The following is a 111,422-nucleotide window of genomic DNA, read 5'->3' as shown; positions in this document are numbered from 1 at the left end:
GAGCTCGGCGTCGGATTCCAACACCGTCTCCACCATGCGCACTGCTCGCTGCCGGAACTCCGGCGGGTACTGACGTGGCATAGCTCCATCCTCCTACAAAGAACGGAACAAAACCTGGGGTACTTCAAGGGTGATCGACGTCAACGGCACCCGCCGGTCGGGCAGCACACGGTTGGCGGTGCAGGGGTGGTCTTCGTCGACTTCGCAGGTGCAGGCGAGATGGGTTTCGCGCCGCATGCACGCGGTGTAGGCGGCGGCGAGGCGCTGGCTGCGAGTACGAGGGTCGCGCGGGCATACGGTGGCGGCCATTTCGGTGATCGCTTGCCAGCAGGCGGCAGCGTCGGCGGCGTCGAGGGTCGCTTCGATGGTGGCGATCAGGTCTTTGTCGCGGTAGCGCACTCCGGTGAGTTTTTTCAGGTCTTCTCGTGTTTCGGCGACTTCGTCGGGTGCGGTGCGCTGGATGATGGCGGCGATTTCGGTGGCCAATGGTCCGGGCGAGAGCCTTCTGGCGGCGTGTAGTACTTCGGCTTCGATCCGGGTGGCAGCATCCAAAGACAGCGGGGAGGTGACGCGGTAGATCGCGCGGACGCGGGCGAGGTCGAGTTCGCCTAATTCGAATGCTGTTTTGATCGCGGGCAGGCGTAGGCGTAGGTCCATACCGATTTCGGCGAAGGTGTCTGCGACGGTTTTCGAGCAGCCCAAAATTTTCGCGGTTTCGGAGGCGGCGTAGTTGCCGGCGTCGGTGATCAGGTCCCCGACTTGGATGGTTTGATGGATGCACGAATCCCACACCTGCGCCGCCAGAGCGACTTTCCGTGCGCAGGCCTGGTTTTCCAGGACCGCGACCTGCGACAGTTCACCCAACAGGTCGGTGTCGATGACCGGTTTCTTCTGTGGTCCGACGTATTTCGCGAACGCGCTGCGCTCCGTGAACGGCATGGATTCAAGCCCCCCGACTCGATTCGAACTTGTGTTCGACTATACCACCGGAGATCGCGATGTCAAGGAAAAGTACTGCGTCACAGCGGATTTCGATGATGCGGGCGCTACCACATGCCACCGACAAGAACGCGCCGCGCCCATCGCGACAGGCATCGACCAGCGTCACGCATCAATGGGACTGGGCCCGGGCACCCGAACGCCTCTACGTCACATCCCGGATATCCGTGACCCTGTGGTCGAATTCGCTGTCCACGTCGTCGACAGCATCCTCGACGCGACAGCATCCTCGACGCGACAGCATCCTCGACGCGCCCGAACTCGAGAGGCCGGTATACGAACACAGCTGACATTCCCAGATCTCGAGCCGCCCGCAGATCGTACGGGTGCGACGCCACCATCGCTGCACGCTCAGGGCGCACACCCAAGTATCGGCACGTTTGTTCGTGCAACACGCATCTGGCTCGAATCCGTCGAACATCTCGGCGGTCAGCGATGCGCCTCAATCGCTTTCGTGCTTTTCGGCCGATTCACCATCGACGACACTCGTCCACCACAGCCGATCCCCGCAACTCGCGAACCCCGTCGACGACGTCCGGCCACAGCGTCAACCGGCGCCGCGCCTGAAGACGCCGTCCGAGAGACGGAGACGACGAATATACACGCGCCCTACGCCGTCGCGCGAGGGCCCTAAATCTGCACGTCCACCCACACCAACCTGTGGTCCGACGGGTGTTCCACCCCGGCCGGCCAATGAACACCCGAGCCCGCGACTGTCAGGTCGTCCGATGGCAAGGCGTAGTCGACCCGCAGATCGCCGGGCACGGGATCGGCGAAATCCGCTGTGTCCGTTCCACTACCGGCTTCCGACGTCGGCGCAGGATCCTGAACTCGAGGGTGATCCAACAGTTGCTGAATCGACCCAGCCACCGAATCGCCGTCGACCGGATCGCTGTTCTGATCACCCACCACGACGAACGATGCACCGGAGTCCAATCCGCCACGAACTCCGTTGTCGTCGTACAGATACTCCGCACCGGAGATGTAGTCGGCCGTCAGTCGGATCTCGTCGTGATTGCGCTTGCCGTTGCGATCCTCCGGGCCGTCGAACGACGGGGGAGTCGGATGCGACGCCAGCACATGCAGCGTCCGGCCGTCGACATCCACCGGTACATCCCAGTGCGACTTGCTGGACAGGCGCAACGCGTCCGACGCCTCCCCGTAGTAGTCGCGTGGCAACAGCGAATTCGGCATGTCCTTCCACAGGAAGTTCTGGAACGTACGCACGCCCGAGGTGTCGATCGGATACTTCGACAACACCACCATTCCGTACTGGCCAGGGAATTGACCGAACCCGTAGGCATCTCCCGGGCCACCCGTGGCGCCGTCGACATCCAGATCCAGCCCCGAGTCGACGCCCGTGTTCACGGGCGCCGTGTACGAGAATTCGTACTTGCCGTCGAGGTACCGATCACGAAACAGGTTCACCGCATCGGGACCCGAATAGTCGAACTCGTTGATCAGCAGCACATCCGGATCGTTCTGCCCGACGATGTCCGCAACCGCACGTATCTGCGCATCGTCGCCCTGCAGGTCGGCGACCAACTCGCCCGCGGCGCTTCGATTCATGCTCGCGTTGAACGTCGCAACCCTGATGGTCGACGTCTCGTTCTCGGCGGGCGACGCGCACCCGGCCAACACGGCAACAGCACAAACACCGGCGAAAATCCTCATGCCCGGCACCGTAAAGACTGCATCTGAACAGCACGTGAATTAACAAGCAGGCGCGCTTGCTTTTTTACGAACCCGCTGGAATGCTGTCCACATGGCCGACCTCGACTCGATCGTCGATGACCTCCGCGCGGAAGGCGATGCGCTGGACGCGCTCGTCGCCGACCTCGACCAAGAACAATGGTCGACGCCTACTCCCGCCGCCGGATGGACCATCGCTCACCAGATCGGACACCTGTCCTGGACAGACAACGTCGCCGAGCGGACGACGTCGGGTGCAGCAGGCGACGCCGACGCGGCGGCCGAGTTCGACGTAGCACTGAAGCAAGCGTGGGCCGACCCCACCGGATTCGTCGACGCCGCCGCCGACGAGGAGGCTGCCAAGCCGGACCTGCTGACCACCTGGCGCACCCGCAGGCACGCCATGACCGACGCGCTCGCGAAAGTGCCTGCGCGAGTGAAGATCCCATGGTTCGGCCCGCCCATGAGCGCGGCGTCCATGGCGACAGCCCGATTGATGGAAACGTGGGCACACGGCCAGGACGTCGCCGACGCACTCGGCATCGTCAGGGAGCCGACCGACCGCATCAAGGGCGTGGCACACATCGGGGTGCGCACACGCGACTTCGCCTACGCCGTCAACCAGCAGACTCCGCCGGCCGAGCCGTTCCGGGTCGAGCTCACTTCCCCCTTGGGCGAGCTCTGGACCTGGGGACCGGAGGATGCGTCGCAGCGCGTCACCGGCTCGGCGGCGGACTTCTGCCTCTTGGTGACCCAGCGCGCTCACCGCGACGACCTCGATCTCACGGCCGTCGGTGACGACGCACAGCACTGGCTCACCATCGCTCAGGCCTTCGCGGGCCCACCTGGATCGGGACGTGACAAACGATGACCGTGCGGATCGGTAACTGCTCCGGCTTCTACGGCGATCGTCTCTCGGCGATGCGCGAGATGCTCGAAGGCGGCGAACTCGACTATCTGACAGGCGATTACCTCGCCGAACTGACGATGCTGATTCTCGGCCGCGACCGGATGAAGGACGCCACCCGCGGCTACGCGAAAACCTTCCTGCGCCAGGCCGAGGACTGCCTCGGGCTCGCTCTGGACAAGGGTGTCAAGATCGTCGCCAACGCGGGCGGACTCAATCCCGAAGGGCTCGTCGACGCGCTCGACAAGCTCGGTTTCGGCGCCGAAATCGCCTATGTCGAGGGCGACGACCTGTTGCCGCGCGCACAGGAACTCGGCCTCGGCTCGCCACTGACCGCCAATGCCTATCTCGGCGCGTGGGGCATCGTCGAATGCCTGAAATCGGGCGCCGACGTCGTCGTCACCGGGCGCGTCACCGACGCGTCCGTCATCGTCGGGCCAGCCGCACATCACTTCGGTTGGACACCAACCGATTACGACGCCTTGGCCGGGGCTGTCGTCGCCGGCCACGTCATCGAATGCGGCACCCAGGCGACGGGCGGTAACTACTCCTTCTTCACCGAGATCGCCGACATGTCCCGTCCCGGCTTCCCGATCGCCGAGATCGAGGCCGACGGTTCCTCGGTCATCACCAAGCACGAGAAGACCGGCGGCGCAGTGAGCGTCGGTACCGTCACCGCCCAGTTGCTGTACGAGATCACCGGTGGGCGCTACGCGAACCCCGACGTCACCGCGCGGATCGACACGGCCCGACTGACACAGGAATCGAGCAATCGCGTCCGCATCAGCGGCGTCACCGGCGAAGCACCGCCCCCGACGCTGAAGGTCTCGCTCAACTCGCTCGGCGGTTTCCGCAACGAATTCACGTTCGTGCTGACAGGACTCGACATCGACGCGAAAGCCGAACTCGCCCGTCGACAATTCGAAGCCTGGTTGCCGACGAGGCCGAAAGAGCTCGACTGGACCCTCGTTCGCAGCGACAAGCCCGACGCCGACACCGAGGAAACTGCGAGCGCCGTGCTTCGGTGCGTCGCGCGCGACAGCGACCCCAACATCGTCGGCCGCCAATTCTCCGCAGTGGCAGTAGAACTCGCACTCGCGAGCTACCCCGGCTTCTCGCTGACGGCCCCGCCGTCGAACGGCGGTCCGTACGGTGTGTTCACGGCCGGCTTCGTACCGATCGCCGCCGTGCCGCATACGGCGGTACTCCCGGACGGTACGCGGCGCGACATCCGCCCTGCCGAAGAGACCCGTGAGCTTGCACCTCTGGATCCTCCCGAGCTTCCAGGCACGCGTCCGGCGGAGCCCACCGTCCGCCTCCCGCTCGGCACCATCGCGGCCGCCCGTAGCGGCGACAAGGGCGGCAATGCCAACGTCGGCGTCTGGGTGCGCACCGACGACGAATTCGCTTGGCTCGCACATGCACTGACGGAGTCGAAGCTGAAAGAGATGCTGCCGGAGACGCGCGAGCTCACCGTCACCCGACACGTACTGCCGAACCTCAGAGCCGTCAATTTCGTCATCGACGGGATTTTGGGCGAAGGCGTTGCGTCACAAGCACGTTTCGATCCTCAGGCCAAAGGCCTCGGCGAGTGGCTTCGGTCTCGCCACATCGACATTCCCGAAACGCTCGCATTCCAAGGAGACATATGACGATCTGGACGACGCCGGAGCGGCAGCAGCTCCGGAAGACCGTTCGCGGCTTCGTCGAACAGGACATTCAGCCGCACCTGAAGCAGTGGGAATCCGACGGTGAACTACCGCGCGAACTGCACAAGAAGGCCGCAGCACTGGGCCTGATCGGCGCGGGCTTCCCAGAGGACGTGGGCGGTGACGGTGGCGACCTCGCCGACGCCGTCGTCATCTGCGAGGAAATGCACCAGGCCGGTGCGTCGGGAGGTTTGTTCGCGTCGCTGTTCACCAGCGGAATCGCGTTGCCGCACTTGGTCGCAGCACGGAACGACGAGCAGATCGACAAGTGGGTCCGCCCGACCCTCGCGGGCGAGAAGATCGGCTCGCTTGCCATCACCGAACCCGGCGGTGGATCCGACGTCGGACATCTGCGAACCAAGGCGGTGCGCGACGGCGACCACTACGTCGTCAACGGTGCGAAGACCTACATCACGTCGGGCTGCCGTGCGGACTTCGTCGTCACTGCCGTCAGGACGGGCGGCGACGGTGCCGCCGGGGTATCGCTACTCGTCGTCGAGAAGGGCACCCCCGGTTTCGAGGTCGCGAACAAGCTCGACAAGATGGGATGGCGCGCATCGGACACCGCGGAACTGTCGTTCACCGACGCCCGAGTGCCCGTGGAGAACCTCGTCGGCGCAGAGAATTCCGGGTTCGCGCAGATCGCGCAGGCCTTTCTGACCGAACGTATCGCCCTCGCCGCCCAGGCCTACGCCAGTGCGCAGCGGTGCCTCGACCTGACGCTGCAGTGGGTGCGCGACCGTGAGACGTTCGGAAAGCCGCTCATCGCACGACAATCCGTGCAGAACACCGTCACCGAGATGGCGCGCAAGATCGACATCGCACGCGTCTACACCCGCAACGTCGTCGAGCGATCGCTCGACAGCAACGACGACCTGATCGCCGAAGTCTGCTTCGCGAAGAACACCGCCGTCGAAACCGGGGAGTGGGTGGCCGACAAAGCCGTGCAACTCTTCGGTGGCCTCGGCTACATGCGGGAAAGCGAAGTCGAACGCCAGTATCGCGACATGCGCATCCTCGGTATCGGCGGCGGAACCACCGAGATCCTGACCGGACTGGCAGCGAAACGATTGGGGTACCAGGCATGAGCGTGCTGAAGTCCACTCTCGACACCGCATCGGAGCAGTTCACCGATGCGACGGGGGCGATGAACACCAAACTCGCCGAGATCGACGCCGAGCACTCGAAGGCGCTCCTCGGCGGGGGCGAGAAATACGTCGAGCGACACAAGAAGCGCGGAAAGTTGCTGGCTCGCGAGCGTATCGAACTCCTCATCGACGAGGATTCCGCATTCCTCGAACTGTGCCCGCTGGCGGCCTGGGGGAGTGAATTCCCCGTCGGCGCAAGCACGGTCATGGGGATCGGCGTCGTCAGTGGAGTCGAATGCCTGATCGTGGCCAACGATCCCACCGTGCGCGGCGGTGCCAGCAACCCGTGGACGCTGAAGAAAGGGTTCCGCGCCAACGACATCGCGACCCAGAACCGTCTCCCGGTGATTTCGCTCGTCGAATCCGGCGGAGCGGACCTGCCCACCCAGAAGGAAGTCTTCATCCCGGGCGGCCGGATGTTCCGCGATCTGACGCAGCTGTCCGCGAAAGGGATTCCGACGATCGCACTGGTCTTCGGCAACTCGACCGCGGGCGGCGCGTACATCCCCGGAATGTCCGATCACGTCGTCATGGTGAAGGAACGCTCCAAGGTGTTCCTCGCCGGGCCTCCGCTCGTGAAGATGGCCACCGGCGAGGACTCCGACGACGAATCCCTCGGCGGTGCCGAGATGCACGCCCGAAAGTCCGGTCTCGCAGACTACTTCGCCGTCGACGAGCAGGACGCCATCCGTATCGGCCGCAGCATCGTGAAGCGGCTGAACTGGAAGAAGAAGGGACCCGAGCCGCGCGCCGACGTCATCGAGCCGCTCGCGGATCCCGAGGATCTGCTGGGCATCGTCCCCACCGACCTCAAGATTCCGTTCGACCCGCGCGAGGTCATCGCCCGCATCGTCGACGGCTCCGACTTCGACGAGTTCAAGCCCATGTACGGCTCCTCGCTCGTCACCGGATGGGCTGAGCTGCACGGCTACCCGATCGGTATTCTCGCCAACGCCCGCGGCGTCCTGTTCAGCGAGGAATCGCAGAAGGCGACGCAGTTCATCCAGCTCGCCAACCGGTCGAACACGCCACTGTTGTTCCTGCACAACACAACCGGATACATGGTGGGCAAGGAATACGAGGAAGGGGGCATGATCAAGCACGGTTCGATGATGATCAACGCCGTATCCAACTCGACGGTTCCGCACATCTCGATCCTGCTCGGCGCGTCGTACGGTGCAGGGCATTACGGCATGTGCGGCCGCGCATTCGATCCACGCTTCCTGTTCGCCTGGCCGTCGAGCAAGTCTGCCGTCATGGGCGGCGCGCAACTGGCAGGCGTCATCTCCATCGTCGGACGCGCGGCAGCAGAAGCCCGCGGTCAGGCATTCGACGAAGAGGCCGACGCCGGATTGCGCGCGATGATCGAGAACCAGATCGAAGCCGAATCGCTCCCGATGTTTCTGTCCGGACGCCTCTACGACGACGGCGTCATCGACCCCCGTGACACCCGTACGGTAGTGGGAATGTGCTTGTCGGCCATCGCCTCTGCCCCGATCGAAGGCACCGATACCTTCGGTGTCTTCCGGATGTGAGCGACATGACCATCACGAGCGTCCTCGTAGCCAACCGCGGCGAAATCGCCCGACGCGTCTTCACGACCTGCTGTCAGGAAGGCATCGACACGGTCGCCGTCTTCTCCGACGCCGACGCGGATGCCCCGCACGTCCGCGATGCCGACGTTGCGGTCCATCTGCCCGGCACCGCGTCGGCGGACACCTATCTGCGCGGTGAGCTCGTGATCGCGGCCGCCGTCCAGACCGGCGCCGACGCCATCCACCCCGGTTACGGATTCCTCTCCGAGAACGCCGATTTCGCACAGCAGGTGCAGAACGCCGGACTGACGTGGATCGGACCGCCCGTCAAGGCGATCGAACTCATGGGCTCGAAGGTCGAGTCGAAGAAGATCATGTCCGACGCCGGCGTGCCGGTTCTCGACCGTCTGACTCCGGCGGACGTCACCGACGCCGACCTCCCGGTGCTCATCAAGGCCTCGGCGGGCGGTGGTGGTCGCGGCATGCGCGTCGTCCGCGAACTCGCGAAGCTCGACGAGGAGATCGAAGCCGCTGGGCGCGAGTCGCTGTCTGCATTCGGTGATGCGACGGTGTTCGTCGAACGCTACATCGAGACCGGGCGGCACATCGAAGTGCAGGTCATGGCCGACCGCCACGGGACCGTCTGGACCGTGGGCGAACGCGAATGCTCGATCCAGCGCAGGCACCAGAAGGTCGTCGAGGAGGCGCCGTCGCCACTCGTCGAACGCATCGACGGCATGCGGGACCGGTTGTTCGACGCCGCGCGAAAAGCAGCCGAGGCCATCGGCTACGAGGGTGCAGGCACCGTCGAGTTTCTCGCCGACGAGAAGGGCAACTTCTTCTTCCTGGAGATGAACACCCGCCTCCAGGTCGAGCATCCCGTCACCGAATGTACGACGGGACTCGACCTCGTCGCGCTGCAGATCAGCGTCGCGGCAGGGGATCCGTTGCCCACGGAACAGCCGTCGGCGCAGGGGCATTCGATCGAGGTCAGGCTCTACGCCGAGGACCCGGCCCAGGAGTGGCAGCCGCAGAGCGGACCGGTCCATCGGTTCGACATCCCCGGCAGGCACTTCGAAGTCCTGACCGCGTCGGGCATCCGCGTCGATTCGGGCGTCGAGAGTGGCAGCACGATCAGCACCCACTACGACCCCATGCTCGCCAAGGTCATCTCGTACGCACCCACGCGCGGTCAGGCCGCGAACCTTCTCGCGAAGTCCCTGTCTCGCGCCGTCATTCACGGGCCGACGACCAACCGCGACCTCCTCGTCGCGATCCTGCAGCACCCTGCGTTCCTGGCTGGCGACACCGACACGGCCTTCTTCGACACGCACGGCCTCGACATTCTGTCCCAGCCGATCGCGCAGGGGCGGGCAGTCCGGATGTCGGCACTCGCGGCGGCGTTGGCCGATGCGGCATCGAACCGCGACAGGGCGACGGTCAACAAGGGTCTGCCGAGCGGCTGGCGCAACCTCCCGTCGCAACCGCAGCGAAAACTGTACGGCGACATCACCGTCGAATACACCCTCGGCCGCTACGGGCTGAAGACGGACCAACTCGACGGCGTCACCCTCGTCGACTACACGCCGAACCGAGTCGTGCTCGACGACAACAAGATCCGTCGTACATTCCAGGTGAGCACGTACGGCTCGCACGTCTTCGTGGATTCACCGCTCGGCCCGGTGCGTCTCGAACGCACACCGCGCTTCGTCGACCCCACCGACGAAGTCGCGGCAGGTTCGTTGCTCGCGCCGATGCCGGGCAGCGTCGTCAGAGTTGCTGCAGCACAGGGTGACACCGTGACCGCAGGCCAGCCGATCCTCTGGCTCGAGGCCATGAAGATGGAACACACCGTGACTGCACCCGCGGACGGTGTGCTCACCGAACTGAACGTCAGTGCAGGTCAGCAAGTGGAAGTCGGGACGGTCTTGGCCGTTGTCAGTGAGGGAGAAGAATGAGCTTCATCGAAACCGACGAGCAGAAGGGCCTGCGCGCCGCGGTCTCGTCGCTGGGCAAGCGCTACAACTACGTCGACTACGTCCTACCGAAGGCTCGCAAGGGCGAACCACTGACCGAACTGTGGGGTGAGGCAAGCAAACTCGGCTTCCTCGGCGTCAACCTGCCGGAGGAGTACGGCGGCGGGGGTGCGGGCATCTACGAGCTCGCGCTCGTCCAGGAAGAACTCGCGGCACACGGTGCAGGTCTGCTGCTGGTCGTCGTCAGCCCTGCCATCTGCGGAACCATCATCGGCAAGTACGGCACCGACGAGCAGAAGCAGGCGTGGCTGCCTGCGCTGTCCGACGGGTCGAAGATCATGGCGTTCGGCATCACCGAGCCCGACGCCGGATCGAACTCGCACCAGATCACGACGACGGCTCGTCGAGATGGAAGCGACTGGATCCTTCGCGGCAGCAAGATCTACATCTCCGGCGTCGACCAGGCCGATGCGGTGCTGATCGTCGCCAGGACCGAGGACAGCAAGACAGGGAAGCTGAAGCCGGCGCTGTTCATCGTCCCGACCGATTCCGAGGGCTTCCAGAAGACCCGGATGGAGATGGACATCATCGAACCGGATCACCAGTTCACGCTGTTCCTCGACGACGTTCGACTGCCCGCGGACGCTCTCGTCGGTGAGGCCGACGCGGCCCTGATGCAGCTGTTCGCGGGACTGAACCCGGAGCGGATTCTCGGTGCGGCGATGGCCGTCGGGATGGGGCGTTACGCGCTCGATGCGGCCGTGAAGTACGCGAACGAGCGGACCGTCTGGAAGTCGCCCATCGGTGCGCATCAGGGCATCGCGCATCCACTCGCGCAGGTGAAGATCGAACTGGAACTGGCCAAGCTGATGATGCAGAAGGCCGCGGTCCTGTACGACAGTGGCGACGACTTCGGTGCAGCCGAGGCCGCCAACATGGCGAAATATGCTGCGGCAGAAGCAAGTATCAAGGCGCTCGATCAGGCCATCCAGACGCACGGCGGTGCAGGCCTCACCGAGGAGTACGGCCTGGCCGCGATGCTCGGTGCGGCTCGTATCGCCCGCGTCGCACCGGTGAGTCGCGAGATGATCCTGAACTTCGTGTCGCAGCACTCGCTCGGTCTGCCGAAGAGTTACTGATGGCAGTCACCAGTTCGACGGACAACTCCGTCACCACGCTGACACTCGATTCCCCGCACAACCGCAACGCCCTGTCGACGATCCTCGTCGACGAGCTCGAAGCCGGTCTGAAGGCCGCAGCCGACGACCCCGACGTGCGCGCGATCGTGCTCACCCATACGGGCGGCACGTTCTGTGCGGGGGCCGACCTGTCCGAGGCCGGGTCGTCGGTCGAGAGCAGGACGTCGCAGATGCTCGGCCTGTTGCGGCTGATCGTCGAGACCCCGAAACCGGTCGTCGGACAGATCGACGGACACGTGCGTGCCGGAGGTATGGGGCTCGTCGCCGCGTGTGACATCGCCGTCGCAGGCACTGCCGCCACCTTCGCGCTGACCGAGGCTCGGCTGGGACTGGCCGCGTCGATCGTGTCCCTGACGGTGTTGCCGCGACTGGACTCGCGCGCAGCCAGCCGGTACTTCCTGACCGGCGAGAAGTTCGGGGCACACGAGGCGGAAGCGATCGGGTTGATCAGCGAGGCCAGCTCGGATCCGGCGTCGACCGTCGTCGACATCCTGGGTTCGCTGAGACAGGCGTCGCCGCAGGGGCTGGCCGAGTCGAAATGGCTGACCACGCGGGCTGTTCTCGCCGGCTTCGACGCCCGCGGCGAGGAGCTCTCGGCCCATTCGGCGAGGCTGTTTGCATCGGACGAAGCGCGGGAGGGGATGATGTCCTTTCTGCAGAAGCGTCCGCCATCGTGGGCGGGAGTGAAGCCTACGGAATGACCGGATGGTCAGCCGCTAGACCGGGAGAGAAGTAGTACGAGATGGTGACGGCGCGTGAACCGAAGCAGGACCGCAGTAGAGCCACGCGCCAGCGGCTTCTCGAGGCGACGATCGATTCGCTGTCGGAACACGGCTGGGCCGCGACGACGGTAGGCGTCGTCGCCGAACGCGCGGGAGTCTCCCGCGGCGCGACGCAACACCACTTTCCGACGCGCGAGGACCTGATCACCGCGGCGCTGGACTCGATGTTCGACACGCGGATGGAAAACGCCCAGGCGGAAACGACTCCGGTGCCGCCGGGCCCGGAGCGGACGCAGGCCGTGGTCGAGCGGCTCGTCGAGTACTACACCGGACCGCAGTTCAAGGCCGCCCTGCAGGTGTGGACGGCCGCGGCCGCCGACCCCGAGATGCGCGCCCGGGTTCTACCTCTGGAGGAGAAGTTCGGCCGCGTCGCGCATCGAATGGCCGTCGCACACCTCGGTGCCGACGACTCCGATCCGCAGACGCACCGCCTCGTTCAAGCCACGCTGGATCTCGCGCGCGGCCTCGGACTTGCCGACGTGCTGAGCGACGACTCGCGTCGTCGCGCGGAGATCGTGCGGGCCTGGGCAGGCGTCCTCGACAGCTCGTTGAAGATTCGACAGGGTGAAATCGCTGTTCTGAACGGATGATTTCGACCGTTCGGCAAGCGGTGCGCATCTCGGCGTGATTCGCTTCGCTGGTGAACCAGGTACACAGAGGCCACATCTTCCACGTCGCCGGATCGCCCACGGTGCACGGCGCGACCGACGCGCTCGAGTACCTGGAGGACGGAGCGCTCGTCGTCGGCGGTGACGGACGCATCGTCTACTGCGGCGCGTTCGACGGATTGCCCGAGGACCACGAGAGCTGGAACGTCGTCGACCACCGCCCGGGCTTCCTCTTCCCCGGGTTCGTCGACACGCACGTCCACTTCCCGCAGACCTTCGCCGGCGACGCCTACGGCGGTGGCCAACTGCTCGAGTGGCTGAACGCGTGCATCTTCCCGTCGGAAAGCCTGTTCGCCGATCCGGACTTCGCGCGGGAAGCCGCCGTGAAGTTCTGCGATCGACGCATCGCGGCCGGTACGACGCAGGCGATGGTGTTCGGCTCGGCCTTCCCGCACGCGCAGGACGCACTGTTCGAGGAGACCAGGCGTCGAGGCCTGCGCGTCGTCAGCGGACGGGGAGTGCAGACCACCGGACCCGACTCGGCCGCAGCCCTGATCACCAGCGAAGACGATGCCGTACGACTCGTCACCGAGGAGATCGAGAAATGGCACGCCGCCGACACCGGGGACGTCCGCACGGCGACGTTGCATGTGGCCGTCGTGCCGAGGTTCTCGCTCGCGGTCACCACCGAGACGTTGAAGAACCTCGGTGAACTCTACGATTCCGTCCGCGACCGCGGCGTCTACTTCCACAGTCACCTCAACGAGAACGATCGGCCCGGCACCGGCGAAGTGGCGACGACGAAGGAGATGTACCAGGTCGACTCCTACCTCGACACGTACGACGGTAAGTTCCTTCCCGGATCCGCCGTCGGCGGCAAGAGCTTCCTCGGCCGGCGCAGCATCCTCGCGCACGCGGTCCACTGCCAGGACGTCGAGCTCGCTCGCATGGCCGAGACGGGCACCTCGATCTCGCACTGTCCGACGTCGCAGCAGTTCCTCGGTTCCGGAACGATGCCGTGGAAGCGAACCATCGCGTCCGGGGTCAACGTCGCCATCGGTTCCGACTTCGGCGGCGGTGACGAATTCCTGCTGGCCCGGGTTCTCGGCGACGCATTCAAGGTCCATATTTCCGAGGCGGGCGACGACGGCATCTCGATGCACCCGGCCGAGATGCTGTTCACCGGAACCCTGGCCGGCGCGCGGGCGCTCGACATGGAAGATCGCATCGGCAACTTCGACGACGGCAAGGAAGCGGACTTCGTCGTCGTCGACCCGCGGGCGTGGCCCCCGCTGCAGGGCGTGATCGACAACGGCGTGCGGTCCGACGACCCGACCATGGCTCGTGACCAGACGCTCTTCGCAGTGCTGATGGCCATGCGCGAACCTGCGATCACCGAGGTCTACGTGCAGGGTCGTCGGATCGACGTGACCTAGATGGCCGAGTCCGCGGCGACTGCCGTCAGTGTGTTCCGATCGAAAGGCGAGCACGACGGCTTCACTGCCTGGACTCGCACGATGCACGAGGCTGCAGCCACGAGCCCTGGGTTCCTGACTGCCACGGTGTCCACCCCGGTCGGAAGCGGATTCGACTGGGCTTCGTCGGTGTCGTTCGATTCCGAGAAGCATCTGCACGCCTGGCTCGACAGCGACGACCGCGCCGCGCTGCTGCACGCGGGGGAGAAGGATGGTCACACCCGCGTCAGCACGGACCTGCTGATCGTCGACGGGCACGCGCCGTCGACGGGAGTGGGCATCATCGCGCACGACGTCGTCGACGGTCGTCTGACGGACTTCCGCCGGTCGCAGGAGGAGCTGGTCGCGCTGAGTTCCGGCTTCTCCGGATTCGAGGGTGCGGTTCTGCTCGGGCCCGCGGACCCGAGCGACACCGAATGGATCTCGATACTGCGGTTCAGGACCGACCGTCAACTGTCCGAGTGGATGCAGTCCGACACCCGGTCCAAGGCCCTTCCCGAACTGCGTAGACACCTCGCGGGCGAGTTCTCGGTGATCACCCACAGCACGCCGTTCGGCTCGATCGTCCGAGTCGAGGACGGTCAGGCCAAGGTGACGCCGGACTGGAAGACGGCGATGCTCGTCCTGCTCGTGCTGTATCCGACGGTGATGACGCTGTCGCGGTTCGTCGGACCTCTGCTCGACGACGTCGGCGCACCCCCGTGGCTGTCGATGTGGCTGAGCCAGATCTGCAGCGTCGGGTTGATGACGTACTTCTTCATGCCTGCGGTCACCGGTTGGTTCCGTCGATGGCTCGACCCGATCGACGGGGCGTCGCGCAAGGTTTCGGTCGTCGGCGCGCTGGTGGTGATGGCCGTGTACGCGGCGACGCTGTCGCTGTTCGCGTCGGTGAAGTGGCTGCAGTTCTGGGACTACTTCGACTAGCACCCCTCGACTAAGGTGCCTGAACATGCGAGCGATCGTGGTTCTCGGCGTGGTACTCCTCGCGCTGTCGGCGGGATGCAGCAGAGGTGACGACGCGGCGGCTCCGTCCGCGACGACGGCGAGCGAGGACCCGGGCGCGGCAGGACCGTTCTTCGGTGCGTGCGGTTCGGTCACCGACGAGGAGGTTCGCAGCGCGTTCGCCGTTCCCGCGTTCACCGCCATCACCCGCAATTCCCTCGGGTGCGAGTGGGAGGTCGGTGGCTTCACCGGCCCGTCGATCAGTTTCTCGTGGTACCGCGGCAGCCCCATCGAGCGGGAGCGCGCAGGCTCGGAGCTGATCGGCCGCCCCGCCGAGAACATCGAGATCGACGGACACGACGGTTTCGCCGCGGCAACCGACAACTATCTGTGCGAGGTCGGCGTGCAGTACGGCAAGGACTTCATGCACTGGTCCGTCACGTACGGCGATCAACCGCCGACGGCCAGTCCGTGCGACGTCGCCGAACAGTTGGCGACGCTCGCCGCGGAGCGCGCGCAATGAGGCGCGCTCTGGCCGCCGCGAGCCTGCTGCTCCTCGCCGGATGCAGCACGACCGTGCAGGGCACCCCGACCGCGGCGACGTTCGACGGGTCGGGCAACCCGGATCTACGCAAACTGCTCACCGAATGCGACGCCGTCTCCGACGACCAGATCGCGAAGACCGTGGGTGGCGACGCCATCGCCCGCGCCTTCTTCGGAGCGATCTGTCGTTGGGACGTCGCGGGTCCGGCAGGCACGGTCAAGGTGTCGTTCAACTGGTTCGAGAACGGCTCGCTCGACGTCGAGCGACAGACGAACGAGCAGCTCGAGTACACCGTCGACGACATAACCGTGCAGGGCCGCAAGGCAATTCGGGTGCAGCCGCCAGGTGACCCCGCGTCGTGCGGCGTCAGTGCAGGGTCGCCGGACTCGGGCGTCGTCGGATGGTGGGTGCAGTATCAGCCGGGTTCGGCACACCCCGACCCGTGCGAGGCCGCGACGGCGTTGATGGACCTGACGATCAATCTGGCCCGGTAGCACAACCTGGGTCGTTTTGACCCGAGGCCGCGCCGCCGGGTATCGTTATGGGTCGTGTCCGGCCTGGCCGGTCCGTTTGTGTGCCTATGCGAGGTACAGCCGTGCGCCCGCTGATACGACAGCGAGCTCGGGCTGCACGTGTGGGGGTATGCGACACACCCGACCGCGGGGTGCAAGAGACCCGCGGTGGTTCCACTGGGTGAGGAGCAGTGTTCTCTTGCTCCAACTGCTAGATCCCTGAGTCTCGATCAAGTACGAGACTCGCGACACGAAGAAAGCCGGTTCATGCCAACTATCAACCAGCTGGTCCGTAAGGGTCGCACCGACAAGGTTGCGAAACTGAAGACCGCTGCCCTCAAGGGCAGTCCCCAGCGTCGTGGAGTGTGCACTCGCGTGTACACCACCACTCCGAAGAAGCCGAACTCCGCTCTGCGTAAGGTCGCGCGTGTGCGCTTGACCAGCTCGGTGGAGGTCACCGCCTACATCCCCGGTGAAGGCCACAACCTGCAGGAGCACTCGATGGTGCTCGTTCGCGGTGGTCGTGTGAAGGACCTCCCGGGTGTGCGCTACAAGATCATCCGCGGCTCGCTCGACACCCAGGGTGTCAAGAACCGCAAGCAGGCACGCAGCCGTTACGGCGCCAAGAAGGAGAAGAGCTAAATGCCACGCAAGGGCCCAGCACCCAAGCGGCCGCTGATCAACGACCCGGTCTACGGATCGCCGCTGGTCACGCAGCTCGTCAACAAGATCCTTCTCGACGGCAAGAAGTCCACCGCCGAGCGCATCGTCTACCAGGCGCTCGAGCAGGCTCGTGAGAAGACCGGCACCGACCCCGTCGTCACGCTCAAGCGTGCACTCGACAACGTCAAGCCGGCCCTCGAGGTCCGCAGCCGTCGCGTCGGTGGCGCCACCTACCAGGTGCCCGTCGAGGTTCGCCCCGGCCGCTCCACCACGCTGGCTCTGCGCTGGCTGGTCACCTTCTCGCGCGCTCGTCGTGAGAAGACCATGGTCGAGCGTCTGGCCAACGAGCTTCTCGACGCCAGCAACGGCCTCGGCGCCGCTGTGAAGCGTCGCGAGGACACCCACAAGATGGCTGAAGCCAACAAGGCGTTCGCGCACTACCGCTGGTGACTTCCGGCCGGAAGGACGTAGTGAAACTTTCTACGTCCTTCCGGCGTTAGACCTAGTACCTGGTCGGCATCATCACCTCCGAGCTCGACCAGCCCCACTTCTTCGACTTACAAGGCGGGATGAATTCCGTGGCACAGGACGTGCTGACCGACCTCAACAAGGTCCGCAACATCGGCATCATGGCCCACATCGATGCTGGTAAAACCACCACTACCGAACGCATCCTGTTCTACACCGGGGTGAACTACAAGATCGGTGAGACGCACGACGGCGCGTCGACCACCGACTGGATGGAGCAGGAGCAGGAGCGTGGCATCACGATCACGTCTGCTGCTGTGACCTGCTTCTGGAACCAGAACCAGATCAACATCATCGACACCCCCGGCCACGTCGACTTCACCGTCGAGGTCGAGCGTTCGCTGCGCGTCCTCGACGGCGCCGTTGCCGTGTTCGACGGCAAGGAAGGCGTCGAGCCGCAGTCGGAGCAGGTGTGGCGTCAGGCCGACAAGTACGACGTTCCGCGTATCTGCTTCGTCAACAAGATGGACAAGCTGGGCGCTGACTTCTACTTCACCGTCCAGACCATCAAGGATCGCCTCGGCGCGAAGCCGCTGGTCATCCAGCTCCCCATCGGTGCCGAGAACGACTTCGAAGGCATCGTCGACCTCGTCGAGATGAAGGCGAAGGTCTGGAGCGGCGAGACCAAGCTCGGTGAGAAGTACGAGGTTCAGGACATTCCTGCCGACCTTCAGGAGAAGGCCGAGCAGTACCGTCAGGAACTCCTCGAGACCGTCGCCGAGTCCGACGAAGCTCTGCTCGAGAAGTTCTTCGGTGGCGAAGACCTCTCCATCGAGGAGATCAAGGGCGCCATCCGCAAGATGACCGTCAACAGCGAGCTGTACCCGGTTCTCTGTGGCTCCGCGTTCAAGAACAAGGGCGTTCAGCCCATGCTCGACGCCGTCATCGACTACCTGCCGTCCCCCCTCGACGTCGAGTCGGTTCAGGGCCACGCAGTCGGCGACGAAGAGCAGGTCATCACGCGCAAGCCGTCCGCCGACGAGCCGTTCTCGGCTCTCGCGTTCAAGATCGCTGCGCACCCCTTCTTCGGCAAGCTGACCTACGTCCGCGTCTACTCGGGCAAGGTCGAATCCGGCGCTCAGGTCATCAACTCGACCAAGGGCAAGAAGGAGCGTCTGGGCAAGATCTTCCAGATGCACTCCAACAAGGAGAACGCAGTTCCGTCTGCTTCTTCCGGACACATCTACGCCGTGATCGGTCTGAAGGACACGACGACGGGTGACACCCTCTGCGATCCGCAGAACCAGGTGATCCTCGAGTCGATGACCTTCCCGGACCCGGTCATCGAGGTGTCGATCGAGCCGAAGACGAAGAGCGACCAGGAAAAGCTGGGAACGGCTATCCAGAAGCTCGCCGAAGAGGATCCGACCTTCTCGGTGAAGCTGGACGAGGACACCGGCCAGACCGTCATCGGCGGCATGGGCGAGCTCCACCTCGACATCCTGGTCGACCGCATGAAGCGTGAGTTCAAGGTCGAGGCCAACGTCGGTAAGCCGCAGGTCGCGTACCGCGAGACCATTCGCAAGAAGGTCGAGAAGCTCGACTACACGCACAAGAAGCAGACCGGTGGCTCGGGTCAGTTCGCGAAGGTCATCATCAGCCTCGAGCCTTTCGAGGGCGAAGACGGCGCGACCTACGAGTTCGAGAACAAGGTCACCGGTGGTCGTGTGCCGAGGGAGTACATTCCTTCGGTCGACGCCGGAGCTCAGGACGCCATGCAGTACGGCGTCCTCGCCGGATACCCGCTCGTCAACGTCAAGGTCACGCTGCTCGACGGCGCGTACCACGACGTCGACTCGTCGGAAATGGCCTTCAAGGTCGCCGGCTCACAAGCGTTCAAGGAAGCTGCAAAGAAGGCCGGCCCGGTCATTCTCGAGCCCGTCATGGCCGTCGAGGTCACGACACCCGAGGATTACATGGGTGAGGTCATCGGCGACCTGAACTCCCGCCGTGGTCAGATTCAGGCCATGGAGGAACGTAGCGGCGCACGTGTCGTCAAGGCACAGGTTCCGCTGTCGGAGATGTTCGGCTACATCGGAGACCTTCGGTCGAAGACTCAGGGCCGCGCTAACTACTCCATGGTGTTCGACTCCTACGCCGAGGTTCCCGCGAACGTCGCCAAGGAGATCATCGCGAAGGCGACCGGAGAATAATTCTCCGCGAGCTGGACACGCTGAATCAGTAACACCGCACGACCGAGCAGTTCAAAAGAACTGCGAAGACAACCGCACTGCTGCATAAGAAGCAAGCACCAACAGTCCAGGAGGACACACAGTGGCGAAGGCGAAGTTCGAGCGGACGAAGCCGCACGTCAACATCGGGACCATCGGTCACGTTGACCACGGCAAGACGACGCTGACTGCAGCAATCACCAAGGTTCTGCACGACAAGTTCCCGGACCTCAACGAGGCCTCGGCCTTCGACGAGATCGACAAGGCGCCTGAGGAGAAGGCTCGTGGTATCACGATCAACATCTCCCACGTCGAGTACCAGACCGACAAGCGCCACTACGCGCACGTCGACGCTCCGGGCCACGCCGACTACATCAAGAACATGATCACCGGTGCTGCCCAGATGGACGGCGCGATCCTGGTCGTGGCAGCAACCGACGGCCCGATGCCGCAGACGCGTGAGCACGTGCTCCTCGCCAAGCAGGTCGGCGTTCCGTACATCCTCGTCGCCCTGAACAAGGCCGACATGGTCGACGACGACGAGATCATCGAGCTCGTCGAGATGGAGGTCCGCGAGCTTCTCGCTGCGCAGGACTTCGACGAGGACGCACCGGTTGTCAAGGTCTCCGCACTGAAGGCACTCGAGGGTGACCCGAAGTGGGCCGAGAGCGTTGCAGAGCTCATGCAGGCTGTCGACGACTCCATCCCGGACCCGGTTCGTGAGACCGACAAGGCATTCCTCATGCCCGTCGAGGACGTCTTCACCATCACCGGTCGTGGAACCGTTGTCACCGGCCGTATCGAGCGTGGCGTGATCAACGTCAACGAAGAGGTCGAGATCGTCGGCATCCGCCCCGGATCGACCAAGACCACGGTCACCGGTATCGAGATGTTCCGCAAGCTGCTCGACTCGGGCCAGGCAGGCGACAACGTCGGTCTGCTCGTTCGTGGCATCAAGCGCGAAGACGTCGAGCGTGGCCAGGTCATCATCAAGCCCGGCACCACGACTCCCCACACGGAGTTCGAGGGCAACGCCTACATCCTGTCCAAGGATGAGGGTGGCCGCCACACGCCGTTCTTCAACAACTACCGCCCGCAGTTCTACTTCCGTACCACGGACGTTACGGGCGTCGTTACCCTCCCCGAGGGCACCGAGATGGTCATGCCCGGTGACAACACCGAGATGTCCGTCCAGCTGATCCAGCCGGTCGCCATGGACGAGGGCCTGCGTTTCGCTATCCGCGAGGGCGGTCGTACCGTCGGCGCCGGTCGCGTCACCAAGATCATCAAGTGATCTAGCTCCACCTGAGAAGCGCCCATCCCCTTCGGGGGGTGGGCGCTTTTTGTTGCGCTCGCTTTCGTGCGCTCGTTTCGGCATCGATGGCCCGCAGCATCCGATAGACGGTTGTCGTGGTCCATTCATGCGGCGGCGGGGGCGGATTCTGCGGCGCGGACCCCCTTACCGCGCACCTTTCAGTAGCTGCGCAGGTTGCAACCTGCGCGGTGGCTGGAACCTGCGCGGGTGGTGGTCAGAAGCCCTACGTCGGCATGCCCGAGCGATAGCGCGCACCTTTCAGCAGCTGCGCACGTTGCAACCTGCGCGTTCGCTGCAACCTGCGCGGGTGGCCGTGATTGCGCCCCGGACCCCCTTCCCGCGCACCTTTGAGCAGCTGCGCACGTTGCAACCTGCGCGGTGGCTGCAACCTGCGCGGGCGACGGTCGGACGCCCCACGTCGGCCTGTCCGAGGACTAGCGCGCCCCGGCATCCACGTGCACCTGCACGCGCAGGGCGACGGGGGCGTTCTCCAACGTGTCGGCGACGAACTCGGCCCGCGACTCGGCGACCCGGGTGAAGGCGTCGATGTCGACGTCGGGTGAGGTGTGGACCGTGACGGCGAGGGTCGGGACACCACGATCGTCGATGGCCCGACCCTCAGCGCTCACGACGCCCGGGAACGTCGCGAGGTCGGCTGCGACGCCCCGCGCCAGCGCGGCGAGGTCGACCCGCACCGCGAGGGAGTCGTCCGACGCGATTTGCACCGTCCCGGTTCGGCGCGGAGACAGGTTGCCGATCGATAGCACGAGCGCGACGACGGCCGTGATCACAGCAGTGGCAGCGAGCGCCACCTCCCACCAGTTCCGATTCGGGATGGACACGAAGATGTCTCGGTCGAATGTGGCGAACCTCTGCACCGCCCACGGAACATCGAAGTACCAGGCGAGCGCGAACGCTCCCGCGCACATCAGCGCCACTCCCAGCACTACGGCGAGAATGCGGTCGACTGCCGCCATCACACGCTTCACGAGCGCACGTCTTTCACCCGAACCTGAATCTTCCGCGGTTCGGCGAGCACCGCGACTGTCGGGGCCACGGCCTCACGCACCGAATTGCTGAGGGCGTCGTTGCCGTCACCGGCACGATGCACGTCGACGATGACCTTCTTGCGCGTGACGGTCGTGCGCGCGGAGTCCACTTCGGGCACCGAGCTGGCACGATCGCTGCACATGCGGGCGACATCGGTGGGACGCAGCCACACCATCGGTGACGACGACGTCGGAGATACCGCGCCCGCATGGGTTTTCGTGCGTGGCTTAAGTCCCAGCACGACGAGTACGACGCCGACGACAATCGATGCAACCGACGCCGCGACCATCCATGGCGCCCAACGTAATTGGGCAATCCAATCGATGCTGTTGTGAATCCACGGCGCTCCGCCGAGAGTGTCGTGCACGATCAAGAATTCACGGCCCGCGACGAACGCGACGCCGAGCAACGCGAACGCGATCACGACAGCGACGGGAAGCGCCGCGGGACTGGCCGTCGGCGGGCGCGGCCTCGGTACGACGACGTCACGCTCGGTCGCGCCGACGTGGTCACCGTCGTCACCGACCGTCGTTGCCGCGACCATCACGTTCAGCCGATGCAAGGGGAGCCCGACGATGCTGTCCAGAGTGCGGCTGACCTCGTCGTGAACCGACGCGGCCACCTCCGAGATGCGGCACGGCCACGCGAGCGCGACGTACAGATTCACCGACACCGATTCCTCGCCGACGGACACGTCGGCGCGGGGAAGATCGCGGCCGGTGAGCCGGGACATGCCTCCGACCTGCCGAACCACCGACGGAACCGTCAGCGCGGCGGCGACGGCGACACGCGCTACGGCTCGATCCTTGATGACGAGACTGCCGGGACCTCCGTTCGAGATCGCGCCGTCCGTGTCAACCACGGCCACGGCTGCGCAGCAACGACGTCAGGTCGAGCCGCCCGTCGAAGTGTGCCCCGACGGCGACACCGACAGCACCGAGGAACAGGGCGAGTACGAAACCACTGAACCCGCCGACGATGCCGGCGAGCGCGAGCAGCAGACCGGTCAGCAGTCCGACGATCGTGTAGTTCATGACTTGTCTCCAGGGAAGCGAACATCTTCGACGGTCACCGACACCGGCACCGTGATCAGAGGCTGCACGGCCGCTACTACACCGCGTGCCACCGCATGCACGTCGCTGGGATACTCGGCGGTGATGTGGACGTCGCATCCGTCCGCATGGATCCGAACGCCGACGACTTTGCGTCCGGGCAGATACGTCGCGATCTCACCGAACTCACCGCCGTTCAGCGCGACGACGCCTGCCACCGACAACGCGGCCGCAGCAACCGAGTCGGCGAGCTCGTGTTCCTGGACGACGCTCACTGGACGCGACGGACGTCAGGTTCGAGCGCCGCGTCGGCCTCGTCGAACAGCATGACGTCGTAGACGGTGATGTTGACTTCGGTGACCTCGAGGCCGGTCATCCGTTCGACGGCCGTGATGACGTTCCTACGGATGCCTGCTGCCAGCTCGTGCAGCGCGACGCCATACTCGGCGACGATGCCGATGTCGATGGCCGCCTGTTTCTCACCGACCTCGACCGCGACACCCTGGCTGTGGTTGACCCGAGCACCGGGGATGCGGTCACGCAGCGCGCCGACGACGCGCGCGGTGCCGCCACCGACGTCGTAGACGCCGTTGATCTCGCGCGTGGCGATGCCAGCGATCTTCGCGACGACGGCGTCGGCGATGATCGTTCGACCCTGCGTGGTGGTGAGCGCAGCGGAACTCGCGGAGGCGAAGCTGGGGTCAGTACTCATACGTTCGATCGTAGTGACTTCGGGCCCGACGCGGCGACGTAAACGCTGTCGGGACGTCCTGGCATACTGCGGCAGTGGTGAGTTTCTGCGTGTCGTCGTCGGTGGGTCCCGCATGACCGGGTCGCTGCTCACGGCCGCGGACATCTCCGACGCCGAGGCACTCCTCGGCCCGGTGATGCGGCGAACGCCGGTCGTCGCGTCACGGATTCTGTCCGATCTGACCGGACACGACGTGCGTCTCAAGTGCGAAAATCTGCAACGCACAGGGTCGTTCAAGCCCCGCGGTGCGTACAACCGCATCGCACGTCTCGACGCGTCGGAACGCCGCAACGGGGTCGTTGCGGCGAGCGCAGGCAATCACGCGCAAGGAGTAGCCTGGGCGGCAACGGAATTGGGCATTCCGTCGACGGTGTTCATGCCGACCGGGGTGTCGCTGCCGAAACTCGTCGCCACGAAGGCGTACGGGGCCGACGTGCAACTCGTCGGCCATACCGTCGACGAGGCGCTCGTCCACGCGCACGAATTCGCCGAGCGAACCGGCGCGGTGTTGATCCATCCGTTCGATCACGCGGATATCGTTGCGGGACAAGCAACGTTGGGTACCGAGCTACTCGCGCAGATGCCGGACGTCGGCACCGTCGTCGTACCGACGGGAGGCGGGGGACTGCTCGCGGGTGTCACCGCGGCGATGCGCCTGCACAAGCCGTCGGTGCGGATCATCGGGGTCCAGGCCGAGGGTGCCGCGGCATGGCCGGCCTCGCTCGACGCAGGACACCCGGTCGCGGCGGGGTCGATGTCGACGATGGCCGACGGCATCGCTGTCGGACTGCCGGGCAGTGTGCCCTTCGAGCATGTGGTGAACCAGGTCGACGACATCGTGACCGTCTCCGAGGACGCGCTGTCGAGAGCGTTGCTGATGTGTATCGAACGCGCCAAGCTCATCGTCGAGCCTGCCGGTGCCGCTGCCGTCGCCGCTCTGATGACACGCGACGACCTCGCGCTGGACGGGCCGGTCTGCGCAGTGCTGTCCGGCGGCAACATCGACCCACTGCTGCTGACGCACGTCATCACGCACGGTTTGCGCGCCGCGGGTCGGTATCTTGCTGTGCGCGTGACCATCTCGGACCGGCCCGGTGGTCTGCTCGATTTGCTCGGCGTCGTCAAGGATCTCGGCGCGAGCGTCGTCGACGTCGTGCATTCACGCACCGGCGGGCAACTCGGACTCGACGAGGTCGAGGTCATGCTGACCGTCGAGACCCGCGGACCCGAACACCGGCAGGAGATGCTCGACGCGTTCGAGTCGGCGGGATACACGGTTCGCGCTTAGCCCGCGCGTGTCGGTCCGAGACCGTAAGGTGACCGCGGTGCGAGCGACGTGGGGGCCGTTCACGAGGAAACTTCTTCAGGACAGCAGGTGTCCGCGGCACCGATTAATGTTCGACGCGTTCCGAGTCTGCAGTACGGATGCATCACAGGAATGGGGTTACACACCATGGCACATGCCATCGAAGTCGAAGATCTAGTACTGGAGTACGGGAAGAACACCGCGCTCGCCGGGATCAGCTTCACCGTCCCCGAGGGCACCGTCCTCGGCGTTCTCGGTCCCAACGGGGCCGGAAAGACGACGGCCGTTCGTATTCTCGCGACCTTGTTGAAGGCGACGTCGGGCACCGCCCGCGTCCACGGCGTCGACGTGGGGGAGCACCCGAACGAGGTCCGCAAGACCATCGGACTCACGGGCCAGTTCGCTGCCGTCGACGAATACCTGACGGGCTACGAGAATCTCGAGATGGTCGGGCGGCTGTTCGGTCTGAAGAAGGCCGAGGCACGTCGCCGCGCCGACGAGCTACTCGAACGATTCGATCTCGAATACGCACGCGACCGGACTGCGAAGCAGTATTCGGGCGGTATGCGTCGTCGACTCGACATCGCGGCCAGTCTCATCGGGCGGCCGAAGGTCGTGTTTCTCGACGAGCCCACCACGGGCCTCGACCCGCGCAGCCGAATTGCCATGTGGGAGTTCATCGCCGACCTCGTGAAGGACGGCACCACCATTCTGCTGACCACGCAGTACCTCGAAGAAGCGGACCGGCTGGCCGACTCGATCATCGTGCTCGACAAAGGATCGATCATCGCCAGGGGCACGGCCGACCAGCTCAAGGAACAGGTCGGCGGCGAGCGACTCGAATTCGTGCTCATCGACCCGGCCGACCGCGAGCGCGCCGAGCAGATCCTGACGCCGATCGGCGTCGACACCCCGGTGTACGACGAGCAGGCGCGTCGCCTCGCCGTGTCCGTGGGCGACGGCGCCGACGACCTGACCACCGCTCTCGTTCAGCTGAAGGACGCCGGAGTCAAGGTGGTGGACGTCGGATTGCGACGGCCCAATCTCGACGACGTGTTTCTCACGCTCACCGGCCATGTCACCGAGGCCGACGCACCCGTGGAGGAAGCGAAATGACCGTCGCACACGATTCGCTGATCGTCACCAAACGAAATTTGATCAAGCTCAAGCGGGTTCCCGACCTGCTGTTCTTCGCGACGCTGTCGCCCATCATGTTCGTGCTGCTGTTCGCGTACGTCTTCGGCAGTGCCATCGACGTTCCCGGGGTCGACTACAAGAGCTTCCTCATGGGCGGCATCTTCGTACAGACCATGATCTTCGGGGCATCGATCACCGGATCGTCGCTCGCGGAGGATCTGCAGAAGGGCGTCATGGACCGGTTCCGATCGCTCCCGATGGCCAGGTCGGCCGTCGTGATCGGTCGGACGGCAGCCGACGTCGGCAACAACATCGTGACCATCACGATCATGTCGATCACCGGACTCATCGTCGGGTGGCGCATCACGTCGTCGTTCTTCGAAGCAGTCGCCGGGTACGTTCTGCTGCTGCTGTTCGCGTACTCGATCTCGTGGGTCATGGCCTTCGTCGGATTGACGGTGCGGTCGCCGGAGATCTTCAACAACGCGTCGTTCATCGTGATCTTCCCGCTGACGTTCATCGCCAACACGTTCGTGCCGATCGACGGTTTCCCGACGGTCCTGAAGACGATCGCGGAGTGGAATCCGATCTCGGCCGTCACCCAGGCGGTGCGTGAACTGTTCGGGAACACCAACCCGATGGTTCCGCCGCCGGATGTCTGGCCGCTCCAGAACCCGGTGCTCTACACGTTGATCTGGGTCGTGCTGTTCCTGGTGATCTTCGTGCCGTTGTCGGTGCGCAAGTACGAGCGGACCCTGACCGCCTGATCTCGTACCTCATTGGGTGGCAAGGGTTTCCGACAGGAAGTCGAGCGTCTCCGTCCACGCCCGTCGCTGGCCTTTGGCCGTGCCGGCGGGCGTGCCTCCGGACACGATGAAGTTGTTGCGGTCCACGGTCGTCGGCGTTGCCGGCGGCCGGAGGAAATGGCCCGCGTTCGGCAACACGAGAAGTCGGTCGGTGTCACGATGGCGTCGCGCGATCAGCGCTCGCGCCATCCGATCCGCCGGGTACGACGCGTCCGCGACGCCCGCGATCGCGAGCATCGGCGCATCGATCTTCTCCACCGGAATGACGGCCCGAGCGACGGCCTCGTCGTCGCGCAGGCCTGCGGAGTAGGCGGGTCGCAGTGACAGAGCGCGCGACGTCGGCGACGGCGAGAACAGCCGTCCGACGGTTCTCTTCACGATCTGCCCGACGAGTCTCTCGGCGCGAATCGGCATGTACGGCAACGGTTCACCCGCCTCGGTCAGCGACGACGCCCGCGGCGGCGGCCCGGTGTCGGACAGCGCCTGAAGAACGACGTGTGTCGGCGCGAGCGCGACGACCGAGCGCACGGTCAGCTCGGGTGTGCGGGCAAGGGTGGACAAGGCAACGGAGGCGCCCACCGACGCGGCGTGCAGCGCGATGCGGTCGGCGTCGACGCGTTCGTGCGACGCGAAGGCCGCGATCCCGGCAGCCACTGCTTCGATCGGAATGGACTCGAAGGCGTCGGGCAGCCCGGGTTCTCCCATGTAGGACAGGACGGCGCTGACGTAACCGTGCGACGCGAGCAATGCCGCGGTCGGCGTCGAGGGTCGGGCGCCCATCGTGCCGGGCAGCAGCAGAACTCCCGCGGTGACGTCCTCGCTCGTGTCCGGCAGGTAGACACGCAGACGCCACCCCTTTCCGGCGTGGTCCTCGCGCACGACGTCGTCGCCCCAGCTGCGACGGATCGTCGTGCTCGACGAACCCTCGTGAGCGTGTACGGAGACGCGGTAGTCGAGGCCTGCTTCGGAGCCGACGAACGTCACCGGTGCGACGCCCTCGTCGACGAACTGCATGTTCCACCACGGGCGATCCGGGTCGGCCATCTTCAGCCGCCCGTCGGCGTCGATGTCGTAGTCCTGATGGGACACCCAGTGGTGACCGTCGTCGTCGACGGTGGCGACGTCGAGATGGACCGGCAGACCCGGTCGGACGCCGTGAACGCGAAAGACCGTGGGGCTGTCGATGGGCCCGGAAACCGGGTCCACCTGCAGTGATACGGGCTCCATCGGTCAAGTGTGCGCCGCGTCTCGCGCCGGTGTCGGCCGTATAACGCAAAAAGCCCCACCCTGGCGGGTGGGGCTTTCGGCTGGAGCGGGCTTACTCGTGGTACGGCTCCGCGCTGAGCAGCGTGACCTTCATGGTCTTGCCGTTGGGCAGCGTGTACTCACGGGTGTCACCGACCTTCGCGTCGATGAGGGCACCGCCGAGGGGCGAGCTGGGGGAGTAGACCTCCAGCTTGCCGTTGCGTGCACCTTCTTCGCGCGTGGCGATGAGGAACGTTTCGGTATCGGACTCGTCGCCGTCGTAGTAGACCTTCACGACGGATCCGGGCAGCGCGACGCCGGACTGGGTAGGTGCTTCACCGACCTTGGCGGAGTTCAACAGCTCCTGCAGCTGGCGAATGCGAGCTTCCTGCTGGCCCTGCTCCTCGCGCGCAGCGTGGTATCCGCCGTTCTCTTTCAGATCGCCCTCTTCGCGTCGCTCGTTGATCTCGGCGGCGATGACCGGACGATTGGAAATGAGTTGGTCGAGTTCGCTCTTGAGCCTGTCATGTGACTCCTGGGTGAGCCAGGTCACCTGCGTCTCGGTCATCTCGATCACTCCCTTGTAAGTCGAAGCCGCAGCGGGCTTCTGGTGTGCCTGCGGACGGACGCGCGAGCGCTGACGAACGCATCGATCCACGAGGCTCTTGTCTGTCGGAGTCCCCCCGGATCGGTCCGCTCAATCGACCGTCAATGCAGCAATACACGGCCCCAGTGCGGAACCGTGTACGGGTAGATGTTACCACGAGCAGGCGTTCGGTCAGCTTCCACGTAAATATTGCGGAACATTCAGACTGCACCCGTAGACATCGCCGACGGCCGGTGGTTGCGACGTCTTGACCTCGGAGACCACCTCGACCTCGCGGTCCGCCGATCCCGGAACGAGTACCTCGCGTCGGCCCGTCTCGGATCCGTCACGAGACCTGGCGCGGACGATACAGACGGCTTCCTGATCGGGGTGGGCACGCGTGACGCTGAAGCGAATCGACACCGTTTCGTCGTCGAGCAGATCGAATGCCAGCGCGGTTCCTTCGACGTCCTTGACGGAGAAACGCTGGTAGGCGACGAACGCAACCCCGAGTCCGATCACAACCGCGAGCGCGATCACGGCCAGCTTGACGCCTCGGCCGATACTGCGATGCGTCGACCTCGGATACCGGCCTTCGGGGAGCGTGGCAGTCATTCGAGCGTCTCTCGGTGGATCGGATTGTTTCTTCGGCAGCCGGTGCAAGTGTTGTCGGCGTCAGGTGGAACTATAGGGGCAGGTTCCAAGCAGGCGACGCTGAGGTGAGGAAAGAACGTGTCCGGACTACGGCTCATGGCTGTGCACGCCCATCCCGACGACGAGTCGAGCAAGGGCGCGGCGACGATGGCTCGGTACGCGGCCGAGGGAAACGACGTTCTCGTCGTCACGCTGACCGGAGGCGAGCGAGGAGACATCCTCAATCCGGCGATGGACATTCCCGGAATCCACGAGCGCATCCAAGAGGTGCGACGCGAGGAGATGGCCGAGGCGGCACGGATCCTCGGCGTGCAGCAGACCTGGCTCGGATTCGTCGACTCGGGACTTCCCGAGGGCGACCCGCTGCCGCCGCTGCCCGAGGGGTGTTTCGCTCTCGTCCCGCTCGAGGAATCCACCGAAGCGCTGGTCAAGGTCGTCCGCGAGTTCAAGCCGCACGTGATGACCACGTACGACGAGAAGGGCGGATACCCGCACCCCGACCACATCCGGTGCCACGAAGTGTCCGTCGCCGCATTCGAGGCAGCGGGTGACCCGGAGAAGTTCCCGGACGCGGGCGAGCCGTGGACGCCGCTCAAGCTCTACTACTCGCACGGCTTCCTGCGTAAGCGGATGCAGCTGTTCCACGACTGGTTCATCGACCGCGGCGAGGAAAGCCCCTTCGTCGATTGGCTGAAGCGGTGGACCACCGATCGCGACGAGATCATGGAACGCATCACCACGCAGGTGACCGTCGGCGACTACTTCGAACAGCGCGACGACGCCCTGCGCGCCCATGCCACGCAGATCGATCCGAACGGTTCGTTCTTCGCCGTGCCGGTCGACGTGCAACGTAAACTGTGGCCTACCGAGGAATACGAACTCGCACGCACCCGCGTGAAGACGTCGATCCCCGAAACCGATTTGTTCGCCGGTATCGATCCCGAGGACGCCTGAGTGATCATCTCCATCTTGGCGCAGCAGCCGACCGGGCCGGAGTTCGGTAAGTCGTCTCCGGTCGGTCTGGTGATCATCGTCGCGCTTCTCGTCGGCACCGCGTTCCTCATCTGGTCGATGAACAAACAGATCAAGAAGCTTCCGGAATCCTTCGAGAAGGACGATCCGGGTGCCGACCGGGAATTCGACGAGGGCACCGACCGCGGTGCCGTTCGAGACACCGACCGGACCGAGACCGAACCTCGCGACAGCTGACGATGCTCGGCGCCAACGCACTCGGGGACTCGACCAGTCCGTACCTGCGGCAGCACGCCGACAACCCGGTGCACTGGCAGCAGTGGTCCGAAGAAGCACTGGAGTCCGCCCGCGAGCGCGACGTGCCGATCCTGCTGTCCATCGGGTACTCCGCATGCCATTGGTGCCACGTCATGGCACACGAGTCGTTCGAGGACGAGGCCACCGCGGCCGTCATGAACGAGCATTTCGTCTGCATCAAGGTCGATCGCGAGGAACGCCCCGACCTCGACGCGGTCTACATGAACGCGACGGTCGCGATGACGGGCCAGGGCGGCTGGCCGATGACCTGCTTCCTGACCCCGGACACCGAGCCGTTCTACTGCGGCACCTACTACCCACCGAAACCACGCGCGGGTAGTCCGTCGTTCACCCAGTTGCTCGAGGCCATCGCCGACACGTGGAGGACGCGTCGCACCGAGGTGTTCGACGCGTCGGCTGCCGTCGTCACGGCCTTGAAGCAGAACTCGGGCGGGCTACCGGCGTCGGATCGACCCGTCGACGCCGACCTGCTCGCCGACGCCGTCGCCGCCGTGCTGCGGGACGAGGACGTCGACCGGGGTGGCTTCGGAGGTGCACCCAAGTTTCCACCGGGACCGTTGCTCGAAGGGCTGCTGCGTCATCACGAACGCACCGGGTCCGAAGAAGCTCTGGCGACGGTGATGCGTACGGCGTCGGCGATGGCTCGTGGCGGGATGTACGACCAGATCGGCGGCGGATTCGCGCGCTACTCGGTCGACGCGGAATGGGTCGTCCCGCACTTCGAGAAGATGCTGTACGACAACGCCTTGCTGCTTCGCTTCTACGGTCATCTCGCCCGCGTCACGGGCGATTCGACGGCCCTGCGCGTCGCCACCGCGACAGCAGGATTCATGCTGCACGAACTACGCACCGACAGTGGTTGTTTCGCATCCGCCCTCGATGCCGACACCGAAGGCGTCGAAGGTCTGACGTACGCGTGGACACCCGAACAGTTCGTCGAGGTCCTCGGGTTCGAGGACGGTGTGTGGGCTGCAGGCCTGTTCGTCGTGGACACCACGGGCACGTTCGAAGCCGGCATGTCGGTGCTGCAGTTGCCGGAGGATCCGGACGACATCGAACGTTTCGACCGTGTCTGCACAGCACTGCAAGACGCACGCGACCGTCGTCCTCAGCCGGGACGCGACGACAAGGTCGTCACCGCGTGGAACGGGCTCGCGATCACCGCCCTCGCCGAAGTCGGATCCGGCCTCGGACGCAGCGACTGGGTCGATGCTGCCGTCGAATGCGCCGAACAGATCTTCGCGACGCACGACGAGAACGGCCGGCTGCGTCGGGCGTCGCTCGGATCCCACGTCGGTGAGGCACCGGGGGTGCTCGAGGACTACGCGAGTCTCGCGGTCGCGTCGCAGACGCTGTTCCAGGCCACCGGGGATCCGGTCTGGTCCGACCGCGCGCGCACCGTGCTCGATGCGGCAATCGCTCACTTCGCCGACGCGGACAACCCCGGCAGCTGGTTCGACACCGCCGACGACGCCGAAACTCTCGTCACCCGTCCGCGTGATCCCCTCGACAACGCGACCCCGTCGGGGGCGTCGACGATCACCGGGGCTCTGCTGACGGCCGAGGCGCTGGTACCGCCGTCGGAGTCGGCGCGGTACGGGGAGCTGGCGGCAGCCGGTCTGGCGCGCGCAGCCGTCGTGCTGGGGCGTGCACCGCGATCGGGCGGCCACTGGCTCGCGGTGGCGGAAGCGTCGGTGCGAGGCCCGTTGCAGGTGGCCATCTCTGCCAGCGAGTCCGGCCGTCTGCTCGAGGTGGCGCGCCGGTACGCACCCGGCGGTACGACGATCGTCTCGGGCGTCGTCGATTCGTCGCCTCTGCTCGCCGATCGACCGACCGTCGACGGTCGGGAGGCGGCGTACGTGTGCCGCGGATTCGTGTGCGATCGGCCCGTCACCACCGAAGACCACCTGATCGCCGCCTTGCGGCGCTAGAAGACCACGAGCCACACCGCGACGAGGTGGCAGATCGCCGCGAGCACGGTCGCCGCGTGGAAGAACTCGTGGTGCCCGAACGTCGTCGGCCATGGGTTGGGCCATTTGGTGGCGTACAGAACGGCGCCGACGCTGTACAGGACGCCGCCGACGAGAAGCAGTACGAACGGTGCGTAGCCGACGTGCTCGATGAGCGTCGGAGCGACCGGAACGATCGCCCATCCCAGGAGCAGGTAGAGCGGGACGCCGACCCACCGCGGCGCATGCGGCCACAGCATCTTGAGTGCGACGCCTCCCAGCGCGCCTGCCCAGACGACGATCAGCAGCGTGCGGCCCGTCGCGGTCGGCAGGCCGAGCACCGCGAACGGGGTGTAACTGCCGGCGATGAACAGAAAGATCATCGAATGGTCGGCCCGCTTCATCCATATGCGATGCGTCGGGTTGTCCCAGTGCACGCGGTGGTACGTGGCGCTCACACCGAACACACCGCAGACCGTCGTCGCGTAGACCGCGGTTGCGATACCGGCGCTCACCGAGACGAGCGTGAACGCGAGGGTGACCAGCACGATTCCGGATACGACCGCGAATCCGAACGCATACAGGTGAATCCAGCCCCGCATACGCGGCTTGACCGGCAGTTCGTCGATTCCGAACATCGTCATCGGCGTGACCTCCTCACGTGCCCGAACCTACGCAACCGTAGGTTCGCTGCTCACTGTACCGGCGAGTAGTTCGACAGTGTCGGCGTAAGGTTGTCCCCCGTGGTGATGTGGCAGTGGTGATGTCTCGGTGAAGATTCTCCCGACCAAGGTGCGCAGCGTCCTCTACAACGTGTACGAGCGACGTCTGCTGACTCAGCTCGACGGTGTGGCGCATCCGCGTCACGTCGCTGTGATGTGCGACGGCAACCGCCGCTGGGCACGTGAGAACGGCTTCACCGACGTCGCACACGGACACCGGATGGGCGCGCTGAAGATCGCCGAGATGCTCGGTTGGTGCGACGCGGCAGGTATCGAGATGGCCACCATCTATCTGCTCTCCACCGAAAATCTGCGACGCGATCCCGACGAGCTCGATTCGCTGCTCGAGATCATCACCGACGTCGTCGAGGAGATCTGTGGTCCGGAACAGAACTGGGGCGTGAAGATCGTCGGCACGCTCGACCTGTTGCCGGCAGCAACGGCACGCCGTCTCAAGGAAGCCGCCGACCTCACCGCAGGTCGGTCCGGAACCCACGTCAACGTCGCCGTCGGCTACGGCGGACGACAGGAGATCGCCGACGCCGTGCAGTCGCTGATCGGCGAGCAGATCTCGGAGGGGGTGTCCGGGGAGGATCTGGTCCAGTCGATCACCGTCGACGCCATCGATTCACACCTGTACACGTCCGGGCAGCCCGATCCGGACCTCGTGATCCGCACGTCGGGGGAGCAGAGGCTGTCGGGTTTCCTGCTCTGGCAGAGCGCGTACTCGGAGATCTGGTTCACCGAGGCCTACTGGCCGGAATTCCGACGCGTCGACTTCCTGCGCGCTCTGCGTGACTACGCCGCGCGGCATCGACGGTTCGGGGTGTAGTCGTGCGCGCGAATGTACAGCCCGCTGTACATTCGCGCGCACGACTACAGCTTGCGAAGCCGCAACCGGTTGATCGTGTGATCGGCGTCCTTACGTAACACCATCGTCGCCCGCGGCCGCGTCGGCAGGATGTTGTCGACGAGGTTCGGCAGGTTGATCGAGTGCCACAGATCCTCGGCGGCGATCCGCGCATGCTCGTCGGACAGATTCGCGTAGTGGTGGAAGTGCGCATCCGGATCCGCGAACGACGTCTCACGCAGTGCGAGGAACCGCTTGACGTACCAGGACTCGATGTCCTCGATGCGCGCGTCGACGTAGATGGAGAAGTCGAACAGATCCGACACCATCAGGCGCGGTCCGGTCTGAAGCACGTTCAGCCCCTCGACGATGAGGATGTCGGGCTGCCGAACCATGTGGAGCTGACCCTTGACGATGTCGTACGACACGTGCGAATACACGGGCGCCGCAACCTCTTCCGCACCCGATTTGACCTCCGTGACGAAGCGCAGCAACTTGCGGCGATCGTAGCTCTCCGGAAAACCCTTGCGGTGCAGGATGCCTCGACGCATGAGTTCGGCCGTCGAATAGAGGAATCCGTCGGTCGTGACGAGGTCGACGCGTGGGTGGTGGTCCCAGCGGGCGAGCAGCGCCTGCAGAACACGAGCCGTCGTCGATTTCCCGACGGCGACGCTTCCGGCGACGCCGATGACGAACGGCACCTGCCGATCCGGGTGCTTCTCGCCGAGGAACGTGGCCGTCGCGGCGAACAGTCGCTGACGCGCAGCGACCTGGAGATGAATGAGCCTGGCAAGCGGCAGATAGACCTCGGCCACTTCCTCCAGGTCGATCTGCTCACCGAGACCACGCAGGCCGACGAGTTCTTCCTCGGTGAGCACCAACGGCGTCGACTGGCGGAGCGTGCGCCACTGCTTGCGGTCGAACTCGACGTACGGGCTGGATTCGCTCACTGCTCGTGAGCCTTTCGAGTACCGGAAAGTACGCAAAAGGCGCACGAGGGTCTTCCCATGTTCTCAGATTGTGCTCGGTGCCACGGCGGCTCGCACGGCCGGGGTGGCTCACCTATCGTCGGATCTCATGAACACCGATAGTTTTGTTCGTGAATATCTCGTCCTCGGTCTCGGCTTCGATCGACTGGAGGAAGGCTTCGTCGACGCCTACACCGGCGATCCCGAGCTGCGTCGACAGGTCGAGAACGCCCCCGCTCCCGAGCCGCGCGCGCTGGCGCGTCGGGCCGCGGAACTGCGAGGGGAAATGCGCAACACCGAGTTGCCGACGCAGCGGGCCGAATTCATCGACGTGCACCTGCGTGCGCTCGAATGCTCGGGGCGGAAGTTCGCCGGCGACGACATCGGATTCGTCGACGAGGTGTTCGCCTACTTCGACGTCCGCATCGAGGCGGGCGATCAGGACGAGTACCGCGAGGCGCACCGCCGCATGGACGAGGTCCTGGCCGGTCCGGGCTCGCTCGCCGAGCGTCTGGCCGCGCATCGGGCGAGTGACGTCGTTCCCGCCGACCGCCTCCAGGAGTGTGTCGACGCGTTCTCCAGCGCGTTGCGTGACAAGGTCCGCGCCGAGTACACGCTGCCCGAGACCGAGCAGGTGACGTACGAGGTCGTCGGCGACAAGCCCTGGTCGGGCTTCAACTACTACCTCGGCGACTACAAGTCGACCGTCGCGATCAACTCCGACCTCGAGCAACAGATGGCGAACCTGCCGCACCTCATCGCGCACGAGGCGTACCCGGGCCACCACACCGAGCACTGCCGCAAGGAAGCCGGTCTCGTCTCGTCGGGCCAGCTCGAGCAGACGCTGTTCCTCGTCAACACCCCGCAGTGTCTGATGGCCGAAGGCCTTGCCGACCTCGCGCTGAAGTCCATCGTCGGACCGGGATGGGGTCTGTGGGCGCAGGAGATCTACGCCGACCTCGGTCTGCGTTTCGACGGCGAGAAAGCCGAGCGACTGGCGAATGCGTCGGGCCAGCTGCTCGGGGTTCGTCAGGACGCTGCCCTGTTGCTGCACGATCAGCACCGAAGCCAGGACGACGTCGCCGCTTACTTGGAGAAATGGTCGCTGGCGTCGCCGAAGCGGGCGCGTCAGAGCCTGAAGTTCCTGTCGTCGCCGCTGTGGAGGGCCTACATCAGCACCTACGTCGAGGGATACAAGCTCCTGGGAAGCTGGCTCGATCAGGGCAAAACGGTCACCGAACGATCCGCCCTGTTCGGACGGCTTCTCGACGAGCCCCTGATTCCGAGCGCGCTGCGAGAGGCGTGAGCCGCATCTTCTAAACTGGGTACGCCAATCCCACTGCGTTCCCCTTGGAGATTCTTGAAATGACCGACGTCAACAACCTGTCGCTGGCCGAACTCGACCCCGAGGTCGCCGAGGCGATGGCGGGCGAACTCGGTCGTCAGCGCGACACCCTGGAGATGATCGCGTCGGAGAACTTCGTTCCCCGCGCAGTTCTGCAGGCCCAGGGCAGCGTTCTGACCAACAAGTACGCCGAGGGCTACCCGGGACGCCGCTACTACGGCGGCTGCGAGCACGTCGACGTCGTCGAGGATCTCGCCCGCAACCGTGCGAAGGAACTGTTCGGCGCCGAGTTCGCCAACGTTCAGCCGCACGCGGGTGCGCAGGCCAACGCCGCCGTCCTGATGGCGCTGATCAACCCGGGCGACAAGATCCTCGGTCTCGATCTCGCCCACGGCGGCCACCTCACGCACGGCATGAAGCTCAACTTCTCCGGCAAGCTGTACGAGGTCGAGTCCTACGGCGTCAGCAAGGAAGACCACCGCATCGACATGGACGAGCTGCGTAAGCAGGCCGTCCAGTCGAAGCCGCAGGTCATCATCGCAGGCTGGTCGGCCTACCCGCGTCACCAGGACTTCGAGGCGTTCCGTTCGATCGCCGACGAGGTCGGAGCACTGCTGTGGGTCGACATGGCCCACTTCGCCGGCCTGGTTGCCGCCGGACTCCACCCGTCGCCCGTGCCCTACGCCGACGTCGTGTCCTCGACCGTTCACAAGACCCTCGGCGGACCTCGTTCCGGCCTGATCCTCGCCAAGAAGGAATGGGCCAAGAAGATCAACTCGGCCGTGTTCCCGGGCCAGCAGGGCGGCCCGCTCATGCACGCCGTCGCAGCGAAGGCCGTGGCCTTCAAGATCGCGTCGACGCCCGAGTTCAAGGAACGTCAGGAGCGCACGCTGCTGGGCGCTTCGCTGGTGGCCGAGCGTCTGCTCGCCAAGGACGTCGCCGACAAGGGTGTCTCGGTCCTGACCGGTGGCACCGACGTTCACCTGGCGTTGGTGGACCTGCGTAACAGCGAGCTCGACGGCCAGCAGGCCGAGGATCTGCTGCACGAGGTCGGCATCACCGTCAACCGCAACGCCGTGCCGTTCGACCCGCGCCCGCCGATGGTCACCTCCGGTCTGCGTATCGGAACCGCAGCCCTCGCAACGCGTGGTTTCGGTGAAGCCGAGTTCACCGAGGTCGCCGACATCATCGGCACCGCCCTCGCAACCGGTGAGGCCAGCGATTCCCTGAAGGACCGCGTCGTGAAGCTGGCGCAGAGCAAGCCGCTGTACGACGGCCTCGAGGACTGGGGCCTGCTGGGCTAGACGCCTCTCGTTCCGGCATCGATGGGCCGTGGCATCCGATAGACGGTTGCCACGGCCCTTCGATGTTTTACGGAAGCGGATGTTGTCGGGGAGGGTCAGATCACGCCCGTCGCGATCATGGCGTCGGCAACCTTGGTGAAGCCGGCGATGTTCGCGCCGAGCGCATAGTCGTAGGGCCGGCCGTACTCGTCGGCGGAGTCGCGGCACCGGTCGAAGATGTCGGACATGATCGACGCCAATCGCTGGTCTGTGTAGTCGAAATGCCACGAGTCGCGCGACGCGTTCTGCTGCATCTCCAGCGCCGACGTCGCCACACCGCCCGCATTCGCTGCTTTGCCGGGCGCGAAACGTACCGAGGCCTTCTCGAAGACCGCGGTTGCGCGAGGCGTCACCGGCATGTTGGCGCCCTCGGCGACGATCGTCGTCCCGCCTCGCACCAGGGTCTCGGCGGCTTTGTCGTCGAGCTCGTTCTGCGTTGCACACGGCAATGCGACGTCGCAGGCCACGTCCCACACGGAACCTCCCTCGACCACGTGAGCGTTCGGGCGCTGTTCGGTGTATTCGGAAAGTCGCCCGCGCCGAACCTCTTTGATGTCCTTCAGTACGTCGAGGTCGATGCCGTCCTCGTCGACGACGTAGCTGTTCGAGTCGGAACAGGCGACGACGAGGCCGCCGAGTTGCTGGACCTTCTCGATCGCGTAGATCGCGACGTTGCCCGAGCCCGACACCGTGACGCGTTTGCCGTCGAACGAGTCGTTCTCGGCGGCGAGCATGTTCGACACGAAGTAGGCGAGGCCGTATCCCGTTGCCTCCTTGCGGACTTGGGATCCACCCCAGCTCAAGCCCTTGCCCGTCAGCACACCCGATTCGTGCGTGTTGGTGAGTCTCTTGTACTGGCCGAAGAGGTATCCGATCTCGCGTCCTCCGACGCCGATGTCACCGGCAGGCACGTCGGTGTACTCGCCGATGTGACGGTACAGCTCGGTCATGAAGGACTGGCAGAACCGCAGCACTTCGAAGTCGCTACGCCCCTTCGGATCGAAGTCGGCACCACCCTTGCCTCCGCCGATCGGAAGCCCGGTCAGCGAGTTCTTGAAGATCTGCTCGAAGCCGAGGAACTTCACGATCGACAGATTGACGCTCGGGTGGAAGCGCAGTCCGCCCTTGTAGGGTCCGAGGACGCTGCTGTACTGCACCCGAAAGCCCCGGTTGACGTGGACCTGGCCTGCGTCGTCGATCCACGGAACACGGAAGATGATCTGTCGCTCCGGTTCGCACAGCCGCTCGATGAGCGCCGCGTCGGCGTAATCGGGATAGCGCTCCACGATGACGGCGAGCGACTCGAACACCTCGGTGACGGCTTGGTGGAATTCGGGCTCACCTGCGTTGCGGCGGACTACTTCGGCGAGTGCTTTCTCCAGCTTGGCGTTCACGATCGTCTTCCTTTCGTATGTTAGGTAATCCTTTCAAATCAATTGACAGGTATCGAAGTGGGTTAGCTCGGGGCCGACGAAATGGTATGAATGCAGACAGCCGCATTCGCACGCCGAATGTGCCCACCGGGCGCCGCGACACCGTCGCGGACTCGCCTGGATTCCGTGCGTTTCGCGCCGTCGCAGCAGCTGAAATCGGTTTACGCGTTGTTCATCGACACGCCCTTCGCTCGCCGAGCCAATCGCCGGAATCGCCTGTACCGTCGGCAGTAACAGGCAGCGGGGAAGTTGTCTGTGCGGGAGGTTCTGATACGTGACTGAGCTAGTGAGCGCGAGAGGGCCGGCACCCGGTCCTCGTGTCATCTGACACGCCAGACCGACCGGCCGAGCGACACAGTCCGCGCGGTGCCGCGCGAGACATAGGAGCCCCACGTGACCACTTCACGCTCCGTTTCCGCCCCTCTTCGGACCTTCGTCCTGGATACCTCGGTTCTGTTGTCGGACCCGTGGGCAGTCATCCGGTTCGCCGAGCACAACGTGGTCCTGCCGCTGGTGGTCATCAGCGAGTTGGAGGGAAAGCGCCATCACCACGAACTGGGATGGTTCGCGCGGGAATCCCTACGTATGCTCGACGATCTCCGTGTCGAGCACGGCCGTCTCGATCAGCCGGTTCCGATCGGAAACGACGGCGGCACACTGCAAGTCGAGCTCAATCACACCGATCCGTCGGTGCTTCCCGTGGGATTCCGAACCGATTCCAACGACTCTCGAATCCTCGCCTGCGCACTCAATCTCGCAGCCGAGGGCAAAGACGTCGTGCTGGTCAGCAAGGACATCCCGCTCCGCGTCAAAGCCGGCGCCGTCGGACTTCGCGCCGACGAGTACCACGCGCACGACGTCGTGCCGTCGGGATGGACCGGTATGGCCGAACTCGAGGTGCAGCCCGGCGACATCGATCAGCTGTTCGCCGAGGGCGTCATCGATCTCGACGGTGCGCGAGAGATGCCGTGTCACACCGGAGTTCGTCTGCTCGGTGGTCGTTCGAGCGCGTTGGGGCGCGTCACACCCGACAAGCAGGTTCAGCTGGTCCGCGGTGAGCGCGAGGCGTTCGGCCTGCACGGTCGGTCCGCGGAACAGCGTGTGGCGCTCGATCTTCTGCTCGACGAGAGCGTCGGTATCGTCTCGCTCGGCGGCAAGGCCGGTACCGGAAAGTCGGCGCTGGCGCTGACGGCCGGACTCGAAGCGGTCCTGGAGCGTCGCACACATCGGAAAGTCGTTGTGTTCCGGCCTCTCTACGCCGTGGGCGGTCAGGAGTTGGGGTACCTCCCCGGTAGCGAGAGCGAGAAGATGGGTCCGTGGGCCCAGGCGGTCTTCGACACCCTCGACGGGCTCGCGAGCCCCGAGGTGATGGAAGAAGTCATCGCCCGCGGAATGCTGGAAGTGTTGCCGCTGACCCACATTCGAGGACGGTCGCTGCACGATTCGTTCGTGATCGTCGACGAAGCGCAGTCACTCGAACGCAACGTCCTGTTGACGGTGCTGTCGCGACTGGGCAGCGGCTCACGCGTCGTCCTCACGCACGACGTCGCGCAGCGCGACAACCTGCGCGTCGGGCGTCACGACGGCGTCGCCGCGGTCATCGAAAAGCTCAAGGGACACCCGCTTTTCGCGCACATCACCCTCACGCGCAGTGAGCGTTCGCCGATCGCCGCGCTGGTGACGGAGATGCTGGAAGAGTTCGGTCCCGCAGGCGCCTAGCGGCGCCCGTGAGTGGGAATGTATAGCGGGGCAGGAGTGGAGCCTGCGGAACGACCGGAGGACGCTATGCATTCCCACTCACGAGGGCACGGAAAGCGCCCTTCGCGAATCCTTTCGAGATGTCGGCGACGTCGCCGTAATCGCGCCACACGGCGATCTTGCCGTCGCGCAGTTCGAACGTGCCACACACCCAGAAATCGACGCGCAGGCGCCGGTAGACGATCGCGTCGGTACGTTCGGTCAACACGATGTTCCCGTTCGCGGCGATGTTGTGGATCGTGACGTCGAAACCCCATTCTGGTTTCGCGAGCGCCGTCATGTACTTGCCGACGCGGTCGCGTCCCCGCACCTTGGGAAGCCCGACGTTGTGCCAGACGATCCCGTCGTCGAACAGATCGACGGCCGTGTCGACCTTCCGGTCCCGCAGCGCGTGCAGCATGGTCTCGACCACTTCGGTGGCCTGCGTCGTCTCGGTCATGGCGAATCCCTCCCCCTCGTTTCACGGACGAATCGAGCGTAGACCTGCGCTATCAGCGACGTTGGGACAATTCACAGACGTCCAGGGCACGACATCTGTCGTCCACCACGAGGCGCTACGGTTGTCGGATGCCTACGAACATGACGGACGGCGACCTGTTGCTCCGGTTGGAGCCCGCCGTGGAAGAGAACCTGCGTCGCCACCTCGACGAAGCCGAGGACTGGCACCCCCACGATTTCGCGCCGTGGGACGAGGGCAAGAACTTCGCGTTCCTCGGTGGTGAGGACTGGTCGCCCGAGCAGTCCCACCTGAGCGACGTCGAGATCCTCTCGGCCACCGTCGGGGTGCTCGTGGCCGACAACCTGCCCGCCTACCACCGCGAGCTGGCTCGGGCACTCACCGGGCTCGGTGCCTGGTGGAAGTGGACGGGTCGCTGGACGTCGGAGGAGAACCGTCAGGCGATCGTGCTTCGCGACTACCTGGTTCTGACGCGTGCGGTCGATCCCGTCGCGCTCGAGCGCGTGCGTATGGAGGAGATGACGCGGGGTTACTCCGCGCCGAGCCTGCACGTGCTCGACATCGTCGCGCACTTCGCGATCGACGAGTCCGCCGCGGCACTGCGCAACACCAACACCGTCGCACTGGGCGGCGACAAGGTGCTCGCGACGATCCTGACGAAGATCGCAGCCGACGACGTCCTGCAGTCGCGCTTCTACGCGAACATCGTCACCGAAGGATTCGGCGTCGTACCGGACCAGACGATGCGCGCCGTCGCGGACCGCATCAACGGCTACGCCATTCCGGTCGTCGACCTGCCGAGCAAGGCGAACAGCACCGAAGCGCTGAAAGAAGCGGGAATCTACGACGACGACCAACAGCGCGAGAAGGTGTTCAAGCCACTGCTCGCGACCTGGAACGTCTTCGGCCGCGACGACCTCGGCGACGAGGGCAAGAAGGCGCGCGACGAGTTGGCGCATCTGGCCTGACGCCGGCCCTGTTACGCATCGATGGCCCGTGGCAACCTGTAGACGGTTGCCACGGGCCATCGATGTTGTCGGGCCGACAGTCCCCGAAAACATCGATGGACCACCGCATCCGTCTAGCGGATGCCGCGGTCCATCGATGCGGAAAGGGGGCGGGTGACTACTGGTCCTTGACCTTCGCCATGGCCAGGACGTCGAGACGCTTGTCGAGCTCTTCCTCGCTCAGCTTGTCGCCGATGAGTCCGCGATCGATGACGGTCTGACGGATCGTCTTCTTCTCCTTCAGAGCCTGCTTCGCGACGGCGGCAGCTTCCTCGTAGCCGATCGCGGAGTTCAGCGGCGTCACGATGGACGGCGACGACTCGGCGAGCGTCTTGAGGTGCTCGGTGTTGGCCTGCAGGCCGACGATGCACTTGTCGGCGAACAGAACCGACACGTTCGCGAGCAGCTTGAGCGACTCGAGGACGTTGCGCGCCATCATCGGGATGTAGACGTTGAGCTCGAACGCACCCGATGCACCACCGAACGCGGTGGCGGCATCGTTGCCGACGACCTGAGCCGCGACCTGCGTAACAGCCTCGGGCAGAACAGGATTGACCTTGCCGGGCATGATCGAGCTACCGGGCTGCAGGTCGGGGAGCTGGATCTCGCCGAGGCCGGTGAGCGGTCCCGATCCCATCCAGCGAATGTCGTTGGCGATCTTGGTGAGCGACACGGCGATGGTGCGCAGTGCGCCGGAGATCTCGACGAGTCCGTCACGAGCAGCCTGTGCTTCGAAGGAGTCCTTTGCTGCGGTCAGTGCGTCGATACCGGTCGACTTGACCAGTTCCGCAACGACTTTGGCGCCGAATCCGTCGGGTGCGTTGAGGCCGGTGCCGACGGCGGTGCCACCGATGGGCAGTTCGCCCAGACGCGGGAGGGTGGCTTCGACGCGCTCGATGCCGGCTTCGATCTGACGGGCGTAGCCGCCGAACTCCTGGCCGAGCGTGACGGGCACGGCATCCATGAGGTGGGTGCGACCGGACTTCACGACGGTCTTCCACTCCGTGGCCTTCGCGGCCAGAGCTTCGTGCAGGTGCTTCAGCGCCGGAACCAGAGACGTGACGGCAGCTTCCGTGGCGGCGACGTGAGTAGCCGTCGGGAAGGTGTCGTTGGAGCTCTGCGACATGTTGACGTGGTCGTTCGGGTGAACGTCGACGCCGTTCGCCTTGGCGATCGACGCGATCACCTCGTTGGCGTTCATGTTGGAGCTGGTGCCCGAGCCGGTCTGGAAGACGTCGATCGGGAACTGGTCGTCGTGCTTGCCGTCGGCGATCTCGGTGGCAGCGGCGACGATGGCGTCGGCCTTGTCGGCGTCGAGCAATCCGAGGTCCTTGTTGACCTGAGCGCAGGCTGCCTTCAGCAGGCCCATCGCACGGATCTGGGTGCGCTCGAGCGGACGGCCGGAGATCGGGAAGTTCTCCACCGCACGCTGCGTCTGAGCACGCCACAGCGCGTCGATCGGGACGCGTACCTCTCCCATGGTGTCGTGCTCGATGCGGTACTGCGAATCGTCTGTCTGCGTCATGAGCCTTACTTTGCCAGTCGGGTTACACGGATTGGGATGCAGCCTAGAACGACGGTGCGTGCGCGTTCTCGTCGCCGTCGAAGTCGACCGAGCTGTAGCCGCGGAGCTTCTCGAGACGGTGGTAGGCGTCGATCATGCGCACGGTGCCGGACTTGGATCGCATGACGATGGACTGCGTGTGCGCGCCGCCGCCCGCGTATCGGACGCCGCGGAGCAGGTCGCCGTCGGTGACGCCGGTGGCGGTGAAGAAGACGTTCTCGCCGGAGACGAGGTCGCGCGTCGTCAGGACACGGTCGAGGTCGTGACCTGCGTCGATGGCCTTCTGGCGCTCGGCGTCGTCGGTCGGGGCGAGGCGGCCCTGCAACACACCGTCCATGCAGCGCATCGCGGCGGCGGCGATGATTCCCTCGGGGGTACCACCGATGCCGATGAGCATGTCGGTGCCCGAATCGGGACGTGCTGCGGCGATCGCGCCCGCGACGTCACCGTCGGAGATGAGGCGGATGCGGGATCCGGCGTCGCGCACCTGCTGGATGAGATCCGCGTGGCGGGGGCGATCCAGGATGCACACCGTGACGTCGGAAGCGGAGCCCTTCTTGATCTTCGCGATCCGGGCGATGTTCTCCTTGACCGGTGCAGTGATATCGATGACATCGGCGTAGTCGGGGCCGACGGCGATCTTCTCCATGTAGAACACGGCCGACGGGTCGAACATCGCACCGCGCTCGGCGACGGCGAGGACCGAGATGGCGTTGGGCATGCCCTTGGCCATCAGCGTGGTTCCGTCGACGGGGTCGACCGCGAAGTCGACCTCGGGGCCGTTACCGTTGCCGACCTGCTCGCCGTTGTAGAGCATCGGGGCTTCGTCCTTCTCGCCCTCACCGATGACGACGACGCCGCGCATCGAGACCGAGCTGACCAGCTGGCGCATGGCGTCGACGGCTGCTCCGTCTCCGCCCTCCTTGTCGCCACGACCGACCCACCGGCCCGACGCGAGCGCACCGGCCTCGGTCACACGTACGAGTTCGAGGGCGAGGTTGCGGTCTGGCGCCATGGCGCGAGTGGACTCGGTGCTGGCCGTCATCGGTTTGTAGCCTCCTGGTAGATGGGGGTCGTACCCAGGCGCGATTATCTCATTCGTGAGCCGCGTCATGCGACGTAGGGCATGCGCCGACCGAGCACTGACAAGCAGCGGGGATACTGGACTGCGTGGCGAACAGCAAACCCCGGATTCTGAACAACAACCGCGACATGGTGTGGTCTCTCATCCCGCTCGTGATCGCGTGTCTGTTGATCGCCGGTATCGCCAGCCAATGCACGCTCAGCCCGGGCGGTCCCAAGCAGGGGCCGATCCCGAACTTCGACGTCGACGCCGCCTTGCAGTACGACGCCTCCGAGCTTTCGTTCCCGATCCGCAACCCGAAGGTTCCCGAGGACTGGACGCCCAACTCGGGCAGCCGACAGTCGATCTCCGGCGACCAGGGCGGCGACGTGAGCAACGTCGGCTTCATCTCCGGCGCCGGACGCTACATCAGGCTCACCCAATCCAACGCGACCGAGGACGTGCTGGTGCCGTTCGCCGTGGGCGAGCCGCGCTATGCGTCGGGCACGCAATCGATCGACGGCAAGGAATGGATCGTCTACGAGCAGAGCGACAAGGAGCCCGTCTGGGTCACCGACCTCGGTGACGTGCGCCTGCTCGTGACCGGCAGCGGGTCGAACGAGGAGTTCACCGAGCTCGCGACCGCGACGACGAGCGCCACGCCGCTGACACCCTAGCTGTCGGCGTCGTTCTCCTCGATGTGGGCCAGCGCGTTCTCGACGCGGGTGCGCGCCCCGGCCAGGTGCTCCTCGCAGCGCGTCGCGAGCTGCTCGCCGCGTTCCCACAGAGCCAGCGACGCGTCCAGGTCGAGACCGCCCTGCTCGAGCACCTTGACCACATCGACCAGTTCGTCGCGCGCAGCCTCGTAGCCCATCTCCGCGACGGGTGTTTCGCTCATGATCTCTCCTATCGAACTTTGCCCATGACCGCGGCGGTGACAGCACCGTCGGCCACACGTACACGAATCTGTGTTCCGGGTGGGGCGTCGTCCACCGAACGCAGCACCTCGGGATCCTCGCCGGCGACCATACGCTGCACGACGGCATAGCCACGAGCGAGCGTGGCTGCCGGCCCCAGCGTCTGCAGACGAGCACGCAGATGTTCGACGAGGGTGTCCTGCTTCGCCAGTTCGCGCAGCACGTCTCGTCGGGCCGCGTCGACGAGTCGCTGAATTTCCTCGCCGCGTCGATCGATGCCGGCGATGGGGTCCGCGAGCGCAGGCCGGTGCCGGATCATCTCGATGCCGCGCGCTTCGCGGGCGACCCAGTTGCGCAGTGCTGCCGCGGTTCTCGCGCGCAGTTCGGCGACGAGATTCTGCTCGGCGACGGCGTCGGGCACGACGAGTTTGGCCGCATCCGTCGGCGTCGCAGCACGCAGATCGGCGACGTGATCCGACAGCGGGCTGTCGGGTTCGTGCCCGATCGCGGAGACGATGGGCGTCGTCGCCCGTGAGATCGCGCGACACAGAGCCTCGTCGGAGAACGGCAGCAGATCTTCGACGCTTCCGCCGCCGCGCGCCATGATGATGACGTCGACGCTGCCCTCGAGGTCTTTCAATGCGTCGAGAATCGCGGGAACCGCCGTCGGGCCTTGGACGGGAGTATGTCGAACCTCGAAGTGCACTGCAGGCCATCGTCTTTGCGCGACGGTGAGAACGTCGCGTTCGGCAGCCGACGCGCGTGCGGTGATCAATCCGATCCGCTTCGGCAGGAACGGCAGCGGTCGCTTGAGTCGGGGATCGAACAGGCCCTCGGCGGCGAGCAGCGCACGCAACTTCTCGATGCGTGCCAAGAGCTCGCCGACGCCTACTGCTCGAATGTCGGTGGCGCGCAACGAGATCGTTCCGCGGCCGGTGTAGAACGACAGCTTGCCGTAGAGGATGACGCGTGCGCCCTCCGTCAGTGGAACGGGGGAGCGTTCGAGCAACTGCGGCGAACACGTGACCGACAGCGACATGTCCGCGGAAGGATCACGCAGGACGAGAAAGGCGGTGCGCGTGCCCGGACGCGCGTTGATCTGCGTCAGCTGGCCCTCGACCCAGATACTGCCGAGACGATCGATCCAGCCCGCGACCTTCATCGCGACCGTGCGTACCGGCCATGGCTGTTCGGCTGTACTCGCTGTCACTTGGCTTTCGCTGTGGTGATTCGGTTCTCGAGCATCGTGAGGAACGGAGCGCGAGACTTGGTGGAGTTCTCGTACGTCAGAAGTGTCTCCAGGTCGTCGAGCGACAACGTGCGCAGGCGGGCACGGAGCTGCGCGAGCGCAAGGGTGTCGTAGTCGACGAGTTCGACGATGTCGGGCTTCTCGGCCGTCACCGCGGGTTCGGGCTCCTCGGTGGCTTCGGCGGGAGGCGTCGAATACAGCGCGAAGCGGCCCGTCGCTGCGGGCGGTTCGTGGTCGGGGATGTCGACCTCACCGTTCGTGTCGTCCTCGTCGAACACCGCCCACGACGGCTGTTCCTCGTCCGGCGTGCCGAGGAGCGGAAGGCCTGCAATCGCCTGGTCACCCTTGATCGCCAGGGCTGTGACCTGCTGCTGGAAGCGCATCGTCGTCGCCAGCATCTCGCTGATGACGGTCATCGGCAGTGTCACGGCCGTGCTGGGGAGCTTGCGCGCCTCTTCGACGACGGTCACGGCCACACCTGCGGCCACGCGTGCGGCAAACGGGACACGAGTCATGGACACCAGACTGCCTGAAGACGGATGAATTTGGTAGCCGACATGCTCGGGGAGCGAAGTGCCCGCCGTTCCACACGTATCCTGTTGGTATGTCTTCGGCTGTTCCCTTGAATCTCGGTATCGCACGACCTGCGGGCGACGGTGCTGCGGCCTACTCAGGTGCAAAGCGTGTCCTCCTCGCCGAGCCGCGTGGCTACTGCGCAGGAGTGGACCGCGCCGTCGAAACGGTGGAGAAAGCACTGGAAAAGCATGGCGCTCCGGTCTACGTCCGCAAGGAGATCGTGCACAACCGCCACGTCGTGGAGACGCTCGCCGACCGCGGCGCGATCTTCGTCGACGAAACCGATCAGGTCCCCGAGGGGGCGCTGCTCGTGTTCTCCGCGCACGGCGTCTCGCCTGCGGTGCACGCGTCGGCCGCGGAGCGCAACCTGCGCACGATCGACGCCACCTGCCCGCTGGTCACCAAGGTGCACCAGGAAGCCAAGCGGTTCGCCCGTGACGACTACGACATTCTGCTCATCGGACACGAAGGCCACGAAGAGGTCGAGGGCACCGCAGGTGAGGCTCCCGATCACGTTCAACTCGTCGACGGTCCCGACGCGGTCGAGGGCGTCACCGTCCGTGACGAGAACAAGGTCATCTGGCTCTCGCAGACCACACTCAGTGTCGACGAGACCATGACGACGGTCGCGCGGCTGCGTGAGAAGTTCCCGACTTTGCAGGATCCGCCCAGCGACGACATCTGCTACGCGACGCAGAACCGTCAGGTCGCGGTCAAGGCCATGGCGCCGGAATGCGATCTGGTCATCGTCGTGGGGTCGAAGAACTCGTCCAACTCGGTCCGCCTCGTCGAGGTCGCACTCACCGCAGGTGCCAAGGCCAGCTACCTGGTCGACTACGCCAAGGAAGTCGATCCCGCCTGGCTCGACGGCATCAAGACCGTCGGCATCACCTCGGGCGCGTCGGTGCCGGAGATCCTGGTCCAGGGCGTCATCGATCTGCTCGCCGAACACGGCTTCGCCGACGTCCAGCCGGTCACGACCGCCAACGAGACGCTGGTCTTCTCGCTTCCGCGCGAACTGCGAGCGGCGAGGGCCTGACGCGCTTCCTCCTTCTACGCATCGATGGCCCGAGGCAACCGTCTACAGGTTGCCGCGGGCCATCGATGTTTCGGGCCTACGTGTCCTACGCGTCTCCGCGGTCCCGGTAACGCACCTGCGGCACAGGATGCGGCGGGATGTGCGCGCTGACGGGCGCGGCAGTTCTCGGCGCCGAGTACGGGTCGACCTCCGGAGGCCGGGGGACCCGAGGCTGCTGCGGCCGTGGTGCAGCCCGACGAACTGAATCCGACGCGTAGCCCCGCTCGGGCCGGTACGGATCCGCGGCAGGACGGTCGATTCTCGGCGCGACGTGGTCGCGCTGCGGTTCGCGTGACGCGTTCCGGCCAGGGGCGTTGCGATTGGCGCGTCGCGAGCGCGTCTCGGTAACAGCCGCGGACGCCGTCGGCGCGTCGGAGCGACGCTGCTTGGCCTGAGCCATGCGGGCCCGGTTCTCACGCGCACGGTCGCGAGTTTCCTGGGCGCGGTCGCGCATCGTGCGCTTGGCCGCACCTGCGGGCGCGTGCGAGTTCTGTCGTTTGAGGAACACCCTGAGTGCGCCGATGCCGAGCGCCAGCACCGTACCCAGCAGCATGACCGGGAATCGGTTGACGAGAGGAATGGCGACGTTGAGAAGGATGTCCTTCAGGCTGGTCCCGGGATTCTCGGTGAAGTACTGGTACGACAGCGGCACCGCGACGAACAGAATCAGCGGCGCCTGCACCATCGCGGTGAACAGGCCTCGATAGCGGACGAGTAGCGCCGCGACGACGACACCGATGATGTACAGGCTGGAGAACGCAGAGGTCAGCTCTGTTCCGCGGGCCGCGTCGAGGACGAAGCCGAGGAAAGTTGCGCCGCCGGCGATGGCCACTGCCCCCCACGCAGGCACGCCGGGCACGGTCGCGAAGGCTGAACGCTGATCCAGCGGTACCCCGGAGCGGGCACGTTGGGAGGTAGACACCCCTCGAGGTTAGCGGCTGTTCAGCCCACCGCGTCGTCGACGTGCCCGAACGATCGGCTCGGGTACGACGAATCGGACAGTCTGGGGCGTGCGTCGACGCGTCGAACGTCGACGACATCACCGTCGAAGAGCTCGAGTTCGTGAAGTTTGCGGGCAGTCACTCCGACACGCGAGTCGACGGACGACACCGTCGAGTTGAAGGACTCCACCGCCTTGCCCAAATGCCCTCCCAGCTTGTCCAGATGCGACGCCACGGTGCCGAGCCGGGAGTAGAGCTCGCGACCGAGTTGCTGGATGCGTGCCGCGTCCTCCGCGAGCGACTCCTGCTTCCACGAGTACGCAACCGTGCGGAGCAACGCCACCAATGTGGTGGGGGTGGCAAGAATCACGTTTCTCGTGAACGCATATTCCAGGAGCGACGAGTCCGAGGTAAGCGCAGCATCGAGGAACGGGTCTCCCGGGACGAACAGCACGACGAACTCGGGAGTCGGTTCGAAGGAGCGCCAGTATTCCTTCGCCGACAACTGATCGACGTGGGTGCGCAGGTGCCGAGCGTGGCGTGTCAGCTGCCTGGCGCGCGCGTCGGGATCTTGTTCCTGCGCCGCGTCCAGATAGGCGGCGAACGGGACCTTGGCGTCGACGACGATCTGCCTGCCGCCGGCCAGGTGCACGATCATGTCGGGTCGAATGCCCTCGCGGCTGACCTGCGTGTCGAAATCGCAGTGCTTGACCATTCCGGCGAGTTCGACGACCCGCTCGAGCTGCATCTCGCCCCACCGGCCGCGGATCTGCGGTGCACGCAGCGCGGTGACCAACTGAGACGTCTGCGTCGACAGATCTACCGATGCGCGGTGCATTCCCGACACCTGTTCGGTCAACCCGGCATAGGCGCGAATGCGGTTGTGCTCGACCTGACGAACGTGCTCGGTGAGAGCGTCGACCGCGTCGTGCAGCGGCTCCACGAGGCTGGACACCTGCTGGCCGATGACACCGGAATGCCTGCGTGCCGAATCCTCGTTGACGGCCGCGAGCGAGCGACGCAGCAGCGCCTCGTTGTCGCGCAGCGCGGCCAGCTGAGCCTCGGCACGGACGGCACGATCACCGACGCGCTGCGCATGCATCAACCAGCCGAGCGCGCCGCCGAGTGCGAAGGCGAAAGCCATTCCCAGTGCGGTGAGTACGTTCATGGCGACGATGATGCACCGGGGCACCGACAGGTTCGGCTCGGAGCGCCGCCCGAAGTTTGTCGGTGGCAGCCGATACCGTCGTTCCCATGAAGATCCTGCACACCTCGGATTGGCACATCGGACGCACGTTCCACGGCGTCGATCTGCTCGCCGACCAGGCTGCGGCGCTGAACGCGATCGCGGAACTGGTTGCCGCGCAGGGCATCGACGTCGTCGTCGTTCCGGGTGACATCTACGACCGCGCGGTGCCGAGCGCCGACGCGGTTCTGGTGTGCAACAGGGGTCTCGAGGCCATTCGAGCGGCAGGCGCGGTCATCGTGGCCACGTCGGGCAATCACGATTCGCCCGCACGCCTCGGTGCGGGTGCAGCTTTCGCCGCCGCGGGCGGCCTGCACTTGATGACGCGCGTCGGTGACGTCGACCGGCCGGTGGTGCTCGACGACGACTTCGGACCCGTCGCGTTCTACGGGATTCCTTACCTCGAACCGGAAACCACTCGCCTCGAACTCGACGTTCCCGCGGCGCGCACGCACGCGGAGGTACTGGACGCCGCGATGATCCGTGTTCGCACCGATCTGGACCGGCGTCGCGCCGACGGGTCCGCTGTCCGATCCGTCGTTCTCGCACATGCTTTCATCGTCGGTGGTGAAGCGACCGGATCCGAGCGCACCATCTCGTCGGGTGGCGTCGAGACCGCTCCTGCATCGGCGTTCGACGGCGTCGACTATGTGGCGTTGGGCCACCTGCATTCTCCGCAGACGCTGAGCGAGCGCGTGCGCTACTCGGGTTCTCCGCTTCCGTATTCGTTCGGCGAACGCAGTCACCGCAAGGCGGTCTGGATTCTCGAACTCGACGCCGCCGGTCTCGGTACCGTCGAGCGGGTCGACCTTCCGATCGTGCGTGGCCTCAGTCAACTTCAGGGCACCGTCGAAGAGCTGCTGAGCAGCGACGAGTTCGCAGATGCCGAAAAGCATTACGTGTCTGCGGTTCTCACCGATCCGGTGCGTCCGGTCGATGCCATGCGGTCGCTGCGTACCCGTTTTCCGCACGCAGTCCATCTCGAATGGGTTCGCCCGGCGAACACGTCGGAGTTCACCTACCGTGACCGAGTTCGTGGGCGCACCGACATCGACATCGCGACGTCGTTCGTCGCCGATATGCGCAGCGCGCCGACCTCGCGCGAAATCGCTTTGCTGGAGCGTGCTTTGGCGTCCGTGCAGCGTGACGACGTAGCCAAGGACGAGAAATCCAGCGTCGACCACGATGCGGTGTTCGGGCGTTCCGCGTGAGGCTCCACCGGCTAGAGGTCACTGCCTTCGGTCCGTTCGGCAAGACCGAGTGCGTCGACTTCGACGCGCTCGGCGCGGACGGATTGTTCCTCCTGCACGGTCGGACCGGCGCCGGAAAGACAACCATTCTCGACGCGGTCGCGTTCGCGCTCTACGGCACGGTTCCCGGCGCGCGCCGTGACGGCAAGAGACTGCTGTCGGACCACGCGGCGGACGGCACCGCGCCGTCGGTGACGCTCGAAGCCACACTCGGTGGCCGACGCGTCAAGATCGTCCGCAGTCCCGAGTACTTCCGGGCGAAGAAGCGCGGAACCGGCACTACCAAGCAGAACGCGAAGGCGTCGCTGACCTGGCTCGACGGAAGTGGTCAGAACCTGACGCGTCTCGACGAGATCGGCGAGGCAGTCGGCGCGGCGCTGGGAATGAGCGCAGACCAGTTCTTTCAGGTCGTGTTGCTGCCGCAGGGAGAGTTCGCCCGTTTTCTGCGTGCCGACAGCGACGAGCGCGGCAATCTGCTCGAGCGATTGTTCGACACCGCTCGATTCGGCGACGTCGAGCAGTGGTTCGCGGAGCGGCGTCGGCTGAGCGCGGCCGAGCTCGAATCGTCGTCCATCGCGATCGACAAGTTGGTCGGCAAGATCTCGACGGCCGCGGGGGAGCCCGAGCAACTCGATCGGCAGCCGGTCGACTGGGCTACCGAGATTCTCGAGAACAGCAGAGACGCATTTCGAACGGCTACGACAGCTCTCGCGTCCGCCCGCGCGACGTCCGACGCTGCCGTCGCAGCTCTGGGCCGCCTCGAATCCACGGCAACAGCGCAGCGGCGACGCGACGTCGCACAGCAGCAGTTGTCGGAATTTCAGGCAACGGCCGCCGAACGTGAATCGATGCGCCGCGAGGTCGAGCTGTCCGCGGCCGCCGGTCCGGTTGCAGCACTGGCGAAAGAGTGTGCGACGGCCACAGCCGCGCATGCCGAGGCGATGCGCTCGGTCGTCGAGGCGGGGCGTTCGCTATCGGCTGTGCCAGGCTCGGAAATCGTTCTGGCGGAGCATGATTCGAATGCTTCGGACCTCGCCGCCATGCGCACTGTCGTCGCACGTGCCGCGCGTGAGTGGACAACCCAGGTCGGGGTCCTCGACGAGCTGCGGTCCGTCGAACGGCGCGCGGACGCCGACGAACGCATCGCCGACCAGTTGGCACAGCAGCACGACGCCGTCGAACGGCGAATCGGCGAGCTCCAGCGCACACGCGACGCGCTGCCCGAGGCCATCGAGACGGCCGAGCGCGCCGTGGACTCGGCCGTGCACGCATCGGCCGAGATCGCGACGCTCGAGAGCACGTCGGCGCGCGTCGCAGAGGCAGTACGCGCGGCGATCGAACTGAAGAAGAAACGCGCTGCGTTGGCGAAGTCGGAGAAGGCGCTCGATGCCGCACGCACGACGCACAACGACGCTCGCGAACTGTGGCTGGACCTGCGGGAGCGCCGCCTGACGGGCATGGCCGCAGAACTGGCTGCATCGCTGATCGACGGTGAGGCGTGCGGTGTGTGCGGCTCGACGGCGCATCCGAATCCAGCGGAGATCGCCGAGACCACCGTCACCGAAGCCGACGAGGACGCCGCAGCGAAGAACGAGCGCGCGACGGCGGCCACCGTCGACTCGTGCGCCGCAGAGGTCGCGACTCTCCACCGCACGATCGACGGCCTGGTGCAGGCGTCGGGCGATCGCGACAGTGCAGGACTTGCAGCCGAACTCGACTCGGTCACAACCGCATTGACTGCAGCGCGACGCGAAGCCGACGGGTTGGCGCCGCGACGTGCACGCCTCGACGAACTCCGATCGGAGGATCAGCGCATCGCAGCCGTCGTCGCGGAACAGCGATCGGAGGCCGCGGCACTCGTCGCGAGGCGGGAGCAGATCGTGCAGGCCGTCGCGCAGATGCGGGCCAGAGTCGCGACCGCGATCGGCGCAGGCGGCGACAGCATCGACCAGCGCACCCATCGGTTGGACCAGCTGATCCGTCGCTCGACCGCGTTGCTCGACGCGCGCGTTGCCTCCGCAGATGCCGCAGCCGTCGCAGCAACGCTCACCCGCAAACTCGACGATCTCGTCTCCGAGTCGGGGTTCGCCTCGGCAGAAGACGCCGCGCACGCGGTGATCCCCGCGAGGCGTGCAGCCGACATCGAGCAGCGGCTGCTGTCGGCCAACGACATTCGCGCGCACGCGGAACAGGTGCTGGCCGAGCCGGCCATCGCCGCGGTGATCGGCACCGAACCCGTCGACACGCAGCCGGCACGGGCAGCGGTTGTCCGCGCAGCCGAGGAACTCGACGCCGCGGTCGCCGTGCACGCCGAGTGCAGACGCAAGACCGAACAGGTCGAGGAGTTGACAGCTCAGCTGTGGGCCGCCGTCGATCGTGCAGCTCCCATGCGTGCCAAGCACGACGAACTCGCCGCACTTGCCGACGTCGTCGCCGGCCGCGGGCAGAACGCACGCAAGATGTCGCTGCGGTCGTATGTGCTGGCGTCGCGGCTCGAAGACGTCGCCGAGTCGGCGTCGATCCGGCTGCATCGCATGTCGGGTGGGCGCTACGAGTTCGTCCACTCCGACGAAGCGGAATCGCGCGGTCGCCGTGGAGGATTGGGCCTCGACATCCGTGACGACTACACCGGCGTCGTCCGGTCCGCGAAGACGCTGTCCGGCGGCGAGTCGTTCCTCGCCTCGCTCGCACTCGCCCTCGGCCTGGCCGACGTCGTCGCAGCCGAGTCGGGCGGCGTCGTACTCGACACGATGTTCATCGACGAAGGGTTCGGCACGCTCGATGCGGACACACTCGAATCGGTGATGGGCGTCCTGGACGAACTACGGGCAGGCGGACGCGTCGTCGGCATCGTCAGTCACGTCGACGAGATGCGGCAACGCATTCCGAGCAGGCTGCACGTGGTCCGCGAGCGAGTAGGGTCGCGAATCGAGTTGTTCGCGGCGTCCTGACTATTTCTCGATCTTCGCATCCTTGTTGTTGCCGTCCTCGTCGGTGACGAGGTCCTCGGTGTCGGGTGCCTCGTCCTCGAGTTGGCTGCGGTCGGCTTCGACGGAGCGTTCGTCGATCTGCTCGGACACGTAGCGGATCAGGACGGCGGCGACGGCCGCAGCGGGAACGGCGAGGAATGCGCCGATGATGCCGAACACCGAACCGCCGCCGGTGACCGCGAGAAGCACGATCGCCGGGTGCAGGTTCATGCTGCGGCTCTGCAGGATCGGTTGCAGCACGTTGCCTTCGAGTTGCTGCACCGCGATGATGATGACCAGCACGATCAGGGCGGTCGTCGGTCCGTTGGCTACGAGAGCGACCAGAACCGCGAGGGCGCCTGCGACGAACGCACCGACGATCGGGATGAAGCCGCCGAGGAACGTGATCGTGGCCAACACGAGGGCCAAGGGGACGCCGAGAATGACGAGTCCCAGTCCGATGAAGAAGGCGTCGATGAGGCTGACAATGGCCTGCGTGCGAATGAATCCGCCGAGCGTCGCCCACATGCGAGCCAGGATTTCGGCGAGGTGCCGTCCGGCGCGACCACCGGCGAATCCGTGCAGCCACGGGATGAACTTCACGCCGTCCTTGACGAAGAAGAACGTCAGAACCAGCACGAGGGCGAGTGTCACGAGGATCGAACCAGCAGCGGACACTCCCGTGAACACCCCGGATGCAATCGCCGAGCCGCTCTCCTGCAGTCGTGAGGTGATGGCGGAGACGGCGTTGTCGATCTGCTCGTCCTGCAGGTTGACCGGCGGGCCCTTCAGCCAGTCCTGTACCTGGGACACACCTGCCGACGCCTTGTCGACCAGCTCGGGAGCCGAGTCGACGACCGACGGCACGATCAACGTGATGATGCCGCCGATGACGAGGAAGAACACGACGAGCGACAGCGTCGCTGCGAGCGCGGCAGGGAAGCCGACGCGCAGCATCCACTTGGTGGGCGGCCACAGGACCGTCGCGACGATGATCGCGAGTAGCGCGGGCAGGATGACGACCCACAGCGCCGAGATCAGCCAGCCGAGCACCCATGCACCGGCCGCGACGGAGACGAGAATGAGTGACCATTTGGCCAGCCACATTCCGCCGACGCCGATGAGATCGCCCCGATCGCGCCCGGTCCTCGGTGTGGGCGCTGCCTGTTCCGTCACGTCGGTAAGTCCTTTTCCCCGGCTGCAGTCACTGTTGCTACACGTGTGACTCTAATGTCTTCGGTCAGGCGCCTACCCATCTGCGCCAGGGTCAACCCCGCTCGTGGGCGAGCAACCATTCCTTCGCAGGTAGGCCCCAACGGAATCCGCCGAGCGCGCCGCCGATGCGCAACACCCGGTGACACGGCACGAACAGTGCCGCAGCATTGCGCGCGCACGCCGACGCTGCTCCCCGGATCGCAGTGGGGCGCCCGGACATCGCCGCGAATTCGGAATAGGTGACCGGCGAGCCTGCGGGCACGGTACGGAGGATTTTCCACGCGTGCACGAGAAATTCACCGGACGTCTGGGCGACGGGGACGTCGTCGACCGCTGCCAGATCGCCGCGGTGATACTCGTCCACGGCCTTCGTGACACTGCCGAGCGTGGGGGCCGGCCGGATGTCCACCGGTCGTAACGATCGGTGGATGAGTGGCACGAGATCGTCGACGGTCGAGGTCCATCCGGACGCGAGTACCACGCCCGCGTCGTCGACGATGGTCGTGAACGGGCCGATCGGAGTGTCCGTGATGGCGGAAAGCGCGGTCATAGTCCTCTTCTTTCGAGTGCGACGTTCCAGAGATGCATCGACACGTACGAGCGCCACGGCGACCAACGCTCCGAATCCTTCAGTGAGACACCGAGCGCGTCGGCGCCCTGACGGACGACGAGATCGGTGTCCAGCAGCACATCGGGGTCGGCCAGGAGGCGCATGACGACGTAGCGCGCTGTCCACGGTCCAATTCCTCTCAGCGCCAGCAGTTCTCGTTCGAGATCGTCGGCTGCTCGCGCGGAATGAAGAACGATCTTGCCCGACGCCACCGCGTCGGCCACCCCGATGATCGCCCGCACCCGGTTCTTCGGACCGGTGAGAACCTCGTGACCACGTTCGGCGATGACGTCGGCATCAGGAAAGAGGCGCGTGACGGTGCCGCCCGCCGGATCCTCGATCGGCGTGCCGAGTGCGTCGACGAGTCGCGCAGTGTGCGTCGCGGCGGCACGCAACGAAATCTGCTGCCCGATCATGGTGCGCAGCAACAGTTCCGGACCGTCGGCGCAGCCGAGCGCGCGGATGCCCGGCCGAGCCTCCACATGCGGACGCAGGTGCGGATCCTCGGCGAGGGCAGCATCGACGGCCTCGGGGTCCGCGTCGAGATCCAGTAGGTGCCGAATGCGCGCGACGGCAGGGGACAGGTCACGCATGTCCTGCAGGCCGAGCGTCGTGCCGACGTACCCGTCCTCGATACGCAGTCCGACGATGCCGTGCCCGTGGGGCAGACGCAGGGACCTGCGGTAGACGCCGTCGTCCCATGCTTCGATACCCGGTACGACGTGTGCTTTCAGGAACCAGTTCAGCCAGGTTCGATCGAGCGGGCGGCGGTAGGGGAGTCGGAGCGTGACGGACCCGTTGCTGGACAACGTCGTTCGCTTCTCCGCTTCGGTTCGCAATTCCGTCGGATTGGCGGCGAAGACCTCGCGCACGGTGTCGTTGAACTGCCGGACGCTGGAGAATCCTGCAGCGAAGGCGATATCGGTCATCGACATCGCCGTCGTCTGGATCAACGCACGGGCCGTGTGCGCGCGATGGGCTCGTGCGAGGGCGAGTGGCCCTGCGCCGATCTCGGCACCGAGTACCCGCGTCAACTGTCGCGTCGAATAGCCGAGAGCGTCCGCGACCGCGTCGACGCCACCGCGCTCGACGGCCCCGTCGGAGATCAGCCGCATCGCGCGCGACGTCAGATCGGAATGGACGTTCCAGCGCGGTGAGCCGGGGGTGGCGTCGGGCTGGCAGCGTCGGCACGCACGAAATCCGGCTTGCTGCGCGGCGGCGGCCGTCGGCATGAACTGCACGTTCTTCGCTTTCGGCGTGGTGGCCGGGCACGACGGGCGGCAGTAGATGCCCGTCGTGCGCACGGCCGTGAAGAACTGCCCGTCGAAGCGGGTGTCCCGTGCCGAGACGGCCCGGTAGCAGCGATCGAAGTCCAACTCCATGGGTTCCACTGTGTCACCGGTGGAACCGTCGCCGCTAGCGGAAATCCGCCATCAGCGTCAACAGCAGCGGGCGCCTGGGTTGGCGTCGGCTTCCGCGTAGCGGTCCCGCCAGTACTGGCGTTCCGACTGGATCGGCTCGCCCGGGTGTGTTCGACGCATGTGCGCGACGAACCGCTCGTAGTCACGGTCGCCCATGACCGACGTGAGCCACCACCAGAGTCCACGCATGTCAGTGATGCCCCGCGTGTGCGGCGCCGGGAGCGCGGACGGTGCCGTCGGCGATCAGCTTGTCCCAGTCCTTCTGGATCTCCTTCTCCGCCGCGGTGGGGATGAATCCGGAGGGCCCGAAGATCTTCGACGGGACGGCCGGTTCCTCGTTGTCGGGCAGGTCGTCGACGCGAACCGCCTTGATGCACACGAGAAGTCCGACGACCGCGACGATCAGTACGAGCACCGCGAAGATGATCGACAACGTGCCCTGGATGAACGTGTTGCGAATGACGGCGTCGATCGCCTCGGCGGATTTGGCGGTGCCGAATTCGGTGAGGCCCTGATTCTTCGCGTCGACGAACTGAGCATGCTGCGCCCAGTAGCCGATGGCCGGGACGTCGGAGAAGATCTTCTGGTACGACGCGGTCATCGTCACGATGAGGTCCCACACCAGCGGAACACCGGGAATCCACGCCCATTTGAACAAGCGACGCTTCATGACGATCGTCAGGACCACGGTCAGTGCGATGGCGGCGAGCAACTGATTCGCGATGCCGAACAGCGGGAACAGGGTGTTGATTCCGCCGAGGGGATCGGTGACGCCCATGAGCAGAATGGCACCCCATGCCGCGACGACGATGAACGAGCAGAGCCATGCGCCGGGACGCCACGACGGGTCCTTGAACTTCTTGGCCGCCGAACCGGGCAGGTTTCCGATGCTGTCGGACAACATGAATCGCGCGACACGGGTACCGGCGTCGACCGTCGTGAGAATGAAGAGCGCCTCGAACATGATCGCGAAGTGGTACCAGAACGACTTCAGACTTTCGCCGCCGAACACTTGGTGCAGCACTTCGGACATGCCGAATGCCAGCGTCGGGGCGCCACCGGTGCGAGAGATGATCGATTCCTCGCCGACGTCGGCCGCGGCCTGGCTGAGCTCGCCCGCACTGATGTCACCGCCGCTGAGGCCGAGTCCGTTGACGTAGTCGGCAGCCGTTTCCGGGGTGCCGCCGGTCAGCGTCGCGGGAGCGTTCAGAGCGAAGTAGATGTGCTGATCCAGGACACACGCGGTGACGAGTGCCATGATCGCCACGAACGACTCGGTGAGCATGCCGCCGTAGCCGATCATCCGCATCTGCTTTTCCTTCTCCAGCAGCTTCGGCGTCGTGCCGGAGGAGATCAGAGCGTGGAAGCCGGAGAGCGCACCACAGGCGATCGTGATGAACAGGAACGGGAACAGGGATCCGGAGAACGCGGGTCCGTTGCCCTCGGTGGCGAACGACGTCATTGCGGGCATCTGGATCTCGGGACGTGCGATCAGGATGCCGACCGCGAGAAGGGCGATGGTGCCGATCTTCATGAACGTCGACAGGTAGTCGCGGGGTGCGAGCAGCAGCCAGACCGGGAGGATCGACGCGGCGAGGCCGTACGCGATGAGGCACCACGCGACGGTGACCTTGGACAGTGTGAACCAGTCGGTGCCCCAGTCCGTTTCGGCAACCCATCCGCCCGCGACGATGGCGAAGAGCAGGAGCGCGACGCCGATGATCGACACCTCGGACACCTTGCCCGGACGCAGGAAGCGAAGGTAGACGCCCATGAACAGGGCGATCGGGATGGTGAGGGCGATCGAGAAGACGCCCCACGGGCTCTCGGCGAGTGCGTTGACGACGACCAACGCCAGCACCGCGATGATGATGATCATGATGACGAAGACGCCGATCAGTGCGGCGATACCGCCGACGACGCCGAGCTCGTCGCGCGCCATCTGACCGAGGCTGCGGCCGCGGCGACGCGTCGAAATCCACAGGACGAGGAAGTCCTGCACTGCACCCGCGAAGACGACACCGATGATGATCCACATCGTGCCCGGCAGATAGCCCATCTGAGCTGCGAGGACGGGTCCGACGAGAGGGCCGGCTCCTGCGATGGCCGCGAAGTGGTGGCCGAACAACACGCGGCGATCCGTCGGCATGTAGTCCTTGCCGTTCTCGAGGATCTCCGCGGGAGTGGCACGGTCGTCGCGCGGATGCACGATCTTGTTCTCGATGAGCCTGGCGTAGAAGCGGAACGCGATGATGTATGTGCACACCGCGGCGATGACGAACCAGACGGCGTTCGGATTCTCACCGCGGATGATGGCGACGATCGTCCATGCCACACCGCCGAGTAAACCGATGAGTACGAACAGAACTCGCTTGGCCGCGGTCATCGGGGTCTTGTCGACGACGCCGACCGGCGGTAGATCGTCGTCGGTCTTCAACAGCTCGATGTGTGGACTTTCGGACGCGGTTGCTGTCATCGAAAAGCGCTCCTCGCAGACGTGCTTGTGATCGAGCTCACTGTAGACCTGGCGGGTGACAAGTTCGCGAAGGGGCGGAGGCCGCTGCGTTCAAAGGTGGTGACGATGCGCCGAATGGTTCGCAGCCGAAACGAACCGCGTGGGATGTAGCGCGGAAAACGTCGTTTGCCCGTATTACAGTGCCTGCATGACGGACCCGAACCAGTCCTATACAAGCCAGTCGTACCCCGGCCAGACGTACCCGCAGTACACGCCGCCGCCACCGCCCCCGACGAACGCCGGGTGGGCGGTTGCCGCGGTCATCTTCTTCTGGCCGCTCGCATTCTCGGCCTTCACGCATTCGTCGAACGTCTACCCGCGATGGGCGATGGGCGATTTCCAGGGGGCGCAGTACGCGTCGGACAGGGCGAAGAAGCTCGGTCAGATCGCCCTGTGGATCTGGGTCGGATTCATGGCTCTGTTCGTCGTCTTCTACATCGTGCTCTTCGCGACGTTGGCCAGCGCGTCGAACAACTGGTAGGTCGCTTCGCGACCCGTGCGCGCGAATGTACAGCCGGCTGTACATTCGCGCGCACGACGGGTGTCGGGCTGGTTGGACCAGGGAAGTAGACTCCATAGACCGTGAGCCTCACCCTCGGAATCGTCGGACTGCCCAACGTCGGCAAGTCCACCCTGTTCAACGCGCTGACCAAGAACGACGTGCTGGCTGCGAACTACCCGTTCGCGACCATCGAGCCCAACGTCGGTGTCGTTCCGCTGCCCGATCCGCGGCTCGGCAAGCTGGCCGAGGTGTTCGGTTCCGAGAAGGAAGTTCCTGCGCTCGTGTCGTTCGTCGACATCGCCGGAATCGTCAAGGGTGCCTCCGAGGGCGCAGGACTGGGCAACAAGTTCCTCGCGAACATCCGTGAGGCCGACGCCATCTGCCAGGTCGTGCGCGTGTTCGCCGACGACGACGTCGTGCACGTCGACGGCCGGGTCGACCCGTCCGCCGACATCGAGGTCATCGAAACCGAGCTCGCGATCGCCGACCTTCAGACGCTGGAGAAGGCCATCCCGCGCGTCGAGAAGGAAGCGCGGATCAAGAAGGATCGCAAGCCCGCGCTCGACGCCGCGATCGCAGCTCAGGCCGTGCTCAACGACGGCAAGACGCTGTTCTCGGCGAAGGACAAGCTGGATTTCGATCTGCTGAAGGAATTTCAGCTCCTGACGACCAAGCCGTTCCTGTACGTCTTCAACGCCGACGAGAGCGTGCTCACCGACGACGTCAAGGTCGCCGAGCTGGCCAAGTCCGTCGCCCCGGCCGATGCTGTTTTCCTGGACGCGAAGATCGAGTCGGAGCTGCTCGAGCTCGACGCGGAGTCGGCTGCCGAATTGCTGGAGAGCGTCGGACAGACCGAGCCGGGTCTCGACGCCTTGGCTCGCGCCGGCTTCCACACCCTCGGCCTGCAGACCTACCTCACCGCAGGCCCGAAAGAGGCGCGCGCGTGGACGATTCACCAGGGCGACACCGCACCTCAGGCCGCGGGCGTCATCCACACCGACTTCGAGCGCGGCTTCATCAAGGCCGAAATCGTCAGCTTCGACGACCTCATCGAAGCGGGCTCCATGGCGTCGGCCAAGGCCGCGGGCAAGGTGCGCATGGAGGGCAAGGACTACGTCATGGTCGACGGGGATGTCGTGGAGTTCCGCTTCAACGTGTAGGACTGCAGTTCAGATGGGCTTTTTCAGTTCTGCGTCCGCAGCGTGAACATTCGACTAGCACTCAGCGAAAGGTGACAAATAGTTGGCTAAGAAGTGGTGGGAAGACACCTACGCCAAGCCAGAGCACTTCTCGCTTGAGGTGAACGTCACCCAGTGCGGATCCAAGACTCGGTTCCCTGCTACCCCTCGCTTTGCGAAGGGTGAGCTTGATCTATCGGTTGCCGAGGGTGCACTCGATGTTGCGACTGCAATCCAGGTCCAGTTCGGTAGACCGATTCGCAAGACGGACGCAGTCCGCTGCTTTTCTGTTCGTACGCTGAGGGAAAACCAGTACTGGGCGTTCTCAAGTCCGATCCTCGGAAATCCACAGCATGGATCTGTGACAGCTCCCGTCCAAGATAAGGACCCAGATGTACACGAGCTATGGTGGAATGACACCAGTCGTGTCAAGCTTGACAGTCTGGCGATTGTGGGAAGGGAGCAGGTCAGTGGCGATGTTCAGCGTTCGTAAGCCCCGTCCATTTGCCTGGATGTCCGAACCCGCTTTTGAAAACATTGTTCGGTTGCGTGGGCACAGCTACCTCGTGAAGCTCAAGACCGGCGCTGTGCTGGTCTGGAGATTCGAGGAGGACGACGGGTGGGAAGCCAGCTTGCACGTGCATCTAACAAACGCTGAGTCCCAAAAAGTTTTCGATACCGAGCGTACTGAGGGCATGATTGAGGCGGTACGCAAGAATCTAAAGGATCCGTGGGCGCTGCTCGCAGTGAGTGACTCAACTGGCGACCACGTTCGCAGGTTTAGGGTTCCTCGGTGGGGCAACGAGCATGAGTTCGCGGAAGAGTTGCGTATCGCTGCTGCGTCGACCCCCGAGTACCAAGCGAACATCCTTTTCAGTATCCAAGCCGAAATGGACAGCTTGAAGAAGCAGATTTCGGAAATCGTCAGTGCGCGAGACGCGTTGATCGCAGAGCGCGACAAGGAGCGAGAGCGCCTACGTCAGCGTCTAGAGCGCGTCAAGCTGGACAACCGCGAAGAATCAGATTTCGTCAAGAATGCGGAGTCGCTGACTCAGGCCAGGGTGGCCGCGGCTGTTTAGTCAGCATGGGTGAGACGGCGGCTTCGAGGGACAACTCCTCGGCCGCCTTGCGTGTGCGGTCGTTGGCGTTCGGCCACAAGTGTGCGTAGGTCGACAACGTGACGTTCGGCGAGCCGTGACCGAGCCTTCTGAACGGTGACGACATCGCAGCCCGCGTAGATCAGGCCGGACGCGAAAAAATGCCGGAGGTCGTGCAGATGCCAGTCGGACTGACCGGCTGTCGCCTTCGTTTTGCGCCAGCGGTAGCTGACTGAATTCTGATGCCAGGGGTGCCCGTTCTCGCCTGGGAACAGCCAGTTGCTCGGGTCGGCCTGCGGTCGCCACAGTCGAATGTGTTCGACAACGATTCGAGCAACCCGGACGGCGCGGGTATGTCTCGTTCGCTGCCGTACTTCGGTGCGCGGATCTCGACCGCGCCGTCGTTTGCTCGCTGCATCTGGCGGCGGATGTGGATCTCGCGGCGTAGGAAGTCGACGTCGTGGATCTGGAGCGCAGCGGCCTCGCCGAGAGTAGTCCCGCGAACGCGGCCAGCGCCACGAACGCCCGAAAGTCATCGTCGGTGGAGCGCACCAGCGAGCCGACATGCAGCGGTTCCGGGATCCGCATGGCGGCTTCTGCGCGACGACGCCGGGGGAGCGTGATGCGATCGATCGGGTCCTCTGCGAGCACCTTGTCGCGCTTCGCCGCCTTCAGCGCCGAGCGGACATTGTTGAACCGGGTCTTGATCGTCGAAGGTTCGAGCGGCTTATCTCGCATCACCTTCACCCAGTGCTCGATATGGGAGGGGCGCAGATCGCCGAGCGCGACATCCGAGAACGTGACACTTCCCGCGGCTAGATTCATGGCATGCACTGTGCCGAGAACCCACACCTGGCGGGACGACCATTCGCGGTAGAAGCTCGCGAACGTGACCTTGCCCAGTCGGGGGTCTACGTAGTTGCCGGTGCTGCCCACCCCCGACGTCGTCGTCGGACCCGTTACGACGACGGCACGTACCTGCGCGGCACTATCCGCGGCTGGCTGCCCGAAACTGTCGACGAGTGGCAGGCCAACCGGCCTGGGCGTGGGTCCCGTACCGACCTGCGGCGCTAGGGTCCGGGGCGCCGCCGGATTTAGCCGGGTGTGCCATTATGTTGCAATGAGTCAGCCCAACGATGACGGCACCCGAACCATCTCGGTGGCATGGCAGCTCGAACAGGGTCCTGCGCCTCTCGTGAACCAGTTTGCCCTGCAAGGGACTGTAGACGCCGATGGCGGCCCGGGCGAGATCGTCGTGTCGGCAGGCTACGTAGCTCCTCCGATCTTCACCGGCGACCCCTCTGAGACCTCCGACGCACCTCTGTCATTGCCGGTAACGAATGTGGCTCGATTTTCGTTAACTAGGCATCGGGCGGAACAGTTGATTGGATTTCTGCGCGAGCAAGTCGACCAGTGGGATCGCGGAGACGCGGCCGTTAGGAAAGGCGGGGAGAAGTGACGAGCTTTGTAGATGTGGTCGCTCCGCTGGATGTTGCTTCGGTGACTGGTGGCGTTGCGTACGTCAAACGCAACTTGGTTGACCGCCCCTGGCCGACCACGAGCGATCTGTTCGCGCCGGGAGCCTCGATCAGTGGAACACCCTTCGATCTGCCGCTGGCGCCATGGGGGTCGCCGTCAGCTGAGCCGCGCACAATGTTCGTATCCAATTGGGTTCGACACGACAGCGATGCAAGCGAACAGGACGTGCGTCGGTACGTCTCCGACCTGTGGGCACAGGACTGGGATTGCCCAGAAGACTCTGTGTACGACGCCTGGTGAACCCAGGAGATCTGGTCCTGCTTTGGTTTCCGTTCAACCACTCGGCCGCGCAACCCTTCAAGAAGCGGCCCGCGCTGGTGCTATCACGAGTAGGGCTCGGAGACGACGAGGCAATTGTCTGCGTCATGGTCACCGGAAACCCGCACCGCTTCAGGTCGGCGGGCGCAGGTGACATCAAGCTGACTGATTGGCGCAGCTGCGGCCTTGCGAAGGAGTCGACAATCCGGAGCAGGCGGGTTTGGAGCGCGATGCCGGCGGACTTCGCCGGCAACATCGGCAGGGTGAAAGCCTCGACGCTTGAGGCTGTACGTGAGGAAGTGCGCACTCTGTTGGGCGTGTAACAGAGCCCCGACGCGGGAAGGTGACCTGTCAGAGAAACCATCCGCGACGTGGGCCTGTCTAGGCTAGTCGATCAGCCAGCGATGACTTCCCATTATCCGAGCTCGGCAGCCTCCGAAGGCTTGTCATTCCATAGATGGAGCTGGAATTCACCTTCCTTCAGCTTCACGTCGTTCTCGACGTCCTTGCCGTTCACCTGATAGCTCTCGACGAACACCGCAAAAATCGTCTCGGACAGCGGCGACGCCTTCAGGGCCTTCGCGTACTGAGTGGCGATCGGGCGTAGTTCGTCGGCCGTGGTGATGTCGGGGTCGCAGATGTCGATCGCGGTCGCGATCATTCCGGGTTCGTCGCGGTCGGTGCTTACTCGTCCGCCAATGAGGGTGGCGCCTGCGGGCAGTGGCACGGTCGCCACGGCTGCAGCGAACGCTGGATCCTCGATCGGGGCCTCGGCTGGGCATGTTGCCTGCGCCGTTGTGTTTGTGGCAGACGCTTCGGTCGACGCTACAGCGTCGGTGGACCCGGAGCCCGAGGTCGACGAGCATCCTGCGAGCAATAATGCGGCCGTACCGACGGCGGCGATCGGTGTCCGTTTCATGAAGAGATGTCTAGCAAACCGGACGTCACGCTTAAGCGTTACCATCATCGGCGTGACGGAACCACAGGCGAATCTACCAACGATCGATCAACTCTTCGACGAGTACGACGGGTGGCGTGCAACAGCGGCACGGGACAGTGACGACTTCGACAGCCTGACGAAGCTCGCCGCGTTCTACAAATTTGTTATCGCACATCACGCCGAGCCTGGCGGAGATCTCTTGCGTCAAGCTGCGGCGCAAATTCAGACAGCCGAGAAGGACCGCACATGAGCGACAGCAAAGGGTCCCACCGCGCACTCACGCTGGAACAGTTGGCCGTTGAGTATGGACACTGGGAGAAGCTCCCTGGAATTGACAGCGATTCGTACGGTGCGTTCGAGCAGCTCGCGACTATCTATCGATACGCAATATCAAATTACAACGAGCCCGGAGTCGAGAAGCTGATCGAAGCGCTGGCGGAGGCTGGCGGACAAGAGTGACACACGGAACCTGTGATTGCGCCCCACTTCGGGATCGAGGTGGGGCGCATTCTTCGTCTGCGGGCACTTCTGTCGCTACCGTTGCCCTCTCTTTGAGTTCCTGCCGCGGATCCAGTCGTCGAGGTCATCGATGTGGATCAGCCACGTTCCACGTGGCTCTGTCCGCTGCGGCCCTTCAGCGCCCCGGTGGTCAGCGCGTCATAGACGAACGAGCGGCTGCAATTCGCTCGGACGGCTGCCTGCTTTGACGTGAACCATGGCGATGTCGGAACGGGCATAGCAGTTGCCGACTCCCTTAGTGCCCCGTTGCGGCGCCTCGTGTCGTCTCGGTCTTCTGACCTTTTAAGTATCTCGGTGGTGCGCTGAATGGCGGCCGATAAGAGGGTCGTGACCTCTTGGAGTTCGGCAGCGACTTCAGTCCATTGCCGCCGGAGTTGGTCTACCTCGGTGCGTGCGCGAACTAGCTCGTCGGCGTCGTTCATTCGAGTGCGCTCGGTGCTGTACGGAGCGCATTCTCGATGTACGTGTTCAGGTCGTCGACCGGGATTCGGATTTTTGCGCGCCCGCGGCCGATGTCGAGGTACCTGACGTGGCCGTCGGACATGAGGTTGCGAATGTGGTCGGCAAAGCAGCCGAGTTATTCGGCGGCGTGAGCAACGGAGAGGCATTGCAGGTTCTTCGTCGTGAACGGCAAAGCTACTTCCCCTACGGTGACGGTCGTGGAAACTCCGTGGATGACTGTGATCAAGACGAGCGAGTACACGCGACGGGGTAAGAATTTGGTGTACCAATCGTTGCATACCGGGGAGCTCCGGGGCACTCAGCACACCCGGACCGGTGGTACGTGGCTGGTGCATCGAGATGACCTGGAAGAATGGATGCGCCGGGACAGCACTAGCGGGCCCGTTTGGCAGTCGACGCCACCGCCGGCGACCGAACAGGAATTGTGCGCGCGGAACCCTGCTTACCGACCGTTGCGGCGACGGAAGTAGCTCGGCTGCCGTCCGCAGTGCGTCCGCAGTAACGCCGTTTGGTGCCGTACCTAGCCAACGGTACCAACGCATGACGAGGCAGCCTGACGTGCTGAAATGACGCTGGCCAACGTTACCGGCGATAGCCGTCATTCCCGTCCGAAGTTCCGCTTCAACGTCTAACGGTCCCGAATCCACCCTCCCGTTGTGCGGGAAATCCCTGCTGAACCGCACAACAGGAGGGTAAATGTCGTCAGGAACTCCGTTTCACCGGAATCCAGAGCTCACCTGTCCCGGAGGTCCAGTCGTCGCTCGACTGGGTGACCGTCAGGATCTCCGGGCCCGGCACCACCTCGTACGGGTTCGACGGGAACCATTCGCCGAAGGCGTCGGCCCACAGTTGCTGCAGAGCGAGCTGAAAGTCGTTTTCGCTGTGCGCTTCGAACACCACCCACTTCGACGCGGGCACTGCGAGCGAGTCCCAGTCGTCGTGGTTCGTCGCCGACGCGACGGCGAAGTAGTAGTCGAACAGACTGCCGTCGGCGCGGTCGGATTCGAATGCGGTGCTGACGAACAGGATTTCAGGGAGTTCTTCGACGTCGGCACACGCTTTCAGCCGTGCCCCGGTGCCCTCTGGCAGGGTTCGGTGGAACTCCGTCATGGCGGTATTCGGTCCGCTGTACACCAACGGAATTCGGGTCTTGCGGCCGACGATGTGAAATTCGGGTAGGTCGACGATGCGGTATCGCATGGTGCTCCGTCCTTCGATGGTGAGGTGAAACGACAGTGCTTGCTGCGAACGAAGGACGGCGCCCGGACGACGAGCCTGCGACGGCGTCATGCCGTTCATCTGACGGAACGCTCGACCGAACGCATCGCTCGACGAGTACCCGTACCTGACCGCGACATCGAGAATTCCGTCCCCGCTCAGAATGTCCGCTGTCGCCAACGTCATTCGGCGAGCACGGATGTACTGGGTCAGAGACATACCGGCAAGAGCCGAGAAGACGCGTCGGACATGGTATTCCGAGGTCAGCGTGATGCGGGCCAGCTTCTCCGGATCGATCTCGCCCGCAAGGTTGTCCTCGATGTAGGCGAGTGCGTCGTTCCAACGTTCGAGCACGTCCGATCACCTTCTTTCGTTCTGCCGACAACGATAGGAGCGCGAACCCGGCAGTTCTCGACAATTCCCGCCGCGAAAAGTCGGCTACTTCCCGCGCAGGCGCTTCTCCAACGGCGTCGGGAAGCTCGGGACGACCGCCGCCCCGTCGAGCAGATCGGTGATACGCCCTGCCTCGGCGTCGATCACGCGAGAGTCGTTGTCCTCGAACAACTCCGTCACCACCTCACCCGCAGGCGTGACTGCCCAACCGCCGACGATGCGGCCGTCGGACCAGATCGTCGGGCCGATGTTGCCGAACGTGTCGAACAGCGGTTTCTTGTACTCACCGAGGTACCAGTCGCGGTGCTTCCACCCCATGGGCGTCGGATCCAAGGCCGGTAACAGCATGATTCCCGACGCGTTCTCGTCGAATGCAGTGTCCGACAGCATGATTCCGTCACCCGCTTCCAGTGCGACGTCCACCGTGTCGAGTCCAGCGAGCGCAGCACGTGTCTGAGTCTTGTTCCACCCGGTCCACCACTGCACGTCGTCCATCGTCGCGGGACCGAAGACCTCGAGCCACCGATGTGCGAGATCGCGGCGGGCCTGCGCCTCGTCGACGTCGGGAATGCCGCCGGGCCACCACTCGTCGATCGGCGCCCATGCGTGCCGACGCGATGTCCAGGCGCCCCGAGGCTCGACGCGCACCATCTTCCCTTCGGCCGCCATCATCGTCAGCACCTGCGAGGTGACATACCTCTTGACGTCGTAGACCTTGTCGGTCGTGGGCAGAATGGCAGTCTTCAACAGCGTTACCGCACTGGACAATTCGGCACCGGTCGCGGATCCGACCGATCGCAGATGCGTCATCGTCTCTTCTTCGGTCTGCGCGAGCCATGCCGCGACGTCGTCGAGGACGGGCTCGGTGGGGAGCGTCGACACCTCCTTGATCAAGCGTGCCCGCATCGTCTTCGCGACGCCGACGCTGGCCGCGGCATGCACGGTCGGCACGTCGTCGTGTGCGACCACGAACAGCGTGCGACGCATGGCCATGATGCGGACGAGCGAGCGCCGGTCGTACATCGCGGCGCGGACGTCCTCGACGGTCAGCGACCGCGCACGCGCGAGGACCGACAGATACACCGACGCGGGGTCCGTTGCGTGCAGAGCGAACAACGAGGAAACCACGTCTTCCGGTGACCCGGAATCGGCGAACTGACGTGCGACGAGTCGTGCTCGGCGCTGCGCATCGGTGATCTTCACCCGAACAGTGTGACGGCATCGATCAGGAATCGAGAAGTACTCGAAGCCGTGTCCCTTTTATGCTGATCCGCATGGCGGCCATCCTCGACGACATCACGCTCGACGCAGCGGACACTGCGGCTGCGCACTCGTTCTACACATCGGCGCTCGGCGCGCAGGCCGAGGACGGCAGACTCGACCTGCACGGAACCGCCGCAATCCTGATCGGCGACGCTACGACCCCGCCGACGGGCTTCCGCGGCTACACGATGTCGTACATCGTGAAGCAACCCACCGAGGTCGAGACGGTACTTGCAGCTGCTGCAGCGGGTGGCGCGGAGATCCTGAAGCCCGCCAAGAAGATGCTGTTCGGGGCGTTCTCCGGGGTGTTTCGCGCACCCGACGGATCGATCTGGAAAGTTGCAGCGCCGACGAAGAAGGACACCGGACCCTCCCAGAACCCGCCTGTCCCGACCGAGACCGCGGTCCTGTTGGCTGTCGACTCGCCCAAGGCGTCGAAATCGTTCTACGAGGCGCTCGGCCTCACCACGGACCGCGATTACGGCAACAAGTACATCGATTTCGCGCCGGCCCCCGGCGGCTACCGGCTCGGCCTGATGCAGCGGAAAGCGCTGGCGAAGGACGTCGGCGTCGACGACGGCGGTTCGGACGCACGGGGTGTCGTGTTCGGGATTCGCGTGGAGACGTCGTCGGACACGCAGCGGCTACTGGATGCAGCCGTGGCCGCGGGTGGAACGGTCAGCGGGGATGCGCGCTTCCTCGATCCCGACGGCCATGCCTGGGTCGTCACCGCGCCGTAAGTCCTATGATTCATGACGTGGCTCTCCCCGAGACGGCACGCCGGATCCTTGCGGATCTGCCGGACCATCGACGCGCAACGTTCGAACTCCGTCTCGAGCGGTGGTGGCCGGATCTGCACGACGCCGTGACGACCCTGTATTCCGATCCCGACGACGTGGCTGCCGCGCTGGTGACCGTCGCGGCCCGGGGTTTCGTGCAGCGTCCCGACGATCTGCATCGGCTCGACGATCGCCGACTGCTGCAGCCCGACTGGTTCCAACGGCCCGACATGTTCGGTTACGCCTGCTACGTCGACCGGTATGCGGAGACGTTGAAAGGCATGGGGGACAGGCTGGGTCACCTCACCGACCTCGGCGTCACCTATCTGCATCTGATGCCGCTGCTGAAACCGCGTCCCGGAGACAACGACGGCGGCTATGCCGTCATGGACTACCGCTCGGTGCGACCGGATCTCGGGACCAACGACGACCTGCGTGATCTTGCGACGACGTTGCGCGGCAAGGGAATCAGCCTCGTCGTCGATCTGGTGCTCAACCACGTTGCGCGTGAACACGACTGGGCGGTGAAGGCGCGAGCCGGCGACGCGTCCTACCGTGATTGGTTCCACATCTATCCCGATCGCGCGACGCCCGACGCGTTCGAGGCCACGCTGCCGGAGGTGTTTCCGGACTTCGCGCCGGGAAACTTCACGTTCGACGACGAACTCGGGCAATGGGTCTGGACGACCTTCAACGAATGGCAGTGGGATCTGAACTGGTCCAACCCGGCGGTGCTGCTCGAATTCGCCGACGTCGTCATCCATCTGGCGAACCTCGGCGTCGAAGTGCTCCGGCTCGACGCCATCGCATTCCTGTGGAAACGGCTCGGCACCAACTGTCAGAACCAGCCCGAGGTTCACGCGATCACCCAGGCGCTGCGCGCCACCGCGCGGATCGCCGCGCCCGCCACGCTGTTCAAGGCCGAAGCCATCGTCGGGCCGCGAGATCTGTTGCCGTACCTGGGTCTCGGGCGGCACACCGGGAAAGTCTCCGACATCGCGTATCACAACAGTCTGATGGTGCATGTCTGGTCGATGTTGGCCTCGGGCAGCGCCGATCTCGCGCGTCACGCGCTCGGATCACTGCCGCCGACGCCGCCGAGCGGCACCTGGGTCACCTACGTGCGCTGCCACGACGACATCGGATGGGCCATCGACGACGGCGACGCGGCGGGCCGCGGCATCACCGGCGCGGGGCATCGGCATTTCCTGGCCGATTGGTACTCCGGCGAATTCGAGGGATCCTGGGCCGAAGGCGTTGTGTTCCAGCACAATCCAGCGACAGGTGATCGACGCATCAGCGGTACTGCGGCTGGGTTGACCGGACTCGGGCCGTCGCGGAAGGATCCCGACGGGGCGTTCGCGCGGATCTTCCTCGCGCACGCGATCGTTGCCGCGTGGGGCGGCATCCCCGTCGTCTGGAGTGGCGACGAGATCGGGTCTCCGGGCGACGTGGACTGGGCGAGCGAGCCGGGACACGAGGACGACAATCGGTGGATTCACCGGCCGCGCGTCACCGACACCGATCGGGCCGGTCGTGTCGACGAGGGTTCCGACGCACAGAGAGTGTTCGACGGCATCGCCCGCATCGCGGCAGTGCGCGCAGGGCTTCCCATGCTGCATGCCGAAGCGCCCGTGGAAGTGCTGAGCGATGTCGACGACGGTGTGCTGGCGATCGCGCGTCGGCATCCGAGTGGAACGCTCGTCGGGCTGTTCAACGTCACTTGCGAGCATCGGCCGTTCCCGGGAGCGCGGTTACGTGAACTCGGAGTCGCCCCGCGTGAGGTGCTGTCTCAGCACGAACTCGTCGAGTCCGACGGTCTGCTGTGGATCCCGCCGTATGCGGCATGGTGGATCGTCTAGATTCGTTAGCCCTGCTCAGCGTCGGTGACGGAGAGGCGTCCGCGTTATTTCCCTGTTACCCTCCCACCCGAAGGTCGGTCGGAACGGACGAAAAGGGATTGCTGATGTTCTCTCGTGCCCGCAGCATGTTGCTGGGACTCGTGGCCGTATTGATTGCTGCGTTCGGTGCCGTGTTCGTGGGTACGGGCGTCGCGCAAGCAGACTCCACTCTCGTCTACGTGCACTCCGACGCGATGAACAAGGACATCCCCGTCAAGGTTCTGACGGCGGCGGGCGGCGGCCCGGCTCCGACGATCTACCTGCTCGACGGACTTCGCGCGCCCGACGACAACAACGGCTGGCTCATCGAGACCGACGTCGAACAGTTCTTCGCGGACAAGCACGTCAACGTCGTCATCCCGTTCGGTGGTGGCGGAACGTTCTACACCGACTGGCAGCAGCCCGACCCCAAGCTGGGCGTCGTCAAGTGGGAGACCTTCCTGACGCAGGAACTGCCCCCGGTCATGGCTGCGCAGTTCGGCAGCGACGGCGTGAACAACGCAGTCGCGGGCCTGTCGATGAGCGGTACGTCCGCGCTCAACCTGGCAGCCCACCACCCCGACTTCTACAAGGCAGTCGCGTCGTTCAGCGGCTACCCGTCGGCGAGCAGCCCCGGCTACGCACAGGGCATCCAGGTCTCGGTCGGCGAGATGGGCGGCAACGCTCGCAACATGTGGGGCGCATGGCCGTCGGACGCATGGCGCTACAACGACCCGCTGCGTAACGTCGGCGCGCTGCGCAACACCTCGGTCTTCGTCTCGGCAGGCACCGGTTCGCCGCTGACCGATCCGACCGTCAACCCGGTCAGCGCCCAGTTCGACCCGGTCAAGTTCGCGCAGATGGTTCCGCTCGAAACGGCGTCGGGCCTCAGCAGCCGCGCCTACGTCGCAGCCCTCCGAGCAACAGGCAACAACCCCGAGGTTCGCATCACGGGCACCGGCACACACTGGTGGAACTTCTGGGAAGAGCACCTGCACGACGCCTGGTTCACCACGTTCGCACCGGCGTTCGGGCAGTAAACTTCTGCCGGCATTCCTGGCATCGATGGTCCGTGGCAACCGTTGGACGGCTGCTACGGACCATCGATGCGTTCGGGGTCAGTTGCCGCCTCCGCATCGATGGCACACCACAACCGATAGACGGTTGCCACGGACCATCGATGCCGTCAGGGTAGAGGCCATGACCGCACCCAAGATCGACGTCGACTACACCGTCCTCGACTGCCCCGACACCGAAGCGCTGGCCACGTTCTACGCCAAGGTGCTCGGATGGGACCTCGCCAGAAACGACGGCGGCTGGGCGGTACTGCAAGGTCCGGGCGAGCTACGGCTCGCATTCCAGAAGGCGCCCGACTTCACCCCGCTCGACTGGCCGTCGGACGGCATCAAGATCCACCTCGATCTCGTCGTCGACGACATGGAAGCGAGCGAGAAGTACGTGCTCGGACTGGGAGCGACGAAACTCGAAGGCAACGAGAACCATCCGGGGTTCGCAGTGTTCCGCGATCCGGTCGGCCACATCTTCTGCCTGTGTCGGCGCGACTGATTATCATTCGCGCATGAGCACCTTCCTGGTAGAGCGCACCACCACCATCAGCGCGTCACCCGAGAAGATCCACGAACTGATCGACAACTTCCGTAACTGGAAGAGCTGGTCTCCGTGGGAGGGTGCGGATCCGGATCTGCAACGCAGCTACGCCGGGCCCGAGCGGGGAGTGGGCTCGTCGTACGCGTGGGTCGGCAACCGCAAGGCCGGCGCGGGCAGCATGACGATCACCGACTCCAAGCCGGGGCAGATCGTGAAGCTCGATCTGGTGTTCACCAAACCGTTCAAGGCCACGAACGTCACCACGTTCACCATCGATCCAGGGCCGAACGGATCGGAGGTCACCTGGGCCATGACGGGTGAGAACAACCTGTTCTTCCGGCTGCTGGGCAAGGTTTTCCCGATGGACAAGGTCGTCGGCAAGGACTTCGAGAAGGGTCTCGCTCAGCTGAAGGCCCAGGCCGAGTCAAGCAGCTAACTCGTACTGACAGAACGTGGCCTGTACCTGCAGCCATTGCGCGAGGATCTGACACCCCGTCAGGCCGCTGCTGTCGAACGGCTCCGTCGCGTAGGCGATGTGGCGGTTGCCGGACGGGTTCGACACCGTGATGCCGTGCCACGTCAGTGTGCACGGCAGATACCCCCTGAGCTCGTCGGTGGCCGTGCGGATGCGTCGGACATCCCGCATCCATTGCCGCGGTGACACCCGGGTGCGGCCTGCGTTCTGAAAACCGTTGCTGCGCAGCAGAATCCACAGCGCGCGTAGCCAGGTCTTCAGTGTGCGAAAGGACATGTAACGGGTCAGGTCGGCGATGTCGCGGATGTAGCTGTCGGCGCTGGCGTTGCAGATCATGTCCTTCGGATGGCCGACCCACATCACGGACACGCCGTCGGGAAGGCCCGGACCCGCGCCTGCGACGCCACTGCCGTCGCACTCGGCGACGACGCCTGCCGGTTGCTGCGGATCGGAGATCAGCCCGGCCGCGACCACCGAACCCGTCTCGATCTCGCCGGACGCCATCCGGCCCAGCACCGCACGCACCACCGAGCACCCTTGCGAATAGCCGATCAGAGCGACGGGTCCGTCGGTTGCCTCGATCGCGGCGATCAACCGGCGCACGCCCGCCTGCGTGCTCTGGCCGTAGCTCAATCCGCCGACCGCAACGGGACCGTACGACGCCGGGTAACCGACCCACCGTGACGTGAACCGGCTGTCCAAGTTGTCGGTGACGCAGCGCAGAATGCCGGTCACGGCCGTGCGATGGTCGGCTGGATGCGATTCGCCGGTCCCACCCACTGCCAGAACAGTCATCTGCGTCATGCACACGATCCTGGCCGACGAATCTGAGACGAGCACGTGCACGAATCTGAGAAGACTCTGGCAACCGTCAGAGCGCTCGCGCCACATCGTCGACGGCCTCGTCGAGCAGTGACGCATAGGCGTCGGGGTCCGGTACCGCGGATTCCGACGACGTGACGCCGAAGGTCACGACGTCGCCGATGCCGTGCACGCCGTGCGTCAGACCCATGACGGGGGACAGTGCAGGAAAGCCGGCGGTGAAGCGCACCGGACCACCGCCGAGTGTCAGGTCGGCAGGTCCACGCGCAACGGACGACACGACGGTGTTTCCCGTGACCGACTCGGGCACGGCGGTCGCGTCGAACTGTCGGATGCCCCAGCGCAGCAGGACCGCAGGCACCAGCTCCGTCGCACGTGCCTGCGCTTCCATCGCGGGATGTTCCGCGCGGACGCGTCGGGCATCGAGGGACTCGGCGATGCGTCGCGCCCGGACGCGTATGTCGTCGACATCGGGAAACAGGTCGACGCCTGCGTTGCGAAAGTGGTTGTGCGCGTGCCGTTCACCACTCTTGGCTAGAGTCACTTCGGCGCCGAGTTCGGCAGGGACCGCGTCGCCGTGCAGCGCGAGGTAGCGCGACAGCGCAAGCGACACGGCCGTCAGCGCCCCGACGGTGACGGTGATCGGACCGCGCGCCAGGTCCGTGCGGTTCCGTACGACCGTGCGTACCGACGTCGTACCCTCCGGTGCCGTGTTGACACGCGTTCTCGGCCGCCCGGGCGCCTGCGGTGGAACCCGACCCGCCGCAGTGTCGTCACGAAGTAGTTGCTCGAACTCCCGGGCTCGACGGGCGCGCGTCAGAATCTCCACAGGCCCGAGTCGTCGGTGCGGCGGAATCGATATCGGTCGCTGCTCCCGATCGCCGAGCAGGCGTCGTGCGAGAGCCGACGCGACGCGGCCGTCACCGAGGGCATGCGAGAACTGCAGCACGACGACGAGAGTTGGCCCCGCGCAGCGAGGCGCGTCGGACACACACTCGAAAAGATGTATCCGCCAGGGTCTTCGGGAGGCGTCGACTTGATGTGCGAACAGTGCGGCCACCGCCGACAGGCATGCATCCCATCCGCCCGGACAGCCGTGGTGCACGACGCCATCGACGCCGGCCGGAGTTCGGACCGTACGCGGGTAACCGAGACGCGACTCCTCGATGCGTAGGTTCAGCTCGTCGATGCCCCGAGCTGCATCGACCAACTGGCCCAGCACCCCGTCGGCCGCGGCCGACGACTCGAAACAGAACAGCAGGAACTGGTCGTTCGGGATGACGGAAGACATCCAGTACGTCTGGGCATCGGTCGGGTGCAGACGTCCGAGCATCGGCCAAGGATAGCGCAATCGCCGACGTGAAATTGGAACAGGTTCTAGTATTGGTGCGATGGAGCGGTTGAGCGGACTCGATGCAAGCTTCCTGTATCTCGAGACGTCGACGCAGCCCCTCAACGTCTGCGGGATCGTGCAGCTCGAACCGGCGGGCGACGACGTCCGGTACGACGCCGACTCACTGAAGAGAGAACTGTCGAGTCGAATCGCCGCAATCCCCGCGCTACGAAAGAAGCTGTACGACAGTGCGTTCAACTTCGATCATCCCGTATGGATCGAGGACGAGGACTTCGATCTCGACCGGCACTTCCATCACATGACGTTGCCGAAACCAGGAGGAGATCGCGAGATCGCCGAGGCCTGCGCGTATCTCACGGCCCAGCGACTCGACCGATCGAGGCCACTGTGGGAGATGTGGGCTCTCGACGGCACCGCGGACGGCAGAATGGTGATCTTTCTGAAGATGCACCATTCCACCGTCGACGGAGTGTCCGGGGCCAACATCATCTCGCAGCTGTGCAGTCCGGACCGCGACGCACCACCTCCTGAGCCGGTCGAGGGCGTCGGTGCGGCCCATCGATTCGATATCGCAGTGGCAGGGCTCTTCTCGATGGCGAGCAGGCCACTGCACATGGTGGCCATTCTGCCTGCGACCGTCCGCATTCTGACCGGCTGGATCGGCCGTTCGAGGCGTGGTGAGGCGATGCCGCCGCCGTTCGTCGCGCCACGAACCACGTTCAACGGCACGCTGACCGAGCACCGAACCGTCGCGTTCACCAGTCTGCGTCTCGCCGACGTCAAGACGGTGAAGAACGCCTTCGGAGCCAAGGTGAACGACGTCGTACTGGCAATGTGCGCCGGGGCGTTACGTATGTACCTCGATGATCGGGGCGGTCTGCCCGATGCATCGCTCGTCGGCGTCGTCCCGGTCTCGGTGCACGAGAACAGCGGCAGGCCGGGCACCAATCAGGTCTCGGCGATGTTCGCCTCGCTCGCCACGGATATCGCCGATCCGGTGAAACGCCTGCGCGTGATCTCCTGCAGCCACGAGGTCGGCAAGGACCACAACCGTGAAATCGGTGCGACGCTGTTGCAGGACTGGGCCCAATTCGCTTCTCCGGCAACGTTTGCCGTCGCAATGCGCGCGTACGCCGCGCTCGACCTCGCGGAGCGGCATCCCGTCGTCCACAATTTGGTGATCTCGAACGTGCCGGGCCCGCAGCTCCCGTTGTACTTCCTGGGAGCAAGAGTGACCGGATTGTTCCCGCTCGGGCCGATCATGCACGGCGCGGGCCTCAACATCACCGTCATGTCCGGCGACGGCCGCCTGGACGTCGGCATCATCGCGTGCCGTGAACAGGCGCCGGATCTGCAGGCACTGGCCGACGCCATGTCGACGTCGCTCGACGAACTTCTGGGCGCCGCGGCCACACGGGCGGGGGAGGGCTGATGCGTGTTCTCGTGACCGGAGCGACGGGCTTCGTCGGCGCGTGGACGGCCCGAGCGATCGTCGACGCCGGACACGAGGTCCGGTATCTGGTCCGCAGTCCGGCGCGCCTCGAGACCAGTGCCGCGTGCATCGGACTCGATCCCGACGACATCTGGTTGGGCGACATCACCGACCGCGAGTCCGTCGTCCGTGCACTCGATGGATGCGACAGTGTCGTCCACGCAGCGGCCGTCGTCGCCACCGATCCGAGCCGGGCCGACGAGGTGCTGACGACGAACGTCGCGGGCGCGGAGAACGTTCTCGGCGGAGCTGCCATGCTCGGGCTCGACCCGATCGTGCATGTCTCGAGTTTCACCGCGCTGTTCCACCCGGGCCTCGAGTTGCTGCATGCCGGACTTCCCGTCGTCGGCGGCACGGACGCGTACGGGCGTTCGAAAGCCCAGGTCGACGTCTACGCGCGCGGAATGCAGGACGGGGGAGCGCCGGTCGTCATCACGTACCCGGGCATGGTGCTCGGACCTCCCGCGGGCGACCAGTTCGGCGAGGCCGCCGACGGCGTCGAAGCGGCGTTGAAGATGCGGGTGCTGCCGGGGCGTAGTGCGGCATGGCTGGTCGTCGACGTACGAGACCTTGCGGCGATGCACGCGGCCGTGCTCGAACCGGGTTGTGGGCCGCGGCGATTCATGGCCGGTGGACGACGGCTGCCGGTCGACGCGATCGCCGGCATTCTGCGGGACGTCGCCGGTGTGACGGTCGTGCCCGTCTCGGTTCCCGACGCGGCCCTGCGCGTGGTCGGGAAGGCCACCGATCTGCTCGGTTCGGTGGTGCCGTTCGAGACACCGGTGTCGCGCTCGCCGATGTCCGAGGCGGCGATGCAGTACTACACGCAGATGCCGCCGTCCGACGACTCCGCCACCGAAGCCGAACTGGGAGTGAGGTATCGGCTACCCCACGAGACGTTCGAGGCGACGGTGGCGGGTCTAAGGTCGGTCGGTCGGCTCCGACGCGTCAGGCGACGTTGACGAGTCCGACGGTCGGGAAGAAGAAGCAGCTCTTCTCACCGGTCGGGGTGTTGTGCGTGACGTTGCCGAACACCGCGGCAAGCACTGTGCCCGAACCGGTTTCGACGGGAGCGAGGCGAGCGCCCGCTGCGGGTAGGCCGGCGACGAAGTTGGTCAGCGCACCGCGAGCGATCTCGGTCGTGATCGGATCCAGGTTCGCGTTCGCCAGAATGGAGTCGACGAGGGTGTTCGTCGCGCCGCCCATGTCGGCGAAGCCGCCCTTCAGCGTGTTGACGTTGAACCACGCGACCTGCATACCGGCCTTGTCGCCCGAGTCGTCGACGATGCCTGCCGGTACGAACGCGAACATCGTCTCGCCCTTCTCGACGGCGTTCAGCGCGGGCAGCTGAGGCAGAAGGGGGATGGACGGCAACCCGATGTTCGGCCACGGTCCACCCGCCGCGCCTGCGACGGCCGGTGCGATGTCGAGCGGGAGGCCCGGCACTGCAGCGCAGTTGATCGAGGCGGTCGGGTAGAAGAACGGCGTGATGCCGAGCTTCGTCAGAATCTCGTTGGCGGCGTCGAGTGCGGCGAGCGGGTTCGAGTCCGTCGTCTCGGCCACGTCGGTGCGGGAATTGGCGATGGCCGTGGCTGCGGCCAGCGCCGGATCGGTTGCCTCGGCGCCCTGCTGCTGCAGTGTTGTCAACGCCTGCGACAGTGAATCCACAGACACGGGATCAGCAGGCGCAGGATCCGCTGCCGCAGTTGCAGGCAGAGCCAGCAGGGCTGCGCAGGACAGGGCGACCGTTCCCGCTACACGACTGAACCGACGAGACATGTGTGACTCCTGTGACTCATGAGGCGAATGTTACGAATGAGAAGATCGGACCACAGGTTCTCGTTCGTTCTCAAGTCCAGGACTCGTCGGTTGTTCAATCGTTATGCGTCAGCCCACGTTGATGCCGTAGTCGCGCACGATTCCTTCGAGGCCCGACGCATATCCCTGGCCGATCGCGCGGAACTTCCATTCCGATCCGCGACGGTAGAGTTCGCCGAACACCATCGCCGTCTCGGTCGACGCATCCTCGCTGAGGTCGAAGCGCGCGAGCTCACGATCGTCCGCCTTGTTCACGACGCGAATGAAGGCATTGACGACCTGACCGAAGTTCTGGCCGAGCGCGTCGGCGTTGTGAATCGACACAGGGAAGACGATGGACTCGACCTCGGGCGACAGGGCGGTGAGATCGATGTCGATGCTCTCGTCGTCGCCCTCTCCCTCGCCGGTGCGGTTGTCGCCGGTGTGCTCGATCGCGCCGTCCGGCGAGCGGAGGTTGTTGTAGAAGACGAAGAACAGATCGTTCACGGACCTCTTGTTCGAGTTCAGTCCGATCGCGCTGGCGTCGAGGTCGAAGTCGCCGCCCGTCGTGCTGCGCACGTCCCAGCCGAGGCCGATCGTGACTGCGGTGAGATTCGGTGCTTCCTTCGACAGCGAGACATTTCCGCCCTTGGCGAGGGTGACGCCCATGTCTTTCTCCTTCGGTGATGCAGAACCGGTTGGTCTCCACAGTAAGGGAATCGCCGACGAGGCGGATGTGGCTGGCGAGAGTCAGGTGACTGGCGATACGGATGTGAATGTGGTGCAATACGCAAACTGCAAAAAGTAACAGCGTCGATGCCCGCGGGATCGACGACACGCCGTGGGACACCGAATGTGGGGGAAAACCGTGCACGTATCGCGACGCGATCTGTTCAAGTACGCGGCCGTGGGGTCGGCTGCCGCAGTCGGACTGGCGGCCGTGGGTGCGCAGTCGGCGCATGCCGACGGCCTGGGAACGTTGATCGACTACGCGGCGGGCGTTCCGTCGCCCGAATCCATCAAAGCGGCAGGCCATCTCGGAGCCGTGCGCTACGTGTCCGACCGTCGTCCCGGAGCCGAGTGGATGCTGGGCAAACCGATGAAGCGTGACGAGGCGGACGCACTGACCGAGGCCGGACTGGAGGTCGTCTCCAATTACCAGTACGGCAAAGGAACGACGTCGGATTGGCGCGGCGGATATGCGGCGGGTGTGAAGCATGCGAACCGCGGGCTCGAATTGCACCGTGCCGCAGGCGGTCCGGAGAACCGGCCGATCTACGCGTCCATCGACGACAACCCGACGGCCATCGAGTTCGCGACGATGATCGCGCCCTACATCCTCGGCTGGCAGTCCGTCGTCGGCCCGGAGAACACCGGAATCTACGCCAACTCACCGACCATCGAACTGGCGTCCATCGCCGGGCTCGGTCAGTGGTACTGGCAGCACAACTGGGGAACGCCCAAGGGTTTCCGACACCCGAAGGCGCACCTGCACCAGATCAGAATCGACAAGGACAAGGTCGACGGAATCGGCGTCGACATCAACGTCGTTCTGAAACCCGACTACGGCCAGTGGTCGCTGGCCTGAGACAGAAAAGGAACAATCATGGACTTCATCGACGTGCTGTACACGATCGCCGGCTACTTCTATCAGCTCTTCTCGGATTCTTTCTCGTCCTGACGCCCGGACACGGTCAGGAGTAGAAACGCGACGACGGCCAGGAGCGCCACCACGGCGCAGAACACGACGCCTGCCGTCACGAGTCCCCACGCGTTCGCCGCTGCACCCGCGCCGATCACCGGGATCGATATCGCGACGTAGAGCACGACGAAGAACGTCGACGTCACCTCGGCACGCCTGCCTGCAGGCAGTTCCGCGGTGACCGAGGCCATTCCCTTGCTGAACGTGATGCCTTGTCCGACACCGCACACCACCGCGGCGACGACGAGAAGCGGGAACGACGCGAGCAACAGCGACGCTCCCAGTGCCGCGACGCCGACCAGAAGCACGATGCAGCCGGCGCGCTGAGCGAACGCCGCGTCGAGACCCCGCAGCCCGATCTGGGCCGCGGCCGACGCCGCGAAGATCAGGAACACGACGGCTCCTCCCACGGCGTGGTTGTCGACGCCGAGGACCGTCGTCATGAATCCCGGTGAGACGCCGCTGAACAGTCCGAGGACGGCGAAGCCCGCGAACCCGCCGATCGCCGCGCGTGCGAACGTTCCGCGAATCTCGGCGGGGATGGACAGTCGCTGCATGTGTGGCGTGGCACCGGGCTGTACGTCGACGGTCTCGGGCACCAGGAACACCGCTACCGCAGCGATCACCAGCAGCACGATGTCGACGACGAACGTCAGATGCGTCGGCTCCGGAAGATACTGCACCAGAAGGCCTGCGACGAGCGGGCCGAGGCCGAGACCGCCGATGTTGGCAGCCGTCGCGATCGCGGGTGCCTTGGCCTTCCACTTGTCCGGAACCAGTTCGACGAGCGTCACCGTCGCGGTGCCGACGAAGATGCCCGCGGACAGCCCCGACAGCACGCGTCCGACGAGTAGCGCAGCGAGATTGCCCGCGAACACGAAGACCAGCGCGCTGACGATGCCGAACGCAATGCCGCCGAGGAGCAACGGCCGTCGGCCGAGCGTGTCGGACCATCGCCCGAACGCGAGCAGTGCCGCCAGGACACCGAGCGCGTACGCGGCGAAGATGACCGTGATGACCAGAACCGAGAATCCGAACTCGGCCTGATACAGCGAATACACCGGTGTGGGCATCGTCGTGCCCATCATTCCGACTGCGAACGCGTAGGTGGTCGCGACGAACGCGAAGGGTCTGCTCACGAGCAGACCGTACTAGGCGACGAAGAAGGTGCCGATCGTCGGGAGGAACGAGCAGGTCCGCGGAGCTGCCGACGGATCTTCCTTCGACTGCGTCGTGATCGATCCCGAGATGACCGACAGGACGCGGCCGGGGCCGGTGTCGGCGATGGCCGAGATCGTCGCCGGTCCGTCGGGGTTGATGCGCGACGCACCGGTCAGATCGACCGTTCCGCTGCGTCGGTTGTCGAGGTTGAGCCACGTCGCGGTCAGCGGCGCTTCCTGCTTCTCTGCGATCGGAGCAGTGCCGAGGGCGGTGAACACGAAGCCTGCCTGGCCTGCAGCCGGGCCGGGGGGCGGCAGCGTCGCAGGGCCGGGGACGGCGAGCGCGGTACCGACGGAATCGGCGGTGTCCGAGATGCAGCCCTTGCCGAGGGTGGGGTAGAGGAACTGCGCGATGACCGGACCGTCGGACGGCGGCAGTTCCGGTCCGCCGCCACCCGAACCGTCGAGGAACGTGATGACCGCTTCGAGAGTGCTCTTGACGTTGTCCGGAAGTCCCGAGTTCGCCAGCAGTGCTCGCGCTTGGGCGAGAATCTCGGCCTGCGGGCCTGCGGCCGCGTCGGCGGGACCTGCTGCGGCACCGAGAATCGCGGGTGCGAACGACGCGAGCGCCTCGACCTCTGCGTAATCGGGGAGCGGCTGATCCGGAGTGGGGAGGATCAGTGCGGGCAGCTCGGGTGGTGCGGGCTCTGCCGAAGCGGAAGTCGGTACGGCGAGCGCGGCGGCTGCTGCGACGGCTACGGCGGTGACAGCCCTGCGCGATACCCCGAAACGAAGCACTAGTTTCCCCATCCTGATCGTCAACTTCGCCCTGAGGCGGTTGCTGGCTCGAGGGGTCACTCTATGTATCGGACCCTTCCTTGTACAGCCGGTGCCGCCCACCCCGTACCGTCGCAGACTAGCTTGTTACTGAAGTGATCTGTGTGGTTGGTGATGCAAATGTTATTTGTGATCCAGCAGCATCGGAACGCGTCGATCCTGTGACGTGCGTTTGTGAACCCCGAACGAGTTCCCTATAAGCTCGCCGCGTCGGTCTCGAACGGGGGCGGCCGAAGAATGATGCGAACGGGAGCAGAGAAGACGTGAACCGTCTGGTTCGATGTGCCCCGATCCTGCTGGTGCTGTCGGTCGTCGCGAGACTCGCCTGGGCGTTCCTGACGCCCAACGGCATGAATCTCGTCGACCTGCACGTGTACGTCGACGGCTCCGCCGAGTTGCTGCGCGACGACCTGTACGACTTCACGTACTCCGAGGAAACCCCCGATTTCCCGCTGCCGTTCACGTATCCACCGTTCGCGGCGCTGGTGTTCTTCCCGCTGCACTACCTGCCGTTCACCCTCGTCGGCGTCTGCTGGCAGCTCGCGACGATGGCGGCGATGTTCCTGCTGATCAAGCTCAGCCTCGGATTGGTTCTGGGCGACGAGACGGCCCAGTCCCAGCGCTGGACACGCGTCGCCATGCTGTGGACGGCCATCGCGCTGTGGACCGAGCCGGTCCGCACGACACTCGACTACGGGCAGGTCAACGTCTTCCTCGCCCTCGGTGCACTCGTCGCGATTCGGAGTTCGCGGTGGTGGGTGGCAGGCGGTCTCGTCGGGATCATCGCGGGAATCAAGCTCACGCCGGCCATCACCGGTCTGTATTTCGTCGCGACCAGGAGATGGAAAGCCGCGATCTTCTCCGCCGTCGCGTTCGGTGCGACCGTCGGCCTCAGCTACCTGATCCTCGGGCATCAGGCGGGTACCTATTTCACGACGCTGCTGGGCGACGCCGATCGCATCGGCCCGGTGGGATCGGTGTGGAACCAGTCGCTGCGCGGCGCGATGAGCCGCGTCGCCGGTCACGACGTCGGCTCCGGTCCCGTCTGGATCGTGGGCGTCGCGATCTGCGCTGTGCTGGCGTTCTTCGCCTGGCGCGCGCTGCGTGCCGACGATCGACTGGGCACGCTCGTCGTGGTGCAGCTGTTCGGTCTGCTGGTGTCGCCGATCTCGTGGTCCCACCATTGGGTCTGGGTCATGCCGCTGCTGGTGTGGTTGTTGCACGGACAGGATCGGCAGCGCCTCGGCACCAAGCTCGTCGCCGCCTATTGGCTGGCGACGACGCTCGTCGGCGTGCCGTGGATTCTCAGTTTCTTCCAGGACTCGATCTGGCTCGTGTCCCGACCCGGCGTGTTGGCGTGGCTCGGCGCGGTCGACGTGGTCGGCGCTCTTCTCGTCTACGGCTGGACGATTTACCTGGGCCGGATCAATCGTCGGGAAGAAGTGCGTTTATCTCGTGAGCGAGATGTACGTCCTTCTTCGTGAGGCCGCCCGCGGAATGCGTCGACAACCTGAAGGTGAGTTTTCTCCACCGAATGTCGATGTCGGGATGGTGATCGGCGGCCTCTGCCGCGTCGGCCACGCGCGAGACGAACTCGATGGCGGCCGGGAACGTCGGCATCTCGACGGTGCGCACGATCTCCTGCCCGTCGAGTGTCCATCCCGGAAGACCGGTGAGAGCATCGTCGATGTCGGAATTCGAAAGCTTGTCATCCCCACTCATGAATCGATGGTGACATGGGCACACTCGTCGTTGCAGGCGCACTGGTCTCGAATGGATTGCTTCTGCTGGCCCAGCGATCCCGACCCTCCGACCTCGCGGGCCGATGGGAACTGCCGGGAGGCAAGGTCGAGGACGGTGAGAAGCCGGAGGACGCACTCGTGCGCGAGCTACGCGAGGAACTGGGTGTGGAGACCTCGGTGGGGGAGCCGCTCGCGGGTGACGTCGAGTTGTCCGGCGCGCTGACACTTCGCGCCTACCTCGTCGAGTTGATCTCGGGAACGCCTGTGCCGCTGGAACATTCGGATCTACGGTGGGTCGATGCCCGCGGGCTGGGAGAGATCGATCTGGTCGACGCGGACCGTGCCTGGATACCGGAACTGAGCGAGCTGCTCAGGCAGCCCGGGCCTTTTTGAGGCCCTTCTTCAGATCCTTGCCCGTCGCACCCTGATCTTCCAGTTTCTTCATCCGCATGATGACGACGGGGCACTTCAAGCACCTGGTCTTCTTGCGGCAACATTTCTTCTTGGGCTTCAGACCCGAGATGTCCTTGGCCTTGACCTTGCCCATGTATTTCGCTCCGCGCTCGAGAAGAACAATCCGGTGAACTTCAGGCCAAGAGTACTGCGTGGTGTGGGTCACCTCGTAGCAGCGGGTAAACTCGATCGGTCGCGAGAACCTCGCGGTGCAGCGCGCTTCTCTAGCGACATAAGCCCGCTAGCGAACAAGAGCCCGCATTCGACCCAGGAGAATTTTTCGCGTGAGCGCCCCCACCAGTACTGAGACCACCACATCGTTCCGCAACGTCGCCATCGTTGCACACGTCGACCACGGCAAGACCACGCTGGTCGACGCCATGTTGCGTCAATCGGGAGCGTTCGCCGAGCGTGCCGAACTCGTGGACCGAGTCATGGACTCCGGTGACCTCGAGAAGGAAAAGGGCATCACGATTCTGGCGAAGAACACCGCTGTTCACCGCCACAACGCCGACGGCACCGTCACCGTCATCAACGTGATCGACACCCCCGGCCACGCCGACTTCGGTGGTGAGGTCGAGCGCGGCCTGTCCATGGTCGACGGCGTCGTCCTGCTCGTCGATGCTTCCGAGGGCCCGCTGCCGCAGACCCGCTTCGTGCTCCGCAAGGCGCTCGCCGCGTCGTTGCCGGTCATCATCGTGGTCAACAAGACGGACCGTCCCGACGCACGTATCGACGAGGTCGTCTCCGAGTCGCAGGACCTGCTCCTCGACCTGGCATCCGACCTCGACGACGACGCGGCCCAGGCCGCCGAGGCTCTGCTCGACCTTCCGGTTCTGTACGCGTCGGGCCGCGAGGGCAAGGCGTCGCTGAACCAGCCCGAGAACGGTGCCGCACCCGACACCGAGAACCTCGACGTCCTGTTCGACGTTCTGATGGAGCACGTTCCCGCCCCCAAGGGCAACGCGGACGCGCCGCTGCAGGCGCACGTCACCAACCTCGACGCGTCGGACTTCCTCGGTCGCCTCGCGCTCGTCCGTATCCACAACGGCCAGCTGCGCAAGGGCCAGAACGTCGCATGGATGCACGCCGACGGCGTCAAGAACGTCAAGATCACCGAGCTGCTCAAGACCGTCGGCGTCACCCGTGAGCCCGGTGACGTGGCAACCGCCGGTGACATCGTCGCCGTCGCGGGCATCCCGGAGATCATGATCGGTGACACCATCGCCGACCCCGAGAACGCCGTCGCACTGCCGACCATCACCGTCGACCAGCCGGCCATCTCGGTCACCATCGGCACCAACACGAGCCCGCTCGTCGGCCGCGTCAAGGGCCACAAGCTGACCGCACGCATGGTCAAGAGCCGCCTCGATTCCGAGCTCATCGGTAACGTCTCGCTCAAGGTTCTCGACATCGGTCGCCCCGACGCCTGGGAGGTGCAGGGCCGTGGTGAGCTGGCGCTGGCCATCCTCGTCGAGCAGATGCGTCGCGAAGGCTTCGAGCTGACCGTCGGCAAGCCGCAGGTGGTCACCCGTCAGGTCGACGGCAAGGTGCACGAGCCGTTCGAGGAACTGACCATCGACACCCCCGAAGAGCACCTCGGTGCCATCACCCAGCTCCTCGCGAACCGCAAGGGCAAGATGGTTCAGATGACCAACCACGGAACCGGTTGGGTCCGCATGGAGTTCATCGTCCCGTCGCGCGGCCTGATCGGCTTCCGTACCGACTTCCTCACCGAGACCCGCGGTACCGGCATCGCCAACGCCGTGTCGCACGGATACGGCCCGTGGGCAGGCGAGATCCGCGCCCGCCACACCGGTTCGCTCGTCTCCGACCGCACCGGCTCGGTTACGCCGTTCGCGATGATCCAGCTCGCCGACCGTGGCACGTTCTTCGTCGACCCGGGTGCCGACACGTACGAGGGCATGGTCGTGGGCATCAACCCGCGCGCCGAGGACCTCGACATCAACGTCACCAAGGAGAAGAAGCTCACCAACATGCGCTCCGCGACGGCCGACGCCACGGAGACACTGGCGAAGCCGATCGAGCTCACCCTCGAAGCCGCGATGGAGTTCTGTGCCGCCGACGAGTGCGTCGAGGTCACCCCGGAGGCCGTGCGCGTCCGCAAGGTGCACCTGTCGCAGACGGACCGTGCACGCGAGCGTTCGCGTGCGAAGTCGCGTGACAAGGCTGCTCTGTAAGGTGCGCTGACGCGCCCGTGCGTGCTCGGTCGGGTAGAGACCGGGCACGCACGGGCCACGACGAAGGAGTGGCATATTGCGGCAGCGACTGCACACCGCGGGCATCGGACTCGTCGCCCTGGCGCTCGCAGCATGCACCGCCAATCCGCCTCCACCGGTGGAGAGCGCTCCGACGACCACGACGACCACTCCCGTCGCGCCCGTCGAAACGGGTGACCAGGTCGTCGTCGCGATCGACGACGTCGGCAACGGATTCAATCCTCATCTGTTGTCGGATCAGTCGCCCGCAAACTCGGCCGTCAGCGCGCTGGTTCTGCCCAGTCCGTTTCGGCCGACGCTCGATCCGGCCGACCCCACGCGTACCGTCTGGACACCGGATCCGTCTCTGCTGATCTCGGCGGAGGTCACGTCGCAGAATCCGTTCACGGTGCGTTATCAGCTCCGCAACGAAGCGCAGTGGTCCGACAGCGCCCCGATCGCCGCCGAGGACTTCCGCTACCTGTGGCGGCAGATGATCTCGCAGCCAGGCGTCGTCGACCCTGCCGGCTACGCGCTGATCGAGGACGTCCAGTCGTCGGGCGGTGGCAAGACCGTCGACGTGACGATGCGTCAGCCATACCCGAATTGGCAGCGTCTGTTCACCGATCTGTTGCCCAGCCACCTGTTGAAGGATTCGCCGGGTGGTTTCCAGAGTGGTCTGTCCGACAACGTGCCGGTATCGGGTGGGCGGTTCAACATCAAATCCGTCGACCAGGGTCGCGACGAAATTCTGCTCGAACGCAACGACCGGTTCTGGGACGAGCCCGCTCTTCCCGATCGGATTCTCCTCCGCCGCGGCGGTACCGCGGCTCAACTCGCGGACTCGTTGCGCTCGAAAGATGCTCAGGTGGCACAGGTTCGGGCCAGCTCCGCGACGCAAGCGCAGCTGGCCGCGATTCCCGGTGTGCGCACCGACATCAGGTTCCAGCCGCGCGTTCTCGACCTGACGCTCAACGGGCGTACCCCGGAGCTCGCCGATCCCGAAATGCGACGCGGCATTCTCGGGCTGCTGGACCCGGCGTTGCTGTCGACGGTCGCGGCCGGAAGCGGCTCGGCGGATCATCCTGCGCGAGCACAATTGTCGAGCCCGTCCGATCCGGGATACGGGCCGACTGCACCCGCTCCGATCGGTCGCGACGCCGCGCTGGCGTCGCTGAATCGCAGCGGTTACGTACCGCCTCCGGACGGGAGCATCGGAAAGGCCGGTGTGCCACTGACATTCGTCATCGGTGCCGTCGAGGGTGACAGCACTGCGTTGGCGGTGGCCAACACGGCGGCCGACCAGTTGGCAGGTGCGGGAATCGCGGCGACCGTGACACCACTGCCCGCAGAGGAGCTCTACGGCACCGCGCTGACCGAGGGACAGGTCGACGCGATCGTGGGATGGACGAGCGTCGGCGTCGACGCGGCCACGGTGATGGCGTCGAGGTTCGGATGCGCCGCCGTCGACCCGATTCCCGCGTCCGACGACATGCCGGCTGTGGCGCCGAGCAACACGTCCGGGCTGTGTGTGCCAGAACTGACCGATTCGGTGAATCGTGCTCTGGCAGGCGAACTCTCGGTCGATGCACTGAAAGCCGAAGCCGAGCCGCAGCTGTGGTCGCTGTCGGCCGTGCTACCGATTTCGCAGGATTCGTCCGTCGTTGCCGTCGGCAACGACGTCGAGGGTGTGTCGCTCGCAGGTCCGATCGAGGTCGGAATCTTCGGCGACGCAGCGACATGGATGAGGACCGGAACCAAGTGAGATTGCTGCTCGTTCATGCACATCCGGACGACGAGACCATCACGACGGGCGGAACCATCGCACACTACGCGCAGGCGGGTGTCGAGGTCACCGTTCTGACGTGTTCGCTCGGTGAAGAGGGCGAGGTCATCGGCGACCGATGGGCGCACCTGATCGCCGACGAGGCAGATCAGCTCGGTGGCTACCGTATCCACGAATTGCACAGGGCCCTGGACGTTCTCGGCGCGGGGACCCCGCACTTCCTCGGTGGCGCCGGACGGTGGCGTGACTCCGGCATGGCCGGCACGGCTGCCGCCGCCAATCCACGGGCGTTCGTCAATGCCGACCGCGACGAGGCGCTGACGGCCATGCTGACGGTCGTGCGTGCGGTCAAGCCCCACGTCGTCGTCGGCTACGACCCGGAGGGTGGCTACGGCCATCCGGATCACCAGCAGGCCCACTCGCTCGTCACCGAAGCGTTCGACATCGCCGGATCCGACCTGTATCCGGATGCGGGCGCGCCGTGGACGCCGTCGAAGTTCTACTGGACCGTCACCGGCGCCGATCAACTGCGCGACGGCATCGCCGCGATCGAGGACGTTCCGGACGGGTGGCGTATGCCCGAGCCGGGTGAACTGCCGAGCGTCCCCGAGGACATCGTCACGACGTCACTCGGCGTGCGCGGCGTGTTCCATCTGAAGCGTGAGGCGCTGAACGCACACGCGACGCAGGTGACGGTGGCCCCGTCGGGCGTCGAGTACGCACTGTCCAACAACATCGTTCAGCCCATTCTGGCCGACGAGCAGTACGTTCTGGTGCGGGGCAAGCTCGGCGACGTGGATGCGTCGGGACGCGAAGGTGATTTGTTCTCCGGCGTGTGACACTATGTGCTGCATCACGTCGGCGCCGATATGTGGGGTGGATCACGAACATGTACAACTGGGTAGTGCAGGACGCCATCGTCGCGTTCGTGAACTCGCTGATGCCGGACTTCCCGCGTCAGGAAATGCTGTATCAGCAAGGCCTCACCGATTTCGCCAACATCATGAGCAACCTGCTGACGTCGTTGGGATACCCTCCGGTCTCCTGAATCGTGCTCGTACGTCACTATTGGCGTCATGATCTCGAAAGCCGCATCCAATGCCGTCGTACTCGTCTCGAGGGCGACTCTCGCGGTATTGATCTTCGACGGCTTTCTGTGCGGCGTCCTCTCGGTGCTGTTCCTGCCGACCTACCTGGGGTCGATCCCGTTTCCGGTCAGTGCGCTGCTGGCCGGTGTCGCGAACGTCGCGTTGCTGTTCGCAGCGCGCAAGGTGGCCGAGCGGCCGGCGGCGATCGCGTCGCCGCTGATCGGGTGGGGCGTCGGCGTGCTGCTGTGCATGTTCGGCGGACCGGGAGGCGACGTCCTTCTCCTCGCCGACTGGCGGACAGCGCTTCTGTTGGTCGGTGGCGCGGTGCCGCCCGGCATTCTGTTGTTCTCGTGGCGGCTGAAGGCGCTCACGACAGCCCCGCATGGGTCGCCGCAGCCCGCAGCACGTCCTGGGTCATCTCCTGGGTCAAGAGCCCGGTGAACGTGTTGCGTTGACTGACGTGGAAGCACCCGAACAGCCGGATGCTACCAGGAGTGGAGCCTGCGGAACGACCCGACGGTCCCGCCAGACTGACCTCTGCCCCGTGACCGAATTTCGGCCTCGGACGCGGGACGTCCCAGCCGTTGCGCTGTAGAACGGGCAGCAGCGACTGCCATCCGAATCCGCCGAGGACGACGATGGAGCGCAGGTTCGGGCGCAGCAGTCCGAGTTCGATGTCGAGCCATGTCCGGCATCGGTCGCGTTCGTCGATCGTCGGCTTGTTCGCCGGGGGAGCGCAATGGACCGGTGACGTGATGCGCACCCCGTGCAGTTCCAGGCCGTCGCCGATGTGCGTCGCGGTGGGTTGGCTCGCGAGTCCCACCTCGTACATCGCGGCGTACAGAAAGTCGCCCGCACGGTCGCCGGTGAACATCCGGCCGGTGCGGTTGGCGCCGTGCGCGGCAGGAGCGAGGCCCACGATCAACATCGACGCATCTGCCGGGCCGAAGCCGGGAACCGGCCTGCCCCAATAGGTTCGGTCCCTGAATTCCGCCTTCTTCTCGGCGGCCACCTTCTCGCGCCAGCGCACCAGCCGTGGGCACGCACGGCACGACGAGACGGCGAGGTCGAGTTCGTCGATGCTCCGGGGAGTCAGCGCACCCATATGTCTCCGGCCCCCGGTGTCACGGACTCGACGATCGACCACGCCTGGTCCGCAGGGACGTCGAGAACCTCGTAATGGCCGACGCCCGCAGGCGTCGCGGCCACGATGGTGGCGACGCCTGCTCGCCGCTGGAAGAACGTCTGTCGGACGGTCCAGCCGATGATGCCGGCCGCTTCGAGACTGTGACGCCGTCGATCGAGCGAGCCGTGCCGAGTGACCAGCCAGCCGGGGAGAAGTGCGTGTCCGAGGCCTCGGTATCGGTCCCACGCGACGAACACTGCACCGACCAGCAGGACTACGGCGGCAACCCATGCGAGCGGCGGAATCGGCGCACCCAGTGCCTCGGCGACGCCGAGTGTGGCTGCCGCGACGACGACGGGTCCGACCGCGCGGGTGTAGCGCCGACGCCGCGCGACCGGTCCGTGCGGGGTCAGCGGCTTCTGTGCGTCGGACGTCAATCCCGCCTCGCCGAGAACGACGGTCATCATCCGCAGCGCTTCGTCGACCGGCGCCTGGGGCAGCAGCAGCGACGACTCCTTCTTCTCCGCGCTGACGCCCGTCATGATCGCGTCGAGCCGGGCGCCGTTCACGGCCCGCAGCAGCAACGGCTCCGACAGCGACGTCCCGCGGAGCCGTTTGCGGTCGAGTGTCGTCGAACGGGTCTTCAGCAGACCGTGTTTCACGTGCATCCGTGTTCCGTCGTCGGTGACGGTCAGGTTGCCGTACGTGATCAGGTAGCGGACGCAGGCGAACACGCTCGCGACGACCAGCAGGAGCGCCAGCCCGACGAGTACCACGACGACGATTCCCAGTCGTTCGGCGGAATCGATGCTGTCGCTGATCACCGACGATTCGGCGAGCCGTTGACCGAGGCCGTACTGGAACAGCACGCCGACGGCGGCCGCGATCGTCACGACACCCGTGAACGAGAACGGTGCGAACCGCACCCACGACGTCTGCCAGTGCGCGATCTCGGTTTCGACTACCGGCGGTCCACCCGGACCGATGCCGGCGCGGGTGACACGGTGCAGCAGCTCTTCCCTCAGCGCGGGAACGACATTCGCGTCGAGGGCGTCGAGTTCGAACTTCTCGCCCTTGCCTGCTTGCTGTCCCGTGCCGATTCTCAGGATGGACAGCCCGAGTACGCGGTGCAGCAGGTTCGCCTCGATGTCCACCGACCTGATGCGGCTGCGTGGAACCGACAGCACCTTCTTCTGGAAGACGCCCGTCCGAAGTTGCACGTGTACCGGGCCGATGCGGTAACTCGTGGTGAACCAGCGGAGGATCGCGTAGACGACCACGATCGCCAGGATGATCAGTCCCCACAGGTGATTGCCGCTCTGGCTACCGACGACGAACGACACCAGCAGGACCGGTAGAACCTTGACGCCCTCGTTCACCGGATGCACCAGCAGCATGCGCTTGTCGAGTCGAAGCCACGGCCTCTGCTCCTCCTCGACGAGAAGCTCGGTCTCGGTGGTCACGTCGCGTCACCCGGTGTGCGCCCGGCGATGTCGGTCAGCCGAGCGACGGTCTTGTCCGCGACGTCCTTGTCCAGGGCAGTGATCTTCACTGCGCCCGCCGACGACGCCGTCGTCACGGTCACGGTCGCCAGGCCGAGCATGCGGTCGATCGGGCCGCGTTCGGTGTCGACGGTCTGGACCCGCGAAATCGGTGCGATGCGTCGCTCCTGGTCGAACCATCCCGTCAGCGTGTAGACGGCGGTCTCGCTGATCTCCCACCGATGCACCCGGTAGCGCCACAGCGGCACACCCACGATGTGCGCGACGGCCACGGCGACGGTCACGGCAAGCGCCGCTACGTGTGGCCACGTCGTCCACCGACCATCGATCACGGCCCACACGATCTGCGCGACGAACACCGGAATCCACATCAGAGCTGCATTGATCGCCCACAACTGCTTCGCACGGGGACTCGGCCGCCACGCCGGGTCGGTCATCGTGATCATGGCTACGAATTTAGCTTCGGGGACCTCCCGGTGGCACACGATCGTGTCGGAGGAGCATGATCGACTGGTGACCATGCTGCCTGATCCTGCTGCACCTGTTCGACACGACGAGAAAGCCCCTGCCCCGTCCGCCATGCGTCGAGTGCTGCGTCGTGCTCGTGACGGGGTGAGTTTGAACGTCGACGAGGCCACTGTGCTGTTGCATGCGCGCGGTGTGGATCTGGTCGATCTGATGGCGTCGGCGTCGCGGGTGCGTGATGCGGGGTTGGAGTCGGCGGGGCGTGCGAAGACGGTCTCGTATTCGCGGAAGGTCTTCATCCCGATCACGCGGTTGTGCCGCGACAAGTGCCATTACTGCACGTTCGTGAGCGTCCCGGGGAAGTTGAAGGCCGAGGGGCACGGGTTGTTCATGGACCCGGACGAGATCGTCGAGGTCGCACGCAAAGGCGCCGAACTCGGGTGCAAGGAAGCACTGTTCACCCTCGGTGACCGGCCGGAGGAGCGGTGGCCGGAGGCGAAGGAGTGGCTCGATTCGCGCGGCTACGACTCGACGTTGGATTACGTGCGCGCCATGGCGATTCGGGTGTTGGAGGAGACCGGTCTTCTGCCGCATCTGAATCCGGGGGTGATGTCGTGGCAGGAACTCTCGCGGCTCAAGCCCGTGGCGCCGTCGATGGGCATGATGCTCGAGACGACGTCGCGCCGGCTGTTCGAGGAGAAGGGGCAGGCCCATTACGGTAGCCCGGACAAGGATCCGGAGGTTCGGCTGCGCACGTTGACCGATGCAGGCCGACTCAACATTCCGTTCACGACGGGCATTCTCGTCGGCATCGGCGAGACCATTCGAGACCGCGCCGAGTCGATCATGGCAATCCGCAAGGTGCACAAGGCATTCGGGCACGTTCAGGAAATCATCGTGCAGAATTTCCTGGCCAAGTCCGACACGGCGATGCGGTCGGCACCTAACGCGGGCATGGAGGAATTCCTCGCGACGATCGCGGTGACGCGGATTCTGATGGGGCCAGCCACGCGGATTCAGGCTCCGCCGAACCTCGTCGAGGCCGAGGAGACCGCGGCGTTGCTGCGGGCGGGCGTCGACGACTGGGGTGGGGTGTCGCCGCTGACGCCGGATCATGTCAATCCCGAACGGCCGTGGCCGAACCTGGACACCCTCGCCGAGCTGTCTCAGGCCGGCGGGTACACGCTGGTGGAACGGACCGCCGCGCAGCCGCAATATGTTCTCGCCGGGGCTCCGTGGATCGACCCGCGCATCTCGGCGCACGTGCATGCGTTGGCGGATCCGGAGACCGGGATGGCCCGGGCCGATGTGACGCCGTCGGGCCTGCCGTGGCAGGAACCGGACGAGCAGTGGGAGTCGTCGGGCCGCATCGATCTGAACACCGAGATCGACTCGCACGGCCGTAACACCGACACCCGTAGCGATCTGGCGAACGCGTTCGGTGATTGGGATTCCATCCGTGAGCAGGTGCGCGATCTGGCCGGGCTCGAACGCGTCGACCGGGATCTGATGGCGGCGCTGAAGGCGGCCGAAGCCGATCCGGCCGGGTGCAGTGACGAGCAGTATCTGGCGTTGGCGACGGCCGAGGGTGCCGGCATGGATGCGGTCGCGGCGCTCGCCGACGACCTGCGTAAGCAGGTGATGGGCGAGGACGTCACCTACGTGGTCAACCGGAACATCAACTTCACCAACATCTGCTACACCGGCTGCCGATTCTGCGCGTTCGCGCAGCGCAAGGGTGATGCGGATGCGTTCACGCTGTCGACGTCGGAGGTGGCGGATCGGGCGTGGGAAGCGCATGTCGCCGGCGCGACCGAGGTGTGCATGCAGGGCGGTATCGACCCCGAACTTCCCGTCACCGGATATGCGGATCTGGTGCGCGCGGTGAAGGAGCGGGTGCCGAGCATGCACGTGCATGCGTTCTCCCCGATGGAGATCGTCAACGGCGCCTCGCGGGGTGGGCAGTCGGTGCGTGAGTGGCTGACGGCTCTGCGCGAGGCGGGCTTGGACACCATTCCGGGCACGGCGGCGGAGATCCTCGACGACGAGGTCCGCTGGGTGCTCACGAAAGGCAAATTGCCTGCAGCGGAGTGGATCGACGTGGTCACCACCGCGCACGAGGTGGGACTGCGATCGAGCTCGACGATGATGTACGGGCACGTGGACAACCCGTCGCACTGGGTCGGACACATGAACGTGCTCAAGAAGATTCAGGATCGGACAGGTGGGTTCACCGAGTTCGTGCCGTTGCCGTTCGTGCATCAGTCCTCGCCGCTGTATCTGGCGGGGGCCTCGCGGCCGGGTCCGACGAATCGAGACAATCGTGCGGTGCATGCGCTCGCGCGCATCATGTTGCACGGGCGGATCGACAGTATCCAGACCTCCTGGGTCAAGCTGGGTATCACCGGTACGCAGGTGATGTTGAACGGTGGCGCGAACGATCTCGGTGGCACGTTGATGGAGGAGACCATTTCCCGTATGGCAGGCAGTGAGAACGGTTCGGAGAAGACCGTCGCGGAATTGCACGAGATCGCGAACGGTATCGGCCGTCCCGCCCGCGAACGCACCACCACCTACGACCGCGTCGAACACATGCCCGCGCTCGGACTCGTCTGATGGAAGACCGCACCGTCGCGGCCGCTCTGACACGAGCCGTCGCCATCATCGACCCTGTTCTCGACATCCTCGGAACCCGCGATCCGGTGGGTTTGAAAGCTCGCACGTTCCGGACGCCCGCGGCCGATGACACCGTCGTCGACAAGGCTTTCGATGCACTGGCCTGGGCGCTGAACGCCACCGATTTCCCGGGAACTCGGGGATGGCAGGAACTCGGTGCCGACGCGCGCTCGCAGTGGTGGGTCGCCCGGATCGGCGCATTGAATACCGTCGCAGTGGCGTTTCCCGGTGTATTCGGCGTGCTCGTCAACCGGTTGCCGCTGCAGGATCTGCTCGGGTTCGCCAATCAGGCAATGGTTCTCGTCGCCGTCGCGCGCGAGAGCGGAGTGACCGATCGAGAGACGCACGTGCGGTTGCTGGCATCCGTGCTGTGCGAACGTGACATCGATCTCTCCGAACGCGACGCCGCCCAGGACAAGGAACGCCCTCGGGGCTCCGGACCGTTCGCGCTGCTGCGGGCCATGTGGGATGTCGCGGCGGTGCTGCGTGACGTGTCCGGCGAGCTGGCCAAACGTCCGCACAGCCGGCTGCCGTTCCGGGTGATCTCCGCGATTCCGGTGGTAGGCGGCCTGGCCAGCTTCGTCGGCGAGCGGGAGGCGTTGTCGCGAGCGGCGAAACAGGGACGTCGGTGGATCGCCGACCACGCCGCCGAGACGAAGCACGTAGGCCCCCGAACGACGTCGGATGCGGACGCGTCGTCGCGCAAGTGAGGACACCCTGCGCTGGTTGTCGGATTTTTACGACGCGATACTAGGATATTCAGGGCGTTCGAGGTGCCACCTCGGCGTCGACCTATCGGAAAGGGAGGGAGAGCAGCAGTGACCTACTCGATTGCGGAACCGTGTGTCGATGTGCTCGACAAGGCGTGCATCGAAGAATGCCCGGTGGACTGCATCTACGAGGGTAACCGAATGCTGTACATCCACCCGGACGAGTGCGTCGATTGTGGTGCGTGCGAACCGGTTTGCCCCGTCGAGGCGATCTTCTACGAGGACGACGTGCCGGAGCAGTGGAGCGGATACGTCAGCGCGAACGTCGACTTCTTCGACGACCTGGGTTCGCCCGGCGGCGCAGCCAAGCTCGGCAAGGTCGACTACGACCCGCCGTTCATCAAGGCACTTCCTCCCATGGGTGAGCACTGACCTTGGCTCGTATATCGGTCGCTTCAGGCCTGCCCGACTTTCCGTGGGACTCTCTGACCGGCGCGAAGGAGAAGGCGCAGGCGCATCCCGACGGCATCGTCAACCTGTCCGTCGGCACGCCCGTCGACCCGGTCGCCCCGGTGATTCGCGACGCGTTGGCATCGGTGTCGGACGAGCCCGGATATCCCACCACCATCGGAACAGTCGAGCTACGTGAAGCGGCCGTTGCGGCGCTGCAGCGCCGGTACGGGGTAACAGGTCTGAACATCGAGGCGGTCCTGCCTGCGATCGGAACCAAGGAGATGATCGCCTGGTTGCCGTCGCTGCTCGGTCTCGGCGCCGACGATCTCGTCGTCATCCCGGAAGTCGCGTACCCCACGTACGAGGTCGGCGCCCTTCTGGCCGGCGCTCGCGTGACGCGCGCCGACGGCCTGAATCGTCTCGGACCCGAGCGTGCGTCGCTCGTGTTCATCAACTCGCCGTCGAATCCGACCGGCAAGGTGCTCGGGATCGACCACCTACGCAAGGTCGTCGCATGGGCTCGTGAGCGCGACGCGGTCGTCGTGTCCGACGAGTGCTACCTCGGACTGACGTGGGAGGCCGAGGCCGTCTCGATCCTCGACCCGCGTGTGTGCGACGGCGACCACACCAATCTTCTTGCGGTGCACTCGCTTTCGAAGACCTCGAATCTGGCGAGTTACCGTGCCGGTTTCGTCGCGGGCGACCGGGTGCTCGTGAAGGACCTGCTCGAGGTCCGCAAGCACGCAGGCATGATCGTGCCCACTCCGATTCAGGCTGCGATGACTGCCGCGCTGACGGACGACGAGCACGAGAACCTGCAACGTGAGCGCTACCGGGCACGTCGAAAGGAACTCCTCGACGCGGTCCGCGGCGCGGGCTTCACCGTCGACCATTCCGAAGCAGGCCTGTACCTGTGGGCGACGCGCGGCGAACCGTGCCGCGACACCGTCGATTGGTTCGCCGAGCGAGGCATCCTCGTCGCACCCGGCGAGTTCTACGGTCCGACCGGTGCTCGGCACGTCCGTATCGCGCTGACGGCTTCGGACGAACGCATCGGCGCCGCGGCTACGAGGCTGTCTATTTAGTTTGAACTTCGCCCTGCCTGGGTGCTTTCATTCTCCGCATGACTTTCAGCCTGTTGCTCGGCTTCGCCGGTGTGTGCTTTCTGCTGGCGATCCTGCCGGGACCGGACTCGTTCCTGGTGCTGAGGTACAGCATCGGCGGACTGAAGCCGGGAATCGCGGCTGCGATGGGCGTCTCGATCGGCGGTTTCCTGTGGGCTGCACTGGTAGCCGTGGGGCTCGCTGCGATCGTCGAGCAATCCGCGACGGTCTACCGCGTCATCAAGGTCCTCGGGGGTTTGTACCTGCTCTACCTGGGTGTTCGAGCTTTCATGGCGCGTCGGAAGAACAAGGCTGCGGGAGAGCCGTTGGTCCCCGTCGCCGCGTCGATGCGGTCCGCGTTCGGGGCAGGCGTGCTGTCGTGTGCCCTGAACCCGAAGGTCGGCCTCTTCTATCTCGCCGTCGTCCCGCAGTTCCTGACGGTCGTCACGTTCGGCGGTGCGATGACGTTGGGGCTCGTCGAGGTCGTCGTCGCGGCGCTGGTGATGGGTGTGTTCTCGATCGCGGCGTCGCGCGCGGTCGCGTTGCTGCGCCGGCCCAAGGTCACCGACTGGCTCGACCGCATCAGTGCCGGAATCCTCGCGGCACTGGGCGTCGGGACGGTGGCGTCGTCGGTCTGACGTCGACCGCGTGCCACTCTACCCTCACGTGAGGGTAGAGTGGTGCCACGTGCCCCATGACGTGTCGACCACGCTGTCTGTTCTGTCCGCGTTGCGTTCCCCGAGAAGACTGAAGACCGAGGTCCTCGCCGGCCTCGTCGTCGCACTGGCGTTGATCCCCGAAGCGATCTCGTTCTCGATCATCGCCGGCGTCGACCCGAGTGTCGGACTGTTCTCGGCTTTCACGATGGCCGTCACCATCGCGATCGTCGGCGGTCGCACCGCGATGATCTCTGCAGCAACGGGATCCGTCGCCCTCGTCATCGCGCCGATCGTTCCGCAGTACGGCCTCGACTACCTCGTCGCGACGGTTCTGCTCGGTGGGGCGATCCAGATCGCGTTGACCGCCTTCGGTGCCGTGAAGTTGATGCGGTTCATCCCGCGCAGCGTCATGGTCGGCTTCGTCAACGCACTCGCGATCCTCATCTTCATCGCCCAGATTCGCTATTTCGTGGACGTCTCGTGGCTGGTCTTCCCGATCGCTGCCGCCGCGATCGTCATCATGATCGTCCTTCCCCGGTTGACGACGGCAATTCCGGCGCCGCTCGTGGCCGTCGCCACCTTGACGCTCGTGACGATCGTCTTCGGTCTGCAGGTTCCGAACGTCGGTGACGAAGGCGAACTCCCGTCGTCGTTGCCGTCGCTGTTCACGCCCGACGTGCCGTGGAACATGGAGACACTGACGATCATCGCGCCGTTCGCGTTCGCCATGGCCCTCGTCGGACTTCTCGAATCACTGCTGACGGCCAAGCTCGTCGACGACGTCACCGACACCCCGTCGAGCAAGACACGCGAAGGCGCGGGCCTCGGCATCGCCAACATCGTCACGGGAGCGTTCGGCGGGATGGGCGGCTGTGCGCTGATCGGTCAGACGATGATCAACACGAAGATCTCCGGCGCTCGTACCCGCATCTCGACGTTCCTGGCGGGAGCGTTCCTGTTGCTTCTGGTCGTCGTGTTCGGCGACGTGGTGGCGCGCATCCCGATGTCGGTACTCGGGGCCGTCATGATCATGGTCTGCTTCGCGACGTTCGACTGGCACTCCATCGCGCCGAAGACGTTGCGTCGCATGCCTCTCAGCGAGACGGCAGTCATGGTCGCGACGGTCGCGGTGACGGTGCTGACCGACAACCTGGCGTACGGCGTCATCGTCGGTGTCGTCGTCGCGATGATCCTGTTCGCGCGACGCGTCGCGCATGTCACCGAGGTCGTCGAGCTGCCCGGACCCGACGCCGACACCCGCGTCTACGGCGTGCGGGGCCAGCTCTTCTTCGCGTCGAGCAACGACTTGATCCACCAGTTCGACTACTCCGCCGACCCGTCGAACATCGTCATCGACTTGACCGAAGCGAACGTCTGGGACGCGTCGACCGTTGCTACCCTCGACGCCGTGACGACCAAGTACGCCCGAGCAGGAAAGGCCGTCTCCATCGTGGGACTGCACGGACCGAGCAAAGAACGCCACGAGCGTCTGACAGGCCGACTGGGTGGGGAAGGCTGAGCGGTGCCGGATCTCATGCAGATCGGTGAAATCGCCGAGCGCACCGGGCTGTCGATCCGCACGCTGCGTCACTACGACGACGTCGGCCTCGTACCGCCGTCGGAACGCAGCGCGGGTGGATTTCGGCTGTACACCGAGGTCGACCTCACGCGGCTCATCGTCATCCGCCGAATGAAGCCTCTGGAATTCACGCTCGACGAGATGCGTCGACTGCTGGACTCGCTCGACGTCATCGCAGCAGGCGGCGACGGCGTCGCCGAGGCGGAAGCGTTCGTCGACGAATGCCACGCCAAAGCTCAGGCGGCGTGCGAGAACCTGCGCCGAAAGCTGTCGTACGCCGAGGAATTGACCGAGCTGCTCGGCGCTACCCGACGTCCCACCCCCCGCGCCTGATACGCAGGATGTAGACGAGCTCGTTACTGCCGAACGCCTCGACCGTCGTGAAACGCTTCGCTTCGACGTTCGAGTTCGGGTTGCGAGCGTGCTGTTCCTCGTAAATCTGCGTAGCACGGAGATCGGCGAGTTCGACCCGTGTCCAGAAGTCGTCCGACTGGACCGAGTACACGAGACGGGGTGCACTGTCGGCGGTGCGATCGATCTCGTCGTCGTCCTCGTCGTCGTCGAGTTCTTCGTCGGTGTCCTCGTCCTCACCGACGTCCGTGCCGATCAGATACACGCCGGGCCGCAGCTCTCCAGCGGGGACCGTCAGGTATTCGGCGTAGTCGCCGGTGTCGATTCCGTCGGCATCCATGTATGTACGGTAACCATGTGCTGCTTCGTTCATTGAATCCACTCGCCGTCGCTCGCGGGGAGGACATTCCCGACGCCGTCACCATCGACGGCGTCTCGCTGTCGCGTGGTGACATCCTCGGTGCTGCGACGTCGGTTGCCGAGCGCGTCGCGCAGGCCGAACGCCTTGTCGTACTGGCGACTCCGTCCGTGAAGACCGTGCTGGCGGTCGTCGGATGTCTTATCGCGGGAGTGACCGTCGTACCGGTTCCGCCGGACGCGGGACCTGCCGAACGCGAGCACATTCTCCGTGATTCGGGCGCTCAGGCGTGGCTGGGCGAGGCGCCCGACGACACGGCCGGTCTGCAGGTTCTCCCTGTGCGGCAGCATGCGCGGTCGTGGCACAGTTACTCGGATCCGCACCCGTCGTCGATCGCCTTCGTTCTCTACACCTCGGGTACGACAGGACCGCCGAAGGGCGTGTTGCTGTCGCGCGACGCCATCGCCGCAGGCCTCGATGCGCTCGCCGAGGCGTGGCAGTGGACGTGGAAAGACACACTCGTGCACGGACTTCCGTTGTTCCACGTGCACGGGCTGATCCTCGGGTTGCTTGGCCCTTTGCGTGTGGGCAGCCCGGTGATTCACACCGGCAAGCCGACGCCGTCGCTGTACGCAGCCGCGAAGGGGACTCTGTACTTCGGCGTCCCGACGGTGTGGTCGCGCGTCGCGGCGGATCCCGACTCCGCGCGGGCGCTGGCGGACGCACGATTGTTGGTGTCGGGCAGCGCCCCGCTGCCGGTGCCGGTGTTCGAGAAGATCCGCTCGTTGACCGGCCACGCGCCGGTCGAACGGTACGGGATGAGCGAAACGCTGATCACGCTGTCGACGCGGTTCGACGGCGAGCGACGCCCGGGATCGGTGGGATTGCCGGTGAACGGCGTCGAGACACGCTTGACGGCGGAGGACGGCTCTGTCGTGCCGCACGACGGGGAGTCCATCGGCGCGCTGCAGGTGCGTGGACCCATGCTGTTCGACGGCTACCTGAACAACCCGGACGCGACGGCCGAGTCCTTCACCGAGGACGGCTGGTTCGACACCGGTGACGTCGCCGTGATCGAACCCGACGGCTTCCATCGCATCGTCGGACGCGCATCGACCGACCTGATCAAGTCCGGCGGATATCGCGTCGGCGCAGGCGAAATCGAGACGGTTCTTCTGGGGCACGCGTCGGTCGACGAGGTCGCAGTGGTGGGTGTGCCCGACGACGATCTCGGTCAGCGGATCGTCGCCTTTGTCGTCGGAAGTGGCGTTGACGAGCAGGAACTGATCGATCTGGTGGCGTCGGAACTGTCGATCCACAAGCGGCCCAGGGAGGTTCGGGTCGTGGATTCCCTGCCGCGAAACGCAATGGGCAAGGTGCAGAAGAAGCTGTTGGGCTAGTGCTGTTTGCCGATGAATTATTCGTTTGCGCACCAGTATCGGTCGGCAAATGAACAATCGATGCGCAAACGGTCAGTTCGCTAGGCGACCGAACCCGACGATCGCGGAATCGGATCGGACGTCGACGGTGTGCACACGAATCTTGCCGAGTTCGTTGCCGCCGACCGTCGTCGCGGTGTCTCCGTCGACGGCCACGACGAGGTTGGTGTGCTGCCCGACCCAGCTGCTGTTGTCGTAGAGGACGACGTCACCGACGTTCGGGGAGTAGCCCTTCGGCTCGAATGTGCCCTGCGCTTGGTAGTACTCGGTGAGCGTGTACACGCCGGGGATACGCCAGCTACCCGAGTTCGGATTGCTAAGCGGCTGTCCTGCCTCGCGCATGATCCAGCTGACGAAGTTGGCGCACCACGCTTCTTCGACGCCCTCCGAATAGAACGTGCCCGGTCGTTGCTGCTCGTGCTCGGACCGAAGGAGCTCGACGACGGTTGCCTGCTGCGGCGTCAGGGTCGACGCATCGATCTCGGGAAACGGCGTCGTGTCCCAGGGGAGGTATCGGCTCGGCGCGAACCACAGAACACCTGCGGCGATCACGACCACGACAGCCACGATGCCCGTGAGCCAGCCGGCGGTGCGGCGTCGGTTGCGGGGCGGTGTCGTGGCGGTCATGAGACGAATGTACCGGGAGGTCTCTTGACTCTCGACCTACCCGAAGGCCCAGGATGATTCGTGTGACCGACACCGAACTGATGACCATCGGAGTATTCGCAAATACCACCGGACTGACACCGGGAGCGTTGCGCTTCTACGCGGACTCGGGAGTGTTGACCCCCGCCGAGGTCGACGAATTCTCCGGATAACACTGGTGCGGTCCGCCGACGACGGAGACCTGCTGACTTCGGCCATGCCTGTCGAACCCAGCCTCGTCGGCGGCTAGCGTGGGGACGTATGGACGACATCGAGAACCTGTTCACCGAGACGAACCTCGCTGCGCTGTCGACGATCAAGCGGGACGGGCGCCCACAGATCTCGAACATCACCTACCACTACGACGCCGACGCGCGGCAGTTCGCGATCTCGATCACCGACGGGCGGGCGAAGACGAAGAACATTCGACGCGACCCTCGGGTCAGCCTGTACGTCAACGCCGAGCAGGGTGCGGCGTACGGCGTCGCCGAAGGCACCGCGCGGTTGTCGGCGGTGGCGGCGGAACCGGACGACGACGCCGTCGAACAGCTCATCGCGCTGTACCGCAAGGTTCAGGGTGAGCATCCCGACTGGGACGACTACCGGGCCGCGATGGTCGCCGACAAGCGACTCGTCCTGTATGTCGACGTCGAGAAGTTCTACGGCTGGATCATGCCGGGGGAGCGGTAGACATGACCGAGTACGACTTCCAGAAGTTCGTCGACGCTCAGGACCCGGTGTGGCGTGATGTCCGCGCCGAACTGAAAGCGGGTCGCAAGGTGTCGCATTGGATGTGGTTCGTGTTCCCGCAATTGGCGGGGCTGGGATCCAGTCCGACGGCACAACACTTCGCCATCGCGGACATGACCGAGGCCCAGTTGTATCTGGAGCACGACGTCCTCGGTTCACGACTGTTGGAGGCGTCGAATCTGGTCCGGAAGGTCCAAGGCAAGACCGTCGACGAAATCTTCGGTTACCCCGACAACCTGAAGCTGCACTCGTCGATCACGTTGTTCGCTGCCGCGGGACCGGACGTCGAGGTGTTCGCGCATGTTCTCGAGAAGTATTTCGACGGCAGGCCGGACGAGCGAACTCTCGATCTGCTCGGCGACTAGCATCGACGTCCATGACGACCGAACAGTCTGGAACCGTTGCCTTCGTCCAAGCCACGTGGCACAAGGAGCTCGTCGACCGCGCCCGTGAGGGGTTCGTCGCCGAATTCGGATCCGACGTGGACACCTTCGAGGTGCCGGGAGCGTTCGAAATTCCGCTGCACGCGCAGCGGCTGGCGCGCACCGGACGCTACTCGGCCATCGTCGCCGCGGCGCTGGTGGTCGACGGCGGTATCTACCGTCACGAGTTCGTCGAAACGGCTGTCATCGACGGACTCATGAGAGTGCAGCTGGACACCGACGTGCCGGTGTTCTCCGTCGTCCTGACGCCGCATCACTTCCACGAGCATGCCGATCACATCGAGTTCTTCTCGAATCACCTGGAGAAGAAGGGCGCCGAAGCAGCGCGTGCCGTCGTCCGTACCCTGGACTCTCTGAAGTCGATCGGCTAGTCCAGGTACATGTCGACCACGGCGAGGTGACGTCCCAGGTCGCCGGGGTACGACGAGATGCGCATGTGCGTCGGGATCCAGGGTGCGTGGCCGGGGCTGCCCTTGGTTCGCACGACGATCTGTTCGTGCCCACCGCCCTGCACCCGCTCGTGTGCAGACGCGATGATGTGCCGATCGTCGGCGTGGAACACTTCGAAGCCCGACGACACGTCACGCCACTGCACCCAGGGCGCCGGGTTCTCGCACAGCCACATCGTCAGCAGGCTTCGTTCCGGGACGAGCAACGCGGGGTAGATGCCGAGCGCTTCCATGCCGCGTTGCCGGGCGAGCACGTCGAGCAGCGGCTTGTCCGGTTCGACGGTGTCGGTGACGTCGTGCCACAGAACGCGCGCGCCGACCTCGCCCGGTTCCAGACACGCGCGGGCATGGCAGTGCCAGCGCATGATGCGGCCGTCGGCGTGCAGCACGCTGAACGAGCCTTCCCAGGTACCGCCCGCGGTCGGAGCAAGGCACAGGGTGAACAAGCCCGCGGTGTCGTCGAACCGTATCGACTTCGCGTAGTACTCCGCCGGCGTCCGCTCGGGCACGTGCGCGTCGGGTTCGACGCCCGACATCATCGACGCCTCCAGCGTCTGCGCGATGACGCCTTTCTCCAGCAGCCAGCTGACTCCCGACGTGATGCGCGGTGGGCCCGGCTCGGCGTCCGACGGACCCATCCACAGTTGCAGCGCATGGACCGCGCCGGTCGGGCCGAGAACCGGGTGCGTCAGCAGGCGGAATTTCGTCGACCCGCCGCCTCGCGTGCGCACATCGACCACTTCCTCGTAGCGCGAACGAGATTCGAGCGCACGCTTCAGGAACGGTTCGACGCCGATCTTCGAGTCGGGAGCGAGTCGTTGCAGGGATACGGCGTCGGCGAAACGTCGCGGGCTACCACCTTTGGCGACGACGTTCATCTCACCGGGGACGAGCGTTTCGATCAGAATCCACTCGGGACGTGACGTGCTCACCGCTGCCGCACCTTCATGCGCATGTTCTGCGGTTTGAGCGTCAACGACTCCTGGATGTCCAGCTCGTAGCCGTCGTCGAGTTCGAAGTCGAACGACTGCGCGAGTCGTGCGAGCGTCAGCACCGATTCGTGCAGGGCGAACTGACGTCCGATGCAGCCGCGCATTCCGGTGCCGAACGGCTTGTACGCGTGGGCCGGGCGGGATTTCGCGCGAGCCGACGAGAAGCGATCCGGGTCGAAGACGTCCGCATCCGGACCCCAGACCGGATCCCGATGCAGCCCGAGCGTCAGTACGAATGCCCACTCGCCGGCCTTCATGGGGTACTTCCCGTCCGCCAACGACGTGTCCTGACGCGCCTTGCGGAAGTAACCGGGAGCCGACGGCCAGAGCCTCAGGGTCTCGTCGACGACGCTGCGGATGTAGCGCAGCTTCGAGATGTCCTCGTAGGCCACCGAGTCCGCTGCGTTGTCGGCCTCCTCCCGCACCCTGGCTGCGACGTCGGGGTGCGTCGCCAGGAAGTACAGCGCGAATGCCAGTGTGCCCGCGGTGGTTTCGTTTCCGGCGACGAGGAACGTCAGAACCTGGTGACGGATGTTCACACGGTCCAGCAGTTCTCCGGTCTCGGGATCGGGTGTGTGCAGCATGAGGTCGAGCAGGTCGTCGTGACGAGTGTCGTTGTCCAGCAACCGCTTTTCGATGACGTCGTCGACCACGCCGTGCACGTACTCGATGTCGCGCTCGTTCTGCAGTCGGGACTTCTTGTCGAACAGCCGGGTGAAGGGAAGGTCGTTCGACGTTCGATTCACCTGTCCGAGAATGCGAACGATGGCGGAGACGAACGCGTCGTCGTCACGCTCGAACGAATCGAAACTGTAGCCGAATCCGGCGCGGGCCATGTTCTCGAGCGTCAGCTTGTTCAGATCCGCGGTGACGTCGACGAACCGGTCGGGACGTGCCCGCCAATGCTCGACGAGTTCACCAGCCACGTCCTGCATGACGTGGTGATATCGCCGCATCGCGTCGCGGCTGAAACCCGGCATCAGAACTCGATGTGCCGCACCCCAATTGGGCTCGGAGTTGAACGCGGTGAACAAGCCGTCACCGCCCAGCGCACGTAGCTTCCGATGCGGGAGTGCGAGGAACTTCGTGAACCGAGACTCGTCGTTGAGCTCGGCGACCAGGTCGGCACCACTGACCACGACGAGCCGGTGCGAGAGGATCTTACGTTCGAATATCGGACCCAGCTCCGACGCCATCTTCAGTTCGCGCTGGGTCGGTTTCGCTGCGTCGATGCTGAGAATGTCACCGAGCACCGGTAGTCGAAAGCGGGGCTTGGGTATATTCACGCCGACATTGTGCCCCACGCAGACCGAATGTTCGACGCGAGAATCCGCTCGTAGGCACGCGCTGTGGCCGGTGACAGATCGGCTGCGGTGACGGTCGACCCGGACGCGAGATGTGGGTCGAACGGGACTTCGAGGACGTCGAACACGCTGTCCAGGCCGCGCCGCACGTCGTCGATTCCGACCACGCTCGGGCCCGGGTCGCACTGCGACACCACGACGGTGGTGCGGCGCAGCGCTTTCGCTCCTGCCGCCAGTCGAATCGTGTGCAGAGCCGTTCTGGACCGTCGAACGGCATCGGGACGAGCCGGGACGACGAGCACCAACGCCGCCCACGGTTGGCTGCGGAGGGGGCTTGCGCTGTCGCGTTCGAAACCGCGGTGCCCGAAGTCGTAGACCGCCGCATCGGCGGTGCAGCTCAGATACCAGTCGAGCCGGCCGAAGTCGGGGTCGTCGGCGTCCGGCCATGCCCGTCCCAGCACCTGAGCCCCGGTGCTGGTGACGGACAGGTCCACATCGATGTACCCCGACTCGACGGTCGCCGCCGTGACGGCGTGGTCCGCGGCGCGATCGACCAGGTCGCCGCCACCGACCGTGGCGTCGACGGCCACGACCGAATTACCTTGCAGGGACAGTGCATTGGCCAGACCGACCGACGTCGTCGTGGTTCCGGCCCCGCCGCAGGACCCGAGCACCAACATCACACTCATTGCGCGCCTCTTCGACAGCTACGGTGCAACATCCGGGCCGAGCGTCAAGCCGCGGGAAGCTTCCAGGCGGAAGCGCCGGGTCAGTATATGTCCGGTTTCAGTCGTTCGCGTGCAGGGCAGCGTTCAGTTCGACGCCCGTACCCTTCCACGGCACGACCTCGACGGCACCGGACACCGAGTTCCGACGGAACAGCAGGTTGCTCTTCTCGGTCAGCGTCGCGGCCTTGACGACGGTGCCGTCCGGACCGGTGACCTTCGTGCCCGCCGTGATGTAGAGGCCGGCTTCGACGACGCAGTCGTCGCCGAGTGAGATGCCGAGGCCGCTGTTGGCGCCGAGCAGGCAGCTCTTGCCGACCGAGATGACGTTCTTGCCGCCACCGGACAACGTGCCCATGATCGATGCGCCGCCACCGACGTCGGAACCGTCGCCGACGACGACGCCCGCGGAGATACGGCCCTCGACCATCGAGCTACCGAGCGTGCCGGCGTTGAAGTTGACGAAGCCCTCGTGCATGACGGTCGTTCCGCTGGCGAGGTGCGCGCCGAGGCGGACGCGGTCGGCGTCGGCGATTCGGACCCCGGTGGGAACGACGTAGTCGACGAGACGCGGGAACTTGTCGACGCCGTAGACGGTGACGGGTCCGCGTGCACGCAGCTTCGCCCGCGCGGTCTCGAAGCCCTCGACCGCGGCCGGTCCGTGGTTGGTCCATACGACGTTGGCGAGGAAGCCGAACTGTCCGTCGAGGTTGACCCCGTGCGGCTGGACCAGGCGGTGCGAGAGAAGGTGCAGACGCAGGTAGACGTCGTGCGCGTCGACGGGTGCGTCGTCGACGGACGCGATGGTGGTGCGGACTGCGACGACGTCGACGCCGCGCGCGGTGTCCGGTCCGACCAGGTCGGCGAACTCGGCCGGAATGTCGGATCCTTCGAGGCGGACGGTGCCCGTTTCGCCGAATTCACCGAGCTCGGGGCTCGGGTACCAGGTGTCGAGGACGACGCCACCGGTGGTGATGTTGGCAATGCCGATTGCAGATGCTCCCTGTGCGCTCACGGGAAACAAGGATACGGCCCCGGCATTTAAGGTGGACGGATGAGTTCGCACCCCGCGTTGGATCTGCACGCCGACCCGATCGACCTGACCGCCGCACTCGTCGACATTCCGAGCGTCTCGCAGGACGAATCGATCATCGCCGACGCGGTCGAGGCGGCTCTGCGGGCGCAGACCACCGGTTTCGAGATCGTCCGCAGCGGAAACGCGGTGCTGGCACGGACCGATCGCGGGCTGCCCAATCGCGTCATGCTGGCCGGTCACCTCGACACGGTGCCCATCGCGGACAACGTGCCGAGCACACGTGAGCGGGACAGCGCCGAGGGCGACGTCATCCACGGCTGCGGAACGGTCGACATGAAGTCGGGCGACGCGGTGTTCCTTCATCTCGCCGCGACGATCGACGACCCCGCGCACGACCTCACGCTCGTCTTCTACGACTGCGAGGAGATCGCGGCGTCGTACAACGGGCTCGGGCGTATCGAGCGTGAGATGCCCGAATGGCTGCAGGCGGACGTCGCGATTCTCGGTGAGCCGACGGGCGGATTCATCGAAGCCGGGTGTCAGGGAACTCTGCGTATCCGGTTGTCGGCGAGCGGAACTCGGGCGCACAGTGCACGGTCCTGGTTGGGCGACAATGCCATTCACAAGTTCGGTGCCGTCCTCAATCGCCTCGCGTCGTATCAGGCGCGCGAGGTCGACATCGACGGATGCGTCTATCGCGAGGGACTGCAGGCGGTCCGGATCTCCGGTGGTGTCGCGGGCAACGTGGTGCCCGACGCGGCCGAACTCGACGTCAACTTCCGATTCGCGCCCGACCGTAGCGTCGACCAGGCTATCGAGCACGTCCGCGAGGTCGTCGAGGGTGTGGATCTGGGATTCGAGGTCACCGACGCGTCGGCGGGTGCGTTGCCCGGTCTCGGCGCGCCAGCCGCCGCGGCGTTGATCGACGCTGCGGGAGGCCAGTTCCGGGCCAAGTACGGATGGACCGACGTGTCCCGGTTCTCGGCACTGGGCATCCCCGCGGTCAACTACGGACCGGGCGACCCCAACCTCGCGCACAAACGCGACGAGCGCGTTCCCGTCGAGC

115 protein-coding genes (1 of these 115 running past the window's edge) are annotated in these 111,422 nt (G+C 65.3%); 67 read left to right on the top strand and 48 right to left on the bottom strand.

The features are described 5' to 3' along the window. Window positions 1–93 precede the first annotated feature (93 nt). Together HQ354_RS10380 and HQ354_RS10375 are read right to left on the bottom strand one after the other, a co-directional pair. Entirely contained in the window at window positions 94–939 is an 846-nt protein-coding gene (locus HQ354_RS10380) for a DUF222 domain-containing protein (RefSeq protein WP_222634946.1), read from the bottom strand. A gap of 690 nt (window positions 940–1,629) precedes the next feature. Next, window positions 1,630–2,673, bottom strand: a complete 1,044-nt coding sequence (locus HQ354_RS10375) for an endonuclease/exonuclease/phosphatase family protein (RefSeq protein ID WP_222634945.1) — start codon at window positions 2,671–2,673, stop codon at window positions 1,630–1,632. Window positions 2,674–2,764: 91 nt separating this feature from the next. On the opposite strand from HQ354_RS10375, the gene HQ354_RS10370 reads away from it, so the two are divergent. The 16 genes from HQ354_RS10370 to tuf all read left to right on the top strand — a co-directional run bounded on the left by HQ354_RS10370 (window position 2,765) and on the right by tuf (window position 20,684). Next, window positions 2,765–3,562 carry a TIGR03084 family metal-binding protein gene (locus HQ354_RS10370; RefSeq protein WP_222634944.1) on the top strand — a complete coding sequence of 266 codons (798 nt, stop codon included), beginning with the start codon at window positions 2,765–2,767 and terminating at the stop codon, window positions 3,560–3,562. Then, complete coding sequence (locus tag HQ354_RS10365) at window positions 3,559–5,250, top strand: acyclic terpene utilization AtuA family protein (protein WP_167674888.1); 1,692 nt, start codon at window positions 3,559–3,561, stop codon at window positions 5,248–5,250. Before HQ354_RS10370 ends, HQ354_RS10365 begins: the two co-directional genes overlap by 4 nt. After that, on the top strand, window positions 5,247–6,395 hold the full coding sequence (locus HQ354_RS10360) for an acyl-CoA dehydrogenase family protein (protein ID WP_222634943.1): 1,149 nt from the start codon (window positions 5,247–5,249) through the stop codon (window positions 6,393–6,395). The genes HQ354_RS10365 and HQ354_RS10360 overlap by 4 nt, the downstream gene beginning before the upstream one ends. Continuing rightward, entirely contained in the window at window positions 6,392–7,990 is a 1,599-nt protein-coding gene (locus HQ354_RS10355) for an acyl-CoA carboxylase subunit beta (protein WP_167674884.1), read from the top strand. Before HQ354_RS10360 ends, HQ354_RS10355 begins: the two co-directional genes overlap by 4 nt. Window positions 7,991–7,995: 5 nt before the next feature. After that, window positions 7,996–9,948, top strand: coding sequence for a biotin carboxylase N-terminal domain-containing protein (locus HQ354_RS10350; RefSeq protein WP_222634942.1), 1,953 nt, complete (start codon window positions 7,996–7,998; stop codon window positions 9,946–9,948). Then, on the top strand, window positions 9,945–11,105 hold the full coding sequence (locus tag HQ354_RS10345; RefSeq protein ID WP_068427787.1) for an acyl-CoA dehydrogenase family protein: 1,161 nt from the start codon (window positions 9,945–9,947) through the stop codon (window positions 11,103–11,105). The genes HQ354_RS10350 and HQ354_RS10345 overlap by 4 nt, the downstream gene beginning before the upstream one ends. Next, window positions 11,105–11,866 carry an enoyl-CoA hydratase family protein gene (locus tag HQ354_RS10340; protein WP_222634941.1) on the top strand — a complete coding sequence of 254 codons (762 nt, stop codon included), beginning with the start codon at window positions 11,105–11,107 and terminating at the stop codon, window positions 11,864–11,866. The genes HQ354_RS10345 and HQ354_RS10340 overlap by 1 nt, the downstream gene beginning before the upstream one ends. Window positions 11,867–11,907: 41 nt before the next feature. After that, window positions 11,908–12,537: a TetR/AcrR family transcriptional regulator gene (locus tag HQ354_RS10335; RefSeq protein ID WP_167674883.1), complete on the top strand. Its 630-nt coding sequence runs from the start codon at window positions 11,908–11,910 to the stop codon at window positions 12,535–12,537. Between the two features lie 47 nt (window positions 12,538–12,584). After that, entirely contained in the window at window positions 12,585–13,991 is a 1,407-nt protein-coding gene (locus tag HQ354_RS10330) for a guanine deaminase (RefSeq protein ID WP_206030422.1), read from the top strand. Beyond that, complete coding sequence (locus HQ354_RS10325) at window positions 13,992–14,954, top strand: antibiotic biosynthesis monooxygenase (RefSeq protein ID WP_068427795.1); 963 nt, start codon at window positions 13,992–13,994, stop codon at window positions 14,952–14,954. Between the two features lie 25 nt (window positions 14,955–14,979). Next, complete coding sequence (locus tag HQ354_RS10320; protein ID WP_222634940.1) at window positions 14,980–15,495, top strand: DUF3558 domain-containing protein; 516 nt, start codon at window positions 14,980–14,982, stop codon at window positions 15,493–15,495. Continuing rightward, a complete protein-coding gene (locus HQ354_RS10315) occupies window positions 15,492–16,010 on the top strand; it encodes a DUF3558 domain-containing protein (RefSeq protein ID WP_222634939.1) in 519 nt (172 codons plus the stop codon). The genes HQ354_RS10320 and HQ354_RS10315 overlap by 4 nt, the downstream gene beginning before the upstream one ends. Before the next feature lie 285 nt (window positions 16,011–16,295). After that, a complete protein-coding gene (gene rpsL / locus HQ354_RS10310; RefSeq protein ID WP_008714048.1) occupies window positions 16,296–16,670 on the top strand; it encodes a 30S ribosomal protein S12 in 375 nt (124 codons plus the stop codon). Next, the gene (rpsG, locus tag HQ354_RS10305) at window positions 16,671–17,141 is read left to right on the top strand and encodes a 30S ribosomal protein S7 (protein ID WP_003941856.1); all 471 of its coding nucleotides are present in this window, start codon (window positions 16,671–16,673) and stop codon (window positions 17,139–17,141) included. It abuts the gene before it with no gap. Between the two features lie 128 nt (window positions 17,142–17,269). Continuing rightward, complete coding sequence (gene fusA / locus HQ354_RS10300; RefSeq protein WP_167674875.1) at window positions 17,270–19,372, top strand: elongation factor G; 2,103 nt, start codon at window positions 17,270–17,272, stop codon at window positions 19,370–19,372. 121 nt (window positions 19,373–19,493) lie between these two features. After that, window positions 19,494–20,684 carry an elongation factor Tu gene (gene tuf, locus HQ354_RS10295; RefSeq protein WP_068427803.1) on the top strand — a complete coding sequence of 397 codons (1,191 nt, stop codon included), beginning with the start codon at window positions 19,494–19,496 and terminating at the stop codon, window positions 20,682–20,684. Window positions 20,685–21,139: 455 nt separating this feature from the next. Here tuf and HQ354_RS10290 read toward each other — a convergent pair whose 3' ends face one another. From HQ354_RS10290 to HQ354_RS10270, 5 genes are read right to left on the bottom strand one after another with little or no spacing between them, the layout of a single operon-like run. Beyond that, on the bottom strand, window positions 21,140–21,694 hold the full coding sequence (locus tag HQ354_RS10290) for a hypothetical protein (RefSeq protein WP_308115209.1): 555 nt from the start codon (window positions 21,692–21,694) through the stop codon (window positions 21,140–21,142). Next, window positions 21,691–22,617, bottom strand: a complete 927-nt coding sequence (locus HQ354_RS25880; RefSeq protein ID WP_308115208.1) for a DUF6286 domain-containing protein — start codon at window positions 22,615–22,617, stop codon at window positions 21,691–21,693. Before HQ354_RS25880 ends, HQ354_RS10290 begins: the two co-directional genes overlap by 4 nt. Next, a complete protein-coding gene (locus HQ354_RS10280; RefSeq protein ID WP_068427807.1) occupies window positions 22,610–22,789 on the bottom strand; it encodes a DUF2273 domain-containing protein in 180 nt (59 codons plus the stop codon). Before HQ354_RS10280 ends, HQ354_RS25880 begins: the two co-directional genes overlap by 8 nt. Then, window positions 22,786–23,082 (bottom strand): hypothetical protein, encoded by a 297-nt coding sequence (locus tag HQ354_RS10275; RefSeq protein ID WP_167674871.1) that lies wholly within the window; start codon window positions 23,080–23,082, stop codon window positions 22,786–22,788. Before HQ354_RS10275 ends, HQ354_RS10280 begins: the two co-directional genes overlap by 4 nt. Then, window positions 23,079–23,519, bottom strand: a complete 441-nt coding sequence (locus HQ354_RS10270; protein ID WP_068427812.1) for an Asp23/Gls24 family envelope stress response protein — start codon at window positions 23,517–23,519, stop codon at window positions 23,079–23,081. The genes HQ354_RS10275 and HQ354_RS10270 overlap by 4 nt, the downstream gene beginning before the upstream one ends. A 112-nt stretch (window positions 23,520–23,631) precedes the next feature. On the opposite strand from HQ354_RS10270, the gene ilvA reads away from it, so the two are divergent. The 3 genes from ilvA (at window position 23,632) to HQ354_RS10255 (ending at window position 26,768) form a co-directional block, all read left to right on the top strand. Further along, entirely contained in the window at window positions 23,632–24,846 is a 1,215-nt protein-coding gene (ilvA, locus tag HQ354_RS10265) for a threonine ammonia-lyase (RefSeq protein ID WP_068427816.1), read from the top strand. Window positions 24,847–25,011: 165 nt separating this feature from the next. Beyond that, a complete protein-coding gene (locus HQ354_RS10260; RefSeq protein WP_068427817.1) occupies window positions 25,012–25,980 on the top strand; it encodes an ATP-binding cassette domain-containing protein in 969 nt (322 codons plus the stop codon). Next, window positions 25,977–26,768: an ABC transporter permease gene (locus HQ354_RS10255; protein ID WP_068427820.1), complete on the top strand. Its 792-nt coding sequence runs from the start codon at window positions 25,977–25,979 to the stop codon at window positions 26,766–26,768. The genes HQ354_RS10260 and HQ354_RS10255 overlap by 4 nt, the downstream gene beginning before the upstream one ends. A 9-nt stretch (window positions 26,769–26,777) precedes the next feature. Here the strand turns inward: HQ354_RS10255 and HQ354_RS10250 are convergent, their stop codons facing one another. From HQ354_RS10250 to HQ354_RS10240, 3 genes are all read right to left on the bottom strand, one after another. After that, on the bottom strand, window positions 26,778–28,034 hold the full coding sequence (locus tag HQ354_RS10250; RefSeq protein WP_167674865.1) for an acyl-CoA thioester hydrolase/BAAT C-terminal domain-containing protein: 1,257 nt from the start codon (window positions 28,032–28,034) through the stop codon (window positions 26,778–26,780). A 91-nt stretch (window positions 28,035–28,125) separates the two neighbouring features. Next, the gene (gene greA / locus HQ354_RS10245; RefSeq protein WP_068429008.1) at window positions 28,126–28,620 is read right to left on the bottom strand and encodes a transcription elongation factor GreA; all 495 of its coding nucleotides are present in this window, start codon (window positions 28,618–28,620) and stop codon (window positions 28,126–28,128) included. 210 nt (window positions 28,621–28,830) lie between these two features. After that, the gene (locus HQ354_RS10240; protein WP_068427824.1) at window positions 28,831–29,253 is read right to left on the bottom strand and encodes a DUF4307 domain-containing protein; all 423 of its coding nucleotides are present in this window, start codon (window positions 29,251–29,253) and stop codon (window positions 28,831–28,833) included. Window positions 29,254–29,370: 117 nt separating this feature from the next. On the opposite strand from HQ354_RS10240, the gene mca reads away from it, so the two are divergent. The 3 genes from mca to HQ354_RS10225 are packed head-to-tail and all read left to right on the top strand — an operon-like array spanning window position 29,371 to window position 32,513. Further along, window positions 29,371–30,246: a mycothiol conjugate amidase Mca gene (gene mca, locus HQ354_RS10235; RefSeq protein ID WP_174551444.1), complete on the top strand. Its 876-nt coding sequence runs from the start codon at window positions 29,371–29,373 to the stop codon at window positions 30,244–30,246. After that, a complete protein-coding gene (locus tag HQ354_RS10230; protein ID WP_068427830.1) occupies window positions 30,247–30,501 on the top strand; it encodes a hypothetical protein in 255 nt (84 codons plus the stop codon). A gap of 2 nt (window positions 30,502–30,503) precedes the next feature. After that, complete coding sequence (locus HQ354_RS10225; RefSeq protein WP_167674863.1) at window positions 30,504–32,513, top strand: thioredoxin domain-containing protein; 2,010 nt, start codon at window positions 30,504–30,506, stop codon at window positions 32,511–32,513. Here HQ354_RS10225 and HQ354_RS10220 read toward each other — a convergent pair. Further along, window positions 32,510–33,175: a hemolysin III family protein gene (locus HQ354_RS10220; RefSeq protein ID WP_167674861.1), complete on the bottom strand. Its 666-nt coding sequence runs from the start codon at window positions 33,173–33,175 to the stop codon at window positions 32,510–32,512. The genes HQ354_RS10225 and HQ354_RS10220 overlap by 4 nt on opposite strands. Before the next feature lie 127 nt (window positions 33,176–33,302). Between HQ354_RS10220 and HQ354_RS10215 the strand changes: the two genes are divergently transcribed. Continuing rightward, window positions 33,303–34,085: an isoprenyl transferase gene (locus HQ354_RS10215; RefSeq protein WP_068427835.1), complete on the top strand. Its 783-nt coding sequence runs from the start codon at window positions 33,303–33,305 to the stop codon at window positions 34,083–34,085. A gap of 44 nt (window positions 34,086–34,129) precedes the next feature. Here HQ354_RS10215 and coaA read toward each other — a convergent pair whose 3' ends face one another. Next, window positions 34,130–35,053 carry a type I pantothenate kinase gene (coaA, locus tag HQ354_RS10210; protein ID WP_068427837.1) on the bottom strand — a complete coding sequence of 308 codons (924 nt, stop codon included), beginning with the start codon at window positions 35,051–35,053 and terminating at the stop codon, window positions 34,130–34,132. Window positions 35,054–35,180: 127 nt separating this feature from the next. On the opposite strand from coaA, the gene HQ354_RS10205 reads away from it, so the two are divergent. Further along, complete coding sequence (locus tag HQ354_RS10205) at window positions 35,181–36,377, top strand: DUF885 domain-containing protein (protein WP_167674859.1); 1,197 nt, start codon at window positions 35,181–35,183, stop codon at window positions 36,375–36,377. A 59-nt stretch (window positions 36,378–36,436) separates the two neighbouring features. Beyond that, window positions 36,437–37,720 (top strand): serine hydroxymethyltransferase, encoded by a 1,284-nt coding sequence (glyA, locus tag HQ354_RS10200; RefSeq protein WP_167674857.1) that lies wholly within the window; start codon window positions 36,437–36,439, stop codon window positions 37,718–37,720. Between the two features lie 95 nt (window positions 37,721–37,815). Here glyA and gdhA read toward each other — a convergent pair whose 3' ends face one another. Beyond that, window positions 37,816–39,153 (bottom strand): NADP-specific glutamate dehydrogenase, encoded by a 1,338-nt coding sequence (gene gdhA / locus HQ354_RS10195; protein ID WP_167674855.1) that lies wholly within the window; start codon window positions 39,151–39,153, stop codon window positions 37,816–37,818. 432 nt (window positions 39,154–39,585) lie between these two features. Between gdhA and HQ354_RS10190 the strand changes: the two genes are divergently transcribed. Continuing rightward, the gene (locus HQ354_RS10190) at window positions 39,586–40,911 is read left to right on the top strand and encodes a PhoH family protein (protein WP_068427845.1); all 1,326 of its coding nucleotides are present in this window, start codon (window positions 39,586–39,588) and stop codon (window positions 40,909–40,911) included. 64 nt (window positions 40,912–40,975) lie between these two features. Here the strand turns inward: HQ354_RS10190 and HQ354_RS10185 are convergent, their stop codons facing one another. After that, on the bottom strand, window positions 40,976–41,389 hold the full coding sequence (locus tag HQ354_RS10185; RefSeq protein ID WP_167674853.1) for a limonene-1,2-epoxide hydrolase family protein: 414 nt from the start codon (window positions 41,387–41,389) through the stop codon (window positions 40,976–40,978). 128 nt (window positions 41,390–41,517) lie between these two features. Between HQ354_RS10185 and HQ354_RS10180 the strand changes: the two genes are divergently transcribed. After that, entirely contained in the window at window positions 41,518–42,375 is an 858-nt protein-coding gene (locus tag HQ354_RS10180; RefSeq protein WP_114328360.1) for an acyl-ACP desaturase, read from the top strand. 157 nt (window positions 42,376–42,532) lie between these two features. Here HQ354_RS10180 and HQ354_RS10175 read toward each other — a convergent pair whose 3' ends face one another. Together HQ354_RS10175 and glpX are read right to left on the bottom strand one after the other, a co-directional pair. Next, window positions 42,533–43,939: a class II fumarate hydratase gene (locus HQ354_RS10175; RefSeq protein WP_068427849.1), complete on the bottom strand. Its 1,407-nt coding sequence runs from the start codon at window positions 43,937–43,939 to the stop codon at window positions 42,533–42,535. 43 nt (window positions 43,940–43,982) lie between these two features. Continuing rightward, entirely contained in the window at window positions 43,983–45,023 is a 1,041-nt protein-coding gene (gene glpX / locus HQ354_RS10170; protein ID WP_068427851.1) for a class II fructose-bisphosphatase, read from the bottom strand. A 125-nt stretch (window positions 45,024–45,148) separates the two neighbouring features. On the opposite strand from glpX, the gene HQ354_RS10165 reads away from it, so the two are divergent. Next, window positions 45,149–45,718, top strand: coding sequence for a DUF4245 domain-containing protein (locus HQ354_RS10165; protein ID WP_068427853.1), 570 nt, complete (start codon window positions 45,149–45,151; stop codon window positions 45,716–45,718). Here the strand turns inward: HQ354_RS10165 and HQ354_RS10160 are convergent. The 3 genes from HQ354_RS10160 to HQ354_RS10150 are packed head-to-tail and all read right to left on the bottom strand — an operon-like array spanning window position 45,715 to window position 47,722. Beyond that, on the bottom strand, window positions 45,715–45,939 hold the full coding sequence (locus HQ354_RS10160; protein WP_068427857.1) for an exodeoxyribonuclease VII small subunit: 225 nt from the start codon (window positions 45,937–45,939) through the stop codon (window positions 45,715–45,717). The genes HQ354_RS10165 and HQ354_RS10160 overlap by 4 nt on opposite strands. An 8-nt stretch (window positions 45,940–45,947) precedes the next feature. After that, entirely contained in the window at window positions 45,948–47,168 is a 1,221-nt protein-coding gene (xseA, locus tag HQ354_RS10155) for an exodeoxyribonuclease VII large subunit (protein ID WP_222634938.1), read from the bottom strand. Further along, entirely contained in the window at window positions 47,165–47,722 is a 558-nt protein-coding gene (locus HQ354_RS10150) for a lipid droplet-associated protein (protein ID WP_068427864.1), read from the bottom strand. The genes xseA and HQ354_RS10150 overlap by 4 nt, the downstream gene beginning before the upstream one ends. A gap of 89 nt (window positions 47,723–47,811) precedes the next feature. Here HQ354_RS10150 and HQ354_RS10145 point away from each other — a divergent pair, with 89 nt between their 5' ends. Continuing rightward, the gene (locus tag HQ354_RS10145) at window positions 47,812–48,822 is read left to right on the top strand and encodes a 4-hydroxy-3-methylbut-2-enyl diphosphate reductase (RefSeq protein ID WP_222634937.1); all 1,011 of its coding nucleotides are present in this window, start codon (window positions 47,812–47,814) and stop codon (window positions 48,820–48,822) included. Window positions 48,823–48,907: 85 nt separating this feature from the next. Here the strand turns inward: HQ354_RS10145 and HQ354_RS10140 are convergent, their stop codons facing one another. Together HQ354_RS10140 and HQ354_RS10135 are read right to left on the bottom strand one after the other, a co-directional pair. After that, on the bottom strand, window positions 48,908–49,711 hold the full coding sequence (locus tag HQ354_RS10140) for a DUF6542 domain-containing protein (RefSeq protein WP_254303558.1): 804 nt from the start codon (window positions 49,709–49,711) through the stop codon (window positions 48,908–48,910). Between the two features lie 92 nt (window positions 49,712–49,803). Continuing rightward, window positions 49,804–50,970, bottom strand: coding sequence for a DNA recombination protein RmuC (locus HQ354_RS10135; protein WP_068429014.1), 1,167 nt, complete (start codon window positions 50,968–50,970; stop codon window positions 49,804–49,806). Between the two features lie 86 nt (window positions 50,971–51,056). Between HQ354_RS10135 and HQ354_RS10130 the strand changes: the two genes are divergently transcribed. Both HQ354_RS10130 and HQ354_RS10125 read left to right on the top strand, forming a co-directional pair. Further along, the gene (locus HQ354_RS10130; RefSeq protein ID WP_222634936.1) at window positions 51,057–52,259 is read left to right on the top strand and encodes an exonuclease SbcCD subunit D; all 1,203 of its coding nucleotides are present in this window, start codon (window positions 51,057–51,059) and stop codon (window positions 52,257–52,259) included. Then, window positions 52,256–55,249, top strand: a complete 2,994-nt coding sequence (locus tag HQ354_RS10125; RefSeq protein WP_222634935.1) for an AAA family ATPase — start codon at window positions 52,256–52,258, stop codon at window positions 55,247–55,249. Before HQ354_RS10130 ends, HQ354_RS10125 begins: the two co-directional genes overlap by 4 nt. Here the strand turns inward: HQ354_RS10125 and HQ354_RS10120 are convergent, their stop codons facing one another. The 5 genes from HQ354_RS10120 to HQ354_RS10100 form a co-directional block, all read right to left on the bottom strand. Beyond that, window positions 55,250–56,443: an AI-2E family transporter gene (locus HQ354_RS10120; protein WP_222634934.1), complete on the bottom strand. Its 1,194-nt coding sequence runs from the start codon at window positions 56,441–56,443 to the stop codon at window positions 55,250–55,252. 91 nt (window positions 56,444–56,534) lie between these two features. Then, on the bottom strand, window positions 56,535–57,032 hold the full coding sequence (locus HQ354_RS10115) for a methylated-DNA--[protein]-cysteine S-methyltransferase (RefSeq protein ID WP_222634933.1): 498 nt from the start codon (window positions 57,030–57,032) through the stop codon (window positions 56,535–56,537). Beyond that, window positions 57,029–58,474, bottom strand: coding sequence for a DNA-3-methyladenine glycosylase 2 family protein (locus tag HQ354_RS10110; protein ID WP_222634932.1), 1,446 nt, complete (start codon window positions 58,472–58,474; stop codon window positions 57,029–57,031). Before HQ354_RS10110 ends, HQ354_RS10115 begins: the two co-directional genes overlap by 4 nt. Window positions 58,475–58,531: 57 nt before the next feature. After that, the gene (locus HQ354_RS10105; protein WP_261768754.1) at window positions 58,532–58,702 is read right to left on the bottom strand and encodes a YbdD/YjiX family protein; all 171 of its coding nucleotides are present in this window, start codon (window positions 58,700–58,702) and stop codon (window positions 58,532–58,534) included. 1 nt (window position 58,703) lies between these two features. Then, the gene (locus HQ354_RS10100) at window positions 58,704–60,989 is read right to left on the bottom strand and encodes a carbon starvation CstA family protein (protein ID WP_222634931.1); all 2,286 of its coding nucleotides are present in this window, start codon (window positions 60,987–60,989) and stop codon (window positions 58,704–58,706) included. 187 nt (window positions 60,990–61,176) lie between these two features. Here HQ354_RS10100 and HQ354_RS10095 point away from each other — a divergent pair, with 187 nt between their 5' ends. The 3 genes from HQ354_RS10095 (at window position 61,177) to HQ354_RS10085 (ending at window position 63,787) form a co-directional block, all read left to right on the top strand. Beyond that, the gene (locus HQ354_RS10095; RefSeq protein WP_068427891.1) at window positions 61,177–61,509 is read left to right on the top strand and encodes a CD225/dispanin family protein; all 333 of its coding nucleotides are present in this window, start codon (window positions 61,177–61,179) and stop codon (window positions 61,507–61,509) included. 101 nt (window positions 61,510–61,610) lie between these two features. Then, the gene (ychF, locus tag HQ354_RS10090) at window positions 61,611–62,690 is read left to right on the top strand and encodes a redox-regulated ATPase YchF (protein WP_114328377.1); all 1,080 of its coding nucleotides are present in this window, start codon (window positions 61,611–61,613) and stop codon (window positions 62,688–62,690) included. A gap of 488 nt (window positions 62,691–63,178) precedes the next feature. Beyond that, complete coding sequence (locus tag HQ354_RS10085; RefSeq protein ID WP_222634930.1) at window positions 63,179–63,787, top strand: hypothetical protein; 609 nt, start codon at window positions 63,179–63,181, stop codon at window positions 63,785–63,787. On the opposite strand, the gene HQ354_RS26010 is transcribed toward HQ354_RS10085, so the two are convergent. Then, complete coding sequence (locus tag HQ354_RS26010) at window positions 63,784–64,341, bottom strand: tyrosine-type recombinase/integrase (RefSeq protein ID WP_222634929.1); 558 nt, start codon at window positions 64,339–64,341, stop codon at window positions 63,784–63,786. The two genes, HQ354_RS10085 and HQ354_RS26010, sit on opposite strands and share 4 nt — an antisense overlap. A 584-nt stretch (window positions 64,342–64,925) precedes the next feature. On the opposite strand from HQ354_RS26010, the gene HQ354_RS10075 reads away from it, so the two are divergent. Further along, on the top strand, window positions 64,926–65,264 hold the full coding sequence (locus HQ354_RS10075; protein ID WP_222634928.1) for a hypothetical protein: 339 nt from the start codon (window positions 64,926–64,928) through the stop codon (window positions 65,262–65,264). A gap of 316 nt (window positions 65,265–65,580) precedes the next feature. Next, window positions 65,581–65,925: a type II toxin-antitoxin system PemK/MazF family toxin gene (locus HQ354_RS10070; protein WP_222634925.1), complete on the top strand. Its 345-nt coding sequence runs from the start codon at window positions 65,581–65,583 to the stop codon at window positions 65,923–65,925. Window positions 65,926–66,017: 92 nt separating this feature from the next. Here the strand turns inward: HQ354_RS10070 and HQ354_RS10065 are convergent, their stop codons facing one another. Beyond that, the gene (locus HQ354_RS10065) at window positions 66,018–66,338 is read right to left on the bottom strand and encodes a hypothetical protein (protein ID WP_222634922.1); all 321 of its coding nucleotides are present in this window, start codon (window positions 66,336–66,338) and stop codon (window positions 66,018–66,020) included. A 100-nt stretch (window positions 66,339–66,438) separates the two neighbouring features. Between HQ354_RS10065 and HQ354_RS10060 the strand changes: the two genes are divergently transcribed. Beyond that, the gene (locus HQ354_RS10060) at window positions 66,439–66,792 is read left to right on the top strand and encodes a hypothetical protein (protein WP_222634920.1); all 354 of its coding nucleotides are present in this window, start codon (window positions 66,439–66,441) and stop codon (window positions 66,790–66,792) included. Next, a complete protein-coding gene (locus HQ354_RS10055; protein WP_222634917.1) occupies window positions 66,789–67,001 on the top strand; it encodes a hypothetical protein in 213 nt (70 codons plus the stop codon). The genes HQ354_RS10060 and HQ354_RS10055 overlap by 4 nt, the downstream gene beginning before the upstream one ends. A 478-nt stretch (window positions 67,002–67,479) precedes the next feature. On the opposite strand, the gene HQ354_RS25545 is transcribed toward HQ354_RS10055, so the two are convergent. After that, a complete protein-coding gene (locus HQ354_RS25545; protein ID WP_261768757.1) occupies window positions 67,480–67,605 on the bottom strand; it encodes a hypothetical protein in 126 nt (41 codons plus the stop codon). A gap of 130 nt (window positions 67,606–67,735) precedes the next feature. Here HQ354_RS25545 and HQ354_RS26005 point away from each other — a divergent pair, with 130 nt between their 5' ends. Then, window positions 67,736–67,993: a helix-turn-helix domain-containing protein gene (locus tag HQ354_RS26005; protein ID WP_222634915.1), complete on the top strand. Its 258-nt coding sequence runs from the start codon at window positions 67,736–67,738 to the stop codon at window positions 67,991–67,993. A 232-nt stretch (window positions 67,994–68,225) separates the two neighbouring features. Here HQ354_RS26005 and HQ354_RS10045 read toward each other — a convergent pair whose 3' ends face one another. Together HQ354_RS10045 and HQ354_RS10040 are read right to left on the bottom strand one after the other, a co-directional pair. Beyond that, window positions 68,226–69,095 (bottom strand): helix-turn-helix domain-containing protein, encoded by an 870-nt coding sequence (locus tag HQ354_RS10045; RefSeq protein ID WP_222634912.1) that lies wholly within the window; start codon window positions 69,093–69,095, stop codon window positions 68,226–68,228. A gap of 84 nt (window positions 69,096–69,179) precedes the next feature. Further along, window positions 69,180–70,337 (bottom strand): winged helix DNA-binding domain-containing protein, encoded by a 1,158-nt coding sequence (locus HQ354_RS10040; protein WP_222634910.1) that lies wholly within the window; start codon window positions 70,335–70,337, stop codon window positions 69,180–69,182. Between the two features lie 71 nt (window positions 70,338–70,408). Between HQ354_RS10040 and HQ354_RS10035 the strand changes: the two genes are divergently transcribed. The 5 genes from HQ354_RS10035 to HQ354_RS10015 all read left to right on the top strand — a co-directional run bounded on the left by HQ354_RS10035 (window position 70,409) and on the right by HQ354_RS10015 (window position 75,100). Beyond that, window positions 70,409–71,137, top strand: a complete 729-nt coding sequence (locus HQ354_RS10035; protein WP_222634908.1) for a VOC family protein — start codon at window positions 70,409–70,411, stop codon at window positions 71,135–71,137. A gap of 17 nt (window positions 71,138–71,154) precedes the next feature. Further along, window positions 71,155–73,038, top strand: a complete 1,884-nt coding sequence (locus HQ354_RS10030) for an alpha-amylase family protein (RefSeq protein WP_222634907.1) — start codon at window positions 71,155–71,157, stop codon at window positions 73,036–73,038. Window positions 73,039–73,142: 104 nt separating this feature from the next. Further along, window positions 73,143–74,096, top strand: coding sequence for an alpha/beta hydrolase family protein (locus HQ354_RS10025; RefSeq protein ID WP_114328384.1), 954 nt, complete (start codon window positions 73,143–73,145; stop codon window positions 74,094–74,096). Window positions 74,097–74,256: 160 nt separating this feature from the next. After that, window positions 74,257–74,622 carry a VOC family protein gene (locus tag HQ354_RS10020; RefSeq protein ID WP_068427909.1) on the top strand — a complete coding sequence of 122 codons (366 nt, stop codon included), beginning with the start codon at window positions 74,257–74,259 and terminating at the stop codon, window positions 74,620–74,622. A gap of 13 nt (window positions 74,623–74,635) precedes the next feature. Beyond that, window positions 74,636–75,100 carry an SRPBCC family protein gene (locus tag HQ354_RS10015; RefSeq protein WP_068427912.1) on the top strand — a complete coding sequence of 155 codons (465 nt, stop codon included), beginning with the start codon at window positions 74,636–74,638 and terminating at the stop codon, window positions 75,098–75,100. Here HQ354_RS10015 and HQ354_RS10010 read toward each other — a convergent pair. Then, window positions 75,089–75,943, bottom strand: coding sequence for a PE-PPE domain-containing protein (locus HQ354_RS10010; RefSeq protein ID WP_222634905.1), 855 nt, complete (start codon window positions 75,941–75,943; stop codon window positions 75,089–75,091). The two genes, HQ354_RS10015 and HQ354_RS10010, sit on opposite strands and share 12 nt — an antisense overlap. 67 nt (window positions 75,944–76,010) lie before the next feature. Then, window positions 76,011–77,294 carry a WS/DGAT domain-containing protein gene (locus tag HQ354_RS10005; protein WP_222634903.1) on the bottom strand — a complete coding sequence of 428 codons (1,284 nt, stop codon included), beginning with the start codon at window positions 77,292–77,294 and terminating at the stop codon, window positions 76,011–76,013. 58 nt (window positions 77,295–77,352) lie between these two features. Here HQ354_RS10005 and HQ354_RS10000 point away from each other — a divergent pair, with 58 nt between their 5' ends. Both HQ354_RS10000 and HQ354_RS09995 read left to right on the top strand, forming a co-directional pair. Further along, window positions 77,353–78,747: a wax ester/triacylglycerol synthase family O-acyltransferase gene (locus HQ354_RS10000; protein WP_167674831.1), complete on the top strand. Its 1,395-nt coding sequence runs from the start codon at window positions 77,353–77,355 to the stop codon at window positions 78,745–78,747. After that, a complete protein-coding gene (locus HQ354_RS09995) occupies window positions 78,747–79,769 on the top strand; it encodes an NAD-dependent epimerase/dehydratase family protein (RefSeq protein ID WP_167674829.1) in 1,023 nt (340 codons plus the stop codon). The genes HQ354_RS10000 and HQ354_RS09995 overlap by 1 nt, the downstream gene beginning before the upstream one ends. Here HQ354_RS09995 and HQ354_RS09990 read toward each other — a convergent pair. Continuing rightward, on the bottom strand, window positions 79,756–80,586 hold the full coding sequence (locus HQ354_RS09990) for a hypothetical protein (protein WP_222634900.1): 831 nt from the start codon (window positions 80,584–80,586) through the stop codon (window positions 79,756–79,758). The two genes, HQ354_RS09995 and HQ354_RS09990, sit on opposite strands and share 14 nt — an antisense overlap. A 108-nt stretch (window positions 80,587–80,694) precedes the next feature. Further along, window positions 80,695–81,273 carry a TerD family protein gene (locus HQ354_RS09985; RefSeq protein WP_068427926.1) on the bottom strand — a complete coding sequence of 193 codons (579 nt, stop codon included), beginning with the start codon at window positions 81,271–81,273 and terminating at the stop codon, window positions 80,695–80,697. 184 nt (window positions 81,274–81,457) lie between these two features. Between HQ354_RS09985 and HQ354_RS09980 the strand changes: the two genes are divergently transcribed. Next, on the top strand, window positions 81,458–82,192 hold the full coding sequence (locus tag HQ354_RS09980; protein ID WP_068427928.1) for a DUF1906 domain-containing protein: 735 nt from the start codon (window positions 81,458–81,460) through the stop codon (window positions 82,190–82,192). 62 nt (window positions 82,193–82,254) lie between these two features. Here the strand turns inward: HQ354_RS09980 and HQ354_RS09975 are convergent, their stop codons facing one another. Both HQ354_RS09975 and HQ354_RS09970 read right to left on the bottom strand, forming a co-directional pair. Further along, entirely contained in the window at window positions 82,255–83,445 is a 1,191-nt protein-coding gene (locus tag HQ354_RS09975) for an MFS transporter (protein ID WP_114328399.1), read from the bottom strand. A 12-nt stretch (window positions 83,446–83,457) separates the two neighbouring features. Continuing rightward, window positions 83,458–84,276, bottom strand: coding sequence for a hypothetical protein (locus HQ354_RS09970; protein ID WP_068427933.1), 819 nt, complete (start codon window positions 84,274–84,276; stop codon window positions 83,458–83,460). A 290-nt stretch (window positions 84,277–84,566) separates the two neighbouring features. Between HQ354_RS09970 and HQ354_RS09965 the strand changes: the two genes are divergently transcribed. Beyond that, the gene (locus HQ354_RS09965; RefSeq protein WP_068427936.1) at window positions 84,567–85,787 is read left to right on the top strand and encodes a mannosyltransferase; all 1,221 of its coding nucleotides are present in this window, start codon (window positions 84,567–84,569) and stop codon (window positions 85,785–85,787) included. On the opposite strand, the gene HQ354_RS09960 is transcribed toward HQ354_RS09965, so the two are convergent. After that, entirely contained in the window at window positions 85,729–86,025 is a 297-nt protein-coding gene (locus HQ354_RS09960; RefSeq protein ID WP_068427939.1) for a 4a-hydroxytetrahydrobiopterin dehydratase, read from the bottom strand. The genes HQ354_RS09965 and HQ354_RS09960 overlap by 59 nt on opposite strands. Before the next feature lie 14 nt (window positions 86,026–86,039). Here HQ354_RS09960 and HQ354_RS09955 point away from each other — a divergent pair, with 14 nt between their 5' ends. After that, window positions 86,040–86,438 (top strand): (deoxy)nucleoside triphosphate pyrophosphohydrolase, encoded by a 399-nt coding sequence (locus HQ354_RS09955; RefSeq protein ID WP_068427943.1) that lies wholly within the window; start codon window positions 86,040–86,042, stop codon window positions 86,436–86,438. Here the strand turns inward: HQ354_RS09955 and HQ354_RS09950 are convergent. Continuing rightward, complete coding sequence (locus tag HQ354_RS09950) at window positions 86,416–86,592, bottom strand: hypothetical protein (protein WP_165839483.1); 177 nt, start codon at window positions 86,590–86,592, stop codon at window positions 86,416–86,418. The two genes, HQ354_RS09955 and HQ354_RS09950, sit on opposite strands and share 23 nt — an antisense overlap. A gap of 190 nt (window positions 86,593–86,782) precedes the next feature. On the opposite strand from HQ354_RS09950, the gene typA reads away from it, so the two are divergent. The 5 genes from typA to HQ354_RS09925 all read left to right on the top strand — a co-directional run bounded on the left by typA (window position 86,783) and on the right by HQ354_RS09925 (window position 92,032). Next, window positions 86,783–88,699, top strand: coding sequence for a translational GTPase TypA (gene typA / locus HQ354_RS09945; protein WP_068427950.1), 1,917 nt, complete (start codon window positions 86,783–86,785; stop codon window positions 88,697–88,699). A gap of 76 nt (window positions 88,700–88,775) precedes the next feature. Then, window positions 88,776–90,482 carry an ABC transporter family substrate-binding protein gene (locus HQ354_RS09940; protein ID WP_222634896.1) on the top strand — a complete coding sequence of 569 codons (1,707 nt, stop codon included), beginning with the start codon at window positions 88,776–88,778 and terminating at the stop codon, window positions 90,480–90,482. Beyond that, window positions 90,458–91,342: an N-acetyl-1-D-myo-inositol-2-amino-2-deoxy-alpha-D-glucopyranoside deacetylase gene (gene mshB, locus HQ354_RS09935; RefSeq protein WP_222634894.1), complete on the top strand. Its 885-nt coding sequence runs from the start codon at window positions 90,458–90,460 to the stop codon at window positions 91,340–91,342. The genes HQ354_RS09940 and mshB overlap by 25 nt, the downstream gene beginning before the upstream one ends. 50 nt (window positions 91,343–91,392) lie before the next feature. After that, the gene (locus tag HQ354_RS09930) at window positions 91,393–91,551 is read left to right on the top strand and encodes a hypothetical protein (protein WP_165839484.1); all 159 of its coding nucleotides are present in this window, start codon (window positions 91,393–91,395) and stop codon (window positions 91,549–91,551) included. A gap of 28 nt (window positions 91,552–91,579) precedes the next feature. Beyond that, window positions 91,580–92,032 carry a hypothetical protein gene (locus HQ354_RS09925; RefSeq protein WP_068427956.1) on the top strand — a complete coding sequence of 151 codons (453 nt, stop codon included), beginning with the start codon at window positions 91,580–91,582 and terminating at the stop codon, window positions 92,030–92,032. Here the strand turns inward: HQ354_RS09925 and HQ354_RS09920 are convergent. The 3 genes from HQ354_RS09920 to HQ354_RS09910 form a co-directional block, all read right to left on the bottom strand. After that, a complete protein-coding gene (locus HQ354_RS09920; protein ID WP_222634892.1) occupies window positions 91,959–92,696 on the bottom strand; it encodes a uracil-DNA glycosylase in 738 nt (245 codons plus the stop codon). The genes HQ354_RS09925 and HQ354_RS09920 overlap by 74 nt on opposite strands. Further along, on the bottom strand, window positions 92,684–94,114 hold the full coding sequence (locus tag HQ354_RS09915; protein ID WP_222634951.1) for a PH domain-containing protein: 1,431 nt from the start codon (window positions 94,112–94,114) through the stop codon (window positions 92,684–92,686). Before HQ354_RS09915 ends, HQ354_RS09920 begins: the two co-directional genes overlap by 13 nt. Window positions 94,115–94,176: 62 nt before the next feature. Continuing rightward, window positions 94,177–94,665: a PH domain-containing protein gene (locus tag HQ354_RS09910; RefSeq protein ID WP_222634890.1), complete on the bottom strand. Its 489-nt coding sequence runs from the start codon at window positions 94,663–94,665 to the stop codon at window positions 94,177–94,179. 73 nt (window positions 94,666–94,738) lie between these two features. On the opposite strand from HQ354_RS09910, the gene HQ354_RS09905 reads away from it, so the two are divergent. From HQ354_RS09905 to HQ354_RS09875, 7 genes are all read left to right on the top strand, one after another. Further along, on the top strand, window positions 94,739–97,300 hold the full coding sequence (locus tag HQ354_RS09905; protein ID WP_222634950.1) for a bifunctional FO biosynthesis protein CofGH: 2,562 nt from the start codon (window positions 94,739–94,741) through the stop codon (window positions 97,298–97,300). After that, window positions 97,300–98,070, top strand: coding sequence for a hypothetical protein (locus HQ354_RS09900; protein WP_261768759.1), 771 nt, complete (start codon window positions 97,300–97,302; stop codon window positions 98,068–98,070). Before HQ354_RS09905 ends, HQ354_RS09900 begins: the two co-directional genes overlap by 1 nt. Before the next feature lie 108 nt (window positions 98,071–98,178). Continuing rightward, window positions 98,179–98,502, top strand: a complete 324-nt coding sequence (gene fdxA, locus HQ354_RS09895; RefSeq protein WP_068427977.1) for a ferredoxin — start codon at window positions 98,179–98,181, stop codon at window positions 98,500–98,502. 2 nt (window positions 98,503–98,504) lie between these two features. Further along, window positions 98,505–99,608, top strand: a complete 1,104-nt coding sequence (gene dapC / locus HQ354_RS09890; protein WP_068427979.1) for a succinyldiaminopimelate transaminase — start codon at window positions 98,505–98,507, stop codon at window positions 99,606–99,608. A 38-nt stretch (window positions 99,609–99,646) separates the two neighbouring features. Beyond that, entirely contained in the window at window positions 99,647–100,264 is a 618-nt protein-coding gene (locus HQ354_RS09885) for a LysE family translocator (RefSeq protein ID WP_167674804.1), read from the top strand. Window positions 100,265–100,313: 49 nt separating this feature from the next. Continuing rightward, window positions 100,314–101,804, top strand: coding sequence for a SulP family inorganic anion transporter (locus HQ354_RS09880; protein ID WP_308115207.1), 1,491 nt, complete (start codon window positions 100,314–100,316; stop codon window positions 101,802–101,804). Window positions 101,805–101,819: 15 nt separating this feature from the next. Further along, on the top strand, window positions 101,820–102,197 hold the full coding sequence (locus HQ354_RS09875) for a MerR family transcriptional regulator (RefSeq protein ID WP_207890730.1): 378 nt from the start codon (window positions 101,820–101,822) through the stop codon (window positions 102,195–102,197). On the opposite strand, the gene HQ354_RS09870 is transcribed toward HQ354_RS09875, so the two are convergent. Beyond that, window positions 102,169–102,555, bottom strand: coding sequence for a hypothetical protein (locus HQ354_RS09870; RefSeq protein ID WP_222634888.1), 387 nt, complete (start codon window positions 102,553–102,555; stop codon window positions 102,169–102,171). The two genes, HQ354_RS09875 and HQ354_RS09870, sit on opposite strands and share 29 nt — an antisense overlap. 2 nt (window positions 102,556–102,557) lie before the next feature. Here HQ354_RS09870 and HQ354_RS09865 point away from each other — a divergent pair, with 2 nt between their 5' ends. Beyond that, window positions 102,558–103,973 (top strand): acyl-CoA synthetase, encoded by a 1,416-nt coding sequence (locus HQ354_RS09865; RefSeq protein ID WP_222634884.1) that lies wholly within the window; start codon window positions 102,558–102,560, stop codon window positions 103,971–103,973. 72 nt (window positions 103,974–104,045) lie between these two features. Here HQ354_RS09865 and HQ354_RS09860 read toward each other — a convergent pair whose 3' ends face one another. Further along, window positions 104,046–104,639, bottom strand: coding sequence for a CHAP domain-containing protein (locus tag HQ354_RS09860; protein ID WP_222634881.1), 594 nt, complete (start codon window positions 104,637–104,639; stop codon window positions 104,046–104,048). Window positions 104,640–104,701: 62 nt separating this feature from the next. On the opposite strand from HQ354_RS09860, the gene HQ354_RS09855 reads away from it, so the two are divergent. The 4 genes from HQ354_RS09855 to HQ354_RS09840 all read left to right on the top strand — a co-directional run bounded on the left by HQ354_RS09855 (window position 104,702) and on the right by HQ354_RS09840 (window position 106,221). Further along, window positions 104,702–104,830: a MerR family transcriptional regulator gene (locus HQ354_RS09855; RefSeq protein ID WP_222634880.1), complete on the top strand. Its 129-nt coding sequence runs from the start codon at window positions 104,702–104,704 to the stop codon at window positions 104,828–104,830. Window positions 104,831–104,918: 88 nt separating this feature from the next. Beyond that, the gene (locus HQ354_RS09850; protein ID WP_222634878.1) at window positions 104,919–105,347 is read left to right on the top strand and encodes a PPOX class F420-dependent oxidoreductase; all 429 of its coding nucleotides are present in this window, start codon (window positions 104,919–104,921) and stop codon (window positions 105,345–105,347) included. A gap of 2 nt (window positions 105,348–105,349) precedes the next feature. Continuing rightward, window positions 105,350–105,772: a DUF1810 domain-containing protein gene (locus tag HQ354_RS09845; protein ID WP_068427993.1), complete on the top strand. Its 423-nt coding sequence runs from the start codon at window positions 105,350–105,352 to the stop codon at window positions 105,770–105,772. 11 nt (window positions 105,773–105,783) lie between these two features. Beyond that, window positions 105,784–106,221, top strand: coding sequence for a 6,7-dimethyl-8-ribityllumazine synthase (locus tag HQ354_RS09840; protein ID WP_068427996.1), 438 nt, complete (start codon window positions 105,784–105,786; stop codon window positions 106,219–106,221). Here HQ354_RS09840 and HQ354_RS09835 read toward each other — a convergent pair. The 4 genes from HQ354_RS09835 to dapD form a co-directional block, all read right to left on the bottom strand. Continuing rightward, the gene (locus HQ354_RS09835; RefSeq protein ID WP_114328430.1) at window positions 106,218–107,231 is read right to left on the bottom strand and encodes a GAF domain-containing protein; all 1,014 of its coding nucleotides are present in this window, start codon (window positions 107,229–107,231) and stop codon (window positions 106,218–106,220) included. The genes HQ354_RS09840 and HQ354_RS09835 overlap by 4 nt on opposite strands. Then, complete coding sequence (locus HQ354_RS09830) at window positions 107,228–108,595, bottom strand: cytochrome P450 (protein ID WP_222634876.1); 1,368 nt, start codon at window positions 108,593–108,595, stop codon at window positions 107,228–107,230. The genes HQ354_RS09835 and HQ354_RS09830 overlap by 4 nt, the downstream gene beginning before the upstream one ends. After that, entirely contained in the window at window positions 108,574–109,284 is a 711-nt protein-coding gene (locus HQ354_RS09825; RefSeq protein ID WP_222634874.1) for a ParA family protein, read from the bottom strand. Before HQ354_RS09825 ends, HQ354_RS09830 begins: the two co-directional genes overlap by 22 nt. Before the next feature lie 97 nt (window positions 109,285–109,381). Then, a complete protein-coding gene (dapD, locus tag HQ354_RS09820) occupies window positions 109,382–110,335 on the bottom strand; it encodes a 2,3,4,5-tetrahydropyridine-2,6-dicarboxylate N-succinyltransferase (RefSeq protein WP_222634873.1) in 954 nt (317 codons plus the stop codon). Between the two features lie 39 nt (window positions 110,336–110,374). Here dapD and dapE point away from each other — a divergent pair, with 39 nt between their 5' ends. Next, window positions 110,375–111,422: the 5' portion of a succinyl-diaminopimelate desuccinylase gene (dapE, locus tag HQ354_RS09815; protein WP_222634870.1), read on the top strand. Its footprint extends 50 nt past the window's final position; only the first 1,048 of its 1,098 coding nucleotides appear in the window; its start codon is at window positions 110,375–110,377; its stop codon lies beyond the right edge, outside the window.

This window comes from Rhodococcus sp. BP-261 (assembly GCF_019835205.1).
GTDB classification, from domain to species: Bacteria; Actinomycetota; Actinomycetes; order Mycobacteriales; family Mycobacteriaceae; genus Rhodococcoides; species Rhodococcoides kyotonensis_B.
Note: the sequence above shows the minus strand (reverse complement) of the source record. Positions and strands in the feature narration are given on the sequence as shown.

What these genes read in the sequence shown, in the direction of transcription:
- HQ354_RS09980 (WP_068427928.1), top strand. Translation starts at nt 81,458, where the DNA reads ATGTGGGGGAAAACCGTGCACGTATCGCGACGCGATCTGTTCAAGTAC.
- HQ354_RS10020 (WP_068427909.1), top strand. Translation starts at nt 74,257, where the DNA reads ATGACCGCACCCAAGATCGACGTCGACTACACCGTCCTCGACTGCCCC.
- HQ354_RS26005 (WP_222634915.1), top strand. Translation starts at nt 67,736, where the DNA reads ATGACTGTGATCAAGACGAGCGAGTACACGCGACGGGGTAAGAATTTG.
- HQ354_RS09990 (WP_222634900.1), bottom strand. Translation starts at nt 80,586, where the DNA reads ATGTCTCGTCGGTTCAGTCGTGTAGCGGGAACGGTCGCCCTGTCCTGC.
- ilvA (WP_068427816.1), top strand. Translation starts at nt 23,632, where the DNA reads ATGACCGGGTCGCTGCTCACGGCCGCGGACATCTCCGACGCCGAGGCA.
- HQ354_RS10035 (WP_222634908.1), top strand. Translation starts at nt 70,409, where the DNA reads ATGGCGGCCATCCTCGACGACATCACGCTCGACGCAGCGGACACTGCG.
- HQ354_RS10225 (WP_167674863.1), top strand. Translation starts at nt 30,504, where the DNA reads ATGCTCGGCGCCAACGCACTCGGGGACTCGACCAGTCCGTACCTGCGG.
- rpsG (WP_003941856.1), top strand. Translation starts at nt 16,671, where the DNA reads ATGCCACGCAAGGGCCCAGCACCCAAGCGGCCGCTGATCAACGACCCG.
- HQ354_RS10375 (WP_222634945.1), bottom strand. Translation starts at nt 2,673, where the DNA reads ATGAGGATTTTCGCCGGTGTTTGTGCTGTTGCCGTGTTGGCCGGGTGC.
- HQ354_RS10105 (WP_261768754.1), bottom strand. Translation starts at nt 58,702, where the DNA reads ATGCGTGGACTCTGGTGGTGGCTCACGTCGGTCATGGGCGACCGTGAC.
- glpX (WP_068427851.1), bottom strand. Translation starts at nt 45,023, where the DNA reads ATGACGGCCAGCACCGAGTCCACTCGCGCCATGGCGCCAGACCGCAAC.
- HQ354_RS10325 (WP_068427795.1), top strand. Translation starts at nt 13,992, where the DNA reads ATGGCCGAGTCCGCGGCGACTGCCGTCAGTGTGTTCCGATCGAAAGGC.
- HQ354_RS10175 (WP_068427849.1), bottom strand. Translation starts at nt 43,939, where the DNA reads ATGACGCAGACAGACGATTCGCAGTACCGCATCGAGCACGACACCATG.
- HQ354_RS10150 (WP_068427864.1), bottom strand. Translation starts at nt 47,722, where the DNA reads ATGACTCGTGTCCCGTTTGCCGCACGCGTGGCCGCAGGTGTGGCCGTG.
- HQ354_RS09825 (WP_222634874.1), bottom strand. Translation starts at nt 109,284, where the DNA reads ATGAGTGTGATGTTGGTGCTCGGGTCCTGCGGCGGGGCCGGAACCACG.
- HQ354_RS09960 (WP_068427939.1), bottom strand. Translation starts at nt 86,025, where the DNA reads ATGAGTGGGGATGACAAGCTTTCGAATTCCGACATCGACGATGCTCTC.
- HQ354_RS10260 (WP_068427817.1), top strand. Translation starts at nt 25,012, where the DNA reads ATGGCACATGCCATCGAAGTCGAAGATCTAGTACTGGAGTACGGGAAG.
- HQ354_RS09955 (WP_068427943.1), top strand. Translation starts at nt 86,040, where the DNA reads ATGGGCACACTCGTCGTTGCAGGCGCACTGGTCTCGAATGGATTGCTT.
- HQ354_RS10255 (WP_068427820.1), top strand. Translation starts at nt 25,977, where the DNA reads ATGACCGTCGCACACGATTCGCTGATCGTCACCAAACGAAATTTGATC.
- HQ354_RS10370 (WP_222634944.1), top strand. Translation starts at nt 2,765, where the DNA reads ATGGCCGACCTCGACTCGATCGTCGATGACCTCCGCGCGGAAGGCGAT.
- glyA (WP_167674857.1), top strand. Translation starts at nt 36,437, where the DNA reads ATGACCGACGTCAACAACCTGTCGCTGGCCGAACTCGACCCCGAGGTC.
- HQ354_RS10005 (WP_222634903.1), bottom strand. Translation starts at nt 77,294, where the DNA reads ATGCTCGGACGTCTGCACCCGACCGATGCCCAGACGTACTGGATGTCT.
- HQ354_RS09870 (WP_222634888.1), bottom strand. Translation starts at nt 102,555, where the DNA reads ATGGATGCCGACGGAATCGACACCGGCGACTACGCCGAATACCTGACG.
- HQ354_RS10015 (WP_068427912.1), top strand. Translation starts at nt 74,636, where the DNA reads ATGAGCACCTTCCTGGTAGAGCGCACCACCACCATCAGCGCGTCACCC.
- HQ354_RS09850 (WP_222634878.1), top strand. Translation starts at nt 104,919, where the DNA reads ATGGACGACATCGAGAACCTGTTCACCGAGACGAACCTCGCTGCGCTG.
- HQ354_RS10135 (WP_068429014.1), bottom strand. Translation starts at nt 50,970, where the DNA reads ATGAACGTACTCACCGCACTGGGAATGGCTTTCGCCTTCGCACTCGGC.
- HQ354_RS10350 (WP_222634942.1), top strand. Translation starts at nt 7,996, where the DNA reads ATGACCATCACGAGCGTCCTCGTAGCCAACCGCGGCGAAATCGCCCGA.
- HQ354_RS09970 (WP_068427933.1), bottom strand. Translation starts at nt 84,276, where the DNA reads ATGGGGAAACTAGTGCTTCGTTTCGGGGTATCGCGCAGGGCTGTCACC.
- mshB (WP_222634894.1), top strand. Translation starts at nt 90,458, where the DNA reads ATGGATGAGGACCGGAACCAAGTGAGATTGCTGCTCGTTCATGCACAT.
- HQ354_RS09985 (WP_068427926.1), bottom strand. Translation starts at nt 81,273, where the DNA reads ATGGGCGTCACCCTCGCCAAGGGCGGAAATGTCTCGCTGTCGAAGGAA.
- HQ354_RS10345 (WP_068427787.1), top strand. Translation starts at nt 9,945, where the DNA reads ATGAGCTTCATCGAAACCGACGAGCAGAAGGGCCTGCGCGCCGCGGTC.
- HQ354_RS26010 (WP_222634929.1), bottom strand. Translation starts at nt 64,341, where the DNA reads ATGACTTTCGGGCGTTCGTGGCGCTGGCCGCGTTCGCGGGACTACTCT.
- HQ354_RS10205 (WP_167674859.1), top strand. Translation starts at nt 35,181, where the DNA reads ATGAACACCGATAGTTTTGTTCGTGAATATCTCGTCCTCGGTCTCGGC.
- HQ354_RS10095 (WP_068427891.1), top strand. Translation starts at nt 61,177, where the DNA reads ATGACGGACCCGAACCAGTCCTATACAAGCCAGTCGTACCCCGGCCAG.
- HQ354_RS10000 (WP_167674831.1), top strand. Translation starts at nt 77,353, where the DNA reads ATGGAGCGGTTGAGCGGACTCGATGCAAGCTTCCTGTATCTCGAGACG.
- HQ354_RS10145 (WP_222634937.1), top strand. Translation starts at nt 47,812, where the DNA reads ATGTCTTCGGCTGTTCCCTTGAATCTCGGTATCGCACGACCTGCGGGC.
- HQ354_RS10180 (WP_114328360.1), top strand. Translation starts at nt 41,518, where the DNA reads ATGCCTACGAACATGACGGACGGCGACCTGTTGCTCCGGTTGGAGCCC.
- HQ354_RS09885 (WP_167674804.1), top strand. Translation starts at nt 99,647, where the DNA reads ATGACTTTCAGCCTGTTGCTCGGCTTCGCCGGTGTGTGCTTTCTGCTG.
- HQ354_RS10315 (WP_222634939.1), top strand. Translation starts at nt 15,492, where the DNA reads ATGAGGCGCGCTCTGGCCGCCGCGAGCCTGCTGCTCCTCGCCGGATGC.
- HQ354_RS10240 (WP_068427824.1), bottom strand. Translation starts at nt 29,253, where the DNA reads ATGACTGCCACGCTCCCCGAAGGCCGGTATCCGAGGTCGACGCATCGC.
- HQ354_RS10280 (WP_068427807.1), bottom strand. Translation starts at nt 22,789, where the DNA reads ATGAACTACACGATCGTCGGACTGCTGACCGGTCTGCTGCTCGCGCTC.
- HQ354_RS10320 (WP_222634940.1), top strand. Translation starts at nt 14,980, where the DNA reads ATGCGAGCGATCGTGGTTCTCGGCGTGGTACTCCTCGCGCTGTCGGCG.
- HQ354_RS10250 (WP_167674865.1), bottom strand. Translation starts at nt 28,034, where the DNA reads ATGGAGCCCGTATCACTGCAGGTGGACCCGGTTTCCGGGCCCATCGAC.
- HQ354_RS09930 (WP_165839484.1), top strand. Translation starts at nt 91,393, where the DNA reads ATGTACAACTGGGTAGTGCAGGACGCCATCGTCGCGTTCGTGAACTCG.
- HQ354_RS09910 (WP_222634890.1), bottom strand. Translation starts at nt 94,665, where the DNA reads ATGATCACGATGACCGACCCGGCGTGGCGGCCGAGTCCCCGTGCGAAG.
- HQ354_RS09860 (WP_222634881.1), bottom strand. Translation starts at nt 104,639, where the DNA reads ATGACCGCCACGACACCGCCCCGCAACCGACGCCGCACCGCCGGCTGG.
- HQ354_RS09925 (WP_068427956.1), top strand. Translation starts at nt 91,580, where the DNA reads ATGATCTCGAAAGCCGCATCCAATGCCGTCGTACTCGTCTCGAGGGCG.
- HQ354_RS10380 (WP_222634946.1), bottom strand. Translation starts at nt 939, where the DNA reads ATGCCGTTCACGGAGCGCAGCGCGTTCGCGAAATACGTCGGACCACAG.
- greA (WP_068429008.1), bottom strand. Translation starts at nt 28,620, where the DNA reads ATGACCGAGACGCAGGTGACCTGGCTCACCCAGGAGTCACATGACAGG.
- HQ354_RS09900 (WP_261768759.1), top strand. Translation starts at nt 97,300, where the DNA reads ATGGAAGACCGCACCGTCGCGGCCGCTCTGACACGAGCCGTCGCCATC.
- HQ354_RS09920 (WP_222634892.1), bottom strand. Translation starts at nt 92,696, where the DNA reads ATGGGTGCGCTGACTCCCCGGAGCATCGACGAACTCGACCTCGCCGTC.
- HQ354_RS10270 (WP_068427812.1), bottom strand. Translation starts at nt 23,519, where the DNA reads ATGAGTACTGACCCCAGCTTCGCCTCCGCGAGTTCCGCTGCGCTCACC.
- HQ354_RS10340 (WP_222634941.1), top strand. Translation starts at nt 11,105, where the DNA reads ATGGCAGTCACCAGTTCGACGGACAACTCCGTCACCACGCTGACACTC.
- HQ354_RS10055 (WP_222634917.1), top strand. Translation starts at nt 66,789, where the DNA reads ATGAGCGACAGCAAAGGGTCCCACCGCGCACTCACGCTGGAACAGTTG.
- HQ354_RS10110 (WP_222634932.1), bottom strand. Translation starts at nt 58,474, where the DNA reads ATGGAGTTGGACTTCGATCGCTGCTACCGGGCCGTCTCGGCACGGGAC.
- HQ354_RS10100 (WP_222634931.1), bottom strand. Translation starts at nt 60,989, where the DNA reads ATGACAGCAACCGCGTCCGAAAGTCCACACATCGAGCTGTTGAAGACC.
- HQ354_RS10010 (WP_222634905.1), bottom strand. Translation starts at nt 75,943, where the DNA reads ATGACGCAGATGACTGTTCTGGCAGTGGGTGGGACCGGCGAATCGCAT.
- HQ354_RS09840 (WP_068427996.1), top strand. Translation starts at nt 105,784, where the DNA reads ATGACGACCGAACAGTCTGGAACCGTTGCCTTCGTCCAAGCCACGTGG.
- HQ354_RS10185 (WP_167674853.1), bottom strand. Translation starts at nt 41,389, where the DNA reads ATGACCGAGACGACGCAGGCCACCGAAGTGGTCGAGACCATGCTGCAC.
- HQ354_RS10220 (WP_167674861.1), bottom strand. Translation starts at nt 33,175, where the DNA reads ATGACGATGTTCGGAATCGACGAACTGCCGGTCAAGCCGCGTATGCGG.
- HQ354_RS09875 (WP_207890730.1), top strand. Translation starts at nt 101,820, where the DNA reads ATGCAGATCGGTGAAATCGCCGAGCGCACCGGGCTGTCGATCCGCACG.
- HQ354_RS09905 (WP_222634950.1), top strand. Translation starts at nt 94,739, where the DNA reads ATGCTGCCTGATCCTGCTGCACCTGTTCGACACGACGAGAAAGCCCCT.
- HQ354_RS10075 (WP_222634928.1), top strand. Translation starts at nt 64,926, where the DNA reads ATGAGTCAGCCCAACGATGACGGCACCCGAACCATCTCGGTGGCATGG.
- HQ354_RS09845 (WP_068427993.1), top strand. Translation starts at nt 105,350, where the DNA reads ATGACCGAGTACGACTTCCAGAAGTTCGTCGACGCTCAGGACCCGGTG.
- HQ354_RS10130 (WP_222634936.1), top strand. Translation starts at nt 51,057, where the DNA reads ATGAAGATCCTGCACACCTCGGATTGGCACATCGGACGCACGTTCCAC.
- HQ354_RS10160 (WP_068427857.1), bottom strand. Translation starts at nt 45,939, where the DNA reads ATGAGCGAAACACCCGTCGCGGAGATGGGCTACGAGGCTGCGCGCGAC.
- HQ354_RS10115 (WP_222634933.1), bottom strand. Translation starts at nt 57,032, where the DNA reads ATGACCGCGCTTTCCGCCATCACGGACACTCCGATCGGCCCGTTCACG.
- HQ354_RS09950 (WP_165839483.1), bottom strand. Translation starts at nt 86,592, where the DNA reads ATGGGCAAGGTCAAGGCCAAGGACATCTCGGGTCTGAAGCCCAAGAAG.
- HQ354_RS25545 (WP_261768757.1), bottom strand. Translation starts at nt 67,605, where the DNA reads ATGTCCGACGGCCACGTCAGGTACCTCGACATCGGCCGCGGGCGCGCA.
- HQ354_RS10335 (WP_167674883.1), top strand. Translation starts at nt 11,908, where the DNA reads ATGGTGACGGCGCGTGAACCGAAGCAGGACCGCAGTAGAGCCACGCGC.
- HQ354_RS10025 (WP_114328384.1), top strand. Translation starts at nt 73,143, where the DNA reads ATGTTCTCTCGTGCCCGCAGCATGTTGCTGGGACTCGTGGCCGTATTG.
- HQ354_RS09995 (WP_167674829.1), top strand. Translation starts at nt 78,747, where the DNA reads ATGCGTGTTCTCGTGACCGGAGCGACGGGCTTCGTCGGCGCGTGGACG.
- HQ354_RS10365 (WP_167674888.1), top strand. Translation starts at nt 3,559, where the DNA reads ATGACCGTGCGGATCGGTAACTGCTCCGGCTTCTACGGCGATCGTCTC.
- HQ354_RS10355 (WP_167674884.1), top strand. Translation starts at nt 6,392, where the DNA reads ATGAGCGTGCTGAAGTCCACTCTCGACACCGCATCGGAGCAGTTCACC.
- HQ354_RS09915 (WP_222634951.1), bottom strand. Translation starts at nt 94,114, where the DNA reads ATGCTGCTGGTGCATCCGGTGAACGAGGGCGTCAAGGTTCTACCGGTC.
- HQ354_RS10360 (WP_222634943.1), top strand. Translation starts at nt 5,247, where the DNA reads ATGACGATCTGGACGACGCCGGAGCGGCAGCAGCTCCGGAAGACCGTT.
- HQ354_RS09865 (WP_222634884.1), top strand. Translation starts at nt 102,558, where the DNA reads ATGTACGGTAACCATGTGCTGCTTCGTTCATTGAATCCACTCGCCGTC.
- rpsL (WP_008714048.1), top strand. Translation starts at nt 16,296, where the DNA reads ATGCCAACTATCAACCAGCTGGTCCGTAAGGGTCGCACCGACAAGGTT.